Here is a 115,343-nt window from a genome sequence, read left to right as displayed (position 1 = left end):
AGAATGGTACTTCAAAAAGAACGAGCAGAAAATGGGGCCTTTTACAAATGTAGAAATGATTGCTCTATATAAAAAGAACGAAATTAATGATTTTACATTGGTCCAAAAATCCCCTCATCCTGAGTGGGTCGCTTTTAAGCAAACAGAATTACATCAACATGCTTTAAATCATGGGAATTCAGAACTAAAAATCAAAAATCTATTCTCTGCTGTATTCAAAAAGCATTCTAAAGAGGAAGGTGAGAAAGTCTTTATTGCTGGAACAAAATATACGACGCCGGCAACAAGTGACATTCCACATACTTGGCCTCATCCTTGGGTGTTTTCTAGAGTATTCTTAGTTTTGATCATTACGTACTTTTTACTTCTTGCTTGTACATATTTGTTTGATAACAGCAATACTATACCCGGGCTGATGGTTATTGGCTCTTTCGCAGTTCCGTTTTCGGTCTTATTATTCTTTTTCGAAACAAATGCACCGCGAAATATCAGCGTTTTTGATGTAGTAAAGATGTTTTTCATTGGTGGGGTCGCAGCACTTGTGGCAACTCTTGTCATTTATTCGATTATTCCGGTTGGAAAATTAAACTATTTTAATGCTTTATTAGTTGGTTTTATAGAAGAAACTGGGAAAATGATTATTGTTGCCCTATTCATCCGCTCGCTTAATTCGAAGTATATTCTAAATGGCTTATTAATTGGTGCTGCTGTTGGAGCTGGATTTGCTGCTTTTGAATCACTTGGATATGCATTTAACTATAGTGTCGATGCAGCATTTTTATTCAAGGATATTCATATTGCTGGTGAAACAATGATGAATGTTATCTTTAGTCGTGGTTGGCAGTCTATCGGTGGTCATGTTGTATGGGCTGCAATAACTGGTGCTGCTCTTGTAATTGCTAAAGGAGATCAAAAACTAGGAATGAACCATATTTTCACGGGCACTTTCTGGAAATGGTTTATTATCCCGATTGCTTTACATTTCGTTTGGGATTGTCCTTTCAACCCATTACCTACTATTGCGTTTAAACAAATTGTTCTAATCGTAATTGTGTGGTTCGTTATTTTACGCCTAATCAGTAAAGGATTAAAACAAGTTTCAGTCATCTCAGCTGCGAGTAAAGCTACAAAATAATAAAAAAGGATTCTAAGAAAATTTCTTAGAATCCTTTTTTTAGTGATTACTTGGTCAAACAACAATATATTATAGACATATCTCTATTTTCATGTAAAATAGAAGTATTATCTAATTAGCAGAGGGGTCATAAAAATGCGCGAATCTTTAAAAAATAGCAAGAGATTAGTTATCAAGGTTGGTACAAGTACATTAATGTATGGAAATGGCCATATTAATCTAAGAACTATTGAAAAATTAGCGATGGTTTTATCCGATTTACGTAATGAAGGAAAAGAAGTTATCTTAGTTTCTTCTGGCGCTATTGGAGTTGGCTGTCATAAATTACAACTTCCAGTGAGACCCACGAGTATTCCAGACCAACAAGCAGTCGCTTCTGTTGGACAAAGTGAATTAATGCATATATATAGTAAGTTTTTTGGTGAATATGGACAGGTTGTTGGTCAAGTCCTACTTACTCGTGATGTAACTGACTTCCCTATTAGTAGAGAGAATGTTATGAACACGCTCGAAAGTCTCTTAGAACGCGGTATTATTCCTATCGTAAATGAAAATGATACAGTTGCTGTTGAGGAACTAGAACATGTAACTAAATACGGCGATAACGACCTTCTTTCAGCTATTGTAGCTAAACTCGTGCAAGCTGATTTACTTATCATGCTGTCTGATATTGATGGTTTTTATGGTAGTAATCCTTCAACTGACCCAAATGCAGTTATGTTTTCTGAAATTAATCAAATAACACCAGAAATCGAAGCACTTGCTGGCGGTAGAGGTTCTAAATTCGGAACTGGCGGCATGTTAACTAAACTTTCCGCTGCTTCTTATTGTATGAATGCTAACCAAAAAATGATTTTAACCAATGGCAAAAATCCTACAATTATTTTTGATATAATGCAAGGTGAACAAATCGGGACTTTATTTGCGAGTAAAAAGGAGGAATTTTCCCATGACGGAACTCATTAAAAAAGGAAGTGCCGCTAAAGAAGCAGCCCAATTTTTAGCGCAAGCATCAACTAAGCAAAAAAATGCAGCTTTGCTAAACCTAAGCAATGATTTGCTTGCTCATACAGCTTCCCTTCTTGAAGAAAACAACAAAGATATTATACGTGCTCGGGAAAAAGGAACACCTGAAACAATGATTGATCGCCTCCGTTTAACAGAAGAAAGAATAAAAGAAATTTCTGACGCTGTTAAACAAGTTGTTGCTTTGAAAAATCCAATCGGAGAAGTAACTAATATGTGGAAAAATGAAGCCGAACTCACTATCGGAAAAACAAGAGTCCCACTTGGAGTTATAGGTATCATTTATGAATCAAGACCAAACGTTACAGTTGATGCTTCTGTACTTTGTTTTAAAACTGGTAATGCTGTTATTTTACGTGGTGGTAGTGATGCAATTGATTCGAATAAGGCTCTTATGTCCGTTATTCAGAGTTCACTAGAGGCATCTGGCTTTCCTCGTTCTAGTGTTCAATTAATTGAAGACACATCTCGTGAAACAGCTCGTGATATGATGCGTTTAAATCGCTTTTTAGATGTTCTTATCCCGCGTGGTGGAGCTAAATTAATTCAAACTGTTCTTGAAAATGCTACTGTTCCAGTCATTGAAACCGGCACAGGAAATTGTCATATTTATGTCGATAAAGCTGCTGAAAAACAAATGGCAATCGATATTTTAGTGAACGCAAAATGTTCGCGCCCTTCTGTTTGTAATGCAGCAGAAACCTTACTTATTCACCAGGATGTAGCAGACGCCTTTCTTCCTGAAATGGAAACTGCTTTAAAGGAGTATAACGTTGAATTACGCGCGGATGAACGCGCACGAGAAATTCTAAAAGAGTCTAAAGCAGCAACAGAGTCAGACTGGGAAGATGAATTTTTAGACTTTATTTTGGCCATTAAAGTTGTAGATTCAGTAGATGAGGCAATTAATCACATTAATAAATACGGGACAAAACATTCCGAAGCAATTATTTCGAATGATTATGCAACTGGACAAGCTTTTCATCAAAAAGTCGATGCTGCGGCAGTATATATTAACGCTTCTACTCGCTTCACAGATGGTTTTGCAATGGGATTTGGTGCAGAAATTGGCATTAGTACGCAAAAGCTTCACGCCAGGGGGCCAATGGGCTTAACGGAGCTCACCTCTACTAAATATATTATTTTCGGAGACGGTCAAATCCGCAATTAAAAACAAGGAAGCCTATTGGTTAGGCCTCCTTGTTTTTTGTATTCAACCAAGCAATTACATCTTTAAAAACAGTTTCTTTACATAATTCATTGACAAGTTCATGACGCGCATCTTCGTATATTTTATAGGTAACATCTTCCACTCCAGCTGCTTCTAAAGCTAAAGCGATTTTAGGTGTATCTTTCCCAAAATGCCCTACTGGATCATCACTACCTGACAGTAATAAAATAGGTAAATCTTTCGGTACACTTTCGATAGTTTGTTTTTGCTGGCTTATTTTAACTGCTTCAAAAAGATTATGGAAAAATCCGCTCGTTCCGACTACTGGCCCACAAAACGGGTCTTTCTCATAAGCTTCATAAATCGCTACATCACGTGAAAGCCAACTGAAGCGATGATTTTCATTAAACGGCTTATTATATCCCCAAAATGCTAATTTATTTAGAAATCCGCTTCGTTTCATTTCATCTTTTTTTACCCGGTGTTTCGTTATAATTTGTCCCATTTTTAGTAACGGAATTGGTTGTAACCCGCTTCCGCTAAGTATTACTCCGTCAACTTGATGTTGCGCCATAAAAGTGCGGATGACAAAACTTCCCATACTGTGTGCGAAAATAAAATAAGGCCGTACGGGGTAAGTTTCTTTTAAATAAGTTCGAACAACTACTTCATCTTGTATCATATTTTGAAAACCTGTTTCACCGTCTAAATGACCCAAATAACTTTCATCTATAGCTGATTTTCCAAACCCACGATGATCGTCTGCTACTACAATATATCCCGCTTCATTCAAACGTTCAGCAAACAAGCCATATCTAGCCCCGTGCTCTGCCATGCCGTGAACAATTTGAACTACACCAATTGGATTTTCAACTTCATCCCATATATGTAAATGTAAATCTAACCCATCTGTCGCTTTTAATTTTATTTGTTTGTACATGTGTCTCCCTCCCATTTCATCTTAATATTAGTATAACATCTGGCACTTATTTTCACTATTTCACTGCCTTTTATTAGGACTTTTGTATAACTAGTTAAAAAGTTACAGTTCCAACTATTCATTTATCCTAACTTGATTGTTCATATAATCACAATATGCTATAATAAACCCATAAGGAGATGACACACATGGATAACTGTTTAGCGCAATTACAAATGTATGATTATTTACTAAAAAAATACCGTAACAAAGAGGTTTTCCCCGATACGCGAATGATTGTTGAAATCGATGGAAAACTTTGGACAGGTGACTTCCTCCAACTTGATGACTGCCATATCATTGAGATTGACTGGGAAGATACTCGTTTTACAAGAATTGAACGTACAAAAGATGCTATCAATGATGAATTTAATGAAAAAGTAACGAACTCCAATGTGAATGTTAGTGAAAACCGCATTGATTCAAAAATTGGTAGTCTAAAAAATATTGAAATTCTGTATCAAGAAATTGGTAATTTTGTTCGCCAAGTCGAAAGCTCTACAACGACTTTAAAACCTTTACTATACAACGCATATTGCTTAGACACACGTGTTAAATTACCATTTTTAGATCTTAGCAAAAAAGAAATTACATTAGTATCTTTGACTAATTAAATGAAACCCCGCGAAACTTAAATTTCGCGGGGTATTTTTATGTTGTTTATTGAATGTGTTTTATACGATCACTTGAAAGTTGAGTTAGTTCTGTTTGGAGGAATTTTGGCAATATTTCTATCTCACTCATCTTGTCTATTTCACACCATTTAAAATTCAGCTCGTAACCTGTCTCCCCTCTCTGCCCATATTGTTCTATTTTTGTAAACGTCGAAAGTTCTAACAGTGCGCTATTTGGATATAACTCCACAATATAATAAAACTCAATACTATCAATTTCCTCGCCATGATATACAAAGCGATTTTCCGCGATAATTTTTAAATCTCGAATAGTCACTTCTTCTCCAAGTTCTTCTCTCATTTCTCGCTGTAATCCTTCTTTAGTTAACTCATTTTCAACGGCACCACCCGGCAAAGTCCAATAATTTTCATTTTTAGTTGTGTGGAGTAAAATTTTGTTTTGATGCCTGATAATCGCTGCTACTCTTATATGTTTCATGCCAATCTCTCCTTTATTTTATTTTAGCATAATTAAAGTGGTTGCGCTTTCAACTGATTTATAGTATAGTTATGGCGAACAACTTGTATATACAAGTTAAAAAGGAGGAAATTTTATGGTTGACTATAAAAAGGATGCAAGCGCTCTCTTAGAATTAATAGGCGGAAAAGAAAATATTTCATCTGTTACACATTGTGCAACAAGAATGCGTTTTGTTTTACAAGACCCTGATAACGCCGACGTGGAAGCTATCGAAGACATTCCAGCTGTAAAAGGAACGTTTACCCAAGCTGGACAATTTCAAGTTATTATAGGTAATGATGTAGCTATTTTTTATAATGAATTTTCAAAAATTAGTGGTGTGGAAGGTGTAAATAAAGAGGATGCCAAAGCAGATGCTAAGAAAAATATGAGCTTGCTTCAACGTTTGCTTGCTGGATTAGCTGAAATTTTCACACCGTTAATTCCTGCAATCGTTGTTGGTGGTCTTATTCTCGGTTTCCGTAATGTTATCGGTGATATTAAGTTTTTAGAAGACGGTACTAAGACGATTGTTGATGTGTATCCATTTTGGGCTGGTGTTTATAGTTTCTTATGGCTGATTGGTGAAGCAGTATTCCACTTCTTACCAGTTGGAATTACATGGTCTATCGCGAAAAAAATGGGAACTACACAAATTCTTGGGATTGTCCTTGGCTTGACACTTGTTTCCCCACAACTGCTAAATGCTTATAGTGTTGTTGAAACAAAAGCTGGAGATATTCCTGTTTGGGACTTTGGGTTTACTCAAGTACAAATGATTGGTTATCAGGCACAAGTTATTCCTGCAATTATGGCTGGATTCTTACTAGCTTATCTCGAAATTTGGTTACGTAAATTTATTCCAAATGCAATTTCGATGATTTTTGTTCCATTCTTTGCTCTAGTACCTACTGTTTTAGCTGCTCATGTCATTCTTGGTCCGATTGGATGGAAAATTGGTGACGCAATCTCAAATGTCGTTTATGCTGGTTTAACAGGTGGACTTAGTTGGTTATTCGCTGCTCTATTTGGCTTCCTATATGCCCCGCTCGTTGTCACAGGACTGCATCATATGACTAATGCCATTGATTTACAGTTAATGAGTCAATTTAAAGGAACAAACCTTTGGCCAATGATTGCTTTATCGAATATTGCTCAAGGCTCAGCTGTTCTTGCAATTATTTTCCTACATCGTGGTAATGAAAAAGAAGAACAAGTTTCGATTCCTGCAACAATTTCTTGTTATCTTGGTGTTACAGAACCTGCGATGTTTGGTATTAATTTGAAGTACTTATATCCTTTCGTAGCTGCTATGATTGGGTCATCCATTGCAGCTGTCGTTTCTGTATCTAGTGGTGTTATGGCAAACTCTATTGGTGTCGGTGGTTTACCAGGCATTTTGTCTATTAATCCTAAATACTATGCAATCTTTGCTGTATGTATGTTAATTACAATTGTTGTACCATTTATTTTAACTGTATTATTCCGCAAATATAATATTTTAAACAAAGTAGATACTGCACCGATCCGAACTTTTGGTAAAAAAGAATATCGTGGTTCTACTAAAACAACCAACTAAAAAGTGAGGCTTCTCTTTATGACAAAATTTGCTCAAAAAACTATTTATCAAGTGTATCCAAAATCCTTTTTTGATACAACTGGCGATGGTACTGGGGATATTCCTGGTATCACCGCTAAACTTGATTATTTACAGAAACTCGGAATTGAGATGATTTGGATTAACCCTTTTTATCCTTCTCCGCAAAATGATAACGGATATGATATTTCTGATTATACGGCTGTAGATCCGTTATTTGGAACTATGAATGATGTTACTACGCTTATTTCTGAAGCCAAGAAAAGAAATATCGGCATTATGATTGATTTAGTCTTAAATCATACTTCAACAGAACACCCTTGGTTTAAAAAGGCTCTCGCTGGTGACCCTTTTTACCGTGATTTTTATTATTTCCGTCCGGCAAAGGCAGATGGATCTCCACCAACAAACTGGGAGTCTAAATTTGGCGGGAGTGCTTGGGAAAAGTTACCTAATTCATCTGAGTATTATTTGCATTTATATGATGTTACTCAAGCTGATCTTGACTGGGCTAACAAAAATGTACGTGAGGCACTTTTTGATGTGGTGAACTTTTGGATTGATAAAGGTGTGGAAGGATTTCGTTTAGATGTGTTAAACGTTATTGCAAAACCTAAGTTTTTGGAAGATGATTTTGAAGGTGATGGTCGTCGTTTTTATACAGATGGACCAGGAATTCACGCCTATTTAAAAGAGTTAAATGAGCGAACTTTTGGTGATAAGCCGATTGTAACTGTTGGTGAGATGTCTTCTACTGATATTGATAATTGTATCCGTTATAGCGACCCGAAAGAAAAGGAATTATCGATGGTATTTCATTTCCATCATTTAAAAGTTGATTATCCTGATGGAGAAAAATGGCGTTTAGCGGATGTGAATTTTGCTAATTTGAAATCGATTTTCCATACGTGGCAAGTTGCAATGTCTGAAGAGAATGGCTGGGATGCGCTTTTTTGGAATAACCATGATCAACCTAGAGCGCTCGGACGTTTTACTTCTGATCATCCTGAACATTATTATCACTCTGCCACCCTGCTTGGTGCGACAATTCATTTTATGCGTGGAACTCCCTTTGTATATATGGGGGAAGAAATTGGCATGATGAATCCAAAATTCCCTAAAATTGATGATTATGTCGATATTGAAACACTCAATCATTTCGACATCTTACGCAAAAACGGTCTGAGCGAGCAAGAAGTAATGACTATTATTAAAGAACGTTCGCGTGACAATAGCCGGACACCAATGCAGTGGGATAGTTCGAACAATGCTGGATTTACGGCCGGTACTCCTTGGTTAAAAGTAGCAGATAACGCCAATGAAATTAATGTTCAAAAAGTGCTATCCGATAAAACAAGCATTTTCTACTTTTACCAAAAATTGATTGCTTTACGCAAAGAATATCCAGTCATTCAAACTGGTGATTATACGCCATATTTGACCGAGGAAGATTCGATTATCGCCTATAAGCGTTCAAATGAAACCGCATCGCTACTCGCAATTCATTACTTTGGAGCTACAAAGAAAAAAATACAACTTCCAAAAGAATTTTTGAAAGGAAAAATATTACTATCAAATTATGACCGTAATGACATTAGTGCTGAGATAGAGTTATCTCCTTATGAAACATTAACTTTGATTCAATAAAAAAGCCCGGGAATATTGTAGTGACCCCCAAAAGTTAGATTTTAAGGTCTCACTTTTAGGGGTCGGCTCAATGTTTCTCGGGCTTTTTAACGTCTTCTAGCAAAGTCAATAAAACGAAATTTATCCAATCGATGACGCGACTCTGTATATTGAAAAAGAGTTGTGTCTTTTAAAAACACGGTACTTTTTACGACGACTACATGAGTATCACCGTGGAGCGCTAAGTACTTTTTATCTTCTGCGTTTAGCGGCTCAACCGTAATTTCTTTTTGAGCGTAACTGATTTCATAACCTTTTTCATTTTCTAAGTACTGATAAAGAGAGTCTTCTAAAATCTCGGTTTTAATTGGCTTTGTATTGTCTAATAAATAATCGTAATCTAAAATGGTTGCTTCTTCTTCTAAATAACGAACTCTCAAAATAGCTAAACAAGATGATCCACGAGGAAGGCCAGCAAAATCAGCAATACGATTTGGTAAAGTTGCTCGCTCGTTTCGAATTACTTTAGTGCTTGCTTTCATATGTTCGGATTTTTGTAGTTCTTTAAAACTAGTTAATCCAGAAACTGGAAATGAATACCGTTCCCTATCAATAACGATTGATCCTTTACCTTGGAGCTTTTGAATACAGCCATTTTCGAGTAGTAAAACAAGTGCTTTTCTAATTGTTTCACGGGACACCGAAAAACGTTTGGCCAGGACATTTTCACTTGGAAGTAGTGTGTTTGCTGGATAAACGCCGGATGTAATATCTTGCTCTAGTTCTAAATAAATGTCAAAAAACTTATTTTTTTTATTCAAATTAACTCACCCAACGCTATTGTAGCATATTTGCAGTTAAATGTAACCGAAATTTGCTAGTCCGCTTTATTACCAAAATCACGTGAAATTTGTTACACTAATAATAGTAAGATTTGTTCTTGTGTTTTGATTTAAGAGGAGGTATTTTCTATGACTAAAGTTATTTTAACTATTATCGCAATTATCGTTCCAGCATTTCTTGGATTTTTATTTGCTTATCAAATTTATAAGAAAAAAACTGCCACTTATATGCCATTAAGAAATGAATTTGTTCACTGGGCAAAGTAAACATCTATTAGGGAGGAAATCAAGATGAAAAAAACAGAAAGTGAAAAACCGCTTGTCATAAAAATTGTTATTAGTGTTCTTGTTGGTTTATTTTTACTTAATTTAATGCCATTCTTAGCAATCTTCGGTTAATTTTTTACTTAATAGTGCTTGAAGTAGCTTATTTTTTATGGTATATTGTAAATTGTGTTGAAATGAATAGCAATTTTTTATGGTGAGACAATTAATGACAGAGATGTCAGTTAATGCTTTTTTTATAAAAAGACTCCAGAGTGCCGGTTTTGCGGTGTTCTTGGGTCTTTTTTTGTGTGGAAAGGAGAAATGGATATGAATAATAAAACTGGTTGGAACATCGCAAAAATTATTGTTGGAGCACTTATTTTTTCGCTCGCTGTCAATGTTTTTGCAATCCCTAATAATCTTGGGGAAGGCGGCGTTACGGGGTTAACGATGATGCTTTACTACTTGCTTGGTTGGACTCCAGCGATTACGACGTTTATTTTTAATGGTATCTTACTTGTTATTGGTTATAAGTTTTTGGATCGCATGACGATTGTTTGGACGATTGTCGCGATTAGTTTCACTTCGCTATTCTTGCATTTTTCTGAACCACTTGCTTTTGTTGCAAGCCAATCTATCGTGGCAGCCATTTTTGCTGGCTTAATGATGGGAATTGGTATGGGGCTCATTATGAACGGCGGCGGAACTACTGCTGGAAGTGCTATTTTAGCAAAAATAGCGAATAAATATTTAGGTTGGAATACTAGTTATGCGCTCTTATTTTTTGATTTAATTGTCGTTATCCCTTCTGTTTTTGTTATTGGTTTTGAGAACATGCTATTTACAGTAGTTTCGCTTTATATTTCTACTAAAGTACTTGATTTCATTCTGGAAGGTTATAATCCTAAAAAATCTGTTACAATTATTTCTGACTACTATGAGGAAATTGCCACAGAAATTGATGCGAATTTGGAACGAGGCATTACCCTTTTCAATGGTCAAGGATTCTATATGCGTCAAGATAAAAAAATCCTTTATATTGTAATTAGTCGTGATCAACTTCTCCCACTAACAAAAATCGTGAATAAATATGACGAAAAAGCTTTCTTTATTATTAATGACGTGCAAAGTGTTGTCGGGGAAGGATTCACAAAACAAATTACAAGCGAGTGATGTTGTTTTGTGAAACTTATGTTACAATAATGTGGAAATTATTTTTAATGTAAGTGAGGCGTCCTTATGAAAATATCTAAACCGGCATATATTGGTTTACTTGTTGTTGGCTTGGTTTTTGTTTTTTTAGGACTATCTAATATCGGAATTTCTATTTTTTGGGATTTTAACGACTTAGAAAATTTGCTGGTTGGCTCTTTGCTAATCATCATTGGACTTATTACACTTAGAGTTCGATATACACTTAAAAAAAGAGGATAGAAAAGCACTGCAAATATTGATTGCAGTGCTTTTCTGCTGTTACCTCTTAAAAAATGACATTTTCTTGAATAACATCTAATTTTTTAATGATAATATAACGGTTTTGCATAGTAATAACGCCTTCTTTTTTTAATTGTTGAAAAATCCGATTGACACTACTTGCTGAATTTATCCCGCAAAAGTGACCAATTTCTTCATTACTCACTAAAAAATCTATCAAAAATTGATCTTTTTCTATTTCCACCCCGAAAAGTGTATAGAGCTCGTATAACTGTGTACAAATTGCACCAAGTTTACCGTTCATCAGCATTTGCTGCATTTTTTTGATTGATTGTAAAAGTCTTGTGCGATAGTAATCTTTAACATAGATTTGCAAATCGACGTCACAGTTTACATCCTTCCAAAAACGTACTCGGTCAACTTGATATAGTTCCGCTGTATCTGATTCCACACGAATATTAAACGGTGCATTAGCAAATTGAGAGTACTCATCTTTTAAAAGGGAAATAATGTCCATTTTATTAATGTAGTTTAAATTAAATTCCCTGCCATCCCTTGAGATAATACTCGTTTTAATAATCCCTTTTTTAAGTATGTACACATAAGAATCTTCAAGTCCCTCGTAAGTTAAATATTTGCGTTTTCCCCTTGTAATAACTGGAAAATCATTTGTGCTTACATAATTATTAAGAATATTTTGTTTCATGTTCTTAACCTCCTTTTTGTCATTCCAGTTAAAGCATATTAATCATACAAAATACTATTCCCTATTTTTTCAACATATGTTATACAAATTTGTATATATCAGAAATAATTACCAAATTAAAAAGTATCCTCTTGAGATTTCGCCTATAATACTCTTTGTCGCTGAGATAAATTATACGTAGGAAGGGATTTTAATTTATGAAAGAAAAATTATTTAATAAGGGCTTTGTTTTAATAACGTTGATTAACTTTGTCGTTTATCTTGTGTATTATTTGCTGATGGTGATTATCGCCGTCATTGCCCAAGAAGAGCTCGGTGCATCACTCGGAGAAGCGGGTTTTGCTTCCGGTATTTATATTATCGGTACACTCCTTGCGAGACTTTACATGGGGAAAAAGCTCGAGCTATTTGGTCGTAAACAGGTATTAAGGTTTGGTATTTTATTTTTCCTAGTAACGACATTGGCTTACTTATATATGCCGACAATTACAGTTATGTTCATTATTCGTTTTTTAAATGGATTTGCATACGGAACTACTTCCACTGCAACAAACGCGATTGTCACTGCTTATATTCCTAATTCTAGAAACGGAGAAGGTATTAATTATTATGGCCTTAGCACAAGTCTTGCGGCTGCAATTGGTCCATTTATTGGAATGATTTTATTAAGCAAAACAAGCTTTTATACAATTATTATTTTTTCCACTGCAATTGTCTTATTAACTACAATACTTTGTTTCTATCTGCCAGTAAAAAATATTATTTTAACGAAAGAACATCAAAAAGTATTACAAACTTGGACTGTTAAAAGTTTTATCGAAACAAAAGTTATTCCGATTACTTTCATTGCCTTTTTAATGGGGATTTCTTATTCAAGCGTACTTACCTTCCTTGCTTCGTATGCGAGAGAAATTAATTTAGTTAGCGCTGGCACCTTTTTCTTTGTTGTTTATGCGCTAGTTATTACATTCACCAGGCCTATGTCGGGGAAACTATTTGATGCAAAAGGTGAAAAATATGTCATGTATCCTAGTTATCTCTTTTTAGCTGTTGGTTTAGTTGTGCTTAGTACTGCGACCTCAAGTCTAGTTTTACTTATTTCAGGTGGATTAATTGGTTTAGGTTATGGAACGTTTATGTCGAATGGACAGGCTGTTTGTTTGAAAGTTTGTGAACCCCACCGTATTGGCATTGGTTTATCTACTTACTTTATTGGGCTCGATTTAGGCCTTGGTATCGGACCTTATATTATGGGGGAAATTCATCATGTTCTTTCATTCCAAGGGATTTACATTATCGCTGGTGCTATCGCATTTTTCTGCGTATTTATTTACATGTTTTTATCCAGAAAAAAAGTGTCCAGTGGCGCGCATGAACAACTAAAAGGGAGCGAAGAATTATGAATAAATTATTACTCATTACCGCAGCAGGTTATATCATAGGAGTGAGAGCGATTGAAAATGAAAAAAATCATTCTATTTTGCTTAGCGATGTTTATATTAATAATCCCTCGCAGCGATTGATTGATCATTTTGAAAGTCTAGAAATTGCTAAAGAACAAATTATCGGACATAAAAAATTATCTGCCGATGATGCACAAAATTTAATTAGTAGATGGGAAGCTACTTATTTTACAACATCTTGATAATAAGTAGAAGCATTGCGCAGATTCGCAATGCTTTTTTTATAAGACTTGATGGCTAATATGTAGTAACCTATTTTCGTGGTATTTTGTTGTAACTTCTATTCTTGTTAAATCATTCGGAACATGCTTGATAAGATAAGGCAGATTGTTCACTACACCTGTATTTTCTTGATTAAGTATCCATGATATCTTTTTAAAGTCGAGAATTCCTTCTGCAGTTGCCACCGGGGTTTGATATACAAAATCATCTTTTAGTTTAGCAACAAACAAATGCATGCCACCAAGGTTCTCCCCTTCTACAAACCATTTCATTTCACCAATATCACGTATTTCGTAGTCAGTTGCTTTAATTCCTGTCTCTTCTTTGATTTCACGCTTGATAGATTCCATGAGTGATTCTCCGGGCTCTATTTTTCCACCCACGCCATTCCAACTTCCCAACCACGGAGACTTTTGTCTATTTAACAATAAAATTTCATCTGTTCTTTGGATGAAACAGAGCGTGTATTTGTACATAATATAACCTTCTTTGTTCGTTTTTATTAGTATAGCATACTTAATGACATAAAAAATAACAGCATCCGCGTTTAGGTTGGGAAACGGATGCTGCCAGGTGAGATATTTCATTGAAAAAAGGTTACTCTTAATATACCGAATAAATATGAAAAAAGTATGAACAAACTAAGAAAGTTCATTTTTAATTTTTTGAAGTAAAAGATTGCCTTGATGTGTCATACTATAATACTTCTGCTGATTATTATTTTCGTCACGTATGATAAATCCATGAAATTCAAGCCAGTAAGTACAGTATAACAAATCATTTCTCGTAGCATCGCCAACAATATTATTTTGCAGAAAATTGATGGTTAATGATTTTATATTATATATAGGATTTTTAACAACTTCTAACACCATTACAATAAGCTGATTATCTGGCCTTTCCATTGTTTGACCTTCTTTTCTTTTAATTATCGTTTTCTTGCTTCGTTTACTTTGAGACGCCTACCCTTCACTTTTCTTGAACGCATCATTTCAAGGACAGCTGGGCCTTTTCCGTTTAAAATTTCGACAAAGGAGACATGGTCTTCAATCGTAATAATACCAATATCTTCCGCTGTAATCCCTTCTAACTTAGAAATGGTTCCAACAAAATCTACCGCACGAATTTTTTTCTTTTTACCACCATTAAAATAAAGTTTCATAATGTTTTTATTTAGTTTTTCACCGCGAGCTTTCTTTATTGTTGGGCGCTTTTGTTGTTTTTTACGGAAAGCTTCTTCATTTGCTTTTACTTCGATGATAGTTGGTTTCCGCTTTTTCTCAATCGTAATATTTAGCATTTCTTCTATATCACGAAGAAGCGAGTTTTCATTCGTTTTAACAAAACTGATGGCTTTTCCGCTATTTCCAGCTCGCCCTGTTCGTCCGATTCGGTGCACGTAGTTCTCTTTTTCAATTGGTAAATCGTAATTAATTACAAGTGAGACATTATCAACATCAATTCCTCGGCCGGCTACATCTGTCGCAATTAAAAAACGCGATTTGCCGCTTTTGAAGTCATCCATAGCGCGGAAACGATCTTCCTGTCTTAAACCACCATGAATTTTACTAACACTCAATTCGAGTAAATCGGTGAGTTCATCCACTTGATTTTTCGTATTACAAAAAATAATTGCACTATCAGGGTTTTCAGTAATTAAAACTTCTTTTAAAGTTTTTTCTTTATTATCCGTTTGCATTTCCACATGGAAAATGGGGTTTGTTTTTTCAGATGCCATTTCAATTACCATCGGATTGTTTTGGTACCGTTTGATTAAATCTTGCATTTCTTCTGGAAGTGTCGCAGAGAAAAATAAGTTTTGGCGCTGTTTTGGTAAACGACTAAGAATATCCTCTACTTGGTCAATAAAGCCCATGCTTAACATTTCGTCTACTTCATCTAAAACTAAATGGACTACTTTGTCGACATTAAGTGAGCCTTTTTCGATATGATCCAGTAATCGTCCCGGGGTTCCAACAACAATATGGTTTTTTTGACTTAATTCTAATTTTTGTTTAGCAAAAGGTGATTGTCCATATATTGCTGCTGCTTTAATTCGTTTAAATCGTCCAATATTGGTACATTCTGTCTTAACCTGCATTGCAAGTTCTCTCGTTGGTACAATGATTAAAGCTTGAGGCTTGTTTTCCTCCCAAACGACTTGTTCTGCAATTGGAATAGCGAAGGCTGCAGTTTTCCCACTACCAGTTTGTGATTTTGCAACAATATCTTCTCCTGTTAATGCAACTGGAATTACTGCTTTTTGAACAGGGGTAGCATCTTTATATCCTAGTTCAATAATGGCTCTTTTAATTTCTTCACTTAATTTTAAATTATTCATGTCAGTCCTCATTTCCTCATATCATCATACCATATTTTTTCACAAATGACGGAACGAATTGTTTGTACTTCGCTCTTACTTCCTTTAAAATAAACTATAAGCCCCCAAAATAAGGAGGAAACAATGAATTTAGATGATTTGAAGAATAAAGTTACTGAGTCCCTGCCCCTGGAAAATCTAGGAACACTGACAGAAGAGGCAACAAACAAAGCATCTGAGCTTGGCGAACAAGCAAGTAATGTGACAGAGGATCTACAAAATGAAGCAACTAATTTAACAGAAAATTTACAAGATAAAGCAAGTGGACTAACAGAAAATTTGCAAGATACCGCTAATGAATTAACGGGTGGGTTTTTAGATAAAATAAAGAATTTATTTCAATAAGAAAAAAGCACTCATTTTTGAGTGCTTTTTTTATCTTGTGCTTTCTATATGAGTTCCTTTAGCAAAATCATGATTGATAAAATTAACTAACGTAAATTGGCCATTTTCATATTCAAATTTTAAAATACAGCAGTTTTTCAGTCCGGTTACTTTACCAATTCTGCTTGTTTTTTCCCAGTAGCGAGCAAATTGAGCACAAGCGGCTCCGTGTGATACAGCGAGAACACTATCATGGTTATCTTGCATCATAATGCTTTCCATTGTCTCCACTAAACGTTCTCTAAATGTTACTTCTCGCTCGCCTCCAAACGTTGCAAAAAAGTCACCATATGGTAACGGTGGATTTAAGTCTTCGCTTTCCCCTTCAAAAGTACCGAAATTCCATTCTTTTAATCCTTTTAGACGAGTGTATTCTTTTGTCGTAACAAGCTCTAAAGTGTCGCATGCACGCTCTGAAGTGGAACTATAAGCTTTGTCAAATATAATATTATTTTCTTTAAAGTAGCTTCCCGCTATTTTTGCTTGTTTAATACCTAGCTCTGTAAGTGGTGCATCGCAAAATCCTTGAATTTTTTTGCGCTGGTTAAATAAAGTTTGACCATGACGCATTAAATACATTGTTTTTTTCATGTAAATTCCCCCGTATCTATATCTTATTACAAGTCTATCACCTTGGAGTAGCTTCAAGTCAAGTAATAATTAGCTTAATTTTTCCTCTTTTTCATCGTATCTGCTATAATAAATACACCAAAATGAATAGAACTCTAGCGAATAAAAATCGAGGAGGAATTCAAATGACGTTAAATGTTTACTTGAATTTTAGAACACAATCCAGAGATGCTATCGCGTTTTATGAAGAAATTTTTGGAACAAAGTGTACAGATTTGATGACTTATGGGGAAATCGAGTCCCAAGAGGAACCTATAGAAGATTCGCTAAAAGATTTAGTTATGAATGCAAGTTTAGTACTTGACGGAGTAAAAGTAATGTTCTCTGATGTACCAAAGTCTATGCCACTTACTTTTGGAGACAATATCACACTCGTTATCGATACAACGGATGAAATAAAACTAACGAAACAATTCCATCAACTTGCAGAAGGTGGCAATATTATCATGCCACTTGGAAAAACATTTTGGTCAGAAAAATACGGTCAAGTTACTGATAAGTTTGGTATTGGTTGGCAACTTAATTTGTCCTAAAAGTAAGAGAACTGGGATAAGTTTCAGGTTCTTTCTTTAAGTCATTTTGTCCTTGAAAAGCTCATTTGCACGAGGTAAAACAACACATATTTAAGATTAGAAAAGAGGTATTCTTTATGGCAAAAACAGATTTAAATCCCAAAGTAGATTCGTTTCTTAATAAGCCTTCTACCTGGCAAGACGAATTCAAAGCATTAAGAGAAATAGCAATCATGTTTGAACTAGAGGAAGAATTTAAATGGGGAAAACCTTGTTATGCTGTAGACGGGGGAAATGTTTTCTTAATCCATGGCTTTAAAAACTACTGCGCCCTGTTATTTATGAAAGGTGCTCTTCTTCGTGATCCGGACAATATTTTAGTGCAACAAACAGAAAATGTGCAAGCTGCTAGACAAATCCGTTTCACAAATTTGCAAGAAATCCTTGATCAAAAAGAAATTTTAAAAAAATATATTCAAAACGCAATCGAAGTTGAAAAAGCTGGTTTAGAAGTGGAACTTAAGCCAAGAGCAGAAACGCCTATTCCAGAAGAGTTACTTGTGAAGTTTGAGGAATTGCCTGCTCTACAAACAGCTTTTGAAGCTTTAACTCCTGGACGTCAAAAAGCGTACTTACTTTATTTTGCGGCTCCAAAGCAATCAAAAACGCGTGTTTCGCGCATTGAAAAATATGAAGCAACTATTTTAGACGGGCTAGGGTTGAATGATTAATAAAAACAGGCGCAACTTTTGATAGTTGCGCCTGTTTTTATTTTATTTAATTTCTTCAAAGTCAAATAGTTGCCAGCTGTTATCAAATGCTGGTTCAGTTGGTCCGTAAATCCGGAAATAGGTGAACCAATTGGCATCAGGAACCGTTTGAATCCAAGGAAAAGACTCGTCTTCTGGTGGATTTGGCCCAAAGTAAAGCGTTGTATTGCCGTCAGTATCGACTTCGAAAGTATCTTTAATGGAATTAAGTGCTGGCATAAATTGTTCGGTAACGATTTCTGAACGAGTATCCATATCATAAACCGTTACGGACCAGAAGATACTTGTTGGTACCGGTGTTGGCACTTTTAATTTATAATTTTTACCTCCATCCAGATAATTTCCTTCTCTGTCTTTCACCCCGAGCATATAAACAGAGCCAAAACCAACTTTATGCATAAACATCATATGGGTTTCGAGTGTCGCTTGATAGAACCAGCGCTCTCTTACAGGTAGATTTAAGTATGTTTTTTCATAAAAGTCATTGTTTTCACCGTATACAGCCCACTCCCAGTTCTTCCCTGACCAAACGATTGCAGCTGGATCATCTGTATTGAAGGAATTTACAAACATCATTTTATCAGCTTTTTCAGCAGCTTCAATTAGCAATGCCTTTTTCTCTGAATCTGGTTTAAATTCTTTATTTGGTGCTAAACCAATTGCTTTTAATAGACCGTACATTTGATAGTATTCTGGATCTGTGGCATCATTATCGAGTGCCCATTTAATTACTTCCCAATAATCGAATTTTCCTTCCACATAATAAGGTGTTGAAATTGCTTTACGATGAGAAAAATCATGGAATGTACTTATTGGATTATTTTTTTCTTCTTTTAGTGGATAAAATTTCACTGTTTTTAATAATTCAAATGCCTTTTCATAATCGCTTGCTTGATGAACCATTGCTCGCAGACATATCAAAAATCTAAAACTAGATGGTTTTCGAACTATGTACCCTTCTGGAATATCTCCATCATAATTAGGAGGAAGAAATAAATATTTAGCGCCTTTTCCTTCTTCGTCACCAGTTAGGCCCATATTCGTAATGAACTTAAAATTAATATCATCGGCTACACCGACTATTGCGCCTGAAGGTAATTCAATGACAACAGGACCATTTTCTGTGTTTCCCGTTCCAAGACAATACGGGGTATCTGAATTTTGTGTCAGTACATTTAAGTCAGGAGTTGTAAGTTGAATAATAAAGTCGTGATTCTCGGTAATTCCTAAATCATGTAATGCTTTAAAATTGGATACATTGGAAACTGTCGGATAAAAGAACCGATATGCTTCCACAGCTCGATTTAAAAACCCTTCTTTTCTTATCGCTTCTACTTTACTCTCAGGTAGCATTTTTTTCATGTAAAAAGCCTCCTTCTATTATCTTTTAGAACACTTAACTAATACCCTTATTTTTGGAAGTTAAAGCATAAAATAAAAACCTCCTTTGAAAAGGGAGGCTGTAGAAAGATATTTTTAAAATAAATACTAATCATTTTAACTAAATTAGAGTAATGAACTTATGACCTTTAAATAAGTTCAACAGACCTTTTTCGACAGTATCACCTATCAAGCAAAAATAATTATCATAACCACCGTATAAACCACCGGATTTAGAGACAAAGAAGACCATATGCTCTGAAAACCCTATCCCTACAGGACATTATCTTCTCATAATATTCACTTACCCACTTAGGATCTAGCCATGCTAAAGGTTTAACGGGATTAAATTCTGAAATATCTGTTTCATTACTATCAGAATAAGCTTCATGTATTATCGTCAATCCACCTAAAATATGGAAAAACTTTTCTGCGCTTGCATTCAAATAATAGTTTTTTTCTTCTAGAAGGCAACGATAGTTATCAATGTTTATAAATCTGTCTGGATACCACCCATTTTGGATTAGTATTTTAATTATTCGCTCATCAAATGTATAATTCATAAGGTTATCCTTTCATAACAGCGCCATTGTGGCTTTAGCACATTTTATTTTTTTACAATTAATTCTCCATCTGTTTTTCCGTCCTATTGCATTAGAAATTATCCGCCCTTACTTTTTAATTTTACTGGCAGAAATTTTGCATTATCAAGTAAAAAATAACTATATTTTGTTTTTCAGATTTTGATGATATATTTTACATCTTTGGCTTCACAAATCATTTTAAATTATTATTCTACTTATTTTAGTACTTTCTCCAAAAAAATCCTAAACTGCTCGCAATATTTAGCATTAATTTCTAGTAATAATGATAAATAAAGTTCAATAAGAATATAACTTTCATTATTCTTAGATGCCTCAAAACTTTTTTCATACAAACTAGAGACGATTGCACGCAAAATATTTTTTCTTAACAAATTTTCTTCCGCATCATGTAGTTTCCATGCTCTAATTCTAACATCAGAAAAATCATCGCTAGTTATTTCCCCACAAAAATATTTATTGGGGTATTTTAATAAATTATCAATAATTAGAAAAAATTCTCTATCCATCATCCCAATTTCAAAATTTTGTTTCATAGTATATTGAAGATATTCCGCATAAAGTTGCACCAATTTTGCTGGAGGGTTTTTTTCAAGATTTACATTCTTTATAAGTATATCTAATTGAATTGCATCTGCCTTCATTTTAATTTCTCCTTGAATTCAAATGTGCTTTGATTATCGCCTGATTCATATTGTGCTATTAGATTTATCACCGTTTCAAAAATAGCTGTCTAATTGGATTTAAAATATTGTCTTCTGCGTTTGAGTGATTCATATACTCATAGAAAATAGAGTTTGTGTTTTCACCTAATTTCTTTTCTTTTATGATGGGAATTAATGTATTATATATCCATGCTTCATTATTTAAGCTAAATGCCATGATTGAAAGTGTAGTGAATCTGTCCCTAATCCCAATTAAAAAGTTATTATCATAAACACGTGCTAATATAGAATTATAATCTGCCGTCATTCCGTATGCAATTGGGTAATAATATTCCATAATATTCTTTAAAATATTGTCTACTTTATAATCATCTTCTTCATCCTCTACTTGAAAAAAATAATTTCGTTCTAGCTCTCCGGCTGGAAGAATATTATAATTTCCAAAATAAACAGATTCTCTATTTTTCGATATAAAATATTTTTTAATGTTTGTTATTTCCATATTATATATATACATATTTACTTGAATATGATATAAACCTTTCCCATGACTAGGCGTGTCAAAACTAATAATAAAGTATTTTTTGTCTTTTTCTATGGTAAATTCCAACACATTTCTAGATTGTTTAACATTTTTACACCAATTAGGACAATTAGTTTTTAGCTTTAATATTATTGTTTTTAAAAAGTCATTTTTTTTCATAAAAAACACTCCTAATTTAGGCTAATGTTATGAGATAGCGAAAATTTTTACTTATTTTCAAAGCCATTGAAAAGTTGCTAGTTAGATAAAATATATTGATTATATTCTGTTTAAAAGAACATCATTTCTAGTTTTCTTTATAAAAATTTCGAACGTTCATGCATTAAATCTTGCCTAACCTACTTGCTGGAACGGTAACTACTTCTTTATTATTTGGCACTATAAAAACTGCTACTCCAGCATATTCCCATTCACTTATTTTTGATTTTTAGCCCTATTGGTAAAGCTATATTCCTCTCTGTATCGGAAGTAGATACCCAGCCATCATTATCTTTTAGAACCCATGTAGATTTCCAATCAGCTATTTTTTTACAAAATAAATATACCTATCTTTAGCCGATTTTTACAACATGGCTTCTATTGCTTTTGGAGATAATTTATACATATTTTTCCTCCTCATTACTTTTATTTATTCATCTATATTTCTGGAATAAAACTATATGGTTTTTTCACTTTTCCAATCAACGCTTCTGGTAGAACTAAATAAGGATTCGATTTATAGTCCACACTTTGAAGAAAAATTTTTGATAATATTAGCGCGTCATTGGGTTGATAATCCATTTGTGGGTCAAGCGCTTCACGTGGTACATAATCGCCTAACCAGTCTTTTTCGCTATTATATCCAAATAAATTACTGTACTCATCTTCTTCTGGCATTAAATATAAATGAATAAATCTTTTGGAAATATTTTCAAGCCATGTTTTAAATAATTGTGCTTGATTAACTGGAAGGATATGCAGAGCCAATGAAATGTTTCCCACTAAGCCAATTTCAGCGTTCTCATCATTTCCTCCATACAGTTGTTGATCTTCATAATCATATTTATCCAAATTCTCCACATCCGCAATATTATCAGAAACATATAATGTAAGAATTACCGAAGTCAACCCACACCAGAGCGGACCATTAATTGGACCAGTAAAATCTTCCTGTTCAAACTCCATATAGTTAATATAAAATTTATTAATATTGGCACACCATGATGCCTCAACTACTTGATAGGGCTCTACTTTATCAGATAAGTTCCCTAAATAAGCTAAAACCCACTCATATACACCGATATTAAGCGCAATTTTTGCCCTCAAACTTATATTGGAAAGTGTATCACAAACTGATTTTGCATAATGATAATCGAGCATCTCATCAATCATAGTATCATCCCAAGGATAATCTATTTTACTATCAGTTTTAGGAATGTAAGCTGGAATTTTATAAGCCATTCTATTCGCCTCCATATCTATAAGATGTCCCGATAAACCCTTCTGCTAACATAGTTTCAGGTGTGTTTAATAACTCATTATTTGTATATGATAAGTTACTTAAGAGATTATCGAGTGCCACCTGAGTATTCCTTGGAGTATAGTCAAAATCAGACGAAAAGAAAAACTCTCTGGGAATAGGTTGTTCATGCGATGAGTCATAGTAAGGGTCTTCATCGTCATTATATGCAGACGGATTATCTCTGTCATATTCGATAGGGAATAGTGGGATTAACTTCCGAATACAACTTTCTAACCATGAGTCAAATAGTTTTTTATCTGGGCAAATATATCTGGCTAACATCGCCTGACCATCCAGTTCTGCACTAATATTATATGCACCATCAAGAAAGTTTCGATTACTTCTTTCTAAAGATTCAAGAGCAATTGTTTTAACACCATGTACTTTATCGTTTTCCCCAGGGATAAAATCATATTCCCATTTTTTTACATAGCGCTTATCAATTATGCTAGCCCATAATGTCTCGATGTGTTTTTCTAAAATATCTATATCATCTTTTGTATGCAGCCGCCAATATACCCATTCGGCTAATGCAGCTGCCATACCGATAGATGCTTTATGATTTAATTTTAAAAATATATGAAACAATTTTTGGTTTGAGACTTTTTCATCCCAATCATACCTCATATTACTATTCCATTTATAATCAAGTTTGGCATCATAAAAGCTAGGGCTATTTAGTATATCTGGTATTTTCAACATTGGTTTTTTCTCCTAATTTTTTTGTAAAATATTTATCCCAACCGATATCTACTATTTCTTCAATATTAAATCTTTCTATTCCATGAAAATAATATTGTGTACCGATTTCATTCTCCACATGTTCTGGATTTATCCCTTCTGTTTCGCATTCGGTGCAACAAAAAAATAATTTTCCACTATATGCTTCCTTCACAATTTCTACTCATCTTTTATAAGTTAAAAATCACATTTGAAAAAGTTATTCTATCTTCAATTAGCTTCATTTTATCTAAATTTGAATTTATTTTCTTTTTAATTTCTTTCATTGACATGTTCTCTGATTCTCTCATTTCCTGAATAAAATATAATTTAACTAAATACATTAATCTGCGAGAAAATTCGGTATTGTAATCTCTTTGACTTGCCGCCTTGTCTATTTTAGAAGTTGATAGATGTGCCCCTTGTAATGTTCTTTCAAATACTTTTCTATTAGTTTTTCTAGCAAGTTCTGTACCCACTTCAAATTTTTGCAATATTTTATATTTAAGAGTGGTAATTTCATTATTATTATTAAGATGTCTCTGATATTTCATATTTAAAATTATTCCTGCTTCTACCCAACACCAAAGATCCCGATTATTCGTAAAAGGAATTCCTGATATTCCTTTGGACAGTATCTGTGCCTCTTCATCTAACTTAAAATAATGTAATAAATAACTCAATCGTACCAGTTCTTCTAAAGTTTCAATGCTCTCCTCGTCATAGTACTTTTCAACTTCGCTTATTATATTCTGTAAAAAAATGGGAAGTTTTGAATTATTTATCTTAACAAGAATTTTCTTATTCATTGCTTCTCCTTTCAATCTACCACTGATATTTCTGTAAAAAGGACACGCTCAATCACCCAGCAGTTATTAATATAAAAAATTGCACACAATTAAAGCTTCTTGTTATCCTCTGATTCATTTAGTGTTATAAGTTAGTATAGTGTTGAGTAAATTCAAATAGTGTAAACTCAAGCAAAGTACTAGTTTCACTTCTTTGCACGATGTTAATTCTATATATTTCTTAATTATTTTAGTTCAATATGACTAAGTATGTCTTTAAATTTTTTGGTAATTATAGAATAAATAGCATCTTCACTTACACCCGCGTTAACAACATTAAAAACAAAATATTCTAACGTGTTAGGTCGTTCATCCTCAGGCCATTTGTTATATGAGCTCAAATAGAATAATAGTGTCTCTATTCTAGCATAGTCTCATTTTTGTTTTACTGGATCAAAATGAAGCCGTTTAATGGATATTTCATGATAAATGCCATTTAATTGCTCACTATCTTCATGCATCCTGGCTTTTTTCGATTTTTCTATTGCAACTAACTCATCTATTTCAAAATAAGGGTTTAATAAACTTAGACAAGAATCTATACAATCGCGAACTCTTTCGAAAAAAAGGTTATTATTATGCATTTCATGAAAATCGCAAATTTTACTCCCTACATCCTGAAGATTCATTATATCCTCCTCTATATCTAATTGTTCTAAACCTCTTTGCAACAATCACAGGCATCTGATTTGCTTATTTTATGTTTAAGTTACTAGCTACAAAGACAAAATCATCATTGAAAAAAGAGAATCTCTATCGCGCAATTACTTATGTTCCTAAAATAATAGAGTTAAGACTGTAAATTTCCTTCATTCAACCACTCAGAGATAATTAAGCGTACTTTTCCAACATTTTTATCAGACATAGAACAAACCACAACTAGTTCATTTCTGTCATTAATCCATGTATTGACCCCCGCTAATTCATCAAGAGATACTAGGATTATTTTTAAAATCTTATTACTTTTTGTGGAAGCAGCGGAAAAAATTGGATTGGCATCCATTATTTTTTTACCATTAGAAAATTCTGTGTTGTAATAAGGAAATACCCAATCCTCCTTACTATTGTTAGCTATAGATACAAATAGATTTGTCCAGTATGTTTCAAGCTCAAGATATTTTTCTTCATTGTCTAAATACTTGTCAGACATAGCCTCACATCATTCCTAATTTAACTACATTTTGTCTAATCTTATCTCTGCTCAATGAACTTCTTCGCATCACTCGTTCATCACTCCAGTATTTAAAATCCTCCGTTTGGTTTGTGACAGTTAAATAATAGATTATTGTGCTATAAAGCGAATCTAAATTCACATACTGAGACCAACCACCGGAACTAATCCCACTAGGTAGTTTTCTTGTTCTTAAACATTCATTTAAAATTGGAAGTTTTTCTGGGTGATATATAAAGAAATAATAGAACTGAGATCCTCTTTTTCCTTTAAAATGTTGCCCCCATTGAACGTTTCCTAAATAAGGTGTATAAACATATGCCGCCCATAAATGATATTCATATCTTTGTAAGGAGACGGAAAGTGCATCCAAAAATGTAGGATTTCCCCTTCCAAAATCTGCTAATTTTTTTATATTTTTCAATCCCATATTAGATTTTCTCGTTAATAAATACGTTTCTTCCAATCCTTCTATATTAAGTTTTTTAATTACTTGTTCTTGAAAAGAAGGATAATCAAAAACCAAAAGCGTAATACCATAATATAGAGGATATTGATTTATTTTATCTAGTAAAACTTGTTCATAACCGCACTTCAATAAAACCCATAATAATTGTATATATTTAATCCCCATCGCCTCATATACTTGCCTTTTTGATTCTTCAAAATCTTTAAAGTTATATATACTATGCAATTCATATGGTGCCGAAGCTTGATAACCATATACAATAATATCTAGTAGTAAATCAACTGTTACTTGATTCGTATTAAATAATTGATTTACCCAAACATTAGTAAAATGTTTGCTAAAGTCTGTTAATTTATACTGGTTATTCTCATACTTATACACATTCTCTTTTAAGCTAGGGTAATCTTCCAAAGCTTCTTCTACAAAATAATGATATTCATCTTGATTCCAATTAACTTTGTATACATAATCACCTTTTGCAAGCTTCTTTCCTGTAAAAAAACATTTGCTTTTTTTTAATGATAAAACAGTTTTACTCAAATAAAAAATAGGTTTTTCGGCGAAATAATCCTCATCATAGCGATATTCATCAAGTTTAAATGGATTATAATCTAACGTTTTAAGAAAATTTCCCCACTCTATACTTTGATTTAATTCTTCATGTAAATGATGGATATAGGGGGACTTGTCTAAGCCAAATTTCGGTTTATTTATAAAAGTCCCTATGATACTAAAACTTCTTTCAGCACCATGATAACTATCATAGTCTGCAACTGTTCGAATAAAATCTACAGCTTTTTGATATTCACCGTTTAAGCAATATAAATAAACAATGTATTGTTGGAAATTACTTATAAAGCGCCCATTTTTGGAATAAGCTAAAATATCAGAAGTAATACCTCGATCACTTAAAAATACATCAACATTAATTTGTTGTTTATTTCTGAGCAGCTCCCATAATTCTATTTCCAAATTTTCCCAGGTTTGTTTTAATGTAAAATCTGGCAGTATTTTTTGCATTGGTGAGTTCCTCCTTAAAAGTGAACTTACAGAAATGTATTAATTGCTTACTAATCAATCATTTACACATATTAAGTATTTCTATAATCTCGGGTATATATTTATCTGCTTTAGCAACCAAAGCATCCACTTCTTTTTGATTATTAATAATCGGTTTAATGCCTTTTGTTTCTAGCCACTCTCTGAATTCATCAGTGCTATCGCCCATGTCATCTTCATTAATCCGATATTCTAGCGGTGTATCAAATGCATTTGGTTCAACACCTGTTGATATGACACGTAACCAATCCTTAAAATTAGCAGCAGCAAAAAGAATTTCTCCCTCACTTCCAAAGAAAACAACTGGATTTTCCTCAATCGGTGTACTCGAATTAAGTCTAAAAATCGAATAATTACTTCCAGTCCCATCTGCTTGTGCTAAAAAAATAAATTTCTTGAGTATTTCTGTTCTTTCCATACTTATTCCCAGCATACTTGAATGTACTTCATCACTATTTTCATTACGCAACATAAAACCCTCTGCTATGCCATATTCTTCCACAAATTCATCTATATAAAGCATTTCTTTTAATAAACTTGGTAACCCTACACCTTTAAAATTCTTTTTGTAAGTTTTTATTACTTTTTTATACATTATTTTCACTCTTTTCTTTTGATTATTTTTATTAATGGAATCCGTATTTATTGTAAAGTCAATCTTGATAAAATATCTTGTAATTTGTAATCATAATATTTTCTATTTGGATAAAAATAAATATTTTTCAAAGTTAATGAATTTAATAATGGTTCTAAATTTCCATCTTTAACATTCCAAAAGCTTATTGTTTTTAACTTTTTCATCGTTGGAATAAAGGAAAGAGAGTCTAATTCAGAAATAAAAAGTTCCTCCATACTATTATTTCTCTTCAAAAAATCAAAGTTTAGTAATCTCTTGCATTTTTCAATATAGAGAGAACTTAATTTTTCTAATTCATTTATTTCAGAGATATCAAAAATTTTGGATGTTTTCCATCTCACTAATAAGAGTGCAATCCTCTTCATTAAATGAGCTTAAAGACAATTGTTCCACCAATTTCAGTTGATTCAAATTAGAAAAATTACGACTATATTTAAGGGTTAAAGTTTTTAAATGGAGCTAAATCTAGCATAATATTAGTTTCCTTGATATTAAGAGAAAAAATCCTTATTTTACTATAACTATTATTATATGCATATGTTAAACCTTCATTAAGATAAAGAGGATCAATTTCAAAATGATCTATTGTTTTATTATATTGAAATTTTTTCAAATGTATCATTTCCTCATTTCATACAGCAAGATTTGAACAATTAACTATTCAATCAAAAAATGTTATCGGTTTTTTTTCTAGTACTTGATGGTCAATATAAGGATTTTCTTTAATACTTGCTTGCCCTAGATAGGCTTTTATTCGCTTTTCATTTTTTAATCTGTCCCAATGATATTCTTTGTCAAAATAAAACTCGCGGGGAACTAGTTGGTCCATTTGTTGATCGTATGGTATGCTCCTTGTATAAATATCTTGAACACCAGTAAAACAATGGGGTTTAGCGCGTTTTAGTACATCATATGCCCATTCTTCAAACAATGGTTGGTACTTTTTAGGTAAAGCGGCTCTCACAAGTACGTATATTTCTGTAGCATTTTGGCCTAATCTTCTTCCACTTGCAATAAATCTGGAATGTAATGTACCTTTATTAAAATGGTAAATATATGAATCTAGTAATGAAAGATATTCTAATTTATTCAAATCTTTAGGGTCTATAATATCTTTTTCAATATTTTTACTAAATCCACCATGCCAATTAAAACTATTAGTAAGATAAGAAATATTAAAACTCCCCACATATAGTGATTGGATTCTTTGTAAACAAGCATTAAAATTAACTCTTTCTTCAGCAACATCTTTAACTCTGTATAAAGCCCATTCCATCATTGCCCCAGTAAATCCAAGTAAAAAACTACTTTCGTAATGCAACATCGTTTTTAATAATTCCTTTTGATAAACTTCTACATAATAGACATAGTTCATCTCATCTAATAATAAATTTGGAATCTTGCCAATTTTATTTTTTAGAGATATAATGCCGCTTTCTTCAATGATTAAAGGGATTTCATTATCAATTAAATTAGTAGCCAGTTTCGAAGATACTATAGGATTTATTATTTCTGTGATATTACCTTCTGTATCTACATAACCCAAATTGGTCATAAAGTACAGTTTATCCTTGTTTATTTCTAACGAATGGATATTTTTAAACTTTTTGGGATTCAAGACTGTATTAAAATCAGAAGATGAAACAGGTATATAGGCATTATAATGTAATCCAAAATCCCAAAACACACCAACCTCATCTTTATCACCAATATAATCAAAGATATTCTCACTAATTTCTCCTTGACTATTTAATAACGTACATTTGTTTCCTATTTTTCCTACACAATAACCTGGTGCTAAAAAACCAATCAAATCATATTTAAAATCGGTTACGACCTCACCAGATTCATTAATAATTGCCCAATAGTCCCCTTTTTTCACATAACCAATTCCACCTAATATCGTTGCAGAAATTTTATCATATTTTACTGGGACAATCACTTCTCCGTATGGATTGATAAGTCCTTCTTTGTTCTTATGACACGCAACAATTCCTTTATCTAAAAATGGATATGCTTGGTCCAGACTATCTATTGATGATTTATTACCCTTACTATCATAGTAAAAAAAAGTTCTCCCCTCATCCATTGTAGTTAATTGATAACGATGATTTTTTCTATCAACAAAACCTACTTCCTCACCAATTATATAGATAAACCCTTCGCCATAATTTTTTGATAGTGCCCCATATTCATTAGGCAAAACTTGTTTTCCGTGAGTATTAAATGCACCCCATAGGTTATTTTTAAAAACAAGTGCAAATCCATTTCCAAAATCAGAAATTTTGTCATATTCAAAGGGAATTATTATTTCTTCATTTGTATTAATAGCACCCATTTTACCATCTTTAACCACTACTGCTACGCCATCTTTTGTAAAGTTCCGCACTTTATCATATGATTTATTGGTTATTATTCTTCCTTTTTTATCCACAAAACCCAGATAGCTTTCCCCTTCTTTTTCAACAATGGTAACTTGCATATAGCCATGACAAAATTGAGAATTATAATTTATTTCCACCTGATTATTTATTAATTCTAATTTTTCATTGTATAGTTCGTCTATTCTTCCAATTCCTCGATTATTTATGCTCTTATATAAATATCCTTCATTCAATATATTAAAATTTCTTTCTAATTTTTGACCTGCCGTATTATAAATCACTTTACTTGAATTATAAGACCAAGCTTCCGTTTCATAAAAATTATTTTCTTTGCTATTTATTTCATTGTATTCCGGCTCCACTATTATTTTTCCGTTTTTATCAATTCTACCAATTCCTTCATTGGTTTGGATATAATAACCTTCTTCTAAGATATTACCTAAATAATATTTAGTGCCGATCATCTGGTACTTTGGTTTTACAATAACTAGACCACTACTATCTAAAATCCCATATACTCCTTGTTGCTTTATAATGAATTGGTCAAAGGTTTTCACATAAGAAATTTCTTCATAAATACATGGCACTATTTCTTGACTATTGTTATCAATAATGCCTTGTAATTGTGTCGTTTTATCATATTTTATAGTTAATGAATCGGTTACTTTTTTGATGGCTTGAATCATGTCGTTATTAGCTCCTTTATATTCAAGTTTATGTAATATGTGGATGAAAACAATATTTTTCCAATTCGTTCTATTCATTTGTAAGCGTTGTTTTATACTAATTAAATTATAATCTATTATAGATATCACATTTCATCTAATTTTATTTAAAAAATGTTAAAACTACACTTGACAATAAAAAAATTTCAAGAAATATACTTTTCCTAAAGTCAATAACAATATTTAAATAGGGGTTGTACCTAGAGGAAATGTAGCGTTATTAAATAAAAAACTGTTATTTGAGATGTAACCCTTAAAGGAACATTCTCAAATAACAGCTAAGAAAGTGCTTAACTACTCATAAAAAACAGGATAATTATTGTTATTTCCATTTAATGAAAAAAAGTCTACATCTGAATGCTAATCTCCATTATACTTAAAATTTATTTAGAAGTATTGAACATTTTTTCCGAAATACTCAACATCTCATCCATATAATCTCCATCGCTCATACTTGCAAAAAACAAGATATCTTCTCTTTTAAAGTTATACTTATGGAACAGTTCATCTGGAATTTCTTTAATATTTTTATCTAAAACAGAAAGCAGTGTCTGTGCAAAATCCCATTTTTCGTCGGATGGACTGCAAAAATCTATCTCTTCACAATTATCTACAATATCTACAAGAGGCTGATAAAGAAATGCGGGTGAAAGTCCATTTTTCCACTCAAAAAATTCGAATATATCCTTACTATAATCCCATGCTAAATAAAAACCATAGAAATCATCTGTAGTTATAAAACCAATTGCACAGTTCTTCTGATCTTTCGCATCATTCAATATCTTTTCAATTTCTTTTGGTAAATTTTCGGAACATTGTTGACTAAACTTTTCAAACGTTGTTATATCCATTTTATATCCTCCTTATAATCCATTTTCTTAGTTGTGGATATTTTTTCTTTTCTATTGTACTTTATTTAGTTATAGAAGTATAGATAGATTATTTTGATTTAGCTATGATCTTAAATTAGCTATTTTCATAACTACTCAGGAAGGAAAAAGATTTTTTACCATATCAGAGATAACTCACTTTTAGGAATCCTCATTGATTTAATTACACTATTATGCTATATTGATGTTTCAAATTATTCTATTATCGAAAGATTTTTATATTCTTAATATTTCACATGAAGACACAACGTTTTATAAAGCATATTTAGCAAAAAATTAATCACAGAATTGAGGTGGAATATAATAACTGTTACTATTTTTATAGAAAACAAATCTAAAAATGATTTTCTAATTAAATTAAATAATTTTGACTGGGAACTAAACATTCATATAGGCAACCAGGAATTATATTTACTTAAAATGATTCGTTTTGCAAATTGGGATACTAAAAGTTCCATTAAAGCTGGAACATCTTCATCTTCTGCTGTGTTTTGGGTTTATGATGAAAAGAATAAGATGATATCCATATGTGTAGGGCACGACGATGAAACATGGGATTTCGCAGTATGTGTGCCTATCACAATAATAGAAGAAGCTTTCGAGAAACTATATGCATAAAAACTCTCTTTCACAGTTTTTATGTATATAGTATTTTTATTACTAAATGGGAATTTAAGTGTGTTAAAAACGTTGATACTTGCTTTTATTTTAGTTTTATCCAACAGATCTGTTATACATGTAAAAATATACTTACATAAAATGAAAGCATTTTTAATTTCATTATTGCATTATGATTTATTGAGATTGTAAATTATGAGTTTAGCTAGTTTTTTAATTAATATAGTACGGATGTTTATAAAGCTTAGGGACGTTGGGACGACATTTCACACTATATACCCTCAATTTTTTGGACATAAAAAACTCGAAATATCAATGATATACCGAGCCTTTTGGTTTTTATTATTTTTAAGTAGCGTTCAAAATACTGTTAATCAAGAACTAAAGCACTTTTTGGGTGTATGAGGTTTAATACTTATACTATTCAGGTAATATCGCTTTCCGTAACAACTGTTTTAGCAATTAAATCATGTATTCCTCTGTGGTCTTTTCTGAATAAAAAACCAATCCATACAATTGGGAGAATATCAACTACAATCATTATGACTGTCCAAAGTGGAGTAAATTCCCACTTTAAAATAAAGGAATGAAATATTGTCATGTGAGCCAATTGCCACGGAAGAAATTTAACGATGTTTCTTACAATAATTTGCCATAGTTTAACCGTTTCGGATTTTGTTGATGAAACCCTTAGTCTTGTTTTCATTTTACCTAATGTTGCGTGTGCTTTACTTGATTCAGTAATAATTGAAAACAATACAACAGGAACAATCAATGTTAATGATATTAAGTTCATTCCTAATTCGTTAAAAATAGGAATGCCATCTAAAATTATTAAATAAATGAACATGCTAGTTCCAAAAAGAATTAGCATGTAACACAATATTGTAAGATAATCAAAAAGCAACGCTAAAAATCTTCTATTGAGTTTTGCACTTTGTTTCATTTCGTCACCTCGAAGTATATAAATTAAGCAGTCCACAAGCCAAACCCAACAGAATACGGCTAACAAAATTACTCTAACGCTTAGTATAACATAGCCTAAAGCCGATTTCTACAACTTTATTGATTTTGATTTTACCAATGTTCTTTGGAGGAGTTCAGAGCAAAAGAAGCTAAAACAGCCAATAGTCAAAATGAACGGTTTTTTCCAATATACTGGTAAGAACGGCGGTGCGATACGATTTATCAATGTACCCCGTTATCGTCCGTTGCAAGAGCGAAATAGCGGAAAAAATAAAATAAGTCAAGGGAGAGGCTACAAAAATTTTTTTGAGTGATTTTTTCAAAAAAGTTTTGGCGTACCCTTGACTTATTTTAAGTGAATGGATGAAAATACCACAAATTTTGCCACAAATGCCACAAAAACAACGGAATAAAATGGGTATTATACGATATAAAAAAATCTCCAAACCGTTTATATACTCTTTAATATCAAGGGTTTTCAACGTTTTAAAGATTTCTTTAATATAGCTATTAACGTCCTGAGAGGGATTCGAACCCCCGACCGACGGCTTAGAAGGCCGTTGCTCTATCCAGCTGAGCTATCAGGACAAATGGCACTGTTTTTTCAACAGCCAAATACCATTTTATGTTTAAATTGCTTGTTTGTCAATGGTTTTCTTTAAGTTATTACATTTTTTCTCTTTTGAGCGTCTTTTGACCTAGTTATGCTTTGTTAAAGGGAAAATTTGGGTCAAATCAGTTAATTCATTATCGTCACGGTCCATGAAGCGAACTTTGATTCCTTCTGGTGTGGAGTCAATAAGCGCGTATGTTTTGATACGAATGCGACCTCTTGGTAAAGAAATGCTGCCAGGATTTAAAATGATGGTGTCATCTAGCATATCAACACCTAGTTCATGAGAATGACCAAAGAATGCAAAATCAGCATTTAATTCACGAGCTCGATATCGTAAGTTCATAAGTGTCATCTTGATGTTGTAAAGATGGCCATGTGTGGTTAATATACGATAGCCATCCACTTCCCCTACCCAATCATTTGGAAAGCCTCCGCCAAAGTCACAGTTACCTCTAACAGTATGAAATCCCTGAATCGCTGGATCATCAGCTTCTAATTCAGAATCCCCACAATGAATCATAGCATCAACAGTATTTTCGTATTTTTCTTTAAGATGGATTAAGCAGTCACGTTCTGAGTGGCTGTCGCTAACTACTAATAATTTCATTTTATTTCCTCCCCCTAGTATTCTGTTACTTATTCTCTCACTTTTTAGTAACTTTTTCTACAACTTCTGTTAAATCTTTTTCTAGCTGTTTAATGGCATTAGCTCGGTGGCTGATTTCGTTCTTTTTCTCTGCAGGTATTTCTGCCATTGTTAGACCAAATTCGGGTAAGAAAAATAATGGATCATAACCGAAGCCATTTGTTCCGCATAGTTGTTCTGCGATAATTCCTTCCACTTCCCCTGTATAAAAAGACGTTTTCTCAGAAGGTGTAGCTACAGCAAGTGTGCAGTGGAAACGAGCAGTTCTTTTTGCTGATTCAACGCCTTCTAAATTTTTGAGTAGTTTTTCGTTATTTTTGGCATCATCATGAGCAACACCAGCATAGCGTGCCGAATAGACGCCAGGAGCTCCGTCAAGCGCGTCTACGATTAATCCGGAATCATCGGCAATAACGGTTTGATTTAGTAAGCTAGCAACCGTTTCGGCCTTCAGCGCGGCATTTTCGGCAAAGGTTGTACCTGTTTCTTCAATTTCACCAATTTCTGGAAAATCAAGAAGGGTAGCAACTTCTATATTAAACTTCGCAAAGATTTTTTCGAATTCTTTTGCTTTTCCTTTATTTGCGGTGGCAATAATAATTTTACTCATTTTTTATTCTCCTTTAATCCGCGCTGTGATTTTGTCTCCGAGTGTTTCTTTTTGGATTTCAATTAGTTCGCTTATTCCTTTTTTGCCTAGAGCGATTAGTTCAGCAAGTTCGGCTTCTGAAAAAGTAGCTTCTTCACCTGTTCCTTGGAGTTCTACAAAAGCGCCGCTACCAGTCATGATAATATTCATATCTACTTGCGCTGCGCTGTCTTCTACGTAGTTAAGGTCAAGTACTGTTCCGCCTTCTTCTAAAACACCTACACTAGTTGCTGCTAGGAAATCTTTGACAGGAAATTTAGCAAATGGTATTGCTTCGTCTAGTTTGGAGATTGCCATAACCATTGCGATGAATGCACCCGTAATAGAAGCTGTACGTGTGCCCCCGTCTGCTTGGATAACGTCGCAATCAAGCCAGATAGTTCTTTCACCAAGAGCCTCTAAATCAACAACGGCACGGAGCGCACGTCCAATTAAACGCTGAATTTCCATTGTTCTTCCGGTAACCTTCCCTTTAGAAGATTCGCGGATATTACGTGTATTCGTTGCTCGTGGTAACATAGAGTATTCAGCAGATATCCAGCCGCGACCTTCCCCGCGCATAAATGGTGGAACTTTTGCTTCTACACTTGCAGAACAGATAACTTTTGTATTTCCTGATGCGATTAAAACAGAACCTTCTGGATGCATTAAGTAATCAGGTGTTACTTCGATTTCTCGTAATGCATTTTTTTCTCTTCCATCAAATCTCATTAGTGGCACCTCTTATTTTCCTAATTTTATATGTTCTACTACCATATCTGGCATATTTAACCAGTCTTTTGCAATATCTTTGAAAATTTGTGTAGACCCTGTGGTGAAAAAGCGATGTTCAATTTCTTCGTCAGTTGCATCTAATAGATTATGATAATCCAGTAAAGCACTGACTTCGCTTGCTGTCTCTTCTCCGGAATTAATGACGGAAACGCCATCTCCCATAAAGTTTTCAATAATTGGTTTTAATAGTGGGTAATGTGTACATCCCAAAATCACCGTATCAATCTTGGTGCTTTTCAGTGGTAAGAGTGACTCGGCTACGACTTTTTTGGCAATGGCGCTTTTATACTCGCCAGATTCTACAACAGAGACAAATTTTGGACATGCAAGTGAATCTACTTCTACTCGGCGATTTAAGCCTTTTAGAGCCGTCGGATAGGCCATACTTTCGACTGTCCCAATCGTTCCTAAGACGCCAATTTTGTTGTTTTTAGTTGCTTTGAGTGCTGCTCTTGAGCCAGGTTGAATAACGCCGATAACTGGAATATCGAGTTTTTTACGTATGTCATATAGTGCTGCCGCTGTAGCAGTATTACATGCAATAACGAGCATTTTGATGCCACGGTCTACTAGAAAATTGGTCATTTCCCAAGTAAACTGAGCTACTTCTTCTTTGTCGCGTGGTCCATAAGGGCAACGTGCGGTATCACCTAAATAATATACTTGTTCATGGGGTAGCTGCTTTAGTACTTCACGCACTACTGTCAAACCGCCTACTCCCGAATCAATAAAGCCAATAGCTTGTTTCACAGTCTCGCCTCAATTTCTTTATTAATTTCCAATTTTTTTATCTATACCTTCCATTTTCTTATTTTTTCCGTTTTTTCGCAAGTCTTTTTTATGAAAAAAGCTTTTTTATAGAAATTTATTTATTGTGCTTTCCATTTTAGGATGATTTTGGTTATAATGGTGTATGAAAGTGGGGTATCCGAAATGACAGAAAATGAACAGAATGACTACGAGGAAAACTTACTCGTCTCAAGCTTTGGTTTAGATTTATTACGAAATTATTTAATTCCCGAAATTCTTGGTGATGAAGCACCTCATATTATGTACTGGGCTGGGAAAGATTTAGCACGTAAATTCCCGCTTGAATCTCTGCATGAAGTAGCTGTTTTTTTTGAAAAAGCTTCATGGGGAAAAATTAGTATTATAAAGGAAAAAAAAGATGAGTTGCGTATACTTTTAGAAGGTGACATGGTAGATTCGCGATTCCGTATACAAGAAAATCCTACTTTTAAACTAGAAGCTGGTTTTATCGCCGAGCAATTACAAGCACAGAAAAAGCTCTATACGGAAAGTTATGATGAAATAGATAAGCGTAAAAAACAAGTGACGATTATCGTTAAATGGGACCGTAAAGAAACGATTGATAACGAGGAACGTTACTAAAAAGATAAGCTTACAACAACAAAGAGAAAATTTACTTTGGTGTTGTAAGCTTATTTTATTTATCTAGCTCAAATTGGTCATGTAAAACTTGTGCCGCTTCAACCATTTTACGCGCTGATACGACAGTGGAGACTTTAATTTCGGATGTGCTAATCATTTTTATGGGGATATTATTTTCTGTTAGCGCTTCAAACATTTTGGCAGCTACACCAGGATTACTTACCATTCCAGAGCCAACAATGGACACCTTTGCTAAATCTTGTTCTGATTCTAGTTTTTCGATTTGAAGCAATTCTTTGCTTTCTTCTAAAACTGCCAGTGTCGCTAAGAGTGCGCTTGTTTTGATAGTGAAGGATAGATTGCCGTGACCTAGTCCAGTAATTCCTTGAATAATAATATCTACATCAATATTATTTTCTGCTAATTTTGTAAAGACTTTGGACACACGCATTGCTTCTTTTTGTTTCCAGTGGATAGTTACACGAGTGATTTGGTCTTCAAAAGCGATTCCACGGACTACTTTGGTATTTTCCATTGTTAGATCCTCCTCAATCATTGTTCCTGGTACTTGTTCGTGACTCGCTCTGACTTCAAGCGGAATTCGGAAGTTTTTGGCATATTCAACCGAGCGGGGATGTAAAACCCCGGCACCAAGATTAGCTAATTCTAACATTTCATCATAGGTGATTTGTTCTAGCTTTTGGGCTTTTTTCACGTAACGAGGATCGGTTGTAAATACACCCACTACATCCGTGCAAATCGCGCATTTTTCAGCTTTCAGAGCGGATGCGATAGCAACTGCAGTTGTATCGGAGCCTCCCCGACCTAGCGTAGTAATTTCACCATCTGTTGTGAAGCCTTGGAATCCAGCTACAACGACAATTTGTCCCGCATCAAGTGCAGATTCAATACGAGCGCTATCAATATCGGCAATTCTCGCATTACTATGTACGGCTTCTGTTTCAATTCCCGCTTGCCATCCTGTATACGAAATAGCGTCGTGCCCTTTTTCTTTTAATGTCATCGCAAGTAAAGAAATGGTAATTTGTTCGCCAGTAGAAAGTAGCATATCCATTTCGCGTTTATCTGGAGCCTCGCTAATTTCTTCAGCCATTGCGACTAATTTGTCAGTTGATTTCCCCATTGCGGAAACGACAACGATGACTTTATTCCCTTGTTTTTTTTCATAAATGGCTTGTTCTGCTGTTTTCCCGATTTTATCCACGGTGCTCACAGAGGTTCCACCAAATTTTAATACGACTAGTCCCAATCTCGTTCCCTCCTGTCTTGTTAGTTCTTTTTTATCAATGTTTATATTTTAGCGCATTTATGTGATGAAGGGAAGTTTATTATGTGGAAAAGCTATTTTATCTGAGAGGTTCGTTCAGTTGTTTATCTATTTCTACGCAATAAACGCCAATAACATCAAAATCATTGGCGTTTATTAATAGTGTAGAAAATCATTTTTGTTCAGTATTTTTTGCTTTTTCATTGAATGCTGTGATGTGTTTATGCACTTCTTCAGCAACATTTAGTGGGACACCTGCTTCTTTAATTTCTTCAATAGACGCTTCTTTTAATTTTTTCATGGAGCCGAAGTGTTTAAGTAATTTTTTCTTACGTCCGGGTCCTACTCCTGGAATGCCGTCAAGAATGGATTGGAAGCCAGTTTTGCTACGGAGTTGTCGGTGAAAAGTAATGGCAAAACGATGGACTTCATCTTGCATGCGTTGTAGTAAATAGAATTCTTGGCTGTTTCTTTCGAGTGGAACAATTTCTAGTGGATCGCCAAATAATAGTTGACTGGTGCGGTGTTTGTCATCCTTTGCAAGACCAGCTACTGGAATATCTAAGCCAAGTTCATTTGTTAGGACATCTTTGGCGCTATCAATTTGTCCTTTACCACCATCAATTAATATTAAATCAGGCATTGGTAATGCTTCTTTAAGTACCCTCCAGTAACGACGTCGGATAACTTCTCGCATTGTTGCGTAATCATCTGGTCCTTCCACGGTTTTAATTTTGTATTTACGATAATCATTTTTACTTGGTTTTCCGTCGAGAAATGTGACCATCGCGGAAACTGGGTCTGTACCGTGAATATTGGAGTTGTCAAATGCTTCCACCCGCGATGGTGTTGGAATCCCCATTGCCTCACCAAGTCGCTCTACTGCACCAACTGTACGTTCTTCATTACGTTCAAGTAGCATAAATTTCTCGTTTAGCGCGATTTTGGCATTTTTATAAGCAAGTTTTACGAGCTCTTTTTTATTTCCGCGCTGTGGTACGATAATTTTTGTATCGGGAACGACGGCTTGAACGGCTTCGCTATCGACATCATCTGGTAAATAAATTTCTTTAGGTGGAATATGGTTTGCTTTTTGATAAAACTGGCCAATAAATGTGAGGAAATCTTCATCAGCATCATTGTAAAATGGAAATTGAGAAACATCGCGCTCAATCAGTTTTCCTTGGCGAATGAAAAATACTTGGACGCACATCCAGCCTTTATCAATGGCGTAACCAAAGACATCGCGGTCGACGAAATCGTTCATCGTCATTTTTTGTTTTTCCATTGTTGTTTCGATTGCATTAATCTGGTCACGGAATTCACCGGCTTTTTCGAACTCCATATTTTCTGCCGCTTCTTGCATTTTTTTCATTAAATCATTTTTAACGGTTTTATAGCCGCCATTTAAGAAGGCTACGATTTCATCTTGCATTTCTTTATACTTACTTGCTTCCACGTCAAATACACACGGGGCAAGGCATTGTCCAAGATGATAATATAAACACACTTTATTTGGTAATGTACTGCATTTACGAAGTGGATAAAGTCGGTCTAAAATACGTTTTACTTCATTTGCAGCATAGACATTTGGATAAGGACCGAAATATTTCCCTTTGTCTTTCTTTACTTGACGGGTAATAATCAGGCGCGGATGTCGTTCATTCGTAATTTTAATAAACGGATAAGTTTTGTCATCTTTTAAGCGAATATTAAAACGTGGGTCGTGTTTTTTAATTAAATTGATTTCTAGTAGTAATGCTTCTACGTTGGATGATGTTACGATATATTCAAAGTCCACAATTTCTTGAACTAAGCGCTGCGTTTTACTGTCGTGTGTTCCTGAAAAATACGAACGGACACGATTTTTTAACACTTTTGCTTTTCCGACATAAATGATAGTTCCTTGTCTATCTTTCATCAAATAACAACCAGGTTGGTCCGGCAGAAGCGCTAGTTTATTTTGGATATGTTCAGAAGACATTTTATCAACTCCAGTTACACATTTAAAAAGAAGCCTAGAATGTTTGTTCTAAGCTTCTTTCATTTTAGCATAATTTTAAACGTATTTGTTGATGACTTCATCCAGTTCTTCTTTTGGACGGTAGCCGATAATTGTTTCTACTACTTCGCCATCTTTTTTTATAAGAAGTGTTGGAATGCTCATAACACCAAAGCTTCCAGGTGTTTCTGGGTTTTCATCTACGTCCATTTTGACGATTTTAAGTGCTTCGCCGCGTTCTTCTTGTATTTCTTCTAAAACTGGAGCCACCATGCGGCAAGGACCACACCATGTTGCCCAGAAATCTGTTAATACTAAACCTTCATTAGTTTCTTGTTCAAATGTTGCATCTGTAATTTCTTTTACCATGATTTAATTCACTCCTTATGACTTTTGTACACACAGTATAGCATTTACGCCAATTTGGAGCCATGTTTTTGCTCAGTTGTTTACTTGAACTCAACGATTGTTACACCGTTCCCGCCTTCTGCTGCGGCTCCGAAGCGAATCGATTTGACCATGCGATGATTTTTTAGATATTCTGTGACGCCGGTTCTAAGGGCACCAGTTCCTTTACCATGAATAATTGCTACTTGAGGATATCCTGCGAGTAGTGCTTCATCCAAGTATTTGTCGACTTTTTGCAAAGCATCTTCGTAACGTTCGCCGCGCAAATCGAGCTCGCTTTTTGCTGGAGAGCCGCCGCTATGAACCGATGTAATGATTCGTTGTTTTTTTGGTTTCTCTGGTTGAATGTATTCTAAGTCAGTGGTTTTGATTTTCATTTTGATGATGCCGATTTGGACGTTCCATTCTTTATCGCTAATTTTGTTTAAAAGTGTGCCTTTTTGGCCGAGCGATAGGACACGAACATTGTCTCCTTCTTGGAATACGTGTGGCTTTTGTTTTGGTGCTTGTGGAATAGTTTTATTTATTGTTTTTGGTTTAGTTTTTCCAAGTCTTGTTTTAGCATCGATTAGTTCATGTTCTTTGATTCCCGCTGCCCCGTTTAATTGCATTGCGCGCAGTTCATGGATAATTTCTTCGGCTTCTGTTTCGGCTTTTTCTACGATTCCAGCAGCTTTTTCGTTTGCTTGTTCGAGTAATTTATCTTTTTGTTGATAGTAATTGGTAATTTCTTTTTGTAAATCTTTTAAAAGAGCATCGGCACCGCGAGCTAGTTCGCGCGCTTCTTCATATTCTCTTTCTGCTAGATTTCGTTTTTCTTCTAGACTTGATATCATGTCATTTAAGTCTGCACTTTCAGTATCAACGAGGCTTCTTGCTTCTGTGATGATACTTTCACTTAAACCAAGGCGGCGTGAAATATCAAATGCGTTACTTCGTCCAGGTACGCCAATGAGTAGTTTGTATGTTGGACTGAGTGTTTCAACATTAAATTCAACGGAAGCATTTGTCGCATGTGCTCGGTTATATCCATAAGCTTTTAGTTCAGGATAGTGAGTCGTTGCCACCACACTTGCACCTTTTTTATGACTCGCATCAAGAATGGCAATGGCGAGTGCTGCTCCTTCTTGAGGATCCGTTCCTGCACCAAGCTCATCATATAAAATAAGTGATTTATGATTTACTTTTTCTAAAATGGAAACAATGTTTGTCATATGGGATGAAAAAGTACTTAAGCTTTGTTCGATAGATTGTTCATCGCCAATATCAGCAAATACGTTTTCAAAAACAGCGATAGTCGAATCTTCTTGCGCTGGGATTTGTAAGCCTGATTGTGCCATCAAGGTTAATAAGCCTAATGTTTTTAACGTAATTGTTTTACCACCTGTATTTGGACCAGTAATAACAATCGTACTAAAATCCTCACCTAAATAAATGTCATTAGCAACAACTTTCTCAGCATCTAAAAGCGGATGTCTGGCTGCTATTAAATGGACGATTCCTGTATCGCTCAAATGCGGCGTTACAGCTTTCACAGCTTTCCCGAATCGAGCTTTTGCGAGAATGAAATCAAATCGACCTAAAATAAAGGTATTATGATGAATCTCATTAATCCAGCCAGCTAATGAAGCAGAAATTTCAGCTAAGATTCGTTCGATTTCTTGTTTTTCTTTCGCTTGAAGGGCTTTGCGTTCGTTATTTAGATCAACCACGCTTTGTGGCTCAATGAAAAGCGTTTGACCGGATGCAGATTGGTCATGAACGATACCGCCATAATGTCCTTTATATTCTTGTTTCACGGGGATAACATAGCGATCATTTCGAATCGTAATAACCGCATCACTTAGCATTTTTGAAGCGTTGCGATCGCGTAAATAAGATTCTAGCTTTTCACGCACCCGGTCCTCTGTCCGGCGCAAAGTACGACGAATCGAGCTAAGGGCTTCACTAGCTGTATCTAATATTTTCCCGCTTTCATCTATTGAAATGGCAATATCTTCCTCTACATCTTTTAATACTAAAAGTTCATCAGAAAGTGCGCCGAGTAAAGGTATTTCGACCCCAATTTCTAGTAAGTCGTTCATAAAGTTTTTCATTTGACGGCTTACACGCAAGTTACTACCAATTTGGTAGATTTCTAGCCCGTTTAAATCGCCCCCAATCTCTAGACGTTTTAAATGTGCAAAAACATCTGTTAGACCAGTGATTGGCGCACTTCCCCGTAAGCGAATAATTTTGGCTCCTTCTTCTGTTTCAAGTTGTACTTTTTGTACCACTTGAAAATCTGTAGCTGGAGCAAGTTCGTAAATCGCTTGCTCCCCTAGTGAAGAAGAAGCAAATTCAGCAAGTTGTTTTTTTATTTTATCAAATTCTAAAATGGCTTCTACTTTTTTTTCCATTTGTCATCCTTCTTTTTAAAAGTTATTTATTCTGTAAAAATTGTTTGAATTCTGCGGCTGATTTCGTATTCAGGATTGCAGATTTATCTAGCCAAGCTTTCGTTGCAGCACGGACTCCAATCGACATAAAATCAAGATGTTTCGTGTCGTGTGCATCCGTATTAATTGCAATTGGAACTCCCGCCGCGTGAGCCATTTCTAAATGCTCGCGGTTTAAATCAAGACGCTGTGGATTGGCATTTAATTCTAAGGCAGTTCCTGTATTTTTCGCTAAATTGATTAGTTCTTTCATATTAACATGATATGGCTTTCTTTTCACGACAATTCTACCTGTTGGATGCGCAATTAGGCGCACATATGGATTTTCACAGGCTGTTTTTAGTCGTTTCATAATCTCTTCTTCTGATTGTTGAAAACTGGAATGAATCGATGCGATAACAAAATCCAGCTGTTTCAATGTTTCATCATCAAAGTCCAGTGAGCCATCCGCTAAAATATCCATTTCAACACCTGAATAAACATCAATTTCCGGATAATTAGCAGCTACTTTTTTGATTTCCTCCTGTTGCTCAAGTAATCTTTTCTCATCCAGACCATTGGCTACTCGCAAAAATTTTCCATGATCTGTAATAACCATATATTCATACCCTTTTGCAATACAAGCTTCAATCATTTCTGGAATCGCATAAGCCCCATCTGACCAAGTGGTATGCATGTGTAAGTCACCCCGGATATCACTTAATTCAAGGAATCTTGTATCCTTCGTCACGCGCTCAATTTCTGTGCCATCTCGGCGAACTTCAGGTGGTAGAAACGGGAGCTTAAAATGTTCAAAAAACGTTTTTTCCGATTCAAAGTGACGAACACTGCCATCTTCTTGTTCCACACCATATTCGCTTATTTTTTCATTTGATTGTTTGGCTAATTGACGCATTTTGATATTATGATCTTTAGAGCCAGTAAAATGGTGCAGTGTCGTTGCGAAAGCTTTCTTTTCTACTAAACGGAAATCTACTGAGATAGTAATTTTATCTTCTAATACAGCTGATACTTTTGTTTCACCAGCTCCAATAACGTCCGTAATTAATGGAAATGCAAGTAAAGCTTTTTGTACTTCTTCTGGCTTTTCAGTAGCAATAACGTAATCTAAATCTTTCACCGTTTCCCGTAATCTTCGTAAACTGCCTGCTTGAGCAAAAGTTTCGATTGGAGCAATATCCGCAAGATAAGCTTCTACTTTTTGAATGATTGGTAAAACATCATTTAGCGGATATCTATCAGGACGCTCGCCCATTTCGAGCACTGCTTCAACCATTTTTTCAGCAGACTTTTTCCCAAAACCTTTTAATGCTTCAATATGACCGTTTTCTGCTTCTTGGAGTAGTGTATCTTTATCCACCACACCAAGCTCATGATAAAGACGTGATAATTTCTTACCGCCAAGCCCTGGCACATCTAAAAGTGGGACGAGGCCAGCAGGTACTTCTTTTTTTAACTCCTCAAGTTCTGGACATTTCCCGCTATCTAAATAACGTTGAATAATTTCGCCTGTTGTTTTCCCAATCCCACTTATCTTCGTAAAATCATCTATTTCAGAAAGGCTTCTGCTATCTAACTCAATTGCTTGCGCGGCTTTTCGGAAAGCAGATATTTTAAAGCTGTTTTCTCCTTTTAATTCCATATAAGTGGCAATTTTTTCAAGTAAACGAATAATCTCTTTTTTATTGGTAGCCATCTTTTTTCCTCCTTTTACATCATTAAAAAATACCAGAGAAATCCTATCCAAAATTGGCTAAGAGTATACATCTGGTATCGAATGTTTCTTTTATTTTGGCAGAATGTCTGTCATCCAGTCATAAAATTGTTCAGACAATATTGGCGTGTTTTCAAGTATCCACTGGGCAACCGTCGAACTATCGATGAGGTTTTCAGACCAATTCGCCGGATAAATTGCCATGATGAACAAGACAACAAAAATAATTAAGTACGATTTAATAACACCAAAAACAGCTGCTAATAATCCATTAATTTGGCGTAAGACTGGTATTTTAGTCAAGCCACCAACAAGGGAAGCGAGCATATGCACAACAATGATAGCGACAATAAAAATAATCGCAAATCCAAGTACGTTGTAATAAGCTGTTTCTGTTCGTAATTCTTGTAAAATAATAGATAACCCATCTGCAGTATCACTACCTGGATAAGGAATAAATGTTAAATGTGGCGCTAAATCTTCGTAATACGTATACGAGATAAAAAATGCCAAAATATAACCTAATAATAAGATAAGTTGTTTGATAAGGCCTGTTCTAAATCCTGCAAAAAAGCCGCAAACAAGTAAAATTAAAATAATCGCATTTAAAATCATTAATCTCTTCCTTTAATTCGAGCCAGTTCTTGCTCCAACTCTAGATATTTTTGTTCTAGTTTTAAATAATCGTGTGTCGCATTCACAGCTGTCAGTACAGCGAGCCTACCACTATCTAGTGCGTGATTTTGGGAGCCGATTTCGTGCATTTTTTCATCGACCTCGCGAGCTACTTTTCGTAAGTGGTCTGTTGTTTCTACGCCAACAATCGTATATTCTCTACCGTAAATTGTTGTCACTACTTTATTTCTATCATTTGCCACGTAAATTCCTCCTCGCCCAAATTCATTTAGGCCGCTACTTGTCATAATCTTATCACGAAAAAGCTGGAAAGAAAAGAGTCAACCACCTGTTTAGCTGATATTCAGTCTTTCGTCGTAGTATGTTACAATAGAGCTTTGAAAGGATGATGCCTTATCGCAAATACAGTTATCTTAGTCGACCAACCAACACTTGAAAAAATGAAACAAACATATCTCCCTTTTTCTACTCCAAAACTACCACCAGGAGCTGTTTTTGCTGCAAAAAAACCTGGTGTCTCCATCACTGGCTATAAATCGCGCAAAGTGATGTTTCAAGGGGTGAACGGGGAAGCTGAAGCAAAAAAATGGGTAGCAACTCTTCCAGAATCAAAAGCAAAAGCGCCCTCCGTCTCTAAAGGGATTCTTCCGGCAAACTTCGCATCAAAAAATGTCATTGGTTCAGATGAAGTCGGCACTGGCGATTTTTTTGGACCGATTACGGTTTGTGCCGCATACGTGGACGCGGAAATGATGCCACTTTTAAAAGAACTAGGCGTAAAAGATTCTAAAGCGATGAAAGATCCAGAAATTTGTCGCATTGCCGAGAAAATCATGCTACTTGTTCCACATAGTGTGCTACTTTGCCCTAATCCTAAATACAACGAACTCCAAAAAAGGGGCATGAACCAAGGACAAATGAAAGCTTTATTACATAATCGCGCCATTGAAAACGTCTTGAAAAAGCTTGCTCCAGTTAAACCAGAAGCGATTTTAATTGATCAATTTGCTGAAAAAAATACGTATTACCGTTATTTAGCAAAAGAACCAAGTATTATTCGAGAAGATGTGTTTTTTGCGACAAAAGCAGAAGGGTTACATCTTTCCGTAGCTGCTGCTTCGATTATTGCTCGTTATAAATTTGTGCAAGCTTTTGATGCGATGTCAAAAGAAGTTGGCATCTCGCTTCCAAAAGGTGCAGGACCTCATGTGGATGCTGTTGCAGCGGAAATCATCGAACGATTTGGTTTGGAAACATTAGCTAAATATACAAAACAACATTTCGCAAATACAGAGAAAGCACTAAAAATGGTTAATAAGTAAAAAACATCTCGTCAATTAATGGCGAGATGTTTTTATTTATATAGAAGGAATTTGCCAATCGATTGGTTTTACACCATTTTGTTCTAAGAATTGATTCGTCTTAGAAAAATGTTTGCATCCCATAAAACCGCGCGATGCTGAAAGTGGGCTTGGATGAACGGATGTAAACGCAGTATGTTTCGGGTTTGTTAGTAATTGCACCTTTTCTTTCGCATTGCTTCCCCATAGTAAAAAGACTACTGGTTCTTCTTTTTGATTAATGATTTCAATAATGCGGTTCGTTAGTATTTCCCAGCCTTGTCCCCGGTGTGAGTTAGCTTGACCAGCGCGTACAGTTAGAACCGTATTTAATAGTAGTACTCCTTGATCTGCCCACGATATCAAATAACCATTATTTGGAATCTCACAATTCAAGTCATTATGTAATTCTAAATAAATATTTTGCAGTGATGGTGGAATCTGTACTCCTTGTTGAACGGAAAATGAGAGCCCGTGTGCTTGACCTGGCCCGTGATATGGGTCTTGTCCGAGAATTACCACTTTGACATCTTTATAGGCTGTATGCTTTAATGCATTGAAAATATCGTACATGTCTGGAAATATTTTTTTTGATTGGTATTCTTTTTTTAAGAACTGGCGAAGGGTTAAATAATATGGTTGGTTAAACTCATTTTTTAGTAACTCATCCCAGTCATTTCCGAGTTTTATCATGGTTCCTTCCTCCTTCATTTATCTATCTACACTTATCTTAGCAAATTAATTTTTGAAATCAAACTAAAAACCGCACCCCTTTAAAAAGGAATGCGGTTTATTTTGTTATTTTTTCGGTGGTACGTTTTCTTGATGGTCACCTTTTCTTGTAATAAATGGCCACCAGTTGCCTCGTCCGAATAGTTTAACCATTACCGGAACGAAGAGCGGTAAAATAACGACGGCATAAAGTACTAATCCGATTAGAACAACAGTCGCTATTTCCAACAAAGAAAGTACGCCAGCTGGCATCATTGCAGCGAATGTTCCTCCGAGAATAATGACTGCTGAGAAGATAACACCACCCATATTTTTCATGGCTTTTATCATTCTATCACGTACAGAGAGTCCGTTGTATTCGTTAAATCTCGACATCAAGAATATCGAATAATCAATACCGAGTGCAACGAGTACTACAAATCCGAAGAACGGCGTTGCCCATGTTAGACCACTGTATCCGAGAATTCGCATAAAGATAATTTCTGCGAACCCAAGTGCAGCAAAGTATGTTAATACTAGTGATGCAATTAGATAAATTGGCATGACTAGAGAACGTAGCACAATAACAAGCGTGACAAAAACACTCGCTAGAACGATAACAAGAACTAAATGATAGTCAGCAGTTGACATATCTCTTGTATCGTAATTGGCACTCGTCATTCCACCAATACCAATTTTCGCATTTTCTAGTTTGGTTCCTTTCATACTGGCTGCTAGTTGTTCATTAATGTCATCAATCGAATCCATCGCTTCATTGGAATATGGATTTTTAGTTAAAATCACATTAATTGTTGCCAGTTTTCCATCAGAAGAGATGTACTGGTCTAATACTTTTTGGAAGTCAGCATTTTTTAGTAGCGCATCTGGTACATAAATTCCGGAACTTGCATAGGGAACTTTTGACCAATCTTCAATAAGTCCGTTCGCTGTGTTTAGACCGCTTTCTACTTTGCCTAATCCATCTGCCCCGGAGGTTAGGCCATCTGTTAATTGACCCATTTGACCGTTAATGCCTGCAAAGCCATCTTTTAGAGCACCTTGTCCAGCGGCGATTTGATTTAGAGCATTAGATATTTCCGGCATTTTGGAAACCACTTGTCCTTGACCGTCTGCGGCTTGATTTAAACCTTTTTCTAATTGATCTAGTCCTGTTTCGATTTGGCCAAGTCCTGTACTAAAAGCGCTAAGTCCGTTCGAGATTTGCTTGGACTGTGCATTTAATTGATTCATTGCGGTTGCTAGTTGCTGAATACCTTGATTTAGTTCTTTCATTTTTGCTTGAAGTGCTGCCATTTGTTGTCCGGCAGTTGTTTTCAATTCATTTCCAGCTGTTTCTAAGCCTTGAATATCTGCGGCTAGTTTTTGGAATCGAGGATCATTTCTCACTTCTGGATGAGCTGCTGCAAATGCTTGAAAAGATTCCCCGATTTTTTTAAACTGCGCCTCTAGTCTGGAAGTATCAATTGCTTGGGAGTTCGGGTTTTCAAATCCTTTTAATTGGTCTGCTACGTTTTGTAAGTTTTTCTGAATTTCAGCGTAACCTGCCTGGATTTGCGCTTCCCCATTTTGTAACGTAGCTAGTTGTGATTTGGCTGTTGCTACGCCTTGTTTTAAGTCGCTAGCTCCAGTTGCTCCGCTTTCAATTCCTGTTTGGATTTGTGCAAGCGCTGTTTGTAATTGGTCAATTCCTTCTTGTGTTGCAACAGTGCCTTTTTGTAAGTCGTTTACTCCTGAGACGGCTTTATCAAGGGCTGGCTCGGATTTTTTGAGTTCTGAACTTGCTGAATCTAAGCCTTTTTTCACTTCCCCTACGCCATCAGTTGCTTGGCCTACGCCGTCGTTTACTTGTCCAGCTTGGTTTTTAATGTAAATATCATCTACTCGTTTTCCGGCTGGACGTGAAGCGCTCATAACCATATCAATGCCTTTTAGATGTGATAAATCATCGGAAATTTTTTCAATTTGCGCGATGTATTCGGTTGTACGCATGTTATCATCATTTTCGATAAAAACTTGTGTAGGCGCTACTTGCCCTGCTCCAAAACTATCTGAAACAATTTCAAAACCTTTTTTGGAAGGATATTTGTCACTAATTTCATCTAGTGAGTTGAATGATTCTGTTCCTGTATGAAGTAAAATTGGCGGCAACGTAATCGCGGCAACGATTAATAAAGCAATCCACGGTCTAGCAAAAGTGAATTTACCAGCGGCGCCCCAAACTTTATTTTCCTTATGGCTAATATTTTTATTTAATGGCCAAAATAAATGGGTTCCGAGCGTGCTCATAAAGAATGGTACAAGCGTATAAAGTGCGGCAAGTAAAATGATAATTCCAACGCCGACTGCCACTGCGGATCGATATAAATCAAATTGAACAAAATAAAGGGAAGTAAATGCAACAAGAACCGCTACACCGCTATAAATAACTGTTTTCCCAGCTGTACGATATGTGGCATGAACAGCTTCTCGTGGATCAAGTCCTGCTCCCATTTCTTCTTTAAATCGACTCATTAAGAGAATACAATAATCAGTCCCAATGCCGAACATAATACAAACCATAAATATTTGCGTGTATGTGGAAACTGGAAAATTAAATAGATCTATTAAGAATGCTACAGTACTTTGTGCGACAAGATAACTTATTCCTACTGTTAAAAGTGGAATAAACGGAGCAACTGCAGATCTAAAAACAAGGAATAATACAACTAGTATAAAGACAACTGTGATGCCTTCTGTTTTATGTAAACCGTCTTCTGAACCTTGAACGACGTCTTCTTGAATTAGTTTATTTCCTGTTAAGTAAGTATCAACGCCTTTAACATTCATTTTTTTATCTAGAGCGTTTCGAATACTTTTAACAGAGGCATCTGCATCATCTACAGTTAAACTTGCTACCATCGTTTTACCATCTTTTGATAAGAATTTATCTTTAAGTTCTGGTTGGTTAAAACTTGATACCACGTTGGTTACATGAAGTTCATCTTTATTTTTGTCAATAGAATCTAGTGATTTTTTAATATTGTTTAGCTCTGTTCCAGTTAACTTATGGTCAGCTGTATAAACAGCAATGTAAGCTGAACCTTTATCATCTGGATTATGTTTCTTTTGCATTTCCGTTGCTAGTGATGACGGATAGCCATCAGGCAGCTTTAATTCGCCTTTTTCGCGTACAAGATCTGCCATGGGTGGTGCAATAAACATTAATACGACTGCTGCTGCAAGCCAAAATGCTAAAATAGCCCAGCGGAGTTTCATAATCCATTTCATGCCAAATCTCTCCTTTTATTTTTAGGCTCGACAACCGACTTGGTAATTTTTTGAAACAACTCAAAAAATTGTTCGCTGTCTTTTTCCCCTAGTATTTCGAGCCATTCGTTTACGAGTAACTCTAATTGTTTTTCACACTCTTCGTAAACGCTATTCCCTTTTTCTGAGATAGTTAAAACTACGGCACGTTTATCTTGCTGGTTTCGTTCTCGTCTAATGTAGCCCTTTTCTTCTAGTTTTTTCAGCTTAGGTGTAATAGCACTCTTATTTACTGCTAAAGTGGCTGCCAGTTCTGTTGCACTAATACCATCATAGGTAGCAATCTCGCGCAATACAAAAAACTGCTCAATGGAAAGGTCAACAGTACTTGCGGAAATTTCCGAAATAGCTTGATGTATTTGATTCATCGCAAATATATATGTTTGTTGGTAGCTTTTTATTAGTTGTTTTACTTTTTGTCTTTCCAAATAAAGTTCACCCCTTTAACTATTTTTTAGTTTAAGCTTTATTTATTTTTAAGTCAAATGAAAAGAACTTGCCAAAAAACAAGTTCTTTTCATTATTATTCAACTGATTTTAGTGCTTCAATCATGTCAATTCGTTTCAGTTTAATGTGCATAACAACCATCACAATTGTTGCAAAAACGAGGGTGAGTATGCCGGAAAATAGGTAGCTTGTCCAACTAATCGCCGGACTGAACATCATTTGATCCACTTCTGCGGTTGTGATGACGAATCGGTGCAAGAAGAAGCCAAGGACAAATCCCGCGGCAATGCCCATTAAGGTTAAAATAATGTTTTCACGGTAGACATACATTGTCACTTCTTTTGGATAAAAGCCGAGTACTTTAATAGTAGAAAGTTCTCGTATTCGTTCTGATACGTTAATATTTGTTAAATTGTAAAGCACTACAAACGCAAGTAATGCAGCTGAAGTAATGAGTACCACAATAACAATATTTAGACTATCCAGTGTATCATTTAACAAGGAACTAACATTATTGGAAAAAGTAACATTTAAAATTGCTTTACTATCTGTTAATTTTTCCGCAAAGTTGCTTTCTACTTTTTCGGAGGTATCTTTTAACATCAATAAATCTAAATTGTAGACTGGTTTTTCCTTAAATGTTTGCTGATAATACGCTTTGGTCATATAAATATAGTGCATGGCGTAGTTTTCAGTAACGGCACTAACTTTTATTTGGAATTTGTCATTTTCAGCATTTTTGACGGTAATTGTGTCACCTGGCTTTATACCGAATAATTTGGCCAGTTTTTCCGTTATAATTGCTCCGTCATCAGTGAGTTTTTCGGTTGTATGACTAGCTCGGTCACGAAGCACGATGTAATCGGGTAGTTCATTTAAATTTTCAGGAACAATAATAGAGGTAGTTTGTGCTGATTGTCCTGATTTTACAGTATCAATATTTTTTTGTGACATAGCTAATTTGCTTTTGATATTGGAGTCATTCATTAGTTCATCAAAAGTTTCTTTGGCTGCAGGTGGTGCGCTCATGTCTTGATAAATAGCTGCGTCATATTTCATAATTTGGCCATATTGCATTTTGGCGATATCACTAATTGAATTTCGTAGTCCAAATCCAGTTAGAATTAATGCTGTACATCCAGCAACTCCTAGAACCGTCATGAGCATTCTCTGTTTGTAACGGAATAAATTTCTTGCAGTCACTTTACTTGTGAAGTTCATTCGTTTCCAGACAAAACTAATTCGCTCTAAGAAAATCCGTTTGCCGATTTTTGGCGCTTTAGGACGCATTAACGTTGCTGCATTGGCGCGAAGTTCAGCACGACAAGCTACATAAGCTGTAAATGTGGTACAGAATAAAGCGACAAATAAAGCAAGCAAGCTATAACTCCAATAAAATCCAATATCTACAGATGGCATTTCATACATGGATTTATAGGCATTGAAAATAATGTTCGGGAAAAATTGAAAGCCAATTAAAATTCCAAGTACGCTTCCAATGACACTGGCAATCGACCCATAAACAAGATATTTCAAAATAATACTACCATTGGAATAACCAAATGCTTTTAATGTTCCAATTTGCGTTCTCTGTTCCTCTACCATGCGCGTCATTGTCGTTAAACAAACAAGAGCAGCAATTAAAAAGAAGAAAATTGGAAAGGCGGTCGATAAGGAAGTTAAACGATCTGCATTTTCTTTGTACTCGCTATAGCCTGGATTATCATTACGATCAAGGACATAGTATTTCGGAAGTTTCAGCGCATCTAATTTTTGCTGACCGATTTGTACATCTTTTTCCGCACTGGCTAATTTGGCTTCTGCTTTCGCTTTTTCTTTTTTAAATAAAGCGAAATTTTTATCGTATTCTGCTTGTCCGGCATTTAATTTTGCAAGTGCATTTTGTAATTCTGCGGAACCTGTTTCTTTTCCATCAGCTAATTGCTGTTTTGCTTGCGAAATTTTTTCAAGACCTGCTTGATATTTGGTAAGGCCATTTTGGTAAGCAATTTTTGCTTTTTGAAGTTCTTGGGTTTTGGCAGCCAATGTTTTTTCGCCTTGTTCTATCGTTTGTTTTTCAGCATCTAAAGTGGTTCTAGCGGATTGGTATTCATTTTCAGCATTAACGACTTGTGTAAGGGCCTCATTTAGAGCTTCTCTAATTTCCGCATCGCTAATAGCGCCATTTTCATAATCATCTAGTAAATTATTCATGGCATTTTCGTATTCTTCGCGCTCCGCATTTGATAAATCGAGTTCGGATGTGAGCATTTGAAATGAATCTGTTAAACTTACCCGGTCTATTTCAAAATCAGTTAAATCTGGTTGTTTTAAAGCATTTTCTATAGTCGATTTTGTAGCTCGTAAATAACCATTTGCTGTATTTAAGAGATTATTTGCATCTTCCCAAGCCGCGCGTCCTTCTTCTAATTCCATCTCAGCTTGTAGAAGCGCTTTTTCACCTTGATCGATTTGCATTTTTGCTACGTCTAATTGTTTTTTGGCTTTGGCAAGTTCTGCTTCCCCACTTGCAATTTCAGCTTCCCCTTGTTTGATTTTTGCATCATAGTTTGCTCTAGCTGCATTATATTTGGAAAAACCTTCCTCTAACTGTGCTTTGGCATCTGCAAGTTTTATTTCATTTGCTTGTAATTCTGCTTTACCTTTGTTAATTTCTGCAGTAGCCTCATCTAGTTTCTTTTGTTCATTTGTCTTGATTTTATTTAATCTTTTTTCTGGTTGATCTCTCAAAGCTTTTTCGACGCTTTTCTTATCTTTTTCTTCGGTGGAAACGTATGCGTCACTAAATGCTTGTTTCGCTGCTAAATTCTTAAAAGTAAGATTGGCAATAGTGTATTCTGGTAAATTAAAATCCTGTTCTGGAATTACACCAAAAGCATCTGTCTTCCCTTTACCTACCGTGCTCGAGCCACGTTCGGACTTTTGAATATAGGCGGGTGAGCTAACAAAACCGACTACTTTATAGGTTGATTTTTTAAGTGTATTAGTTAACTTATTGCCATCGCTTTTTACAAAAGTTATTTTGTCACCAATTTTAACATTTTTATGAACAAGTTGATTATTATCGAGCGCAATTTCTCCTGATTTTTCTGGTAAACGGCCACTAATCACCTTGTATTGATTTAAATTATTGCTTTTGGATGTGGAGAATAGTTTCGTAACGATATTTTTATCTTTCATTAGAGTGTCTGCTGTATATCCGAGCTCCACTTGTGCGACACCGGAAATAGCTTCTAACGCTTCTTTATCTGTCTTATCTAATCCATAAGTAGATTGCACATTAAAATTAGCTAATTCATACTTTTTAAAATAATTGTCTGCTGTTAGTAGCATATCTGGTCCTGTTGCTTTAAGTCCGGAGAAAAAAGCAACACCTAACATAATCAGCATAAAAATGGAAATAAAGCGGCTCTTGGAACGCCATATTTCGCGGTAGATATCTTTCCATAAAGCTGAACGTTTCACTAGTTGCTCCTTTCTACCATTCTAAATCATCAATGGACATTGGTTCTGGATTTTCTTTGATGCTACGAACTTTTGCATTATTAATTTCAATAATTCGATCAGCAATTGGCGTAATTGCTGTGTTATGAGTAATGACAATAACGGTTGTCCCCGTGTTGCGGCAAGTTTCTTGTAATAATTTTAAAACTGATTTTCCAGTATCGTAATCAAGTGCACCAGTTGGCTCATCGCATAAAAGCAGTTTCGGAGCTTTAGCAAGTGCACGAGCTATGGCGACACGCTGCTGTTCCCCGCCAGATAATTGTGCTGGAAAATTGTCTAGTCTGTGGCTTAAGCCAACTTGGGTTAAAACTGTTTCTGCATCTAGTGCATTCGGCGCAATTTGGGCTGCTAATTCTACATTCTCTTTGGCAGTCAAATTAGGTACCAAATTGTAAAATTGGAATACAAAACCGACATCTGTTCGTCGATACTTGGTTAATTGCTTTGCGCTATATTGAGCAATATCTTGCCCGTCTACGCTAATTTGTCCTTCACTTGCGCTATCCATTCCACCAAGGATGTTGAGTACAGTGGATTTTCCAGCCCCGGAAGGTCCAACAATAACAACAAATTCACCTTTTTTTATCCCGAAAGTGATTTTATCATTAGCAGTAACAACATTCTCACCCATTTGATAGTATTTAGATACATCTTTCATTTCTACATAGGTCATTTTTCTCGTCCTTTTTTCTCTGGCATGTGCCATCATTATAACATGTGTTATTTAAGTAAGTGAAGTACTAAAAAAGAAAAGATTTCTACTATTTTGTAAAAAGCAAAAAAAGAACTAAACTAACTGAAAATGTTTTCAGCTAGCTTAGTTCTTCTTCATTTAGCGAATAATGGCGTTTAGTTTTTCTTGTAATGCTTCTACTACTTTGTTAGTAGCTTTTTGGACATCTTCCTCTACTAACGTTCTTTCGCTATCTAAGAAAGTTAATGTGTAGGCGAGAGATTTTTTATTTTCGCCAAGACTCTCTCCTTCGAATATATCAAATAACTCAATGTTAACAAGTAATTTCCCGCCGTGCTCTTTGATTACTTGAGAAATCGCTGCATGGTTGGTATCTCTATCCACAAGTAATGCTAAATCGCGTGTCATTTCTGGATAGCGCGGTATTGGATGATATACAACTTTCGCTTTGGTTGCTTCAAGTAAAGCTGCAACATTGATTTCAAATACATATGTTTCTTTTAAATCGTAGTTTGCCTCTACTGCTGGATGAAGCGCCCCAAGATAGCCGATTTCTTGTCCTTCTAACATAATACTTGCTGTTCTTCCTGGATGGAGCTCTTCTTTTTCTGTTTGTTTCCAGTGAAGCTCTGCGTTGATACCAAGTTTGTTCACTAAACCTTCGACAATTCCTTTTAAAACGAAGAAGTCTACTGGTTTCGATGTTTTTTGCCAATCTGTGATGTGCCAGTTTCCAGTAATTAGGCCTGCTAAATGTTCTTGTTCGATTGGTAAATTGTCACCTTCTGTTGCATAAAAAACTGTTCCCATTTCGTAAAGTGCCACGTCCATATTTTTACGAGCTATATTATAACTTGCGCTACGAATTAATTGCGGCACGATACTTGTTCTTAAATGGCTATGTTCTTCGCTCATTGGCATGGATAAGGCCACAGTTTTTTCATCTGAAAGTGCTAAACGAGTCGCATCTTTTTTAGATGTTAAGGAGTATGTTAAGGCTTGGTTAAGTCCTGCTCCTTCTAAATAAGCGCGCATGACACGACGAGCTTTTTGGCTAGCTGATAAACCTCCTGTTGTGCTTGTCGCCGGAAGCGTTACCGGAATTTCGTCATAGCCGTAAATACGAGCTACTTCTTCTAAAATGTCCGCTTCAATCGTAATATCCCAACGTCTTGATGGTACTTCGATGGTTAGTGTATCATTTTTCACTTCTAACCCAAATCCTAAACGGTCAAAAATAGTTTCGATTTCCGCAGGTGTAATTGCTGTTCCTAAGATACGGTTAATACGTGTTAAACTTGTTTCGATTTTATTCAATGCTTTTTCACGGTTATCTACTTCTATTACACCACCGACTAGTGTTCCGCCACTCAGTTCAGCAATTAAAGCTCCACCGTGCGCAAGTGCCTTTTCTACTTTCCAAGCGTCTGATCCTTTGTCGTAACGAATGCTTGCTTCTGTACGTAGGTATAAATCACGAGATGCTTTACCGATAGAAGAGCTACTGAAAATAGCTCCCTCAAGTGCAACAGTAGTCGTACTCGCTGTAACTTCGGAAAATTCTCCGCCCATAACTCCGGCGATGGCAATTGGTTCTACTCCATTAGTGATAACTGTATGCCCAGTTTGTAATACTCTTTTCTCGCCATCAAGTGTGGTAATTTTTTCTTGTTCTTTTGCAGAACGTACAACGATTTTCTTGCTACCAATTTTATCATAGTCAAAGGAATGTAAAGGTTGTCCGTATAATAAGTTGATGTAGTTTGTGACATCGACCACGTTATTATGTGGGCGAACCCCCGCTTTCATTAATTTTGTTTGAAGCCATAGTGGTGATTCTTTAATTTCAATGTTTTCAACCATTTTAATAGCATAATAAGGTGTTTCTGTTGGGTTTTGTACTTCTACGGAAATAAAATCGTCCGCTTTTCCTTTTTCGGATACATCGGGCTCGGTTGGTTGTGCTGGTTTTTGATGAATAATCGCACCAACCTCGTGAGCTACGCCGTTCATGCTTAATGCGTCTGCTCGGTTTGGTGTAATTGCCATATCAAGGATCGCATCATCTAGGCCAAGTAATGTGATTGCACTTACGCCAGTTTCCACATGTGCAGGTAATACATAAATGCCTTCAGCGTATGCTTTTGGTACAACTTTGCTTTCAAAGCCAAGTTCAGAAAGTGAGCAAATCATTCCTTCTGATACTTCGCCGCGTAGTTTTGCGCGTTTAATTTTAAGTCCACCCGGAAGTCTTGCACCAACTTTGGCTACGATAACTTTTTGTCCAGCAGCTACATTTGGAGCTCCACAAATTATTTGAACTGGTTCTGTTTCGTCTGTTTGAACAAGACATTTATTCAATTTTTCTGCATCAGGATGGCGTTCGCATGATAAAACTTCACCTACCACGACATTTTTTAAACTAGCACTTAATTCTTCTACGCCTTCGATTTCAATTCCTGTTCTTGTAATTGCTTCTCCTAGCTCTTCCGCTGTTAACGGGAAGTCTTGGAAAAACTCTTTGACCCAATTATATGAAACTAACATTAGATTTCCCCCGTTTCTGTACTTTGGAATTGCTTCGTAAAGCGTAAATCATTTGTATAAAGATGCCGAATATCATCCACCGCATATTTCAGCATCGCAACTCGCTCAGGTCCTAAACCAAAAGCAAATCCGCTGTAACGCGTAGAATCAATGCCGGACATTTCAAGTACATTTGGATGTACCATACCACTTCCTAAAATTTCAATCCAACCTGTTCCTTTACAAACGCGGCAGCCTGTACCTCCACATTTGAAACAGGAAATATCCATTTCAACGGAGGGTTCTGTGAACGGGAAGAAAGACGGGCGAAGACGAATTTCACGTTCTTCACCGAACATAGTTTTTGCGAGAACAGTTAGTGTTCCTTTTAAGTCAGCAAATGTAATGTTTTCGCCAACAACTAACCCTTCTATTTGAGTAAACTGGTGGGAGTGAGTCGCATCATCATTATCACGGCGGTAAACTTTCCCTGGACAGATAACTTTGATTGGTCCTTTAGAGAAGTCATGTTTTTCCATTGTTCTAGCTTGTACAGGTGAAGTTTGGGTACGTAATAAAGTATTTTCTGTAATATAGAAGCTATCTTGCATATCGCGAGCTGGGTGATCTTTTGGCAAATTTAGTGCTTCGAAGTTGTAGTAATCTAGTTCTACTTCTGGGCCTTCTGCGATTTCGTAACCCATTCCAATGAACATATCTTCCATTTCTTCAATTACTTGTGTTAAAAGGTGTTTTGTTCCAATACTTGGAGCAGTCCCTGGTAAGGTAACGTCAATAGTTTCTGCTTTTAACTTTTCATTGATTGCTGCTGTTTCTAAAACTTGTTGTTTACTGGAAATCGCTTCTGTTAATGCGGTTCTTACTTCATTAGCAAGTGAACCCATTTTTGGTCGTTCTTCTGCGGAAAGTTTCCCCATTTGTTTCATGATTTCGGTCATCGGGCCTTTTTTACCTAGGTATTTTACCCGTAAGTCGTTCAATGTTTTTAAGTCTGATGCTTCGTTGATTTGCGTTTCTGCTTCACTTTTCAACGTCTGTAACTGTTCTAACATACCGTTCACTCCTTCTTTTTAGACAAAATAAAAAAGCTCTATCCACAAAGGGACGAGACTTCTCGCGGTACCACCCTAATAAGAACAAAAAATTGTTCCCACTCATAATTCGATAACGGCTTAGTAACCGGACCACCTTCACACATATCGTGCTTCTCGGGGGGCGACTCCAGAGGTGAAATGTTCGCAAATTCGTTTGTAAAGTGGCTTCCAGTCTATGACCACTTCTCCCTATACAGACTCACTATGCTACTTGGCTCTTTCATTGTCTTTACTTATTTAGATAGTTTCTATTATAGTATGGTTCTATGAAAGATTCAAGCTAAAAAATAATCTCCCCATATTAGCAGGAGAGATTATCTCTTTTTAATTAGGTACTTCTACCCATTTATCCGCCCAGCACTGGACTTCAAGCATTACTTCTTGGAGTGCTTTCCCTTTTTCGGTTAATTCATATTCAATGCGTACAGGAGTTTCTGGATAAACTTGTCTTAAGCAAATATCCATTTCCTCAAGTTCCTTCAAACGTTCTGCAAGCACCCGATCACTCATTTGTGGGATCTCAGCGGCAACTTGTTTAAACCTTTTTGGACCAGTCAGTAAGACATTGATGATAAGTCCAGTCCAGCGTTTACCTAGTAATTGGAACGCCGATTCAAACTTCGGACATACTGTATGTGCATCAGTCATAATTCTCACCTCTAACGTTATTGTACCATATCTATCATCAGAAAGTAACTAATAAATATTATGTTGCTTATTTTTAGTAAGTTTAAGATCAGTTGACCAAATTATTCTTCTGCCTTAAACTAAATTTATAAGACTATTTATGGAAGGAGATAGTAATATGCCATCCATTCGTTATATTGTTAAAACGGACGTTGCAGAAACCTTCGAAATAATTAAAGCTGGTCAAGTGGGATCGAATATCGTGTTTTCTGAAGTTAGAACCTTTGATTTTGGAGAACTTGCAACACTTGCTTGCGAAAAGTTTTATTTCCGCTCTTCGAATCGTGCAGCACTTTTTGTTACTATTAATAATTTTCATGGAGAAACAGAAGTAACGATAATCTCCACTGGTAGTTCGAATGGTTTCTTTACTGGGATAGACTGGGGTGCAGCATTTGATTATATGCATAGTGTTGTAGCTGACTTAAAACGTGTTGCTATTCGGGAGGTGGCAATTGAAAAACAAGAAGAAATCTAAAAAAATGGTGACTAAGTTGATTTGACTTAGCCACCACTTTTTCTTTATTTTCTTAAGCCATACAATAAAATTCCAGCCGCAACTGCGACATTCAACGATTCACTGTCTCCATATATTGGAATATATACTTTTTCAGAAAGACGATCTTGTAATTCAGGAGAAATGCCATTACCTTCATTTCCGACCATCAACGCTAAAGTGTCACGTTTTATCATGTCGTTTAATGATTTCGCTTGGTCATCGAGAACTGCACCAATAACTGGAACGCCCTCTTCTTCTAAATTCAGAATCCAGTCAAATAAATCTGCTTGAATAACGGGAATATGGAAATGACTACCTTGCGTACTACGAATTACTTTAGGATTATAAAGATCTGCACTTCCCTTGCCAAGCACGACACAATCATATCCAGCGGCATCCGCAGTGCGAATTAACGTACCTACATTACCCGGATCTTGTACCGCATCTACTAACAACAATTTTTTACCATATAAAAGCATCATATCTGGTTCAGAAGTTGCAACTACAGCAAAGACGCCTTGTTCTGTCATTGTATCGCTAATTAAATGGCTGATTTCTGTGCTGATTTCAAATACATCGTAATCCCCTTTTAACCACTCTTCCGGAACAGAAACACCACTTGAAACAAGCAGCTCCATCACTAAACCATCTTGACGTAAAGCTTCTTCCACTAAATGGAAGCCTTCCACCAAATAGGTTCCTGTTTTATCGCGGCCTTTTCTTGTTTGTAGTTTTTTCCATGTTTTGACACGGTCGTTTTTTACTGATTGAATCTGTTCCATAAAAGTTGCCCTCTTTTCTCGAAACTCAACCTAGGCGAATTTCTGTTACTTTTTCTTCATTTAAACGTTTAACTACTTCTGTAATTAGTTTTACAGCATTTTCAAAATCATCACGGTGTAGCATGGAGGAATGAGAATGAATGTAGCGTGTTGCAATTGTAATGGACAAGGACGGGATTCCGTTGCCAGTCAAATGGATAGAACCAGCATCTGTCCCCCCCATTGGGATTGCTTCATATTGATAAGGGATAGATAGTTCATCCGCTACATCTGTTACAAAATCACGAAGACCAGCATGAGCTACCATCGATGCATCATAAACAACAATTTGTGGTCCTTTGCCCATTTTACTCATTGCTTCTTTGTCCGTTACTCCAGGTGTGTCCCCAGCAATACCTACATCTACAGCAAAGCCAATATCTGGTTGCACAAAATGTGCTGCTGTTTTGGCTCCTCGTAAACCGACTTCTTCTTGAACAGTCCCCACACCATAAACGATATTTGGATGTTGTTCTTCTTGTAAGTTTTTAAGTACTTCAATAGCAATTGCAAGGCCAATACGGTTATCCCACGCTTTTGCAAGTAAGAATTTTTCATTTTTCATCACGGTAAAATCAAATGCTGGGACAATCATATCTCCTGGGCGGATTCCGTAACTTTCCACTTCTGCTTTATCAACTGCACCAACGTCAATAAACATATCCTTAATATCGAATGATTTTTGACGTTCTGCTGCTGTCATAACATGTGGTGGCTTGGAACCAATAACGCCGGTGATTTCTTCGCCCGAGCGTGTCACAATGGTTACTTTTTGTGCAAGCATTACTTGGGAAACCCAGCCGCCTACTGTCTGAAATTTAATAAAACCGTTATCGTCAATTTGTGTCACCATAAAACCAACTTCATCTAAATGGCCGGCAATCATAATTTTAGGGCCTTTTTCTGTTCCGATTTTTTTAGCAACGGCACTTCCTAAACCATCTGTTTCAAAACTATCCGCTAGCGGTTCGATGTATTCACGGAATACATTTCTAACTGCGCGTTCATTACCAGGAATACCTTTTGCATCTGTTAGTGCTTTTAACATCTTTAATTGCTCATCCATATAAATAGTCCTCCTTATAAACTCCTTTTTTATTATAACAGTTTCTTTCTAAAAATCCTCTGAAAACGAAAAAAAAGCCGAAAGAGCTATTCGACTTTTTTGGATATTTATTACCAAGCTATTGATTGAATGTTTAGTAAGGGCAAATTAAGCGCTGTTTTGCCTTTTGTTTCTTTTTTTGCAATCGTCGGGTTGTGTAGTTCTGAGACATCAATCTCCATATTAATTACTAAACGATTTTGATCATCTGTTTTAAGTAAAGCGTCACGGGTCGGAGCATAATCTTCTAATTGATAGAAGTTTTTTATAGCGGTACTTTCAATCCAACCAATAGAATCGCCATTATGATGAAGGTGATACCAAGAAATATTGGAATCAGTCACTTTTACTTCTCGATTAATTGAAACTTGATGTCCAAAATATTTAGTTGTTTTTTCGACTGGATTTGCTCCTTTTGTTCCAGCTGGAGCTGACCAAATAAAGCAATTATCTTTTGTAGCTACTTCACCAGCAGCTTTGATTGCTTTATCAGATACTCGTTCGCTATAAACTGTATCGTATTTATCTAAATTTGCTTTTTTAATTAGTTCGATTAATTTTGCTGCATACTCTGGATCAGATGAATAACCTGTTTTTCCAAGAGCAATAGCTGCCTTTTCAAAGTCATACTCTTTGATTAGTCCTCCGTATAAATGAGGGTTCCAAGATGGGCCTTTGACAAATAAAAGTGCGTGGTCATTCATTGATTCATACCAACCTGGGTATGCGCGGAAATTAGCATCCGTACCAACCCATACCACTCCGTTGTGTTCTTTCGTTGGTAATTTAATGGAAGATCCATTATAAGAGCCTTTGATTCCAAATAAATTATTGCCATCTTTTGCTAGCATACTCTCTCCCCAATTGGATTCTAGTATAGCTTGCGAAATAGTAATACTTGCTAAAATACCGTGTTCTCTTTGCACTTTTTGAGCATGCGGCGCAATCTCATTAATAAACTTCTCTTGCTTGGAAGTTAAGCCGTCCTCTAGACCAGCAGCTTGGGAGTAGATTGGTAAGGCACATAATGTAATTGTTATTCCAAGACCAATTGTCACCAAATGCTTCTTTGCGAGTTGTAACATAATGATTTATTGCACATCCTTCTTTGATTTATCCTTCTGGCTTTTTAGTGCTTGCCAGAAAACATTGTCTTTTAAACAACCATTTCATTCTATCAAAAGTTTCTTGTAATACACATTACTTTTACATTACGTATGTTACAAAAGATGGGATGTTTTGCTATAAGGCTATTCTGCTATCCTCGCTTTTCTGAAAATAAAAAAGAAAAAGAGCTCAAAAAGGACTTTTTGCCTATAAATAAGACAAGTCATTTTGGCTCTTTTTCGTTATTTTATTACTTTTTCTTGATTAATTCTTTCTTAACCCAACCGATTGGTTCATCCTTTACTGCAATTTGATACCAAGTTCCACTATCTGTTTTTGCTTCTCTAAGAAGTTTTAAATCTTCTCGTTTATAATAGTTAATTTCTTCTACTTTTTGAGCTCCTGTTAGTCCATATGGTCTTGTCCAAATAGCTCCCGATATGTCTTCTTTCACATTACCATAGCCAGTTGATTTTGTATCATAGTAAATTTTATCATCAATTCGATCGTATAATTGTAAATCATAGTTTTCGATGATAGAGATGAGTTTTTCTGCATAGTCTGGGTCTGTTGCATAACCGGCAGTTTGCAATTCTTGTGCAGCTTTTTTATAATTATCTGCCGCCACCACGCCATTATATTTATCTTTATTCCAAGTAGTACCTTTTAAAAATAATTCTGCATGCGCATCTAGTGATTCATTCCAATCTTTATACTTTCTAAAATTAGCTTTAATTTCAATCCATTTACCGTCCACAAATTCTTTTGTCGTCATCGAAACCATAGGCTGTGGTGCCTTTCCTTTGACCCCAAAAAGGTTATTTCCTTTTTCAGCCAAGCCGCTTTGTCCCCAATCCGACTCTAAAATAGCTTGTGCTAAAGTAATACTTGTTAAAATCCCATGTTTTTCTTGAATTTCTTGTGCATGTGGTGAAAGTTTATTTAAAAAGTTCTGCTCTTTGGAATGGAAAGCAGGGTCCGGTTCTGGTGCGGTCATAATTAAGTACTGTTGCCTGACAACCGATGCAATGACTCCTACTAAAATGATAAGAAGTAAAATTCCCGCTATTCCAAGTAGTCTTTTCTGTTTTTTCTTTTTGGATAATTTTCTATATTTCAGATGTCGTCACGCCTTTCTGTCTACGAACCTCTTAATGGTACTAGAATACGTTACTTTTAACACAAATGCAATCCATCTAGGGGTCTATTTTAATGAATTTAAGAAATCTTTAACATTTTTGGATACAGATGGAATTGTTGGTGCATAACCGTTGAAAGCATCACTGACATAAATGTTTCTTTTATTTGTAACATTTGCCATCAATTAGTCATATATTTTAGTATGGTTTTGCAAGTGTACTTTTTTGCAGATGTTTTTTCGAAAAAAATCGTTTTTCTTCTATATATAATAGTGATTTTAGCAAAAAAAGATTACGGAATTTGAGCCGTAATCTTTTTTTGCTTATTAAGATTTCCTTGCAACTAAATTATTTATTTTTCTGGTTAAGTTGAAAAACATCTTTCCATATAATGATACGAGAATAATAAACATAATAAAAATAAATGTAGTGACTCCAAAATAATTATCCATTGGAAAAATAAGCAGTAATTCAAACAATAAAAACAAACTCATAATTACACCAAAAATGGTCCAACGGGTCCGGATTCTTTTGTAGAGTTGGATTAACGAATCTTTATCTGTAAAGATAGCTTCGTTTGTTTTCCCAGGCTCTATAGCTTTACGAAAGTACATCCAATTACCATTTAAAACAGGATAGCAATAAACATTTTCCCAGCCAGCATCTGCAAACAATGTTTTATAAGCTTCCTCATCTCCTTCATTCGCTTTAAAATCAATCGCATAGCTATATATCGCAGGTTCCCCTTGTTCAAAATGATATCTAAAAGATTTATATGCTTTGAAAAACCAACCTTTTTGGGCCATCTCATTTAAATAAGCTGCTTCTTTTTCCATGTTATCAACTGTAAAAAACTTAAAGACTTTTTTCTCCATTGTTAAACCTCCCTCGAATTTCTATACAATTCTTCAATACGTGTTTTTTCTAAAAGCAAAATATCATTGCCTAATTTGGTGATTTGATAGATTTTCCGATTGCTTTCTTCTTGAATAATTTGGATTAATTGGTCTTTGTTCATTTTAGAAAGACTACCATAAATTGTTCCTGGACCAAGTTTAATTCGTTCATTAGTCATCTTTGCTACATTTTCGATAATTGCATAACCATGTCTTGGTTCAACAAGAGATAGTAATATGTAAAAGGCCGTTTCAGTCATTGGTAGATATGTTTTCCTTAATTTATCCTCCATAATTATATCGCACCTCGATGTATTTGATACTCATAATATATCACGGTTCGATATAATTTGCAATAATCTCTTTTGAATTTTGGAAAAACTGTTTTTTCGATGTCGGTTCGTCCTATCTCCTTCTCTTCTCATTTTCAGACAATGCAATCTGTTTCAAAATAATCATTTGTAGCTACTTGGAAACTTTTTTAGCTAAAGTGGTTTTGCCGCTTCCAACAGATCCGATTATTCGAATTTTTATAAAAACACCTCACTTTAAATTAAATACTATCTTTTTACCCTTCTTTTATTTTATAATTATCTCATTGTGATAAAAGGGAGGGAAATTTTTGATTATATTATTTATTGTATCAGGTCTACTCGCGGGGATGGTATTACCCGTTCAAACAGCCATCAATACGAGACTCAGTACATATACGAAATCCCCATTTATAGCTTCATGGGTTTCTTTTATGGTAGGGACGACTGTTTTACTTATCGTTTGCTTATTTACACAAAAATCATGGCCGATATCTTCAGAAATGATTGCCTCAAATCCTTGGTATATTTGGGTTGGTGGCGGAACATTAGGTGTTATTTTTTTAACAGCTAATATTTTACTTTTACCACGGCTTGGCTCCGCACTGCTTGTGATGATTACGGTTTGTGGACAAATGATTATGGCAATTATTATTGATAATTTTGGTTTATTTCAAGTACCAATGCATGAGATTAATATCGAACGTCTACTTGGCGTTATTTTAATGTTCGGTGGCATTTATTTGATGCAACGCTTTTAAAAGGAGGAGAAAACATGACAAAAAGATCATCCAAATCATTATTACTATTTATGGCAATGGGACTTGTTTCTGGACTACTTTCCCCGATTCAAACGTCGATTAATAGCCAACTTCGGCTCACTGTCGGTTCTCCTTTTGTGGCATCATTTATTTCCTTTTTAGTTGGGACGACTTTGCTTACACTGGTTTGCTTAATTGTGGAGCGTCGTTTGACTTTTCAACTGAAAGGTGTCGGTCGAATTCCTTGGTGGGTTTTCACTGGTGGTGCGCTTGGAGTGCTCTTCGTAACTTCTAACATTTTACTTTTACCATTACTCGGCTCAGCAATGACGGTTGTTTTAGCACTTTGTGGACAAATGATTATTGCACTTATTATTGATCATTTTGGCTTTTTCGGAGTTATTCCACATCCAATTAATCGTTACCGAATGATTGGTGTGTTGTTAATGCTCATTGGTGTATTTTTAATTCAACGCTTCTAAAAAAAGGAAAACCTCTCCAGATTTGATGTCTGAAGAGGTTTTTTATTATTTCTTTTTATTGCGGAAAACAAGTTCGGAGTTTTTGTAGAAAATATCTGTTTCACCAGCACGGTAATTAACTACTCTGGCAACAGCAAAAAAATAATCCGATAAACGGTTGACGTATTTTAACACTTCTTCGTTACTTGAAGCGATTTTTAGCATACCAACAATTTCGCGTTCAGCTCTTCTTGTTACGGTTCTAGCCATGTGAAGTAAAGAGGCAGCTTGGGTTCCACCTGGCAGGATGAATTTTTCGATTTCTGGGGGTTCATCGGCGTAGATGTCAATTCGGTCTTCTAGCCACGCAACAGGCTCGCTCGTTAATTTGTAATCACGCTTGCCTTCTTCGGTTGCAAGATCCCCTCCTGCATCAAATAATTGTTGTTGAATTTGTTCAAGTTCGGCTTGAATTTCTGGTTCGTCTCCAAGAGTTGTAATCGTATAACCAATCAACGAGTTGAGTTCATCCAATGTACCATATGCATCAATACGGATATTATCTTTACTTACTTTGCTACCCCCAATAATTCTTGTCATTCCTTTATCGCCGGTTTTTGTGTAGATACGCATATTTTTTCTCCTTTCATGATTTTTTCTAGTTGGTCCATTTGAATATTTGCTTCTAAAAGGGCCGCTAGTTTGTCGTATTCTTGTTCTTTATGTTCTTTCAAATTAATGATTTTATGCGGATAAACGGATTTGTTTTTGCGAGTTAGTAGTTCGCCAAATAAATTCCCTAAGAAAACGTCGTTGTCGAAAATACCATGAATATAGGTACCGATGATATTTTTGTTAGCGGAAATAGCGCCATCTTGATGGATCTCCTGGTTTCCGTTCACCGCTTCAATTTCGCAAAATGGATGAGTACGCTCTCCACGTTTCGTCTCGCCCATGTGGATTTCGTATCCTTCAACGGGTTCACCTGAAAGTGTCACCCCCGTAATTTGGGTAGTGCGTTTTTGATGGAGAAAAATTGTCTCAGTATCTAGTAAGCCAAGTCCAGCTATCTCTAGTTGTTTACTTTCTACTTGATTCGGATCGAGCATTTTTTGACCGAGCATTTGGTAACCGCCACAAATTCCGATTACTTTCCCGTCATTTTCTGCATATTCTTGAATAGCTTTTTTTAGACCGGATTCTTCGAGGAAAGCCATATCTTCTAGTGTATTTTTACTTCCAGGAATAATGACTAAATCCGGGTTCCCAAAATCAGCTATATTTCGAATGTAGCGTACACTGATGTCAGCTTGAATTTCCAGAATATGAAAATCTGTAAAATTAGATATCCGTGGTAAACAGATAATCGCGATGTCAAGTAGCGCACTACTGTCTGGCACGTAATTTTTCCCACTTAGTGAAACACTGTCCTCTTCTTCCAGTTGCAGATTGACATAGGGGATCACACCAATAACAGGGACGCTTGTGAGTTCCTCAATCATATCAATTCCAGGTTGTAAAAGAGCTACATCACCGCGGAATTTATTGATAATAACCCCTTTAATCCGAGAGCGCTCTTCTTCATTTAACAACATTATGGTGCCATAAATCGAAGCAAACACGCCACCTTTATCAATATCAGCAACTAAGACAACTGGCGCATCGACCATTTTTGCCATACCCATATTTACGATATCTCGGTCGTTTAAGTTGATTTCGGCTGGGCTTCCGGCACCTTCTAGTACAATAATATCATTTTCTTCTGCTAAACTCTGGTAAACTGCCTGGATTTTTGGGATAAGTGTTTGTTTGAAATCGTGGTATGTCATAGCATCCATATTAGCTAAAATAGCACCCATAAAAATTACTTGCGACTGCCTGTCATTGGTCGGTTTAAGTAACACGGGGTTCATCCGGACATCTGGAAAAACGCCGGCTGCTTCTGCTTGAAAAACTTGCGCGCGCCCCATTTCATCTCCTGTCGCTGTTATAAAAGAATTGAGGGACATATTTTGTGATTTGAATGGAACGACTCGCTTACCTTTATTTTTGAACAGGCGGCATAGACCTGCTACCAGTATGCTTTTCCCAGCATCAGAAGCGGTACCTTGAATCATTATTTGCTTTACCATTAATTAGTCCCCTTCCCCGTGTGCGTAAAAAAATCGGCTTCTTTTTTGAACAGTGGATAGCCAGCTTGTTGGTGTAATTTAATGAGCCAAGGCTGTACTAATCCCGCTTGTTCGACATTACTTTTCTCTAAGAAAACACTGCTTGTTTCCCCGTCTGTCAGGACTCTCCCATCTTTTAACATATACACATAATCACAAATTTCATAAATTAAATCGATATCATGACTGGAAATAAATATTTTTTTTCCTTGGCTTGCAAGTCGTTCGATGATTTCCATCATGATTTTTTTACCGATTGGATCAAGTCCAGCAGTTGGTTCATCTAAAAGTAACCAATCTGTATCAAGAACAAGGGCACCGGCAATTGCGACACGTTTTTTTTGACCATAGCTTAAATATTGGACTGGCTTATGTTGAAATTCCTTTGCCCCAACAATATCTAACACTTTGGTCACTCGCGCCTCTAGTTCATTTTCACTAACACCTAGGTTTCTAAGCGCAAAGGCCACATCATCACGCACATTGGAATAAAAAATTTGCTGGTCGGGATCTTGGAAAACAATGCTCACTTTTTTTCGTAAAGCAAATAATGCTTTTTTCGTATACGAAAGTGGTTTTCCTTCAAAATAAACGGTTCCATCGCTCGGCTTGTTAATACCAAGTAATTGCATAAAAAGCGTCGATTTACCGGAGCCATTGGCACCAATAAGGCCAATAATATTGCCCTTTTCTAAATCAATTGAAACATCCGTTAAGGCTTGTTTGCCATCTTCGTATTGGAATGAAATATGTTCTGTTTTAAGCAAATTGGCTTCCTCCTAGATATGAAATTCTCCTTGATATAGCTTCACATCAAGTGTTATAACCATTTCATTATATCTTTTCATGACGCGATTGAACAAAGTATTTACGAGCATTCCAAATGAACGATAGCTATTTTTTATTCCATAGTAACCAAAACGAAGGCTCTGCGCTTTTCGTATCGCCGCCGCTTCTTCTAAGAAAATAAAGATAAACCGATAAATTAAAATTGTTAGTTCAATCAGCACTTTTGGAATTAAAATTCGCTTCATCAGCTTTGTTAATTGTATCACGGGAACAGTCAGGACAAAAAAGTAGGTTGCCGCTAAGCAAGCGATACTTCGGAAAAAGACTTGTGTGGCCGTCGTAATAGTCACGTCCGACACACCGAAATACAAACTCCCGATAGAAATCGAAGCAAGAAAACTACTTGGATCTTTAGAAATCGAAATAAGAATCGAAAGTAAACTAAAAAGTAGAAATGAAAATGGTAAAAGGAGCCATTTCAAATATTGTTTAAAGCGGATTTTAACAACATAAAGCGTCAGTGGCACCATACATAAAAATAGTATCGCTTGTACGCGCACGGGACCAGTTAAAGCAAGTATTAGAATTACGACATAAAATAATGCTTTTGCTGATGGCGAAAAAGCTATCCACCGGTTTTGATAAGCATATTTATCAATGGTTAACATCGGTCTCCGCTTTCCGCTTGCCACGACTTACACCAATGACATACGCGATAATTCCTGTTCCAATACACCCTTGAAGTGTAAATAATAAACTTTCAATTTCGCCACTTTTTGGTTCATAAAGAGGTTCGAACCACGGTTCATAGTTTGGATCGATTTTGGTAATTTCTGCTTCGGCTTCCCCGTCCGAACCGCCGTATTCCCCAGTTTTATTGAAGAAGAACGGACTCACCATTAACAAAACAACTAATAGAATTAAAATGACATTGATATTTATTTTTTTCATCGTAATTGTGCCACCTTTTCTGGTAAATTTTTGCTAATAAGATTATACATGACTACCGTTAGTAATCCTTCTGCAATCGCGATTGGAACTTGTGTCACACAGAAAATCGCCATGAATTTTAGAATGGAAGCCATCATACCTGATGCTGGATCTGGGAAAACAACTCCGAGCTGAACGCTGGTGGTTAAGTAGGTTGCTAGGTCAGCTGTCATCGCACACAAGAAAATCGATACACTTTTATTACAGTTTAATTTACGAGCAAGTTTGTATACGACAAAACCAACCATTGGACCGATAACCGCCATCGACATTGCGTTCGCACCAAGTGTTGTAATACCACCGTGCGCAAGTAGTAGCGCTTGGAAAAGCAAGACAATCACACCAAGAACACTAACAACGAGTGGACCGAACATAACTGTTGCAAGGCCAACACCAGTCGGATGCGAACAAGATCCTGTAACGGACGGGATTTTAAGTGCAGAAAGAACGAAGATAAAGGCCGCACATAATGCTAAAAGTAATTTATTATTTTTATCTAGAGCGATTAAATTGCGAATTCGTATTAAACCAAGCACTAGGAAAGGAATAAATACGATTAACCAAAAGACAGCCCATTTAACTGGTAAAAATCCCTCCATAATATGCATTGCGTGTGCGGATTCTGGGTTTGTTAAAGTGAAATAAATAACACCGATTAAAACAAATGGTAGAAACTTCCATAATTTTTTCATTTATATTGCTCCCTTCTTTTTTTCACGATAATCGTGGTAAAGTATGACATTTTTTCGTCTGGATTTATCTCGCTCATGCCGTAAATGATTTTTTCAGTCGCCATGGCAACATCGCTTACTACAACAGCTGCATCAAGTAAATTCAGTTTTTTTAGTAAAGTCGTAAGAAGGGGTAAATTACTTGCTGCTTTCATTAAGACCACTGTGTCAAATAATGTGAGTGCTTGTTCGATTTTTTCAGCACCTGCTGTTACAGGAATGACAGCAAAACTTTCCTCGTCCATTACGAGTGGTAATTCAATCTTAGAAGCAATGTTTGAAAATGATGAAATTCCTGCGAGTGTCGCTGTTTCAATGTCATCTTTCAATAATTCTAGTAAATAGCTATAAGTACTGTAAATCATCGGATCACCAAGTGTAATGAAACCAACGTCATGCCCGTTTTGAACATCTGCTTTGATTTCTTCGGCGATTTCTTTCCATGCAAGCATTTTTTCTTCTTTGTTGTAACTCATGGGAAAATGGCGTTCTTTGATGATTAACGTATCTTTTAAATAAGGAATGACGATTTTCTTAGCTAAACTTTCGCCCCCTTTTTTGGGTTGTGGTGTGTAGAGAATTGCTAAATTCCCGAGTCTTTCTGCGGCTTCCATCGTGACTAATTTGCTGTCTCCGGGGCCTGTACCAATGCCGTAAAATTTAGCCACGAGCTTTCACCCTTTCTATTGCCATGAAAATATGATCGATAAATTGGGCTTGGATAAGTGGATTTTCGCCTAGACCTTGCAAATGACATTCGGTTTGAATGCCGGCTTGTTCCAGTGTACTTTTCCAAGAATCTTCGTCATCCGAAGCCATATCGTTTGTAGCGTGATCTCCTGCTACAAGCATAAATGGCATTAGGTGCGCTTTTTTAATATCCGCTTGTTGTAAACGTTCAATTACTTGGTCAAGAGCAGGATAACTTTCTACAGCACAAAGATAAATTGGTTCGTTTAACAGCATATGGTCAAGGCAAGCATAAGAACTGAAAGCATGGTGTTTTGAGCCATGTCCCATGAGAATTAGCGCTTCTTGCTCTTTTAGAGGTGGCATTTGGTGGCGAATCGCTTCAATCGCTTTTTCGTAATCTTCCATCGAATCAAGTAGCGGTTGGCTGACAATAATGGAATCGAAATCTGGCTTGAATTTTTCCACCTGCGCAGTGATCTTTTCAAATTCGCCACCACTAATAATATGTAGTGACTGAATAATGACTTCTTTGTAGCCTAATTCTTTTAGTTGGTTTAGTGCTTGACTTGGCGTATTGATATGCATATTGTCACGGGTTTTAAGTTTTTTAATAATTTTATTCGATGTAAATGCTCGAAATACAGTATAATCTGGGAATTCTTGGGCCACTCTTTTTTCACAGGCTTCAATCGTTTTTTCTCTTGTTTCTGGATAACTAGTGCCAAAACTAACGACTAAAATCGCTTTTTTCATTGTGGTACTCCTTCTAATTTTGTTTTTTGGATTAGTTCAATTAAACTCTCTGGTGTCGCGTTTTCGGCTTCTTCAAATTCATTAATGCCAAATGACTGCAAGGTTGCGCTCGTGAATTTTCCAATCGAAAGGATTGTTTTCGTTTGTAAAATCGCTTTTTCTTCGGTTGTTAGAACATCAAGTAGGTTTTGGACGGAACGAGAACTGGAAAAACATACTTGTTCAAAGCTTTCGAGGTCAAATGGTCGTTCTGTCACAGGACGCATATCATATAATGGCATCATTTCCAACTTTTCCACTTCCGCTAAAATCGCGCTAACCTCAGCCGTATCAACTATGCTTCCGATAATTAAGTTGCTCGCATTTTTCTGTAACCGTGGTAAATGCTCCAAAATTAATTCTGTGCTCCGTCTTTTAATGAAACTATCTGGAATAATGCCTTTTTCGCTAAAAGCTTCTTTCGTTTGTTTGCCAATAGCAGTAAGATGGGTATTTTTTAGAGAACGAATATCTAAATCGAGCTGGGCTAAATAATCAAAAAATCGTTCTACCGCTTCTTTGGATGTGAAAAGAAGTTCGCTTACTTCGCTTAGTTCTTCATTTGTTTTCGTTGGCACAACATCTAATACTTGAATATTGGGGTACATTGTTACTTCTCCGCCTAAATCGCGAATTTGTTCCGCGAGCATACTTTTTCCAGCTCGTGCTCTTGGAAGTAATACTTTTGTATGGAAAAGTGGCATTTCTTCAAAAAAGTTAAGCCGAGGTCGTAAGCTCACCACATCGCCAACGACAATAAGTGCCGGCGAAGAAATACCAGACTCCGCTACTTTTTGTTCAATGTTTTGTAAGTTTCCGGTAACTGTTAATTGTTTACCGCGAGATGCCCATTGTACAATCGCAACACCCGTTTCGGCTTTTCGACCATTTTCTAGTAAGTTCGCACAAATATTAGGCAAATTAGTCATCCCCATTAAGAAAACGAGCGTACCTTCCAGTCTAGCAAGTGCTTCCCAATCTAGTGGATCGCGTCCTTTTTTCAAATGTCCGGTAATCACGTGAAAACTCGAAGCAAAATCACGATGTGTTACTGGAATTCCAGCATAGGCAAGCCCACCAATCGCGGATGTGATTCCAGGAATAACTTCAAATGGAATTCCTGCTTTATGAAGTGTTTCTCCTTCTTCACCACCTCGGCCAAATACATAAGGGTCTCCTGCTTTTAGACGAACAACCAGCTCATTTGTCGCAGCCTCTCTAACAAGAATTTGTTCGATTTCCTCTTGGGGAATTGGATGATGAAGTGGTTCTTTTCCGACATAAATTAGTTTACAACTTGCTTTTCGTTCTTGGAGCATCGCTGGTTCGACGAGACGATCGTATACAATGACATCTGCCTTTTGGAGCGCTGCTAAGCCTTTCACTGTCAGTAGTTGCGCATCTCCAGGACCTGCACCAATTAACATAACTTTTCCCATTAGTAGACCTCCAATTGACTTAAAATTTCTGGTAGTTCGGTTAAATGATTTATTTCGATTGGATAATTTAATTTTTTGCGGCGAATCACAATAACCGGAATATTTAACTCCTCAGCAGCTGTTAGTTTTTCTTGAAAACCACCTTGTTTTCCGCTTTCTTTGGTAATTACAACATCTGCCCTGGTCATTTCTAATTGTGTTCGGTTTGCTTCTTTGGTGAATGGTCCTTTCATTCCGATGATTTGATCGGCGAGGAGACCAAGTTTTTCTGCGGAACGAATCACATCAGACACTGGTAGTATACGAGCGATAATATGTCGATTTTTTAAACCGGCTACGAACTCCGGTAAATTTTTGCTTCCTGTTGCAAGAAAAATTCGCTGACCAAGTTTCATCGCAACGGTGCAGGCTTCTGCGATATCTGCGACCAAGTATGTATTATCTGTTTGTTCGCTTGTGCGTTCAAAGCGAATATAAGGAATAGCTGCTTCCTTACACGCCTCCATCGCTGTTTCAGAAACGATGGTCGCAAATGGGTGAGTCGCATCAATAACAAGATGAACATTTTCAGCGTGCCATTTTAAGCGCATTTCTTCTTTCGATAATCTGCCACAAAACACATTTTTGGCATGCTGTTTTGCTAAAGTTTCTCCGTAATCCGTTGCGACAGAGAGAATAAAGGTTTGCTTCGTTTCCGTTAGCCAGTCGCTAATGACCAAGCTATCCGAAGTTCCTCCAAGTACAAAAATCATAGGGAGTAACCTCGTGGGGTAATCATTTTACCGTTTTTTACATATGTTTCTTTGTTTCCTACAATGACCATCGTTGTCATATCTACTAATTCATAATCGATTTCGCGCATTGTTGTAATGATTTTCCGCTCTTCTTTTCGACCGACATCTTTAACAATACCAACAACTGTGTCCCCTGATTTATACTCCATCATCTTTTGAAAAGCGTTTGCCAAATGATTGGCGCGTCCTTTACTTCTCGGGTTGTAAAAACAGACCACAAAATCAGCCATCGCAGCATGTGTTAAACGCTTTTCGATTACTTCCCACGGTGTCATTAAATCACTTAAGCTAATATGGCAAAAATCGTGCATAATTGGCGCCCCGAGAACGGCTGCTGCGCCTATACTAGCTGTAATTCCCGGGATTACTTTGACTTCTAGCTCTGGTTTGCTTTTTTCGGCTAGTTCTAAAACCAGTCCAGCCATCCCGTATATACCAGCATCTCCGCTTGAAACAACGGCTACTTTTTTTCCTGTTAAAGCAATATCGACAGCCTTCTGGCAACGATCGATTTCACGGCGCATTCCCGTTTTCACTACTTCTTTATCTTTAATTAATTCTTTGATTAGTTTGATATATGTTACATAGCCGACGATTACATCTGCGTCCGCTATTGCTTCTAGTGCTTCACCAGTCATCAATCGTTTATCTCCTGGGCCAATTCCGATTACATAAATCATTTTGCCACCTCATTATTTTTAATTATTTTTCCTGCTGCGAATGTCACGCCATTTTCGGCAAATCGTTTCGTAATGACGTTTCCATTACTACCAATATCTGCTGATGATAAAGCGACATTTCCAACTTTTACGGTTTTTAGAACAAATTCTGACGTTGGATATTTTTCAGCTACCGTTTGTAATTCTTCTGCAGAATGAACAATAAAATGAATGTTCCACTTTTTCGCTAATTGCAGGATGGCCGGTTCTTCTGCTTTCAATATAATGCTATGGATCTCACGAAATGCGCGCGGATGTATGTTTTCTTGTTCACAAAAATGGGTAAAAACTTCCTCCATTGTTTCCGCTGAAACGCCTTTTTTGCATCCAATACCAAGCACGAATTTCCTTGGTACAAGCTGAATTCTTTCCATTTTTGTATCTGGTAAATTGTATTTGGTCGAGATGAAAATTTGTGGACTAATTTCTTTGTTTGTAAAACCTCGTGAATCTACTTCAAATGGCTCATCTACGTGCAAACTAACTTCTTTTCCTGCGGCGAGCAAGCCATTAATGCGTTTAGTTGTCGCTTTAAAATTTGGTAAATATCCGTCGATTTCTTTGGCGATATTATCAATTGCCGCAACATTTGCACGATCAGTAGCGGTTGTAATTACTGCGGCACCACCAGTTATTGCGGCGATTTGCTCTGTTAACTCATTTGCTCCACCAACATGTCCTGAGAGTAAGCTGATAATAAATTGTCCATATTCATCCATTACAATTACCGCCGGATCTGATAGTTTATCTTGAATGACTGGAGCAAGCGTCCGCACTGCAATACCTGTTGCCATAATACAAATTAATGCCTGATACGTCGTGAACATTTCTCGCATTGCTGTGCCGAAATTCGGCGTTAAAACAGCAGTCTGTTCATTCTGGTGCTTTTCTGGGACAAAGACCGTTCCTGGTACTGTTTTTGTTAATGAAATTGCTAACTCGCGTCCTCGTTCGGTAACTGCGATGATGGCAATTTTATCTGTATTCATGTTTGAAATCCTTATCATATAGTTTAGAATAATAAAATTCTTCGCCGAGAAAATCACCAACCATTATTAGGGCCGTTTTAGTAATTCCTGCTTCTGTCACTTTTCCAGCAATATCTTGAAGCGTGCCAGTTACTTTTTTCTCTTCTGCCCAAGTTGCTTTATAAATAACAGCTGCTGGGGTTTCAGGTTTATAGCCACCTTTGATAAGTTCTGAGACTACTTTTCTGATACCTTGAACAGATAAGAAGATAACCATGGACGTTTGATGCGCTGCGTAAGATCTGAGTGACTCACGTGATGGTACCGGCGTTCTTCCAGCCATTCGAGTAATAATCACACTCTGACTAACTTCGGGAACCGTATATTCAACGCCAAAACTGCTAGCCGCGCCAAGAAATGAACTTACACCTGGTGTACACGTAAATGGAATCGAACGTTTTTTCATTTCCTCCACTTGTTCACGAATCGAACCATAAATAGAAAAGTCTCCTGTTTGCAGACGAACTACTTCTTTACCAGCAGTCACACCAGCTTCCATACAGTCAATAATCTCTATTAAATTCATGCTTGCACTATTATGGATTTCGCAGTCTGGTTTACAGTATTCTAGCAACTCCGGATTTACGAGAGACCCTGCATAAATAACGACATCCGCTTCTTTTAATAATTGATATCCTTTTAATGTAATTAACTCTTTATCTCCTGGTCCTGCTCCGACGAAATGTACTTCTGCCATTTTCTTCACTCCTCTAGTTTTTTACAGCCGATAATGACGGTTGGATTTTGTGGTTCAAAATAATGACCTGCCCCAAGTTTATGCCAACTCGAAACTTGAATTTGTTTCATTGTTAATTCGCTCACTGGTGATTTTTCTAAATGGTTCATTGCTTGTAAGGCATTTTCTAATAAAATAAAATTAAGTACCAAGCGACCGTCTAGTTTCAAATGGACTAACGACCAGTCGATAATATCGGTTAAATTCCCACCACTACCACCAATAAAAATAGCATCAAATTTCTCTTCCTGAGGTAATTCGAATGGTGCATATGCTTCGATGACTGCTACATTTTCTACGCCGAATTTGGCTTGGTTTTGTTTAATTAAGTCCACCGCTTCTTTATTTCGTTCAATTGCAGTAACTTTGATGTGTGGAAAATTATAAGCTACTTGAAGCCCAACGCTTCCAGTTCCAGCGCCCACATCTAGCAGTTTTTTACTGGTATTATCTAATCCGAGTAAATCAATACTTATAGCTCTCACTTCGCTTTTTGTCATCGGAACTTTTCCGCGAATAAATACGTCATCTTTCATCAACAATCACCACAACATTCATATCGTATTTTTTTTCAACTTTCTCTGGTCTTAGCTTATGAATTCGTTCTTCTGTTGAGCTTAAATTTTCACCTATAAACATGATTTTTTTAAGATTTCGTTTTGAGATTTCAGTAGCTATTTCGTATGGTCCAATAATGGAATCTGTTACCATTGCGACTTTTTCATGTTTGAGCAGAAAATCGAAATCTGGTATTTTACCATGGCTGCTCGTTATAAAACAATCATTCATCGGCAGTTTGATTTGGTGAAACATCATCTGGATTGCACTGATTCCCGGAATAATATGAATATCTTCTGAAAAATTTGTCATCGCCCAGTTGCCAATCCCGTAGAGCAGTGGATCACCTGATGCTAAAATCACAACATTTTTATTTTGATGAGGAATATTTTTTAAATCTGCTAATTTTTTCGGTAACAATAGGCACGTTGCAGTTGTTAATTCCGCTATTTCTTGTAATTGTCTTTTCGATCCATACACTGAATTTGCTGAAGATAAAGCTTCTCTTGCTGCGTTTATTAGCAAGTTCGTATCTCCTGGTCCGATTCCAACCACTGTAATCATCGCCATTCCTCCCGCAATACTTCTATATCTTTCGTTGCAGCAAGTAAGCCTCGTTCAGTTGAAAATGTAACGACATCAATTTCCACACTTGGCTTAGTGAATTTCAAGAAGCGTTCTGATCTTGCTTTGATTTTTTGTGCGATTACCTCATAAACTTGAGTAAAACCAGCAGCTTCAATTAATTCGCCTGCAGCCTCTGTCGTATTGCACTTCTCTACTTCTTGTAAAAGTGATAATGGTGCGCCGAGTAAAGCCAAGTTAGCAACCAAGATTTCTGCTCGCGCATCCGCATCTTTGCTATAGGTCGTAAAAATACCAGCTGAAACCTTCACTAATTTGCCAAAATGCCCAACCATCAATACTTTCTTAAATGCGAGTCGTTGGGTTTCTTTCAACATGTAGCCAACGAAATTACTCATTGAAACGATGTTATCACTCGCAAAACCAAGCGTATTTTGAACAAAATCATCTCCGTAATTGCCGGGAACAAGAATAATTTGGTCAAGTCCTTGGTTCCGTTTCATTTCGAGCTCCATTGATAATGATTTTTTCCATCCTTCATCCGACATCGGCGTGACAATTCCTGTCGTTCCTAAAATGGAAATCCCGCCGATAATACCGAGGTTGCTATTCATTGTTCGTTTCGCGCGTTCTTCCCCTTCAGGAGCATATACTAAAATGGTTGCGCCACGATTTTTGCCAAGTGATTCGCGCACTGTAGCTAGAATGTTTTTCCTTGGAGCCGGATTAATTGCTGCTTCACCCACTTCAACCGAAATACCCTTTTGTGTTGCGCGACCAATTCCAACGCCGCCATCTAAAGTAACTTCCGGACTATCTGTTAATTCGACATCAACAAAAATCCACATGCCATGTGTCGCATCAATATCATCGCCGCCATCTTTTTGAACAGCTGCAGTTGCTTTTTTTTCTGAAAACTGTTGAAACGCAACGGGGATTTCAAGAATAGTTCCACCTGTTGTTGTGACTTTAACCGCGCTTACTTCTTCTTGGTTTTCTATCATTTCGACACACGCTTTAGCCGCGGCAGCTGCACACGTTCCAGTTGTATAGCCTTTACGATATTTTTTGCCATTATAATAAATAAAATCTTCCACTGCTCGTCGCCTTCTTTACATCGTAATCAAGATTGCATTAATGATTGCCGCGGCAAGGTTACTACCGCCTTTTCTGCCACGAGCGACAATTGCTGGAATGTCGGTTTCAAGAATTTCTTCTTTGCATTCAGCTGCCCCGACAAACCCGACAGGCACTGCAACGACCGCATCTGCTTGTAATTGTCCACTTTCTGTCATTTCGATAATTTTATAAACCGCTGTTGGCGCGTTCCCTAGGACAAATATTTTCGGCCCATCTTTTAAAGAAGCAAGTTTAATCCCGGCCATTGAGCGCGTAATGCCATGTTGTTTGGCAATTTCCATTGTTTCAGGATCACTCACATAACAGTGATAACTACAGCCAAGTTCATCTAAAAGACGTTTATTAATACCACTAAGCGCCATATTAGTATCTGTAAAAATGGTTCCTTTATTTTGAAGAACATGAATAATTTTTTTAATAACGTCTTGTTGAAAAACGAGGCTATCCAAGTAATCAAAATCTGCTGTTGTATGTATCGCACGTTTGATAATGGCTTCCTCAAGTTTGTTTTGAAATGTATAATCTGGTCGGATATCGTCAATAATTTGTTGAATGATTTCAAAACTTTTCTCTTCAATTTTGGCTGGATTTTTAATGTAGTTCATTGTGCCACTCCTTTAAAATAGTATTAAATGTATACTGATAAAAATTAGAAAAGCAATAATGGAAGCTGTGTATAATAAGTGAATTGTTTGACTGATTTCTTTTTCTGTAACTGCTTTTGTTCCACTGCCGATAATTGGTTTAACTACTGTCTCGCCGAAGTACTCATGGGTGCCACCAAGTGTTATCCCAAGTGCTCCTGCTACCGCGCCTTCAGGATATGCGCAATTGGGGCTCGTATGATTTTTCCGGTCACGAAGCCCTATCCGCCATGCAGCGCGTCCATCATACTTCAAAATAAAACTCGCAATCACAAGGAAAAACCAAGATAGCCTTGCTGGAATGAAATTGGCCAAATCGTCCATTTTTGCAGAAACAAAACCAATGGCGCGATATTTTTCATTTTTATAACCGACCATCGAATCAAGTGTGTTCACGGCTTTATACATTAGGGCTAGTACAGGACCTCCTATGAATAAATAAAATAATGGTGCTACAACGCCGTCTGCTGTGTTTTCCGCCACGGTTTCAATGGTGGCTTTACTGATTTGTTCTGCCGTGAGCTTGTCTGTATCACGACCAACAATCATCCCAACTTGTACTCTAGCCGCTTCTAAATCTCCATCCGCGAGTTTTCGCTGAATTTTCCGAGCCTCCTGCGCAAGACAAGTCATCGCAAGTGTCGTATATCCTAAATAAATAAACACCGCCGCATAAAGCCAAAAAGCAATTTTTGCACTAATATAAAGGAGGAGCCACGAAACAATCCCTGTCATTCCAACTGTAAGAATGAATAATAGCCCTCCAGCAAAATACAGTGATTTACCATGAAAAATTTCCCGCAAAACGTTCGTTAATAATTGAATAAGATTACCAATTGCTTTGATAGGATGAGGCCAGCTGTAAGGATCGCCTAGTAAGAAATCTAAAATAAACGATATGGTATAAAAGAGTACGATCATCTCTTTACAGCTCCAAACATCTGCATTAAAATGGCCGGATTTTGGTAGAAATGGATATGGAGATAACTGGCAAAAGTATTGCCTTTTTGATAACCCCCACGCCACTCTTTGACTATTTCACCGTCACGTTTTTTTGAAAGTTTCATACAAGCTTTTTCAGTCGTTTCAAAAACAGAATGATGGAATTCGTGACCGCGAATAGCTGTCCCTTTTTTGCCAAGTAGTGTATCTTCTAAAGGTTCCGCGATACAATAGCCAAACTTCCGAAGCCGCGCTGTCATTTTGCTAACCCCATCAAAAACCCCCACCATTTCATAGGATTCATCTTCCACTTCTAAGCTCGAACCAAGATACATCAATCCGCCACACTCGGCATAGATAGGCTTGCCTTTTTCATGCGCCGCCAAAATCGATTCGCGCATTGCCTTATTCTTCGCGAGCCGCTCCGCAAAAACTTCTGGAAAGCCTCCACCAATATAGATAAGATCAGCTTCTGGAACTTCGCTTTCCGCTAGCGGACTGAACGGAATCAGCACGGCTCCTGTTGAACGAATTAAATCCAAGTTATCCTGATAGTAAAAATGAAATGCCTCATCAAGCGCATAAGCAACTCGCAGACCCGAAAAATCCGGCAATTTTATCTTAGCTGGAGGTATCATTAAATTTGCACTAGACTTACTAATCTCTAAAAGCCTATCTAAATCAACATGTTTCGTAATCAAATCTCCAAGTAATTCCCATTTTGTTTCTAACTCCGTCATTTCTTCTTGCGGCACTAACCCAAGATGTCGTTCTGGAAGTGCCACTGCCGCATTTTTCGGCAAATACCCTAAAACAGGCACATCCGTATAACGCTCAATCGCGCCTTTAATTAATGAAAAATGGTTTTCTGAAGCAACGCGATTAATAATCACACCAGCAATTGCTAGCTCAGGATCAAAACGATTGAAACCATCGACAATTGCCGCAGCAGAAGTCGAAATCGCTTTGCCATCCACGACTAAAATGACGGGTGTTTTCGTACATTTGGCAATAAAAGATGTACTCGCATTATCACGGTCAATGCCAAGTCCATCGAATAGCCCCATCACACCTTCAATGACGGAAATATCAGCAGACTCTCCGTGTTTTTGAAAAAGAGTAGCAAGCATCGTATCATCATCTATCAGAAAGCTATCTAAATTAATGGAAGCTACCCCAGTTATCGCTTGATGGTAGTTCGTATCAATATAATCTGGTCCTACTTTGAATGGTTGAATTCGCAGACCTCTTTTTTTAAGCGCGTGCATAACTCCAAGTGTGATCGTTGTTTTACCGGTGCCACTTGATGCAGCTGCAATCAAAATTTTGTTCATCTTTTTTCACCTTTCACTTTAGCCATAAAAAAAGACGCCAAACAGAACATTGGCGTCTTTTTGAGATTTACGCAAATAAGCTATTTCCTTGTAGCACAAAGAAACTTCCCCATCGTGAAAATCTACTTAATCAAGACAACTCGCTCCCTTAGAAGTTGTTTTTGGATATTGAATATAAAAGCGGTCTCCTGACTTAACATCATCCTACTCACCAGTCTTCCCGGAATTTCTTCCAGTGACATATATTTGGCTTTCGTCCGTATTACAGTAGCTAGGGCCTGTAGAGGATTTTCACCTCTTTCCCGGATTAATATATTCACCTATTTAGTTGTTTAGTACCCGGCAATTCGTCTTTTCCAGCGTTCTGGCAATACTTGGTAAACGACTTCTGCGACAAAAATGTTACAAACCGAACCAATAGCAAGCACTGGGAATAAAACAAACACCGCTTGATGCATTAATGGATAAAGTGCAAGTAATGATAATGGACAATTAAAAACAAAAGCAACAATACTAGATACACTAATCGCAACTAGTTGATTTTTTTCAGCTAGTTTTTGGCGCGTAAATCCGTAAGCTATCATCGTTACGCCCATCATTCCAGCAACAATCAAATGAATCGGTAGTGTCAGCGGAAATCCCGCAAGTAATGCTGATGTTAAATGACCGAAAATCCCAAGCACTGCGCCGTACATCGGACCAAGCAACAATGTTCCAATAAAAGCTGGAGCTGCGTCAAATGCGACAGAACCCATTAATTTTATGTTCGCGCCAATTACACACATTGCAATCAACATCGCACATAATACTAATTTTTGAATTTTCAATTGAAAAGATCACCCTCTCATGAAAGCGTTATTTCCATTTCATTATATCCCTGTTAAACCACTGGTACAAGCTCACTCAGCCTACTAAAAGCAAAATAGTGCAAGGTTTTAAAATCTGTTTTTTTCTGTTTTATATAGCAAAAATAGCCACCAGTGTGAACTATTTCTCAATTTCTATTTTTGAGACTTAAAAAATGACAATATTTTGTTATAAAAAAGAATTTATTGTTCTATTTAAAATGCAGGATTAAACGTTATTTAAAGCGATTTTATGGTATAATTAGTGCAAGTAGAAAAGGAGGAGGAATTGCATTTGGAAAAAGAAAAAGTAATCAATATTCAACCACTTATGACGAATCAAGTTGAAAATCAATTTACACAACAAATTCAGGAAGACTTTCATAAAAAAAATCCAGATCACTCCGCCCTACTTCATTCACTTGAAACAGTTGAAGTGCTAGATGTTCTAAGCGATTATTACTCTGCACATGAAAAACAAAAACAACCTAAAAAAGAAACTACGAGTGCCAACAAAACTGGCGGAGAGCATAAAGAAATCAAGCAAGCTATTCGTTACATTAAAAAAAATATTCATCGCTCCATCACGTTAGAAGAAGTTGCTAATTACGTCTATTTAAGCCCGTTTTATTTAAGTAAATTATTTAAAAACGAATTAAATATTAATTTTATTAATTACGTCAACGAACAAAAAATGCTCTATGCAAAGGAACAACTAGAAAAAAGCGACTGGGCGGTCCATACAATTGCTAAAAATTTAGGTTTTTCAAGAGCAAGCTATTTTTGTAAAGTTTTTAAAAAAGAATTTGATATGACACCAAAAGAATACCGCGACTCCTTAAAATAAAAAACGATTTCAGCCGTTAAAGCCGAAATCGTTTTTTGTTATTATTATGACTGCCAATCAGCCGGATAAGTAACATAAATAAATCTTGCTTCCCCAGTTACGGAAAACTTGATTTGGCTACCTTTAGGAATGAAAATAATTTCTCCTGGTCCTGCTGAAACGGTTCTGCCATCTATGACAACATCTAGTCTACCTTCAATAACATAGTCTACTTCATCATAATCCAAGAACCAATCGAAAGTTGTATTTTTCATTTCCATTAGACCAAAACCTAGACGTTTACTTTCTTCTAGTGTTACTAAGTCTTTTGTATAAACAACATCGCTAGGATTTCCTGTATCTAATCGATCTTCCTCTGAAACTTTTACTACAGGCAGTTTCACCGATAAAATACCACTTGGATCAACGTGTTTGGAACTTTGACCCATTTTTTCTAAGACAACTTGTTTTACTAGCTGCTCAATTAATTCTTTACTAATATCAGCCATTATCTTTCACCGCCGTTTGTTCTTTTGCTTTATTTTTCTTCATCATTCGGTTAGCCATATAGATACCGACAGCTACGGCAGTTACTCCTCCGACAAGTTTTCCGACAATCATCGGGAAAATCATATCTTGAGCAACCCCAGCTGTGAAACCTAGATGATCCCCTAAAACAAAGGCCGCAGATACGGCAAAAGCAACGTTAATAATTTTACCGCGCTCATCCATATCTTTTAGCATTTGGAACATTGGGATACTATTTGCAAGTGTAGCAACCATACCAGCCGCTGCAACTTCATTCATACCAAGTAATTTACCCATTTTCATAAGTGGTTTGTTGAACACTTTCGTAATAACAAAAACTAAACAGAAAGCTCCTGCTAGAACTAATGCAATACCACCAACGATTTCGATACCTTCGCCAATTGGTGCAATTCCTGGAATAATAGTTAATCCAGTAAGTTGTTGAATAGCTCCAGCCACAAGTCCGATAGTAGCAACAATTACTACCCCTTTTCCGAAAATCGTAAAGCCTTTAATCATGCCTTCTGGTTTGAACCAAAGACCTAACATAATAAGTACAGCTACAAGAAGAATTGGTACTAAGTTTTTGAAAATCATGATTGGTGAAAATCCAGCTACAAGCCCACCGATTAAACAACCGATTGGAATCGTAATAATACCAGATAGTACACCAGTCGCTAGGTATTTATGGTCTTCTTTTTTAATAATTCCAAGTGCTACTGGAATCGTGAAAACAATGGTTGGTCCCATCATAGAGCCTAAAATAGCTCCTGCAAAAAGACCAGCGTCCGGCGTTAGCGCAAGTTCTTGAGCTAGCGCAAAACCACCCATATCATTCGCAAGTAACGTTGTAGCAAACATTGCTGGGTCAGCCCCAAGCGCTGTATAAATTGGTACAACGATCGGGCTTAAAATTTTCGCTAAAACTGGCGCTAAGGTAATAATCCCGACCATTGCTAGCGTTAGCGATCCCATTGCCATAATACCTTCTTCAAATTGTGCTCCTAAGCCAAATTTGTTGCCGATAATTTTGTCAATGGCTCCTAGAATCATAAAGATTACCATTAAATAAATAATAATTTCATTAATGCTCAAAAGTGTTCCTCCATTCTATAGATAGCGTTTTAAAAGTTCATCAGGAGAAGGAATGACCGTATGATGTATCACCTTTTTTGGTTCGGCAGTTTCAATTAGAATCCGCATCCCTTCTTGAATAGCACTAACTTCCCCTGTAAAAACAGCCACAAATTTCCCACCAATCGAAGCACCAAGCGTCATGCGTTTTAAATGAATTGCTGATTTTTTTAGCGCTTCATTGACTGCATTTAGCCCAGCACCCAATTGACTGATTTCGATAATTCCTACTGCATCAACATCGACTTTAGGGTGTTTATTGTTTAGAAAAGCAAGTAATTCTTCGTGCGCCATATGCAAAATATAAGAAGAAACATGAAATTTCCCTGCTTCTTCTTTTGCATCTTGCATCGCACTAGTAAGTTCACCGGAAGCACCTTGCAAAATAATCAAAAATTTACCAGGACATGTCGGACGAAAAGTAAATAAAGTTACATTACCTGCTTTTAAAAAAACATCGGCCATTTCGTAACCTTTACTTATGCTCCTGAGTTCAAGAATACCTAAGGACTGTTCAGCCATAACGTTCTACCGAGTCGATAATGCCAACGATACATGCATCCACTGGAATTGTATTGTCCCCAGTAGATGCTCGTGCTGCGCTACCAGTTGTAACAAGCACAAGATCGCCGTTTCCTGCTCCGGCATTATCAGCTGCCACTATGGAATGTCTTACATCTTCCGTTTCATCGGTACAAATTTCTACTAGTAGTAGTTTTAAACCATTCAGTTTTTCGTCTTTTCTTGTCGCCCATAAACTCCCGGTAACTTTTCCAATTTGCATGCCGCTCTTCCTTCCTAACTTTCTTTAATGCTAATTCGGTTTTCCTGTAAATAATCTTTTGCAAGTGGTGTTAAGAAACTTCCTTTAGGCAAAATGAATTCACTTTTGTTCTTAGTAAGTTTTTCAACATCCTGTTCGGTGATGACTTTACTTTCTTTGGTCTCTTTTACCGGGCTTTCGATAAATTCGACACCAAATCGGCTCAGTTTCTCCTCGTATTCTTGAAAAAGTTGTCTGATACCATATTTAGCGGAACGTTTGTAAGCATGCGCTTTGATTCCACTCTTCATAATCCAAGTAGGCCGCCCTGCTAAAAGATGCTCTGTAATAAATTGTTCTTTTTTATTCATTGGTGCAAATAAACTGATTCGAGCTAATTCAGCGATGTCTAATTCTTCCAGTAATAAAACGTCACATTCGCGTTCAGAACGATCATAAAGCGAAACTTGATATTCTTTTAGATAACACTGTCTGAGAGTGTGTTCTGAATCTTGTCCCATAATAATCATTTTTTTCTCTGGAAGTTGCAATCGTCTCATGACTTCCTCAGTGACGGCTTTTATGAGCGCTTCTATTTCCATGCTCATTCAGCCTTTGTTTTCTTAATTATTTGACCTCGAATTCCCTTTTTAAAGCCGCATGCGTTGGCTTCGTCGTAATCAATATGCATATATGTAGCAAAATCAGGGCTAATTCGAACGACCACATCATCGAAAATCAGTGGTCTGTCGCCATTAATTTTCACTTGAACAATTTCACTTTGTGTTACATGTTGTTTTGCTGCATCTTCTGGCGTCATATGAATATGGCGTTTTGCAACAATAAGTCCTTCAGTTAATTGAACACTATTTTTAGCAGATAATAGTAAAATTCCTGGTGTACCGGCTATGTCTCCACTTTCGCGGACTGGTGCTTTAATACCAAGCGCCGTACCGTCTGTAGCACTAATTTCTACTTGTGTTTTCTTACGGATTGGCCCAAGGATTACTACGTTATGAATAACGCTTTTTGGTCCAACGATACTAATTCTTTCTTTACAAACATATTGACTCGGTTGAGATAGGTCACGGAAATGAGTAAGTTCATACCCAGGTCCAAAAAGTGCATCAACTGTCTCACGATCTAAATGGACGTGACGACCGGATGCTTCTACTTCTACGCCAGTTTCAAGTAATGCACGGCGAGTGACTTCTTCAATAAGGCTTGTTATTAACTCATTATTCATGAATAAGCCTCCTTACTTTTTATATTCACCAGTTCTTACGCGGAACATCAGTATCCAGAATAAACTAGATAATCGGTTGAGCGCTTGAATGATGTCTGGTCGTTTAATGGAATAATCGGCTTCCTTAAATGCTGTAAAAGCGGTTAATTCCGTTTCACGAACCATCGTTCTTAATTTGTTTAATCGAATGACTGCATTCCCCATCGTATAATCAGGCATAAAATGTGTCATTTGGTAGTATTTTTTCGGATTATGACTACGTGCCCGTAGCTCTTTTTCGTCCATGCCAAGCAAATGTACTGATTCGATTTGCTCGTTTAAAACTTCCGATCGTACAATATTTCTTACAAAGGTGAGGATTTCTTGTAAATCTTCCGCAAGATCTTTAAACTCAGCTGCAACGGAACATTGGGTTTCCAGAATTTCAGCTTCCAGTGTATCTAATTTTCCGCGGAAAGCGATTTGCGGATGGTCTTTAAACACAAGCAGGTTACCACGCAAATGCGTCATATGTTCAGGCTTCTCATCTAATGCTCCACCATAAATCGTTTGGAATTTTGCTCTAGTAGTTTCTTTTTTCACTGGCTCCACTACTACTTTTTTTTCTGGAATTGCTTCAATATAATGCAGGTCAATTTTCTTTTCAGATAAGAAACTCTTAGCTGATGGAGTAATAATCGTCCCTTTTTTTATATCTAATTTTTTCTTTGTTTTTAAATCGGTGTGTAAGTAGGCTTTTCGTAACTCATCTTCTGTCAAAATAGCCAAAGAACCACATCCTTTTATCCCATTTACAATTGGTGTTAGTAATGATGGGAAGCTTTGTCTTGCTTAAATCCGGTAAAAAGCGGAAGTTTCGGGCAATTTCTGAGTCTGATGGAACCCTTATGCCTTACGCTCACGCTTTTTTCCTGATTTATGTTAAAATTTCTTCTTATTCAGCGCTTTTTGGTAGAATAGCATCTACTTCGCTGTGTGGACGTGGGATTACGTGTACAGATAGTAATTCACCAACGCGTTCTGCTGCTGCTGCGCCTGCATCTGTTGCTGCTTTCACTGCGCCAACATCGCCGCGAACCATAACTGTTACTAGACCGCCACCAATTTGTTCTTTACCCATAAGTGTTACGTTAGCTGCTTTCACCATTGCGTCTGCTGCTTCTACTGCTCCTACTAAACCTTTAGTTTCGATCATACCTAATGCGTTTGCGTTTGCCATTTTAAAATTCCTCCAATTAGTGTTTTATTTTTTATTTTAATTCTGCTAAAACTTTTTCGACTAAACTTTGGATGAGTGCGTCTGCATCAACCGGAAGTTCAGATGTTGCTTGGTTTTCTTCTTTACGAATATCTTCTAACTCTAAAACGCCTGTAGCGATGCGACGAATGTTGAAAAGATTTTCAGGTCCAATATTATCAGATGATGAACTTCCTCCAACTGCCCCACAACCAAGTGTTAAAGCAGGTACAAGATTGGTTGTTGCGCCAATTCCGCCAAGTGCTCCTGGTGTATTAACTAAGAGACGGGAAACTGGTTTTTTCAGTGCGAATTCGCGGATAATTTCTTTATCTTCTGAGTGGATGATTAAAGTATGTCCAGCTCCTTCATGATAAAGAATATCCATGCTAAGTTCGCAAGCTTCTTGCCAAGTTTCCGCTGTATAGAAAGCTAAGATTGGTGCTAATTTTTCTCTTGAATAAGGGATTTTAGCGCCAACTTTTGTTTCTTCAGCGATAAGTACTCTTGCGTCAGCTGGAACAGTTAGGCCAGCAAGGTTAGCGATATGTTGTACGCTTTTACCTACGATTGCTGGGTTCATGGATCCATTTGGACGTAAAATGAATTTACCAAGTTGAACAGCTTCTGCATCTGATAAGAAGTGTGCTCCTTGTTTTCTAAATTCAGCTATGACAGCTTCTTTATTCACACGTTCCACAACGACAGATTGCTCAGATGCACAAATTGTGCCGTTATCAAATGTTTTGGAATCAAGAATATGTTTCACTGCGCGAGGAATGTTAGCGCTGCGTTCGATAAATGCTGGGCCATTACCTGGGCCAACTCCAATTGCTGGAGTACCAGATGAATAAGCCGCTTTTACCATTGCAGAACCACCTGTTGCAAGGATAACTGCTGTGTCTTTGTGTTTCATCAGTTGATCTGTTCCTTGGATTGTTGGAACAGTCATACAGCTGATAGCGCCTTTTGGACAACCAGCTTTTTCTGCTGCTTCACTAATAATTCTCACTGTTTCTAGAATTGCTTTTAGTGCGTTTGGATGTGGAGAAAATACGATACTATTTCCCGCTTTAATGGAAATAAGTGTTTTGTAAATAACAGTGGATGTAGGGTTTGTTGATGGAATTAATCCTGCAACTACGCCTAGTGGAACTGCAACCTCCATTACTTTCTTTTCGTTATCTTCTTTTAACATACCAATGGTTTTCATATCTTTGATGTAATTGTAGACGTGCTTGGAAGCGAAGACGTTTTTAATTACTTTGTCTTGCCAAATTCCAAAACCAGTTTCTTCATGTGCCATTTTTGCGAGTTTTTCGCGAGCATCATAACCGGCATCAGCAATCGCTTTTACAATTGTATCAATTTGTTGTTGGCTCATTGCAGCAAGTTCTTTTTGCGCTTTGTTAGCTGATTCAATGAGGTTACGAACTTCTTGGATTGAGCGTAAATCTTTATCTTCTAGTGCCACTAGTTTTCACTCCTTCCATAAATATCTTTTAGTGCATGAACAAGTTTATCCTTGTTCGCATATTTAATCTTGCTTTTTGGGATAGGCACATTATCTAATGTGTAAGCAAGTTTCCTTAGATCAATAACTTTCATTGCGCGAAGTTTTTTCTCTGCACTTTTTGTGTTTGTGTTCACTTCTACGACTTGTTGAATAACTTCTTTTGGTTCTTCTTGTTCGACTTCTTTTGGTTGTGTTTTAACTTCTTCTTGAGGAACAAAAAGTGCTTTTGTATCTTCGCTCATTCTTGCGATAACATGGCTTGATACTAAACAACCTAAGTCTTCTGTTGCAGCTTTCCCTGCTTCGATAGCTGCATTTACTGCACCTACATCACCAGTTAATTCAACCGTAGTTAAACCACCACGAATGACTTCACATTGAATCAGTTCGACATTTGCTGCTTTTAAACAAGTATCAGCGGCAACTACAGCACCAAGGAAACCAGTCACTTCAATTAAACCAAGCGCTTCATTTGGCATCTTTTAGCACCACCTTAATATTGAAGTGGATTTTCAGCCACATTTTCTACTGCCATTTTGAACGCATCACAAGCAGCTTTACATGCAGATTGGCTACCTGTTAGAAGTGCTCCACCGAAGTTAGTTTCGGATGGTGGTCCGTAAAAAGCTCCGATTGTTACGTCTGCTGCTTTTAATGCTGCATCTAACGCATACATAGCTTCCAGTGGAGGGGCGATTAAGTAAGCAATCGCTTCACCTTCAGCAACATTCGCTTCTTTTGAAAGGAAAGTACCAGTTCTTGAAACACAGTGCGCGAAGTAAGGTACGCTATCATCTTCATTTGCACTAACAAAGCTAGCACCATTTTCGATGAAATCTACTGCTACAGAAAGACCACTTTTTACTTCCGCAGGGCTTGGTCCGGCAATAATACCGATTACTTCACCAGCAAATTTTGTGGATGCATTTCCAGCACCAGCATACATACTTTTCGCATAAACAACATCTACTTCAGCTGCTTTGGTTGCTTCGTCAAGCGCAGTGTATGTAACATCATCACAATCAGATGTAATAATACCCAGACTTCTTTGATGCGGTTTTAAGTCTAATTGTTTAAATAGACCATTATCTACATTTGATACAACTTTGACACTTAAAACGGATGCAGGTAATTTATCATTTTTCATGAAGTTTCCTCCTCTAACTAGCTTATTTTAAATCAATACCAGAACATTTTTTCTCAAGCATATTGTGAATTAATTCAGCAATGTATGCTCCTGCTTCAACTGGTGGAGTTCCGCCACTATGAATGTTAGAAATAACAGTACGACGAGCTTCTGGCATACCAATTGTTGGTTTATAAGCAATATATGCACTCATGGATTCAGCTGTTACTAGACCTGGACGTTCACCTACAAGTAAGCAAACTACATCTGCCCCAGTAATTTCGCCGATTTGATCCATAGAAGGTACTCGACAATGTTTAACAAAAATAATGTTATCAAAATCTAGGTTATACATTTTCAACCCTTGTTTAATGGAAGGTAAGATGTCTTTGATATTAGCTTCAACTGCCGCTGAGCTAAGTCCATCACCGACAACGATTTGTAGTTTCGCATTTTTCGTAGTATTCGCACGAATTATTTCTACCATTTCATCGTCAAATTCACGGCCTAAGTCTGGGCGAGTTAAGTATTCATCTTTATCATGACATTTTGTGTTAACTGGAATAAAGTTCATTTCTTTCACTAAATCCTCAGAAACATAAGAGAACACGGAATCTTGTGCAACAGCGTGGTCCGCACGGAAACGAAGAATTGTTTCTGTTTTATAACGTGGACCAGCGCGCCATAAACCAAGTCGAGCTGGGGTCATTTGTTTCATTTTCAAATAGCCTTCGCGGTCAGCTGGTTCTGGTACTAGTAATTGTTTTTTAATATCAACTTCTGTAATATCAGGGATAGTTCCTTCAGTTACAACAGTTTCAGTAACGGCTTTTGTTGGTGCTGCTGCTACCGTTTCAGTAGTTTTAGCCCCTGACATTTCCGTTAAAATGCCTTCAATCATTTGTTTTAATTCTTGTTCGTTCATCGCTTAGTTCCTCCCTTCCTTATTTTAGGAAAATAGATGCATCTCCAGCACGGCTTGTTAATTTACCATTTTCACTGAATCCCATTTTTTCCATCCACTGATCAAATTCTTTAATTGGTTTTAGGCCAAATAATTCACGTAAAGTGGCTGTTTCGTGGTAACCAGTTGTTTGGTAGTTAAGCATAACGTCATCACCATGAGGAATCCCCATGATAAAGTTACATCCTGCTGCTGTTAGAAGTACGGATAAGTTTTCTACGTCGTTTTGGTCGGCTTTCATATGGTTGGTATAACAAACGTCACAACCCATAGAGATACCAGTTAATTTACCCATGAAGTGATCTTCTAGGCCGGCGCGAATTACTTGTTTGGAATCGTATAAATACTCAGGTCCGATAAATCCAACTACTGTATTCACTAAGAATGGATCAAACTTCTTCGCAAATCCATAGCAACGAGCTTCCATTGTTACTTGGTCTACGCCGAAATGTGCGTCAGAAGAAAGTTCAGAACCTTGTCCTGTTTCAAAGTACATTACGTTTGGCCCAGTTGCAGCACCACTTTGAAGAGCTAATTGTCTTGCTTCTTCAATAGTTGCTCCGTCAAAACCGAAAGCTGTATTACCTTTTTCAGAACCTGCGATAGATTGGAATACCAGACCAGTTGGAGCACCGCGACGCATTGCTTCCATTTGAGTCTTCACGTGCGCTAGTACACAAGTTTGTGTTGGCACATCCCATTTACTGCGGAATTCTTCAAATTTATTAAGTAAACGAACTACGCTATCAGTAGAATCATCTACTGGGTTAAGTCCGATTACCGCATCCCCAATCCCGTAAGTTAATCCTTCCATTAAAGAAGCAAGGATACCATCAGGATCATCAGTTGGATGGTTTGGTTGTAGTCTAGCGGAGAATGTTCCTGGAAGACCGATTGTTGTGTTCGCATGTGCGATAACACGAATTTTTTTCGCGCCATAAATTAAATCTAGGTTGGACATTAATTTTGTTACAGCAGCAATAATTTCTGATGTTAGGCCGCGTGCAACACGTTTAATGTCAGCATCTGTTGTTTTATGGTCTAAAATCCATTCCCGTAATTCTTCCACTGTCCAGTTTTTAATGGAATCATGAATACGTTCATTTACTTGGTCTTGAATAATACGGGTTACCTCATCTGTTTCATATGGGACAACCGGATTATTACGTAAATCTCCAAGCGTCATTTTAGAGAGCACCACTTTAGCAGCTACACGTTCTTCTGCAGATTCAGCAGCAACTCCGGCTAAACGGTCGCCCGATTTTTCTTCGTTTGCTTTTGCCAACACATCAGTGATGGATTTGAACTGGTATGTATGGCCGAATAAATTCGTTTTTAAAATCATTCGATAAATCCTCCTCTCAAAATTAAAGCTATTTATATGGATCAGTTAAAGACTAAGGTTTTTACTACTACTGGTAGCACTTTCCCGTCAGCAACTGGTTTTCCTATATCAATATAATCACCATTATCAACTTTGACACTATCCAAACAAATTAGTGGATAGCCGGCTGGTAAATGCCCGAAAATACTTTGTCCGAGGGCTTTTGCCATGTCGTGCCAAGTAATGATAATTAGCGGATGACCAAGTGCGATTGGTTCTTTCATTCCCTCACAAATTGCCTTTGCATATTCTGTTACTTGCTCGAAACTAGGGCTATTCTCCCCTTCAATTGCAAGTGCAATCCGTTCCATATCTTCATCTATTTTGAACCAGTTGAGTTTTTCCTTGATGACTTCTGCCATATTTTCATTTTCTTCTTGTTTGGCAAGTTTCAAAATCGGAATGTTTTTTACTGGGAAAATTTTCTCGGTATAAGTGATTGTGCTACCGCTAATTTCTGCTGTGTGTGAACCGGCTCCTACCACAGTTGCCCGTATGGTTTCGACAGATTCGATATACTTTTTTTCGGTCATCAAGCTAGATTCAGCTATTGACTTTCCGAGTAAAAGTCCGATGTCTCCATATCTAAATGGATCACTTAGCGCACCAGTTGAAATGCAGTCTGCAACGCCTCCGGAAAATGATATACATTCAATTTCAGTAAGAAATTTCAATCCTTTATTTGTGATGATCGTTTCGTAAAAATCATTCGGAGCGCCTAGGCCAACACTGTTTTTAAGCAGCTCAACCATTTCACCTAAAACTGGTTGCAAATTTTCTGGTGAAGTTGTTTCTCCGAGTCTAATCGGATAACCACGTTTTTCTATTAAAGCTTGAATTTTTGGCGCAATATAGGTGATTTTTCTTGTTTCACGGTCCACTTTGATTAACCGACCACCAATATCAAGGCATGCTGTATCAATAAGTTCACCACGATCAAATAGCGATAAATTCGTTGTTCCGCCGCCAATATCCAGATTCACAACAGAAGTATTATTTTCTTTGGCGTAGGTATGTGCACCTGCACCTTTTCCGGCAATGATACTTTCTAAGTCAGGTCCAGCTGTTGCTACAACAAAATCCCCAGCGAAACCACTCATTGCATCTAGAACGTTACTCGCATTATCTTTACGAGCCGTTTCACCTGTAATAATAACTGCCCCCATGCCAATTTCTTCTTTTTTAATTCCGGCATTGGCATACTCTTTCGTTACAAAATCACGAATCGCCTCTACATCAATCAAATTATCAGCAAGAATCGGTGTAAACAGAATCTCACTTCTAAAAATAATCCGCTTATCTGAAATAACAATACGCGGCACGGTGAAGCTTGATGCCATATTTTGAATTTCTAACTCGGATAAAATGAGTTGTGTTGTCGACGTACCAAGGTCAATCCCTACACTTAAAATCGTTTCCGCCAAAACCCTCACTCCTTTCTAGCAAAAAGAAAAAGCTTAAAGACAAATAACAGTATCGTTACTTGGCTTTAAGCTTCATCGCTTTTTTACAGCTACTTCTTTGTAGCATGGATAGAATTGTATTTAAAATCAAACATTGTTTTTGTTCCGTGTTCATTCGATTCAATGGTTACTTTGCCTCGAAGTTTATCTTTAATATAACTTTTGACAATGGAAAGTCCTAGGCTTTTTTCGGATACTTTTCGAACATTAAAGCCATGACCATTGTCCGTTACTTCTGCGTGAATGATATTTTTTTCTTCTTTTATTTGTAGTAAAATTTCGCCTGATTCATTTGGATGGAAAGCATGGTCATATGAATTTTGTAATAGTTCATTCATGACAAGTGCCAGTGCCACAGTGCGATCACTATCCAAATAAATCCGTTTATCAATATCCATTCTAACAGCTACTTTTGGACAGTCAGTACAACATCTTTCAATATTGTAGGCGACTGTTTCTATGACCATATAAAGGTTAATCCCGTCTTCCATTTGCTTCGACAAAAGTTCATGAGTCGCTGCAATCGCAAGGATTCGGCTGACACTTTCATTTAGAATTTTTTGTGCCTCCATGCTTGTTGAACGTCTACCTTGAATTCGTAACAAAGAAACAACGGATTGCAAATTATTTTTGACACGGTGATGAATTTCACGAATGGCTACAGACTTAGAAACAATTTCTGCTTCCTTCACCTTAATATCCGTTATGTCATGCAAGATAAGAATAAAACGACATTCTTGTTCGTCTTCTTCTTTCACAAAAATCTGCTTCATAATAAAGTAATTCCCGGCAATAACCACTTCTTTTTTTAATTGGATTGGTTGTTTTCCTGTTTCAATTTGATACATAATTGCATCAAACATTATCTGGTCGAGGGATAAATTATCATAATGCATTCCTTGAATGTCTTCCATGTAACCAAGTCGTTCGTAGTACTGATCTGCAGCACAATTCTTTTGCTGTAAAATTCCATTACGGTCAAAAATCAAAATAGCATCATCTAGCTGATCGGTAATAGAATCCGTTAATTTACTCATAGCAGACAATGTGGTAGAAACATCACGATAAGCCGTTTCTTCATTGTCGATTTCAAAATGAGCTTTAATTTCGGCGCTAATATCATTTTCTAGAATTAGCACAGCTATAACTCGCTGTTTATTGCGAATTGGATAGACTTTTTGGCGAATAAGTACGTTTTCTTGTGTTTTTGCAAGTAAGTCATTGGAGTTCATACCCGTTTCTAGTGTTCTAAGTACACCTGGTTCATTGGAGCGTAGGGCTGTTTCTCCGATTACATTGTTTTTGTAAAGTGATTTGGTTGTTTTTGGCGGTGTATGATGAATGACAAGTGCTTCACTAGTTAGTTTATTATACACATCAATGAAAACATCTACATCTTGATACATCGAAGACTCGCTTAACGATTTTGCAGTATGTATTAATTCATCAATATCATATTCTGCCAAGTCCGTATAGCGTAAACACATTTCTCGAATCGTTTTAGTCATCGCTCATCACAATCGTTTCTGCGATTTCCATCATCGGACAACGTTTATCCATACTCAGATTACGAATCATGTTGTAGGCTTCTTCTTCTGTGATGTTGTTCTCAATCATAAGCACGCCTTTTGCTTTTTCAATTACTTTACGCTCTTCTAATTTTTTTGTGAGCTTTTCTAATTGCTGCTCTAGTTTTCTTGTTTCTCGCCCTTTGGCAATACTCATTTCAACTGTTGGAATCAAACTTTTTTCATCAAGTGGCTTTACTAAATAACCTAATGCTCCAAATCCTTTTGCTTTCTCCGTGTTTTTCGGATCACTAAATGCAGTAAGTAAAATAATTCCGCCAGCAAGACCTTCTGAAATAATTCGTTTCCCTGCTTTTAAACCGTCTAAGAGTGGCATTTGAATGTCCATGATAACAAGGTCTGGCTGATGGCTTTTGCATAGTTCGATTGCTTCAAAACCATCTGTCGCTTCCCCTACAACATTGTAGTTCGCTTCTTCTAAGATGTCTCGGATGTCCATTCTTGTAATAGGTTCATCATCGGCTATTACAATTCTTCCATTCATTCTTGTCACGTCCTCTTCTTCTGCTATTGATTGATTTGTCACAATGAAGGACAAAATCATTCTATAGAAGCATTTACTTGAGCGAAAGAGTAAAAGAGCTAGAGAAAAAATTTCTCCAAGAAAATAGAAAGAGCCCCTTAAAAATATTGTGCAATATTTTTGAGGGAGCCCCGTTGCTCTGCTATATTTATAATTCCACACGTCTTTGTGCTCGGTTCTATTATAAAGTAGCATGAAAACGATGTCAATAGGTTATTTGATTCCTGTTGTGAAATAAATAACTTTTATGCCAACATTTTTTCAAGAATAGCACTAACATCGGTTTCTGTCGGCGTTCTTGGATTAGTTGCAGTACATCCATCGTTTAATGCACCTTCTGCGATTTGAGCAATATTTTCATTTAAATCCGTACGGCTAACTCCACATTCTGTTAATGTAGTCGGCATATTGAGTTTCTTTTGGAGTTGTTTAATGGCATTAATTAAGCTACGTACACCAAGCCTTGTATTGGAAGCTGGCATTTTTAGTAATTTAGCAATCGCTGTATAACGTTCTGCTGCGCGATTATCTGGATTGTTACCAAAATCACTTGTAAGGCCAGCGTTATAACTAATTACATGTGGTAAAAGCAATGTGTTCATACGACCATGAGGGATTTTAAATTTCGCACCAGCTGTATGCGCAATACCATGATTTAAGCCAAGAGAAGTAATGTTGAATGCCATCCCTGCAAGACAAGATGCATTATGCATTTTTTCACGAGCTTCTAAATCATTTCCGTCTTTATAAGCACGTTCTAGGTATGTGAAAACTAATTGGATAACTTTTTCCGCCATCGCATCTGAATAATCATTCGCTTTTGTAGATACATATGCTTCAAGCGCATGCGTTAACACGTCCATACCAGTATCCGCAGTAATTGCAGGTGGAACAGATTTCACTAAATCCGCATCTAAAATCGCTTCATCAGGCAAAATAGCATCCGTAATCAGTGGGTATTTAATCGCTTTTTCTTTGTTTGTAATAACGGAAAAACTAGTTACTTCCGAGCCAGTTCCACTAGTTGTCGGGATGACGATGAAAGGCATTGCGCGCACCGTACCAAGTTTTTGACCAAAGAATTTCATTGCTTTCGCTGCATCAATAGCTGAACCACCACCGATAGCAATCATCAAGTTGGCATCACATTCATTTAAAACTTCAATTCCTGCTACGACATTTTCAATCGGTGGGTCTGGAATAATTTCACTAAAAATCGTATATGTATTCGATTGATCAATTTTTTCCGTAATAGCATTAATCATTCCTGAACTAACCATAAATGGATCTGTTACGATGAAAATTTGTTTGTCTTTAAAATCAAGTAAACGATCTGTTGCTCCTTGTCCAATGTAAAGATCTGTTTTAAAACTAACTTTTTGCATGAGATTACCTCCTAGTTTTTTAAAATAAAAAAAGAAGCCTTGAGTAGAGAAATTTTCTCTTCCAACTCAAAGCTTCTTTGCTAAGTAAACAGTACGCCTTTGTACTGTAAAATATTTTATTTGTCCACTTTATTAAAAACCAAACCTATCGAAATGTCAAATCTTTTTTTGTAAATAGGCAATGAAGATACTTTCCTTGTATCACTCTTTTCGTCGTTGAAAAGATCATTGCCCACCATAAAACTAAGCGGTGCACATCTTTGTGCGTATGGTGCTTGATAAAACGTAGCTCGTTCAGCTTCTCGGCACCAAACCATTTACAGTGGGCTTATTTGTTATAAAAACAAATAAAAAAGCCCCAGTGAGACAACTACACTGGAACCAAGAATTATACATGCTTTGCCTCGAAGCAGTATAACCAGTTAAAACAATTAGATAAAAGACCTGACTTAGAGTGACTAACTCCTTACAGTGGCGGGACCGTGCTGGACTTTCACCAGACTTCCAGTATCTAACTGTTTGTATGAACGAATTCGTTTATCAAAGTTATTATAGCATAAAATAATCCGCTTGCAAGAAGAATTTGCTTTACGAAATAATTTGAACACCACCACGCGCGAACTCCCGGAAATAATATCGGCTATAAAAAGTCATGACATAGCGCCGTTCTAGCTCAAATAAAATTTCGAGTGGATCCGTTTTTTCGAGTTCATAAAGTATACCGACAACTGTGCCACTATGCGAAACATTTACCCCCACTAAATCCAAGTTTTCAGTCACTTCTTGAATTTCTTTCCAAAATGGCTTTGGTAAAATAGTTTGATTGCACGCTGCGCTAATCGATGCTGCTTTTCCAAGTAAGCGGATTGATTTTTGTGTCACAGCTTGATGAAAATAGTCCAACCCTTTAGCTAGTTGTTGTTCGTTTTCCAGTAATTGCGCTTGATGATTATCTTGCCGGTAAGTAGCTGTTTCTAGAATGGTAAGTGGTTCTAACACAACAACGCCTAGTTTTGGCATCCATTTCGAACTTTGAATCACATCACCTTTTAAGTGATCAAACAAAGTTAACGACTCAAAAATAGTGCTATCGGTTGGCTCTAGTTTTAAAGATAGCTTGGCGATTTCTATTTCTGTAATGGATTTATTCAACCATTTTGCAGTTGCGCCGATTGTTGCGGCAATATCCGCAGTCGAACTCGCCATCCCTTTCGCGACCGGAATAGTTGATTTCACTTGTAAAGATACTTTCGGGAGCTCTCTTTTTACCGCGCCAAAATACTCGCAAGTTAACTGGAACGCATGCCAAGCTTTTGTATGCCCGGAGCTATTTAGTCCTTTTTTATCAGATAAAGTAACTTCGGAATACCAGTCGATTGGGTAAGAAATCAACTTCTCCCCGCCTAGAATAAAACCTTGCAAAAGCTCCCCACAAGAAGCTGGACATGTCGCTTTAATTTCCACTAAAAATCACCTCTAGCGCTGTTAAGAGTTTGCTATTATCAGCTCTACTTTTCACCGCAACCCGGTAATAATTTTCTGTGAGTCCTCGGTAATTAGCACAACTTCGAATAAAAATTCCTTTTAAAAGCAATTCTTTTCGTAAATCAAGAGGTTTCTCAAGATGAAAAAATATGTAATTTACACTTGGTTTGTACACGGTAAGTTCTGAAAATTTGCTTAAACCTTGGTATAAAAAGTCTCGTTCGGTGTTAATCCAATCGAATGTTTGTTTCATATAGGTTTCGTCTTCTAATAGAATTTGCCCTGCTAAATCAGCAAATGTATTAATAGACCAAGGTTCACGTATTTGTAATAAAGCTTCGGCTAAAGTATTATTTTTCGTCAGCAAATAACCGAGTCTTAGGCCTGGAATCGCGAAAAATTTCGTAAAGGCACGAATGATTGCCACATGCGGAAATTTTTCTAAATAGTTAATCATCGAAATTGTTTCATTTTCTTCTAAGAAGTCCATAAAAGCCTCGTCGATAATTAAAAATATGTTTCGTTTTTCACATAAAACTGCAATTTTTATCATTTCTTTTTGTGTAATAAGTTGGCCTGTTGGATTGTTTGGATTGCACAAACAAACGGCTTCAATATCCGTTTCTCGTTCGAGCATTTCTAGTACGATTTCCGCCGCAGCAAAATTGGTTTCTTTCGTTAACTCTGCATAAACAATTTCGGCATCGAAAAAAGCACGTTCATATTCCGCAAAAGTAGGCGCAAGTATAAGTACCTTTTGCGCCTTAGTCACTTTTGCGATTCCGAAAATCAGCTCAGTAGCACCGTTTCCAGGAATAATATTTGCTAGGTCGAGTTGATGAAACGCGGCAATTCGCGCACGGAGCGCTATGTAATCTGGTTCTGGATATTCTACCAGTTTGTCCAAATTAGTTATTATCGTTTGTTTCAAACTAGCTGGCACTCCTAGTGGATTAATATTCGCACTAAAATCAATCACCATTTCTTTTGCCAAGCCATGTTGTTTTGCTAGTTCGTTATAGTTGCCACCGTGAGAAGCCGTCGTTATTTTCACATCAAATCGCTCCTTAACTTATCGTTTGTTTTGCATACTTTTCTACATCGCGAGCAATCATTAGTTCTTCATTGGTTGGAATAATACACACTTTGACTGCTTCATCGTCATTGCTAATTATCATATCACCCGAATTATTTTTTGTCACATGGCACGTTACACCAAGATAACTTAACTGTTCAGTCACCATTTGGCGGATTAACGGGGAATTTTCACCCACTCCCGCTGTAAATAATAATGCATCGCAACCATTCATTGCGGAAGCATAAGCACCGATATAATTGCATATTTGCCCAGTGAACATACGAAGGGTTAGTAACGCTCGTGCATCGCCTTCTTTAGCAGCCATTTCAATATCTCTAAAATCACTTGAAATTCCCGATACGCCAAGAACACCTGATTCATTCGACATCATATGCATCACTTCATCCAAGCTATAGCCTAATTCATCAACTAAATATGGGATGATTGTCGCGTCAATTGTACCAGAACGGGTTCCCATCATCAAGCCGGCATTTGGTGTAAATCCCATCGAAGTATTTACTGATTTTCCAGCTTCAATCGCACAAACACTTGCCCCGTTCCCTAAATGACAAGAAATAATTTTTAATTTTTCTAAAGGTTTCTCAAGAACTTCTGCTGCTTTTCCAGCCACATATTTATGACTTGTTCCATGAAAACCGTATTTTCGAATATGGTGTTTTTCGTAAAGCTCATAAGGAAGCGCATATAAAAAGTTTTCTTCTGGAATCGTTTGATGGAATGCTGTATCAAAAACTGCTACTGAAACAGCATTAGGCAGTAATTCCCGGAATGTTTTGATACCAATGATATTGGCTGGATTATGTAGTGGAGCAAGACTTGTTACATCCTCAATGCCTTTCACTACTTCATCCGTTACAACACATGACGTGACAAAAGCTTCTCCGCCGTGCGCAACACGGTGTCCCACTCCAACAATTTCACTAAGATCATTAACTACTTGATGCTCTTTCAATTGTTCTAGTAAAATTTTAACTGCTTCTCCGTGATTATTTATCGCGCGTGTCTCTTTGATTTTTTCATTTTGAAAGGACATGTTGAAAATGGCGTCTGGTAATCCGATTCTTTCAATCAAGCCTTTAACTAAAACTTCTTCTTCTGGCATCATAAAAATTTGGAACTTCAGTGAAGAACTCCCTGCGTTTATCGCCATAATTTTGTGCATATAGCTCAGTCCTTTCTCATTTTTAAAGGAGCAAACAAAGTCTTTTTTGTTTACTCCATCTTTTTATAATAAAATATTGAATAGTCCAATGGCTAGCAATCCGCCAATGATTGGCCCGACAATTGGAATCCAAGCGTAGCGCCAGTCCGATCCACTTTTATTTGGTACTGGTAGTAAAAAGTAGGCAAGTCTTGGTCCCAAATCACGCGCTGGGTTAATTGCATAACCTGTCGTTGGTCCAAAACTCATTCCGATTGCAACTACTAGAAAACCAAGTATTAATGGATTTAACCCATCTGTGAAACTATTTGCTCCAATCATCAATAAACCAAAAATGAAAGCGAATGTTGCGATAATTTCACTGATTAAGTTGAAAGGTGTATTTCTGATTGCTGGTCCTGTGGAAAAAATACCATGTGTATCAATTTCTGGGGGAGTTGCTTTAAAATGCGGATAATAGTGTAAAATAACAATCGATGCTCCGACAAATGCTCCAGCGATTTGTGCGATAATATACGGAAGAACATCTGCCCAAGGGAATGATCCACCAACCGCAAGCGCAATGGTTACAGCTGGATTTAAGTGCGCCCCGCTATATGCTCCAGCGACATAAATACCAATCATTACAGCAAACCCCCAACCAAATGTAACAACTACCCAGTTCGCCCCTTGTGATAATGATTTATTTAGTGTTAATCCTGCTAAAAGGCCGTTCCCAAACATAATTAAAACCATCGTACCAATAAATTCCGCCAAATATGCTGACATAGTTTATCCTCCTTTTTAACGTACATTCTAAATAATTTGTTCTAAAATTTCTTTTAGTTCTTGATGTGTCGGTGTCGTTGGGCTAGTTGGTAAGCAAGCATCTTTCAGCGCATTTGTTGCAATTTCGTCCATTTTTGCATAGACTTTTTCTTTTGCTACTCCAGCATCTGTTAACGTTCGTGGCATTTGCATATGTTTCATCATCGCTACAATTCTTTCACGAAGTAAGCGAACTGCCGTTTCGTTCGAGTCAGATCTGGAAGCAATTCCGCAAATGCGCGCCATCTCAGCATATTTTTGTTCTGTTTCGCGATTTTTAAAGGCGTTAAAACGAATAACTGCATCCAGTAAAATCGCATTTGCTAAACCATGTGGTACGTGAAACTGCGCGCCAAGTTGATGAGCAATACTATGATTCAAACCTAAATTGGCGCAGTTAAAAGCCATTCCTGCCATAGTAGAAGCGTTATGCATTTTTTCGCGATTCGCTAAATTACGCCCATCATCGTAACAGCTCGTTAAAAAACGTAACGTTAATTGCACACTTTTTTCGCCGAGAGCATCGGTATAATCACTCGCATCTTTAGAAACATAAGCTTCGATTGCGTGTGTTAATACATCCATTCCCGTATTTGCTGTTATGGCTGGTGGCACGGTGACAACCAGTTGCGCATCTAAAATAGCCACATCTGGAATAAGTTCATCTAAGAAAAGTGGGTATTTAATTTTCGTTGTTGGATCCGTTATAACAGTTGCGGCTGTAACTTCGGATCCCGTACCACTTGTAGTTGGAATCGCTATAAAAGTGCTAATATTAATTTTTTCCAAGCGTTTTGCGAAGTAGTAAATTCCTTTTGCCGTATCAATCGCTGAGCCACCGCCAAAAGCAATCATGACTTGCGGTTGAATTTTGCCAGCTTCACTAACACCGCCAGCTACTTTTGAAATGGGCGGATCTGGAACAACATCGGTGAAGATGTGCACATTATTGGATGCATCTAATTGTCCAATTAATCCTTGAAGCCCCTCTCCATCAGCTAAAAAACGATCACAAATAATCCAAACATTTTTATTTTTAATTTCTTTTAAAACTTGTAAACTATTCGTACCAAAAGCTACTTTTGTTTTAATTTGAAAGCTATTCATTCAGTTTGCCTCCTCTTAACGAATCGAAAAACCATCTGTTAAAACACAACGGCGACGTCTAGCAAAATGACGTGCTGTAGTCGTTCCTTCTCCGGTAGGCGTTGCAATAGTGAAAGTTGTGCTACCTTCGCCTCTAAAACCTAATCCCGCAAAAGAAGGACCATTTTTTACAAAGATGGATGTTTGCATGTCTCTTGCAGCTTTGTTTAATCTAGAGATATTTTGTGAATGCATGGTTGCTGTATGATGTAAGCCTTGTTCGAGTTCAATAGCAACTTCAAGGGCTTCGTCAAAATCAGGCACTCTTACAACAGGAACGATTGGCATCAATAACTCTACTGTTGCAAATGGATGAGATTTCTCCGTTTCCACAATGATTAAACGCGGTGTAAAATCACAAGCTATTCCTGCTTCTTTTAAGATTTCTGAAGCACTTTTTCCAACTAATTTTTTATTTGTTACACCTTTATCCGTGACAGCTACTTTCTCCAATTTGTTAATATCCCTTGGATTGGTTACATGTAACGCACCATTTTTTTCCATTTGGAACATTAAGAAATCTGCAATGCTATCAACAGCTACAATACTTTTCTCTGCAATACAAAGAATATTATGATCAAAAGATGCACCGTCTACGATGTCAGCAGCTGCTTTTTCGATATTTGCTGTTTCGTCAACAATAGAAGGCGGGTTCCCTGCACCTGCGCCTATCACTTTTTTACCTGATTGCATCGCTTGAAGAACAACGCCTGGACCACCTGTAATAACAAGTAGTGGTACTTTTGGATGGTTCATCATTTCTTGCGCTGCTTGAATGGATGGTTTAGCCACGGTGACAATTAGATTATCAATACCACAACTTTCGCGAACAATTGTGTTTAGTTTTTCAATCAACCACAGTGAAATGTTTTTTGCCCCGGGATGAGGACTATAAAAAACGGCATTTCCAGCTGCGAGCATACCGATTGAATTACAAATCAATGTTTCCGTTGGGTTTGTGCTCGGCGCTACTGCACCAATTACGCCATATGGAGAGAGTTCATACAGTGTCATACCGTTATCACCAGTAGCTACTTCTGTATATAAATCTTCTACCCCTGGCGTTTTTTCAATTGCTAACGTGTTTTTCAAAATTTTATCTGCCACATTACCCATTCCGGTTTCCGCAACTGCTCTTGTCGCAATTGTTTCAATTTCTGGATAAAGTGCTTCACGAATTGCTTTTACAACATTGCGGCGTTCTTCAAGTGATTTTTCTTTATAGCAATTCTGCGCTACAACTGCTGCTTGAACAGCCTCGTCAACTGTATCAAAAACACCACTTTTCGCGCCTTGTGTAGTTGTTTTTGTTGGTACTTCTTTTTCTTCTGCTAATTTTTCTAAGAGAACTTTTTTCACCAGTTTTTCGAGTTCTAATGATTCCATACAGAATTACCCCTTCTCTATCATTGATAATGCTTTTTTTGCGATGTGGATGTCTTCTTCCACTGATCCACCACTAATTCCCATTCCACCAATAATCGCTCCATCTTTTCCATAGATTGGAACACCTCCGCCAAAAGTAACAATGTCACCATTTGTCAGTGTTTCTAATTGATAAAGTGGGGCTCCTGGCTGAACTGCTTCTGTTAAATTTTCTGTACTTGTTTTCATCGCTACGGCGGAATATGCTTTTTTCGTTGCTAGTTCTGCACTTACTAAGAGAGCGTGTTCCATTCGGTAATTAAATCTTGTATTGCCATGCGCATCAACTATTGCAAGTGTGACTGGAACGCCCACTTCTTCTGAGACGCTCTCCACTTGATGCATTAGTTTTTCACAAAATGAAAAAGATAAATCGCTTGTAACGGCCTTTTCTTGCCTAGTTTGCTCTAAGTATTTGGCAACAATGAGTTTTGTCGCTTTATCAAGCATTTCTCTGAAATCTTCTTCTCTAGCAAGGATATATAAGAAATCAGATAAGCGATTTACGAATTTTAATAACTCTTTTCGGATAGCTGTTTGTTCTGATAAACGAACAAGTAATCGCTCACCACGTCTAGCAATAGTCCTTGCGCTGTGAAGAAATGCTCCGGCTGTGCTTGATCCAGGAAGAACAAAACTATCGACTTTGGGCAATTTTGCGGTGTATGCATCAATGACGTCTTCCAGTCCATTAATGTCGTTTTCCGTAATGATAATTTTACTAGCAAGCGCTGATTCGTTTTCTGTTGCAAGTTCTGCACAAACGTAAAACAACTGGCGCTCAATATTTCTTAATAACGTTTTATTTTCAGTAGAAGTAACGAATTTTTCTGCTACACTAATTTCTGCATTAAGCTCATCAAACGAGCCATATGTTTCAACACGGTCATCATATTTTTTCACACGATTTCCATCAAATAGTGCAGTCGTTCCCTTATCACCGGTTTTTGTATAAATACTCACGAGTTATTCACTCCCTACTTATCAAAACTATCGACAATTGCTATAATTGCCGAATCAATCGCACTATTTGGTTCTGCAAAAACACTTCTAGCTGCATTTCCACGAGCAACAAGCACATACTCTCCAATCCCTGCACCGACAGAGTCACATGCTACTTCTTCTGAACGCACATCTTCTCCATTAGCATCAACTGGTTGTACAATCATCAACTTTTTACCAGTAAGCGAATCTTCTTTTTTTGTAGAAACTACGCTTCCAGTAATTTTCGCCATAAACATAACGTCACTGCCTTTCCCGCACTGCAATATTATTTTTAGTTAAATATTCATTTGCAAGCGGTGTAATAAGCTGCTTTTTATATTTGCAAAGTGTACTTCCGCTTGGGATTACTGCGCTATCACTGTAACAAATCACTTGACCACTTGAATGAAAGAGTCTCTCACCATTACTTGTAAAAACTGGAAACATTAGTTGACTAAGCATTGTATAATCAATCCAAGGTTCGCCGTTATCGTACAGTTCAAGTTCAATCGTCACTCCATAATCGGCGGCTTTTTCAAACCAAACAGTTAGTGATTCTGCTCGATTTCCACCGAGAATTCGCTCAAGAAAATGGTTATTTACTTGTGTTAACCGAACCGTTCCGCTTTCCATAAAAATCGCGACTGGATCGTATGGAAGTTTGCTAATAGCGATAGTAGTTTTACTTGTTGCTCGAAGTTTCAAACGCTGGACAATAATTTTGACTAATTTTTCTATCATAAATTTCCGCTCCCTGAACTCATAGCAATACCAAGAGGCGTGACATACTGCGGATAATTAGGTTGAAAAACAGGCATCTTCAAATAACTTTCAAACGTATCTTTAAACTGGCTATAAAATGAAGCCCCGCCAACGATATAAAGTGGTTCCGAGGGAGATATTTCGAGATGAACACGGGTGATTTCTGCCATTTTTTCCACGACAGGACGCATCACAGAAAAATGCTCACTAGAATCTTTTTTCGCGCGTTTATTCTGCTCAGCTTCTTCTACAGGAATACCATAATATCCGGCTAAAACAAGCGTCATATGCGTTCCTCCTGTTGGTTCGTCCGCAGTATAAATCACTTCGCCATTTTTAAAGACACTAATACCAGTTGTACCCCCACCAACATCCACTACTGCACCATCTTTTAAATCAAGTACTACCGCAGCAGCGGTAGGTTCATCAATCGTGGAAAGTGCTTCCATTCCCGCACTCTCGATGACATTTGCAACTACCTTTTTATTGTTCCCTATCGTACCTGGCGGGATGGCTCCAGAAGCATGTGTCAAACTTATTCCTAAGCATTTTTCTGCTCGCTCCTTCAGTCGTGTCACAATTTCTACTGACTCGCGATAATTGACAACAAGACCATCGCGAACAGCGTCAGCAAATTCAAACGCTCCAAAAAGTGGTACATTATTCTCGTCTAACACAATAAACACGATGGAAGAAGTACCTAAATCAACGCCAACTTTTACTTTTTGATCAGCTGAAATTTTTTGTTTGGTATCTTGATTCATTAGTGCTGCAAGCTGTTCCATCCGTTCGTTAGCTATTTGTAAAATATCCATTTCCACACCTCCTTATCAGGTCACGACTTGATTATTTTTGCAAAGCTCACGCCAGCAATATCTGCCGCGTTTGCTTCATCTGTATCAATATGCATTTCTGGGATAAATTGATTATTCACCCGAATCGTACAATTATTTAACACGAGACTACGTATTTCTGAACCTACTAAGACAGAAACTTCATCACCTTGTTTCACACCGTATTCATTCGCCACACTTTCTGGTAAATGGATGTGACGTTTCGCAATAATTGCTCCTTTTGGCAAGAAAATTTCGCTATGTTTAGAAACAAGTTTGATCCCCGGTGTTCCTTCAATATCACCAGAAACACGAATTGGAATCTTCATCCCTAACATCCGTGCATCCGTTTTAGAAAGTTCTACTTGCGAAAATTTTCGAAGCGGACCTAAAATACGAACCCGCTTCAATTCGCCTCTTTCTGAAACTACAGTGAGAGTTTGCTCAGCAGCAAATTCGCCAGGTTGCTTTAACCATTTTTTCACTTGAATAGGTTCATTTGGAAAAAGCTGGTTATAGTCTTTTTCTGTTAGATGAATGTGGCGGTTAGAGACTCCAATAGGAATCTCTGTTTCCGCACCGTTTAATCTTTCTGTTACTATTTGTTTAATTATTGCTTTTAATTCTTCTCTTTCCACGACTTATAAACCTTTTGGTAGCAAAGTTTCTACATCATTGTGTGGACGTGGAATAACGTGGATAGATTGTACTTCTCCAACATTACGAGCTGCTGCTGCGCCTGCATCTGTTGCTGCTTTTACTGCACCAACATCACCGCGAACCATAACAGTTACAAGTCCCGAACCGATTTTTTCATAACCTACAAGAGATACATTGGCTGCTTTTACCATTGCGTCAGCTGCTTCAATTGCTCCAACAAGTCCTTTAGTTTCAATCATTCCTAGTGCGTTATTCATTATTATTTCCTCCTCAAAATTAGGTTTATTTCTCTTCTTCAAAATGAATACAATCTTGTCTTGGATCACCTTTTATCCGTGGACAAAGTGGATCATGACATAAATTGCAGGTCGCTTCTACTGGTGATTCAGGTTCCGCGACTTCTTCTGTTTCAACAATCAATCCTGGTTCTTCTGGCACGATTTCTTCTTTTGGCCAAAATACTGTAAAAATCTCTTCCCCTGGTCGAGGAATGACTTTTTTCGCAATAAAGCTGTCTGCGGCTATGGCGGTTTGTTCTCCTGCTTCAAGCGCCGCGTTTACAGCTGCAACATCACCTTCCACTTTCACGGTTATCCAGCCAAATCCTTTTGCCTTTTCCGTGTCAATAAGTTGGATATTTGCTACTTTTGCCATTGTATCGGCTACGGTTATCGCTGAAGCAAGTCCTTTAATTTCAATAATTCCAATTGCTTGATGCATTCCTTCACCTCCTTATTTAAAAGGTACGCCCTTGACAAGTCGCGCTGCATTCATTCCCATATTCCGCTGATTTTCCAGCGTGGCTGCGCAAAAACGATATTCCGAAAATAGCGGCTGATCTGGCGGCAAATTACGATAATGAATCACTAAATGATCATTTTTGAGCGTAATTCCAACCAATAGTGGCGAACTCGCTGAAGCTCGAAATGCAGCTTGTACTTCGTCTTTTAAAGGCATAATTTCTAATTCACATGGAATGCCTTCTTCTTCTATTCCAAATAATACTTGTTTAATGCAGTCTGGATTCGCGCTTTGATCTGCATGAAAATAAATAGCTGGTTTATTTACAACCGGAATCATACATTAGCACCACCTGACAGAATTAATCCTGTGGCAACTGCATTTCTAGGCCCTTCTTGTCCGCGGATATTTCCCCGTCCCGCAACTAAGGAATAATGAGAAAGTGCATCTGTAATTAATTGCGGAATCTCAAAATCAAGGGCTGAGCCTCCGACAATTACGACAAATGGAATATCACGAATGTTCCCAGTTGGGCTGACATATTTTAGTGCACGGATGGTATTCGTTACAAAAACGCGCTCTTTAGCCGAACGACGAATTAATTTAATTTTTTCAATCGAAACGTCACCAGGAATTGGTACAAATCCGTCTGGTTTTACAATCACTACTTTCGCAAAAACACTTGGAGAAAGCGGCGTATCGAAAAATTGAACCGTACCATCTTCATGGCGAATATGGAAAATGCTTTCGACTTTAGCAAGCGGATATTTTTTTATATCTTCTGCTAAATACCGATCTTCAAGGCCAATTTCTGACTGGATAATCATCGTTACCATATCACCTGCTCCAGCTAAATGAGTAGCAATGATTTCACTTTTTCCATTTATGATTGAAGCGTCTGTTGAACCTGCTCCTAAGTCTAAAATAGCAAGTGGTGTATTGGTTCCTGGAGTAGTAAGTGCTCCGAGAATCGCTGCCTCTGCTTCTGCGCCACCAATTTTGACCGTTACATTTAGCTCTTGTTCGATTTCTGAGGCAATTGCAGCCATTTGTAAATGATCACTTTTTACCATTGAGGCAATTCCAACAGCTTGCTCCATGGAAAATTCGCCCGCCAGACCACCTTGCACATCTACTGGAACAAACGTATCTACAGCCAGCAGATCTTGAATAAAAATATCTGCCGGTAATTTATTAGTGAGCCCAGCCATAGTTTGTCGTACTTTTTCTAACATGCCGCCGATATTGGTTCCTGGTTCACCGCTTGCATTATCAAGTTTTGGTAGTGACATAATCGCTTGCATGATTTTCTCAGAACCTTCTGCCACATTTACACGTTGCGTTCTAGTTCCTGATTGAAGTTCAATATGTCCGGCTGGAATTGTTCTAGCTTTCACATCGCCTTCTGGTGTTTTAATCACAACTGCCGAACGATTACCAATTAATGCTCGAGCTACGGGAATGATGTTCTTTGTTTCATCAGAACTCAAATGGAAAACTGTCGCAATACCATACGGATTAGAAATCGTTTCTATGACTTTACCCGGAGCCGCAACTTCAACAGCCGCTAACATATCAACTGGAACTTTATCAATAAAACCAACTTCATCTACAATCGGGATTTTATGGTTTAATCGATTATGAACGAGCACTCCGTCGTCTGCTTGAAGTATCGCAGCAGTTATTTGATAACCAAGTTCGGTATAATCATTAATCAGCTGTGCGGCATCTTCAAAGTCAACCATTTTTGGGATAATCACGATATAATCAGTATCTTTTGATTTAGAAGCCACTTCATCCAAATGTACTGTAATTCCTGAGCCCATTCCAAGCCCACCTGGTGTTTTAGGATTATGTCCAATCATGGTAGACTCTGTGATAATTGTTTCAGTAATTGTTTCCATTGCCACGTCACCGATCACGGGGGTCGCTTCATTAATACGAATTTCAGCCAAATCCGCAGTTGTTGCATTTACTTTTTCTAAAGCTAGTTTTAACGCTTTAAAAATCCCATGAAGGTTTTGTTTTGTTCCTTTGATACCAGTTGTGTCTGTAATAGCGCTAGCAACAAACTCTGTTTCCCTCTTGGTGTTTGCTATGGCAAGTGCCACTTCTGTTGTTGAGTTTCCGATATCAATACCTGCAATATACTTCATTCATTTCACCGCATTTCCTACATAATCATGAGCAAAGTTGAATTTTAATTATCGCCTTTTAATTTCTTACGCTCTTGATAAAGCTGTGCTGCTTCACGAACATAATTAGAACAAATCGTTGCTTGATAAACGCTCTCTAACTCATCCGCAATCGCAAGTAATTCTTCTTTTGAGGAACGGTATGGACGCATCGCATTGTAGATTTCTAAAATACGCTCATCCGGAACAACAGTTAATTCTGCTGCACGTTCAAAGTTGTTCGCGAGTGTAGCACGTCCAGCATCTCTTGCTACTTGCGCTTGCATTCTAAGTGTTTCTGCTGTTACACGAACATCTTCAGGTTTGATTGTGCCATCTAGAACACTTTTTAGCGTAATATCATCCAAAGATTTAGATGATGCTGTTTTTACAAGTTCTGGACGTTTCGTACCAAGTGGATAGTCGCGAACAGTGAGTGTATCTCCGCTTACTTTTTGAGATGTGGTTGTTGTTACTGCACCACTATTTACTTCTTGTAAAATATTTCTAACCATATTTTCTAGTGCTTCTTGATTCATCATTTTCACCTCACTATTAATTTACTTGTAGTTCGACTGCATTTTTCCCTTGAACAACATGTTTCGTTTCTTTGATATGAAGTAAAGCTGCTTTTGCTTGGAATTTCGGACGAGCCATTTGGTCATTTACCATTGGGACCGGATTTGGTGATTCACCTTTTGCATATTTCGCAGCATTTTTACCAATCGCACGGTAAGTTTCGAGTGTGATTAGTGGTGCTTGTGGGAACAACTCTAGGTTCGAAAGTGGTTGTAAATCTTTTTGGTGGATTAATGCTGTACCACGCGACTGAATCCCGATACAAATACCAGAACCACTTAGTTTATCGCCTTCTACTGCGACGAAAGCTACGTCAGAAGAACGGAATACACGAACAACTCGTGCTTTTAACCCTTCTTCTTCAATGCCTGCAATCACTTCTCGTAAAATTTGTTTATGCGGAACGCCAACAATATTTTTCGTTTGATATTTACCAAAAGCTGGTGCGACCGCAATGACAACTTCATCTTTTTGTCTTCCTGGTTTCGCATCACCAACTTCTGTTAAAAAGCTTTCATCTGAAACTACTGCACTTGGCTGTTCTTTTTGGAAAGAAACTTTATCTTCTTTTAGCTGTAATTCATCTAATACTTCTGAGATAATTCCACGAAGTACTTTTTCGTTAATTTCAACCATGTCTCTTAATCCTCCTTTATAAAAAATGGGAAGTAGCTTAGTCTAATTCGTTTGCATCAACTGCAACAGCAATATCTTTTAATTTTTCCCAGCGTTCGCCTTCTAAACGATAACCAGTTCCTGGGCCTGCGTAATCATTTAAATCGTTGACGGAACTAATGACATTCCAGTCTTTATCAATGATGGCAGATGTATGAAGGAAGTCCCCAGATACGCGTTGTTTCAGCATGTTTAGTACGCTTTCGGCAACATCGTCAAATCCACCAGCAGATAACGCTTTTACGACATCCAGACCAGTAACACCACGGTCCATCATTTCAGCTGCTGCTTTAATATCTTCTACCATGTTACGTTCTGGCATATCTTTACTTCCACGTGCATACGTTGCTGCTTCTACTTCCTCATCCGTTACAGCAGGAAGACCTAATTTATCAAATACAACTTGGATTACTCGTGCAGCTTTATTTCTAACCGCTACAACTTCTTCCTCCGTCACTGGTGTTAAACCACCATCTACTTTTAAATCACGTTGTAAAATATTGTAATCATCAAAATCATCTGCATCAAAATTGGAACCCGCAAACATATTGTCATAGTTTGGAGTCGCACTATATCCAGAAGAAATATAATCAGTTCCTGGTAAAAATTGCATCAGTAAACGAGCTGTACGACGAATATCCGAGTGAGAGAACGTTTGGTCATTACCAGAAGCTACTTCTAGATCTAACATAACGGCAATT

124 protein-coding genes, 1 tRNA gene, 1 pseudogene, 2 riboswitches and 1 other annotated feature (2 of these 129 only partly in view) are annotated in these 115,343 nt (G+C 36.9%); of the genes and pseudogenes, 20 read left to right on the top strand and 106 right to left on the bottom strand.

Annotated features, from left to right (window positions below; translation table 11 throughout):
• From HCB38_RS05210 to HCB38_RS05200, 3 genes are all read left to right on the top strand, one after another.
• Positions 1-1,135 carry the 3' portion of a PrsW family glutamic-type intramembrane protease gene (locus HCB38_RS05210; RefSeq protein ID WP_185637769.1) on the top strand. Its footprint begins 5 nt before the window's first position, so only the last 1,135 of its 1,140 coding nucleotides appear in the window; its start codon lies beyond the left edge, outside the window; its stop codon occupies positions 1,133-1,135.
• A 135-nt stretch (positions 1,136-1,270) separates the two neighbouring features.
• The gene (proB, locus tag HCB38_RS05205; protein ID WP_185318613.1) at positions 1,271-2,101 is read left to right on the top strand and encodes a glutamate 5-kinase; all 831 of its coding nucleotides are present in this window, start codon (positions 1,271-1,273) and stop codon (positions 2,099-2,101) included.
• A complete protein-coding gene (locus HCB38_RS05200; RefSeq protein ID WP_185637766.1) occupies positions 2,085-3,332 on the top strand; it encodes a glutamate-5-semialdehyde dehydrogenase in 1,248 nt (415 codons plus the stop codon). The genes proB and HCB38_RS05200 overlap by 17 nt, the downstream gene beginning before the upstream one ends.
• Positions 3,333-3,351: 19 nt before the next feature.
• Here the strand turns inward: HCB38_RS05200 and HCB38_RS05195 are convergent, their stop codons facing one another.
• Positions 3,352-4,272 carry an alpha/beta fold hydrolase gene (locus HCB38_RS05195; RefSeq protein ID WP_185637764.1) on the bottom strand — a complete coding sequence of 307 codons (921 nt, stop codon included), beginning with the start codon at positions 4,270-4,272 and terminating at the stop codon, positions 3,352-3,354.
• A 188-nt stretch (positions 4,273-4,460) separates the two neighbouring features.
• On the opposite strand from HCB38_RS05195, the gene HCB38_RS05190 reads away from it, so the two are divergent.
• Positions 4,461-4,925, top strand: coding sequence for a hypothetical protein (locus HCB38_RS05190; RefSeq protein ID WP_003723558.1), 465 nt, complete (start codon positions 4,461-4,463; stop codon positions 4,923-4,925).
• 46 nt (positions 4,926-4,971) lie between these two features.
• Here HCB38_RS05190 and HCB38_RS05185 read toward each other — a convergent pair whose 3' ends face one another.
• Entirely contained in the window at positions 4,972-5,424 is a 453-nt protein-coding gene (locus HCB38_RS05185) for an NUDIX hydrolase (RefSeq protein WP_185318610.1), read from the bottom strand.
• Between the two features lie 115 nt (positions 5,425-5,539).
• Between HCB38_RS05185 and treP the strand changes: the two genes are divergently transcribed.
• A complete protein-coding gene (treP, locus tag HCB38_RS05180) occupies positions 5,540-7,024 on the top strand; it encodes a PTS system trehalose-specific EIIBC component (RefSeq protein WP_185637763.1) in 1,485 nt (494 codons plus the stop codon).
• Positions 7,025-7,042: 18 nt separating this feature from the next.
• Positions 7,043-8,689, top strand: a complete 1,647-nt coding sequence (gene treC / locus HCB38_RS05175) for an alpha,alpha-phosphotrehalase (RefSeq protein WP_185637760.1) — start codon at positions 7,043-7,045, stop codon at positions 8,687-8,689.
• 86 nt (positions 8,690-8,775) lie between these two features.
• Here treC and treR read toward each other — a convergent pair whose 3' ends face one another.
• Complete coding sequence (gene treR, locus HCB38_RS05170) at positions 8,776-9,489, bottom strand: trehalose operon repressor (protein WP_185318607.1); 714 nt, start codon at positions 9,487-9,489, stop codon at positions 8,776-8,778.
• 150 nt (positions 9,490-9,639) lie between these two features.
• Here treR and HCB38_RS05165 point away from each other — a divergent pair, with 150 nt between their 5' ends.
• From HCB38_RS05165 to HCB38_RS05155, 3 genes are all read left to right on the top strand, one after another.
• Positions 9,640-9,777 carry a hypothetical protein gene (locus HCB38_RS05165; RefSeq protein WP_185318606.1) on the top strand — a complete coding sequence of 46 codons (138 nt, stop codon included), beginning with the start codon at positions 9,640-9,642 and terminating at the stop codon, positions 9,775-9,777.
• A gap of 327 nt (positions 9,778-10,104) precedes the next feature.
• The gene (locus HCB38_RS05160) at positions 10,105-10,950 is read left to right on the top strand and encodes a YitT family protein (RefSeq protein WP_185318605.1); all 846 of its coding nucleotides are present in this window, start codon (positions 10,105-10,107) and stop codon (positions 10,948-10,950) included.
• A gap of 66 nt (positions 10,951-11,016) precedes the next feature.
• On the top strand, positions 11,017-11,211 hold the full coding sequence (locus HCB38_RS05155) for a hypothetical protein (RefSeq protein ID WP_185318604.1): 195 nt from the start codon (positions 11,017-11,019) through the stop codon (positions 11,209-11,211).
• Between the two features lie 46 nt (positions 11,212-11,257).
• On the opposite strand, the gene HCB38_RS05150 is transcribed toward HCB38_RS05155, so the two are convergent.
• The gene (locus HCB38_RS05150) at positions 11,258-11,917 is read right to left on the bottom strand and encodes a Crp/Fnr family transcriptional regulator (protein ID WP_185637758.1); all 660 of its coding nucleotides are present in this window, start codon (positions 11,915-11,917) and stop codon (positions 11,258-11,260) included.
• Positions 11,918-12,114: 197 nt separating this feature from the next.
• On the opposite strand from HCB38_RS05150, the gene HCB38_RS05145 reads away from it, so the two are divergent.
• Both HCB38_RS05145 and HCB38_RS05140 read left to right on the top strand, forming a co-directional pair.
• On the top strand, positions 12,115-13,320 hold the full coding sequence (locus HCB38_RS05145; protein WP_185637755.1) for an MFS transporter: 1,206 nt from the start codon (positions 12,115-12,117) through the stop codon (positions 13,318-13,320).
• A complete protein-coding gene (locus HCB38_RS05140; protein WP_185637753.1) occupies positions 13,317-13,562 on the top strand; it encodes a hypothetical protein in 246 nt (81 codons plus the stop codon). The genes HCB38_RS05145 and HCB38_RS05140 overlap by 4 nt, the downstream gene beginning before the upstream one ends.
• Positions 13,563-13,601: 39 nt before the next feature.
• Here the strand turns inward: HCB38_RS05140 and HCB38_RS05135 are convergent, their stop codons facing one another.
• From HCB38_RS05135 to dbpA, 3 genes are all read right to left on the bottom strand, one after another.
• Positions 13,602-14,078 (bottom strand): NUDIX hydrolase, encoded by a 477-nt coding sequence (locus tag HCB38_RS05135; protein ID WP_185318600.1) that lies wholly within the window; start codon positions 14,076-14,078, stop codon positions 13,602-13,604.
• A gap of 165 nt (positions 14,079-14,243) precedes the next feature.
• A complete protein-coding gene (locus HCB38_RS05130; protein WP_185318599.1) occupies positions 14,244-14,507 on the bottom strand; it encodes a DUF3116 family protein in 264 nt (87 codons plus the stop codon).
• A gap of 23 nt (positions 14,508-14,530) precedes the next feature.
• Positions 14,531-15,943, bottom strand: a complete 1,413-nt coding sequence (dbpA, locus tag HCB38_RS05125; protein WP_185637751.1) for an ATP-dependent RNA helicase DbpA — start codon at positions 15,941-15,943, stop codon at positions 14,531-14,533.
• 123 nt (positions 15,944-16,066) lie between these two features.
• Here dbpA and HCB38_RS05120 point away from each other — a divergent pair, with 123 nt between their 5' ends.
• Positions 16,067-16,327, top strand: coding sequence for a hypothetical protein (locus HCB38_RS05120; RefSeq protein WP_185318597.1), 261 nt, complete (start codon positions 16,067-16,069; stop codon positions 16,325-16,327).
• Between the two features lie 30 nt (positions 16,328-16,357).
• On the opposite strand, the gene HCB38_RS05115 is transcribed toward HCB38_RS05120, so the two are convergent.
• Positions 16,358-16,957 (bottom strand): histidine phosphatase family protein, encoded by a 600-nt coding sequence (locus HCB38_RS05115; RefSeq protein ID WP_185318596.1) that lies wholly within the window; start codon positions 16,955-16,957, stop codon positions 16,358-16,360.
• 164 nt (positions 16,958-17,121) lie between these two features.
• Here HCB38_RS05115 and HCB38_RS05110 point away from each other — a divergent pair, with 164 nt between their 5' ends.
• Together HCB38_RS05110 and HCB38_RS05105 are read left to right on the top strand one after the other, a co-directional pair.
• Positions 17,122-17,529 (top strand): VOC family protein, encoded by a 408-nt coding sequence (locus HCB38_RS05110; RefSeq protein ID WP_185637749.1) that lies wholly within the window; start codon positions 17,122-17,124, stop codon positions 17,527-17,529.
• 116 nt (positions 17,530-17,645) lie between these two features.
• Positions 17,646-18,239, top strand: coding sequence for a YdeI/OmpD-associated family protein (locus tag HCB38_RS05105; RefSeq protein WP_185637747.1), 594 nt, complete (start codon positions 17,646-17,648; stop codon positions 18,237-18,239).
• Between the two features lie 42 nt (positions 18,240-18,281).
• Here the strand turns inward: HCB38_RS05105 and HCB38_RS05100 are convergent, their stop codons facing one another.
• From HCB38_RS05100 to racE, 21 genes are all read right to left on the bottom strand, one after another.
• Entirely contained in the window at positions 18,282-19,640 is a 1,359-nt protein-coding gene (locus HCB38_RS05100) for a DUF1254 domain-containing protein (RefSeq protein ID WP_185637745.1), read from the bottom strand.
• Positions 19,641-19,891: 251 nt separating this feature from the next.
• On the bottom strand, positions 19,892-20,221 hold the full coding sequence (locus HCB38_RS05095) for an SUKH-3 domain-containing protein (protein WP_221772775.1): 330 nt from the start codon (positions 20,219-20,221) through the stop codon (positions 19,892-19,894).
• Positions 20,222-20,457: 236 nt separating this feature from the next.
• The gene (locus HCB38_RS05090; protein WP_185318591.1) at positions 20,458-20,904 is read right to left on the bottom strand and encodes a hypothetical protein; all 447 of its coding nucleotides are present in this window, start codon (positions 20,902-20,904) and stop codon (positions 20,458-20,460) included.
• 67 nt (positions 20,905-20,971) lie between these two features.
• Complete coding sequence (locus HCB38_RS05085) at positions 20,972-21,628, bottom strand: hypothetical protein (RefSeq protein ID WP_185318590.1); 657 nt, start codon at positions 21,626-21,628, stop codon at positions 20,972-20,974.
• A gap of 477 nt (positions 21,629-22,105) precedes the next feature.
• A complete protein-coding gene (locus tag HCB38_RS05080) occupies positions 22,106-22,909 on the bottom strand; it encodes a hypothetical protein (RefSeq protein WP_185318589.1) in 804 nt (267 codons plus the stop codon).
• 1 nt (position 22,910) lies between these two features.
• On the bottom strand, positions 22,911-23,672 hold the full coding sequence (locus HCB38_RS05075; protein WP_185318588.1) for a hypothetical protein: 762 nt from the start codon (positions 23,670-23,672) through the stop codon (positions 22,911-22,913).
• Entirely contained in the window at positions 23,644-23,865 is a 222-nt protein-coding gene (locus HCB38_RS05070) for a hypothetical protein (RefSeq protein WP_185637743.1), read from the bottom strand. Before HCB38_RS05070 ends, HCB38_RS05075 begins: the two co-directional genes overlap by 29 nt.
• Before the next feature lie 16 nt (positions 23,866-23,881).
• Complete coding sequence (locus HCB38_RS05065; protein WP_185637741.1) at positions 23,882-24,499, bottom strand: DUF6707 family protein; 618 nt, start codon at positions 24,497-24,499, stop codon at positions 23,882-23,884.
• A 413-nt stretch (positions 24,500-24,912) separates the two neighbouring features.
• The gene (locus HCB38_RS05060; RefSeq protein WP_185637740.1) at positions 24,913-25,167 is read right to left on the bottom strand and encodes a hypothetical protein; all 255 of its coding nucleotides are present in this window, start codon (positions 25,165-25,167) and stop codon (positions 24,913-24,915) included.
• Between the two features lie 161 nt (positions 25,168-25,328).
• The gene (locus HCB38_RS05055) at positions 25,329-25,688 is read right to left on the bottom strand and encodes a hypothetical protein (RefSeq protein ID WP_185318585.1); all 360 of its coding nucleotides are present in this window, start codon (positions 25,686-25,688) and stop codon (positions 25,329-25,331) included.
• 4 nt (positions 25,689-25,692) lie between these two features.
• Entirely contained in the window at positions 25,693-27,198 is a 1,506-nt protein-coding gene (locus tag HCB38_RS05050; protein ID WP_185637737.1) for a hypothetical protein, read from the bottom strand.
• A 58-nt stretch (positions 27,199-27,256) separates the two neighbouring features.
• Positions 27,257-27,832: a hypothetical protein gene (locus HCB38_RS05045; RefSeq protein ID WP_185637735.1), complete on the bottom strand. Its 576-nt coding sequence runs from the start codon at positions 27,830-27,832 to the stop codon at positions 27,257-27,259.
• Positions 27,833-27,879: 47 nt separating this feature from the next.
• Positions 27,880-28,215, bottom strand: a complete 336-nt coding sequence (locus HCB38_RS05040; RefSeq protein WP_185637733.1) for a hypothetical protein — start codon at positions 28,213-28,215, stop codon at positions 27,880-27,882.
• A gap of 320 nt (positions 28,216-28,535) precedes the next feature.
• Entirely contained in the window at positions 28,536-30,944 is a 2,409-nt protein-coding gene (locus HCB38_RS05035) for a WG repeat-containing protein (RefSeq protein WP_185637732.1), read from the bottom strand.
• A gap of 422 nt (positions 30,945-31,366) precedes the next feature.
• Positions 31,367-31,834, bottom strand: a complete 468-nt coding sequence (locus tag HCB38_RS05030; RefSeq protein WP_185637730.1) for a hypothetical protein — start codon at positions 31,832-31,834, stop codon at positions 31,367-31,369.
• 1,081 nt (positions 31,835-32,915) lie between these two features.
• Entirely contained in the window at positions 32,916-33,437 is a 522-nt protein-coding gene (locus HCB38_RS05025; protein ID WP_185607710.1) for an RDD family protein, read from the bottom strand.
• 534 nt (positions 33,438-33,971) lie between these two features.
• A tRNA-Arg gene (locus HCB38_RS05020) sits at positions 33,972-34,045 on the bottom strand.
• 110 nt (positions 34,046-34,155) lie between these two features.
• Positions 34,156-34,680 (bottom strand): metallophosphoesterase, encoded by a 525-nt coding sequence (locus HCB38_RS05015; RefSeq protein ID WP_185318572.1) that lies wholly within the window; start codon positions 34,678-34,680, stop codon positions 34,156-34,158.
• A 37-nt stretch (positions 34,681-34,717) separates the two neighbouring features.
• A complete protein-coding gene (locus HCB38_RS05010; RefSeq protein WP_185318571.1) occupies positions 34,718-35,329 on the bottom strand; it encodes an XTP/dITP diphosphatase in 612 nt (203 codons plus the stop codon).
• Positions 35,330-35,332: 3 nt separating this feature from the next.
• Positions 35,333-36,079 (bottom strand): ribonuclease PH, encoded by a 747-nt coding sequence (gene rph, locus HCB38_RS05005; protein ID WP_185637728.1) that lies wholly within the window; start codon positions 36,077-36,079, stop codon positions 35,333-35,335.
• A gap of 12 nt (positions 36,080-36,091) precedes the next feature.
• Complete coding sequence (racE, locus tag HCB38_RS05000; RefSeq protein ID WP_185318569.1) at positions 36,092-36,892, bottom strand: glutamate racemase; 801 nt, start codon at positions 36,890-36,892, stop codon at positions 36,092-36,094.
• 147 nt (positions 36,893-37,039) lie between these two features.
• On the opposite strand from racE, the gene HCB38_RS04995 reads away from it, so the two are divergent.
• Positions 37,040-37,534, top strand: a complete 495-nt coding sequence (locus HCB38_RS04995) for a YslB family protein (RefSeq protein WP_185637726.1) — start codon at positions 37,040-37,042, stop codon at positions 37,532-37,534.
• A 55-nt stretch (positions 37,535-37,589) separates the two neighbouring features.
• Here the strand turns inward: HCB38_RS04995 and HCB38_RS04990 are convergent, their stop codons facing one another.
• From HCB38_RS04990 to zapA, 7 genes are all read right to left on the bottom strand, one after another.
• Positions 37,590-38,804, bottom strand: coding sequence for an aspartate kinase (locus tag HCB38_RS04990; RefSeq protein WP_185637724.1), 1,215 nt, complete (start codon positions 38,802-38,804; stop codon positions 37,590-37,592).
• A 190-nt stretch (positions 38,805-38,994) separates the two neighbouring features.
• Positions 38,995-40,806 carry an excinuclease ABC subunit UvrC gene (gene uvrC, locus HCB38_RS04985; protein WP_185318567.1) on the bottom strand — a complete coding sequence of 604 codons (1,812 nt, stop codon included), beginning with the start codon at positions 40,804-40,806 and terminating at the stop codon, positions 38,995-38,997.
• 75 nt (positions 40,807-40,881) lie between these two features.
• On the bottom strand, positions 40,882-41,193 hold the full coding sequence (gene trxA / locus HCB38_RS04980; RefSeq protein ID WP_185318566.1) for a thioredoxin: 312 nt from the start codon (positions 41,191-41,193) through the stop codon (positions 40,882-40,884).
• Between the two features lie 80 nt (positions 41,194-41,273).
• The gene (locus HCB38_RS04975) at positions 41,274-43,631 is read right to left on the bottom strand and encodes an endonuclease MutS2 (RefSeq protein WP_185637722.1); all 2,358 of its coding nucleotides are present in this window, start codon (positions 43,629-43,631) and stop codon (positions 41,274-41,276) included.
• Positions 43,632-43,653: 22 nt separating this feature from the next.
• A complete protein-coding gene (gene polX, locus HCB38_RS04970) occupies positions 43,654-45,366 on the bottom strand; it encodes a DNA polymerase/3'-5' exonuclease PolX (protein WP_185637720.1) in 1,713 nt (570 codons plus the stop codon).
• Between the two features lie 90 nt (positions 45,367-45,456).
• Positions 45,457-45,999, bottom strand: coding sequence for a CvpA family protein (locus tag HCB38_RS04965; RefSeq protein WP_185318563.1), 543 nt, complete (start codon positions 45,997-45,999; stop codon positions 45,457-45,459).
• Positions 45,999-46,262, bottom strand: a complete 264-nt coding sequence (gene zapA / locus HCB38_RS04960) for a cell division protein ZapA (RefSeq protein ID WP_185318562.1) — start codon at positions 46,260-46,262, stop codon at positions 45,999-46,001. The genes HCB38_RS04965 and zapA overlap by 1 nt, the downstream gene beginning before the upstream one ends.
• A 153-nt stretch (positions 46,263-46,415) precedes the next feature.
• Between zapA and rnhC the strand changes: the two genes are divergently transcribed.
• On the top strand, positions 46,416-47,342 hold the full coding sequence (rnhC, locus tag HCB38_RS04955) for a ribonuclease HIII (RefSeq protein ID WP_185638010.1): 927 nt from the start codon (positions 46,416-46,418) through the stop codon (positions 47,340-47,342).
• A 36-nt stretch (positions 47,343-47,378) separates the two neighbouring features.
• On the opposite strand, the gene HCB38_RS04950 is transcribed toward rnhC, so the two are convergent.
• From HCB38_RS04950 to HCB38_RS04915, 8 genes are all read right to left on the bottom strand, one after another.
• The gene (locus HCB38_RS04950; protein ID WP_185619918.1) at positions 47,379-48,053 is read right to left on the bottom strand and encodes a uracil-DNA glycosylase; all 675 of its coding nucleotides are present in this window, start codon (positions 48,051-48,053) and stop codon (positions 47,379-47,381) included.
• Positions 48,054-48,158: 105 nt separating this feature from the next.
• The gene (locus HCB38_RS04945) at positions 48,159-51,359 is read right to left on the bottom strand and encodes an MMPL family transporter (protein ID WP_185637719.1); all 3,201 of its coding nucleotides are present in this window, start codon (positions 51,357-51,359) and stop codon (positions 48,159-48,161) included.
• Positions 51,356-51,826 (bottom strand): MarR family winged helix-turn-helix transcriptional regulator, encoded by a 471-nt coding sequence (locus HCB38_RS04940; protein WP_185318559.1) that lies wholly within the window; start codon positions 51,824-51,826, stop codon positions 51,356-51,358. The genes HCB38_RS04945 and HCB38_RS04940 overlap by 4 nt, the downstream gene beginning before the upstream one ends.
• A 95-nt stretch (positions 51,827-51,921) precedes the next feature.
• Positions 51,922-55,332, bottom strand: coding sequence for an FtsX-like permease family protein (locus HCB38_RS04935; RefSeq protein WP_185637717.1), 3,411 nt, complete (start codon positions 55,330-55,332; stop codon positions 51,922-51,924).
• A 13-nt stretch (positions 55,333-55,345) separates the two neighbouring features.
• Positions 55,346-56,047, bottom strand: coding sequence for an ABC transporter ATP-binding protein (locus HCB38_RS04930; RefSeq protein WP_185637714.1), 702 nt, complete (start codon positions 56,045-56,047; stop codon positions 55,346-55,348).
• A gap of 159 nt (positions 56,048-56,206) precedes the next feature.
• On the bottom strand, positions 56,207-58,615 hold the full coding sequence (pheT, locus tag HCB38_RS04925; protein WP_185637712.1) for a phenylalanine--tRNA ligase subunit beta: 2,409 nt from the start codon (positions 58,613-58,615) through the stop codon (positions 56,207-56,209).
• Positions 58,615-59,667: a phenylalanine--tRNA ligase subunit alpha gene (pheS, locus tag HCB38_RS04920; RefSeq protein WP_185318555.1), complete on the bottom strand. Its 1,053-nt coding sequence runs from the start codon at positions 59,665-59,667 to the stop codon at positions 58,615-58,617. Before pheS ends, pheT begins: the two co-directional genes overlap by 1 nt.
• A gap of 45 nt (positions 59,668-59,712) precedes the next feature.
• Positions 59,713-59,942: a binding site (T-box leader), on the bottom strand.
• Between the two features lie 91 nt (positions 59,943-60,033).
• Positions 60,034-60,357, bottom strand: a complete 324-nt coding sequence (locus HCB38_RS04915; protein WP_003721618.1) for a winged helix-turn-helix transcriptional regulator — start codon at positions 60,355-60,357, stop codon at positions 60,034-60,036.
• Between the two features lie 157 nt (positions 60,358-60,514).
• Between HCB38_RS04915 and HCB38_RS04910 the strand changes: the two genes are divergently transcribed.
• Complete coding sequence (locus HCB38_RS04910; protein ID WP_003721617.1) at positions 60,515-60,874, top strand: DUF6054 family protein; 360 nt, start codon at positions 60,515-60,517, stop codon at positions 60,872-60,874.
• Between the two features lie 44 nt (positions 60,875-60,918).
• Here the strand turns inward: HCB38_RS04910 and HCB38_RS04905 are convergent, their stop codons facing one another.
• From HCB38_RS04905 to HCB38_RS04875, 7 genes and pseudogenes are all read right to left on the bottom strand, one after another.
• A complete protein-coding gene (locus HCB38_RS04905; protein ID WP_185318554.1) occupies positions 60,919-61,677 on the bottom strand; it encodes a TrmH family RNA methyltransferase in 759 nt (252 codons plus the stop codon).
• A 25-nt stretch (positions 61,678-61,702) separates the two neighbouring features.
• Complete coding sequence (locus HCB38_RS04900) at positions 61,703-62,782, bottom strand: M42 family metallopeptidase (protein ID WP_185318553.1); 1,080 nt, start codon at positions 62,780-62,782, stop codon at positions 61,703-61,705.
• 110 nt (positions 62,783-62,892) lie between these two features.
• On the bottom strand, positions 62,893-63,906 hold the full coding sequence (locus HCB38_RS04895; protein WP_221630327.1) for a glucosaminidase domain-containing protein: 1,014 nt from the start codon (positions 63,904-63,906) through the stop codon (positions 62,893-62,895).
• 272 nt (positions 63,907-64,178) lie between these two features.
• Positions 64,179-65,048, bottom strand: coding sequence for a glucosaminidase domain-containing protein (locus tag HCB38_RS04890; protein WP_185619995.1), 870 nt, complete (start codon positions 65,046-65,048; stop codon positions 64,179-64,181).
• A 345-nt stretch (positions 65,049-65,393) separates the two neighbouring features.
• On the bottom strand, positions 65,394-65,942 hold the full coding sequence (locus HCB38_RS04885; RefSeq protein WP_185637710.1) for a DUF2812 domain-containing protein: 549 nt from the start codon (positions 65,940-65,942) through the stop codon (positions 65,394-65,396).
• Positions 65,943-65,944: 2 nt separating this feature from the next.
• Positions 65,945-66,256, bottom strand: coding sequence for a PadR family transcriptional regulator (locus tag HCB38_RS04880; protein ID WP_185318551.1), 312 nt, complete (start codon positions 66,254-66,256; stop codon positions 65,945-65,947).
• A gap of 137 nt (positions 66,257-66,393) precedes the next feature.
• A pseudogene (locus tag HCB38_RS04875) lies at positions 66,394-66,497 on the bottom strand (DNA topology modulation protein); the annotation flags it as partial.
• Positions 66,498-66,585: 88 nt separating this feature from the next.
• Between HCB38_RS04875 and HCB38_RS04870 the strand changes: the two are divergent.
• Positions 66,586-67,035 carry a DMT family transporter gene (locus HCB38_RS04870; RefSeq protein ID WP_070250510.1) on the top strand — a complete coding sequence of 150 codons (450 nt, stop codon included), beginning with the start codon at positions 66,586-66,588 and terminating at the stop codon, positions 67,033-67,035.
• Between the two features lie 14 nt (positions 67,036-67,049).
• Positions 67,050-67,517, top strand: coding sequence for a DMT family transporter (locus tag HCB38_RS04865; RefSeq protein ID WP_003729724.1), 468 nt, complete (start codon positions 67,050-67,052; stop codon positions 67,515-67,517).
• A gap of 45 nt (positions 67,518-67,562) precedes the next feature.
• On the opposite strand, the gene HCB38_RS04860 is transcribed toward HCB38_RS04865, so the two are convergent.
• From HCB38_RS04860 to cblT, 20 genes are all read right to left on the bottom strand, one after another.
• On the bottom strand, positions 67,563-68,129 hold the full coding sequence (locus tag HCB38_RS04860; RefSeq protein ID WP_185318550.1) for a cob(I)yrinic acid a,c-diamide adenosyltransferase: 567 nt from the start codon (positions 68,127-68,129) through the stop codon (positions 67,563-67,565).
• The gene (locus tag HCB38_RS04855) at positions 68,093-69,628 is read right to left on the bottom strand and encodes a cobyric acid synthase (RefSeq protein WP_185619926.1); all 1,536 of its coding nucleotides are present in this window, start codon (positions 69,626-69,628) and stop codon (positions 68,093-68,095) included. The genes HCB38_RS04860 and HCB38_RS04855 overlap by 37 nt, the downstream gene beginning before the upstream one ends.
• The gene (locus HCB38_RS04850; RefSeq protein ID WP_185637708.1) at positions 69,628-70,434 is read right to left on the bottom strand and encodes an energy-coupling factor ABC transporter ATP-binding protein, CbiO family; all 807 of its coding nucleotides are present in this window, start codon (positions 70,432-70,434) and stop codon (positions 69,628-69,630) included. Before HCB38_RS04850 ends, HCB38_RS04855 begins: the two co-directional genes overlap by 1 nt.
• Before the next feature lie 12 nt (positions 70,435-70,446).
• Positions 70,447-71,124 (bottom strand): energy-coupling factor ABC transporter transmembrane protein, encoded by a 678-nt coding sequence (locus tag HCB38_RS04845; protein ID WP_185637706.1) that lies wholly within the window; start codon positions 71,122-71,124, stop codon positions 70,447-70,449.
• On the bottom strand, positions 71,111-71,407 hold the full coding sequence (locus HCB38_RS04840) for an energy-coupling factor ABC transporter substrate-binding protein (RefSeq protein WP_185318546.1): 297 nt from the start codon (positions 71,405-71,407) through the stop codon (positions 71,111-71,113). The genes HCB38_RS04845 and HCB38_RS04840 overlap by 14 nt, the downstream gene beginning before the upstream one ends.
• Entirely contained in the window at positions 71,404-72,054 is a 651-nt protein-coding gene (locus HCB38_RS04835) for an energy-coupling factor ABC transporter permease (RefSeq protein ID WP_185638008.1), read from the bottom strand. Before HCB38_RS04835 ends, HCB38_RS04840 begins: the two co-directional genes overlap by 4 nt.
• A gap of 80 nt (positions 72,055-72,134) precedes the next feature.
• Positions 72,135-72,845: a cobalt-factor II C(20)-methyltransferase gene (locus HCB38_RS04830; RefSeq protein WP_185637704.1), complete on the bottom strand. Its 711-nt coding sequence runs from the start codon at positions 72,843-72,845 to the stop codon at positions 72,135-72,137.
• A complete protein-coding gene (locus HCB38_RS04825) occupies positions 72,838-73,623 on the bottom strand; it encodes a sirohydrochlorin cobaltochelatase (RefSeq protein WP_185318544.1) in 786 nt (261 codons plus the stop codon). The genes HCB38_RS04830 and HCB38_RS04825 overlap by 8 nt, the downstream gene beginning before the upstream one ends.
• Positions 73,620-75,101: a uroporphyrinogen-III C-methyltransferase gene (cobA, locus tag HCB38_RS04820; RefSeq protein WP_185637702.1), complete on the bottom strand. Its 1,482-nt coding sequence runs from the start codon at positions 75,099-75,101 to the stop codon at positions 73,620-73,622. The genes HCB38_RS04825 and cobA overlap by 4 nt, the downstream gene beginning before the upstream one ends.
• Positions 75,101-75,853: a precorrin-6A reductase gene (gene cobK, locus HCB38_RS04815; protein WP_185637700.1), complete on the bottom strand. Its 753-nt coding sequence runs from the start codon at positions 75,851-75,853 to the stop codon at positions 75,101-75,103. The genes cobA and cobK overlap by 1 nt, the downstream gene beginning before the upstream one ends.
• Positions 75,850-76,575, bottom strand: a complete 726-nt coding sequence (cobJ, locus tag HCB38_RS04810) for a precorrin-3B C(17)-methyltransferase (RefSeq protein ID WP_185619936.1) — start codon at positions 76,573-76,575, stop codon at positions 75,850-75,852. Before cobJ ends, cobK begins: the two co-directional genes overlap by 4 nt.
• Complete coding sequence (gene cbiG, locus HCB38_RS04805; RefSeq protein WP_185637698.1) at positions 76,572-77,603, bottom strand: cobalt-precorrin 5A hydrolase; 1,032 nt, start codon at positions 77,601-77,603, stop codon at positions 76,572-76,574. Before cbiG ends, cobJ begins: the two co-directional genes overlap by 4 nt.
• Complete coding sequence (locus tag HCB38_RS04800) at positions 77,590-78,339, bottom strand: cobalt-precorrin-4 methyltransferase (protein ID WP_185637696.1); 750 nt, start codon at positions 78,337-78,339, stop codon at positions 77,590-77,592. Before HCB38_RS04800 ends, cbiG begins: the two co-directional genes overlap by 14 nt.
• A 5-nt stretch (positions 78,340-78,344) precedes the next feature.
• A complete protein-coding gene (locus HCB38_RS04795; RefSeq protein WP_185619942.1) occupies positions 78,345-78,914 on the bottom strand; it encodes a decarboxylating cobalt-precorrin-6B (C(15))-methyltransferase in 570 nt (189 codons plus the stop codon).
• Positions 78,904-79,500: a cobalt-precorrin-7 (C(5))-methyltransferase gene (locus HCB38_RS04790; RefSeq protein ID WP_185318537.1), complete on the bottom strand. Its 597-nt coding sequence runs from the start codon at positions 79,498-79,500 to the stop codon at positions 78,904-78,906. The genes HCB38_RS04795 and HCB38_RS04790 overlap by 11 nt, the downstream gene beginning before the upstream one ends.
• Positions 79,497-80,618, bottom strand: coding sequence for a cobalt-precorrin-5B (C(1))-methyltransferase CbiD (gene cbiD / locus HCB38_RS04785; protein WP_185607702.1), 1,122 nt, complete (start codon positions 80,616-80,618; stop codon positions 79,497-79,499). Before cbiD ends, HCB38_RS04790 begins: the two co-directional genes overlap by 4 nt.
• A gap of 15 nt (positions 80,619-80,633) precedes the next feature.
• Positions 80,634-81,266 carry a cobalt-precorrin-8 methylmutase gene (locus HCB38_RS04780; RefSeq protein ID WP_185333798.1) on the bottom strand — a complete coding sequence of 211 codons (633 nt, stop codon included), beginning with the start codon at positions 81,264-81,266 and terminating at the stop codon, positions 80,634-80,636.
• Positions 81,267-81,278: 12 nt separating this feature from the next.
• Positions 81,279-82,226 (bottom strand): adenosylcobinamide-phosphate synthase CbiB, encoded by a 948-nt coding sequence (gene cbiB, locus HCB38_RS04775; protein WP_185619950.1) that lies wholly within the window; start codon positions 82,224-82,226, stop codon positions 81,279-81,281.
• Positions 82,223-83,581: a cobyrinic acid a,c-diamide synthase CobB gene (locus HCB38_RS04770; RefSeq protein WP_185637693.1), complete on the bottom strand. Its 1,359-nt coding sequence runs from the start codon at positions 83,579-83,581 to the stop codon at positions 82,223-82,225. Before HCB38_RS04770 ends, cbiB begins: the two co-directional genes overlap by 4 nt.
• Before the next feature lie 161 nt (positions 83,582-83,742).
• A riboswitch (cobalamin riboswitch) is annotated at positions 83,743-83,932 on the bottom strand.
• Positions 83,914-84,408, bottom strand: coding sequence for an alpha-ribazole transporter (gene cblT, locus HCB38_RS04765; protein ID WP_009934281.1), 495 nt, complete (start codon positions 84,406-84,408; stop codon positions 83,914-83,916). Its footprint overlaps the riboswitch before it by 19 nt.
• 313 nt (positions 84,409-84,721) lie before the next feature.
• Here cblT and HCB38_RS04760 point away from each other — a divergent pair, with 313 nt between their 5' ends.
• Positions 84,722-85,273, top strand: coding sequence for a helix-turn-helix transcriptional regulator (locus HCB38_RS04760; protein ID WP_012581520.1), 552 nt, complete (start codon positions 84,722-84,724; stop codon positions 85,271-85,273).
• A 44-nt stretch (positions 85,274-85,317) separates the two neighbouring features.
• On the opposite strand, the gene HCB38_RS04755 is transcribed toward HCB38_RS04760, so the two are convergent.
• The 35 genes from HCB38_RS04755 to HCB38_RS04585 form a co-directional block, all read right to left on the bottom strand.
• Positions 85,318-85,761, bottom strand: coding sequence for a EutQ-related cupin domain-containing protein (locus HCB38_RS04755; RefSeq protein WP_185607699.1), 444 nt, complete (start codon positions 85,759-85,761; stop codon positions 85,318-85,320).
• Entirely contained in the window at positions 85,754-86,875 is a 1,122-nt protein-coding gene (gene eutH / locus HCB38_RS04750) for an ethanolamine utilization protein EutH (RefSeq protein ID WP_003761804.1), read from the bottom strand. Before eutH ends, HCB38_RS04755 begins: the two co-directional genes overlap by 8 nt.
• Before the next feature lie 15 nt (positions 86,876-86,890).
• On the bottom strand, positions 86,891-87,436 hold the full coding sequence (locus HCB38_RS04745) for an ethanolamine utilization microcompartment shell protein (protein ID WP_003761802.1): 546 nt from the start codon (positions 87,434-87,436) through the stop codon (positions 86,891-86,893).
• Complete coding sequence (locus HCB38_RS04740) at positions 87,429-87,698, bottom strand: EutN/CcmL family microcompartment protein (RefSeq protein ID WP_003721582.1); 270 nt, start codon at positions 87,696-87,698, stop codon at positions 87,429-87,431. Before HCB38_RS04740 ends, HCB38_RS04745 begins: the two co-directional genes overlap by 8 nt.
• Before the next feature lie 14 nt (positions 87,699-87,712).
• Entirely contained in the window at positions 87,713-88,285 is a 573-nt protein-coding gene (locus HCB38_RS04735) for a TIGR02536 family ethanolamine utilization protein (protein ID WP_185318531.1), read from the bottom strand.
• A complete protein-coding gene (gene eutD, locus HCB38_RS04730) occupies positions 88,282-88,923 on the bottom strand; it encodes an ethanolamine utilization phosphate acetyltransferase EutD (protein ID WP_185637690.1) in 642 nt (213 codons plus the stop codon). The genes HCB38_RS04735 and eutD overlap by 4 nt, the downstream gene beginning before the upstream one ends.
• Before the next feature lie 12 nt (positions 88,924-88,935).
• Complete coding sequence (locus HCB38_RS04725; protein WP_185318529.1) at positions 88,936-89,691, bottom strand: cobalamin adenosyltransferase family protein; 756 nt, start codon at positions 89,689-89,691, stop codon at positions 88,936-88,938.
• 166 nt (positions 89,692-89,857) lie between these two features.
• Positions 89,858-90,142 (bottom strand): BMC domain-containing protein, encoded by a 285-nt coding sequence (locus HCB38_RS04720; protein WP_061727959.1) that lies wholly within the window; start codon positions 90,140-90,142, stop codon positions 89,858-89,860.
• A gap of 31 nt (positions 90,143-90,173) precedes the next feature.
• The gene (locus tag HCB38_RS04715) at positions 90,174-91,634 is read right to left on the bottom strand and encodes an acetaldehyde dehydrogenase (acetylating) (protein ID WP_085644059.1); all 1,461 of its coding nucleotides are present in this window, start codon (positions 91,632-91,634) and stop codon (positions 90,174-90,176) included.
• Positions 91,634-92,155, bottom strand: a complete 522-nt coding sequence (locus tag HCB38_RS04710) for a BMC domain-containing protein (protein WP_185619960.1) — start codon at positions 92,153-92,155, stop codon at positions 91,634-91,636. The genes HCB38_RS04715 and HCB38_RS04710 overlap by 1 nt, the downstream gene beginning before the upstream one ends.
• 14 nt (positions 92,156-92,169) lie before the next feature.
• On the bottom strand, positions 92,170-92,823 hold the full coding sequence (gene eutL / locus HCB38_RS04705) for an ethanolamine utilization microcompartment protein EutL (RefSeq protein WP_003724716.1): 654 nt from the start codon (positions 92,821-92,823) through the stop codon (positions 92,170-92,172).
• Between the two features lie 22 nt (positions 92,824-92,845).
• Complete coding sequence (gene eutC, locus HCB38_RS04700; RefSeq protein WP_185318527.1) at positions 92,846-93,727, bottom strand: ethanolamine ammonia-lyase subunit EutC; 882 nt, start codon at positions 93,725-93,727, stop codon at positions 92,846-92,848.
• A gap of 19 nt (positions 93,728-93,746) precedes the next feature.
• Positions 93,747-95,111 carry an ethanolamine ammonia-lyase subunit EutB gene (locus tag HCB38_RS04695; protein WP_003761786.1) on the bottom strand — a complete coding sequence of 455 codons (1,365 nt, stop codon included), beginning with the start codon at positions 95,109-95,111 and terminating at the stop codon, positions 93,747-93,749.
• A 41-nt stretch (positions 95,112-95,152) separates the two neighbouring features.
• Positions 95,153-96,574, bottom strand: coding sequence for an ethanolamine ammonia-lyase reactivating factor EutA (gene eutA / locus HCB38_RS04690; RefSeq protein WP_185318526.1), 1,422 nt, complete (start codon positions 96,572-96,574; stop codon positions 95,153-95,155).
• A gap of 89 nt (positions 96,575-96,663) precedes the next feature.
• Positions 96,664-98,121: a GAF domain-containing sensor histidine kinase gene (locus tag HCB38_RS04685; protein ID WP_185318525.1), complete on the bottom strand. Its 1,458-nt coding sequence runs from the start codon at positions 98,119-98,121 to the stop codon at positions 96,664-96,666.
• Positions 98,114-98,695 (bottom strand): ANTAR domain-containing response regulator, encoded by a 582-nt coding sequence (locus HCB38_RS04680; RefSeq protein ID WP_185318524.1) that lies wholly within the window; start codon positions 98,693-98,695, stop codon positions 98,114-98,116. The genes HCB38_RS04685 and HCB38_RS04680 overlap by 8 nt, the downstream gene beginning before the upstream one ends.
• A 275-nt stretch (positions 98,696-98,970) precedes the next feature.
• A complete protein-coding gene (locus tag HCB38_RS04675; protein ID WP_185318523.1) occupies positions 98,971-100,110 on the bottom strand; it encodes a 1-propanol dehydrogenase PduQ in 1,140 nt (379 codons plus the stop codon).
• A gap of 383 nt (positions 100,111-100,493) precedes the next feature.
• Positions 100,494-100,643: riboswitch (adenosylcobalamin (AdoCbl) riboswitch) on the bottom strand.
• A 55-nt stretch (positions 100,644-100,698) separates the two neighbouring features.
• A complete protein-coding gene (locus tag HCB38_RS04670; RefSeq protein ID WP_185318522.1) occupies positions 100,699-101,574 on the bottom strand; it encodes a GHMP family kinase ATP-binding protein in 876 nt (291 codons plus the stop codon).
• Positions 101,564-102,649: a threonine-phosphate decarboxylase CobD gene (cobD, locus tag HCB38_RS04665; protein WP_185318521.1), complete on the bottom strand. Its 1,086-nt coding sequence runs from the start codon at positions 102,647-102,649 to the stop codon at positions 101,564-101,566. The genes HCB38_RS04670 and cobD overlap by 11 nt, the downstream gene beginning before the upstream one ends.
• Positions 102,650-102,662: 13 nt before the next feature.
• Positions 102,663-103,856, bottom strand: coding sequence for an acetate/propionate family kinase (locus HCB38_RS04660; protein WP_185318520.1), 1,194 nt, complete (start codon positions 103,854-103,856; stop codon positions 102,663-102,665).
• Between the two features lie 63 nt (positions 103,857-103,919).
• On the bottom strand, positions 103,920-104,624 hold the full coding sequence (locus tag HCB38_RS04655; protein ID WP_185607695.1) for an MIP/aquaporin family protein: 705 nt from the start codon (positions 104,622-104,624) through the stop codon (positions 103,920-103,922).
• Between the two features lie 27 nt (positions 104,625-104,651).
• Positions 104,652-105,770 carry a 1-propanol dehydrogenase PduQ gene (locus HCB38_RS04650; protein WP_185318518.1) on the bottom strand — a complete coding sequence of 373 codons (1,119 nt, stop codon included), beginning with the start codon at positions 105,768-105,770 and terminating at the stop codon, positions 104,652-104,654.
• Positions 105,771-105,785: 15 nt separating this feature from the next.
• The gene (locus HCB38_RS04645) at positions 105,786-107,195 is read right to left on the bottom strand and encodes an aldehyde dehydrogenase family protein (protein ID WP_185637688.1); all 1,410 of its coding nucleotides are present in this window, start codon (positions 107,193-107,195) and stop codon (positions 105,786-105,788) included.
• 6 nt (positions 107,196-107,201) lie between these two features.
• On the bottom strand, positions 107,202-108,197 hold the full coding sequence (locus HCB38_RS04640; protein ID WP_185607693.1) for a cob(I)yrinic acid a,c-diamide adenosyltransferase: 996 nt from the start codon (positions 108,195-108,197) through the stop codon (positions 107,202-107,204).
• Positions 108,198-108,211: 14 nt separating this feature from the next.
• Positions 108,212-108,475, bottom strand: a complete 264-nt coding sequence (locus HCB38_RS04635; protein WP_185318515.1) for a EutN/CcmL family microcompartment protein — start codon at positions 108,473-108,475, stop codon at positions 108,212-108,214.
• A 4-nt stretch (positions 108,476-108,479) separates the two neighbouring features.
• Positions 108,480-108,959, bottom strand: a complete 480-nt coding sequence (gene pduM / locus HCB38_RS04630; RefSeq protein ID WP_185637686.1) for a PduM family microcompartment protein — start codon at positions 108,957-108,959, stop codon at positions 108,480-108,482.
• Positions 108,956-109,795, bottom strand: coding sequence for an ethanolamine utilization protein EutJ (gene eutJ, locus HCB38_RS04625; protein ID WP_185637684.1), 840 nt, complete (start codon positions 109,793-109,795; stop codon positions 108,956-108,958). Before eutJ ends, pduM begins: the two co-directional genes overlap by 4 nt.
• A 20-nt stretch (positions 109,796-109,815) precedes the next feature.
• Positions 109,816-110,451, bottom strand: a complete 636-nt coding sequence (locus HCB38_RS04620; RefSeq protein WP_185607691.1) for a phosphate propanoyltransferase — start codon at positions 110,449-110,451, stop codon at positions 109,816-109,818.
• A gap of 3 nt (positions 110,452-110,454) precedes the next feature.
• A complete protein-coding gene (pduA, locus tag HCB38_RS04615; protein ID WP_003719364.1) occupies positions 110,455-110,730 on the bottom strand; it encodes a propanediol utilization microcompartment protein PduA in 276 nt (91 codons plus the stop codon).
• A 25-nt stretch (positions 110,731-110,755) separates the two neighbouring features.
• Entirely contained in the window at positions 110,756-111,193 is a 438-nt protein-coding gene (locus tag HCB38_RS04610) for a BMC domain-containing protein (RefSeq protein ID WP_185318511.1), read from the bottom strand.
• Between the two features lie 12 nt (positions 111,194-111,205).
• Positions 111,206-111,553: a glycerol dehydratase reactivase beta/small subunit family protein gene (locus HCB38_RS04605; RefSeq protein WP_185318510.1), complete on the bottom strand. Its 348-nt coding sequence runs from the start codon at positions 111,551-111,553 to the stop codon at positions 111,206-111,208.
• On the bottom strand, positions 111,550-113,370 hold the full coding sequence (locus tag HCB38_RS04600) for a diol dehydratase reactivase subunit alpha (protein WP_185607689.1): 1,821 nt from the start codon (positions 113,368-113,370) through the stop codon (positions 111,550-111,552). Before HCB38_RS04600 ends, HCB38_RS04605 begins: the two co-directional genes overlap by 4 nt.
• 44 nt (positions 113,371-113,414) lie before the next feature.
• Positions 113,415-113,927 carry a diol dehydratase small subunit gene (locus HCB38_RS04595; RefSeq protein WP_185318508.1) on the bottom strand — a complete coding sequence of 171 codons (513 nt, stop codon included), beginning with the start codon at positions 113,925-113,927 and terminating at the stop codon, positions 113,415-113,417.
• 16 nt (positions 113,928-113,943) lie between these two features.
• Positions 113,944-114,603, bottom strand: coding sequence for a propanediol/glycerol family dehydratase medium subunit (locus HCB38_RS04590; RefSeq protein ID WP_185318507.1), 660 nt, complete (start codon positions 114,601-114,603; stop codon positions 113,944-113,946).
• A 37-nt stretch (positions 114,604-114,640) separates the two neighbouring features.
• Positions 114,641-115,343, bottom strand: the final stretch of a protein-coding gene (locus HCB38_RS04585; RefSeq protein ID WP_003761744.1) for a propanediol/glycerol family dehydratase large subunit. Its footprint extends 962 nt past the window's final position; the window shows 703 of its 1,665 coding nt (coding positions 963-1,665); its start codon lies off the right edge, out of view; the stop codon is at positions 114,641-114,643.

This window comes from Listeria farberi (assembly GCF_014229295.1).
Taxonomy (GTDB): domain Bacteria; phylum Bacillota; class Bacilli; order Lactobacillales; family Listeriaceae; genus Listeria; species Listeria farberi.
The sequence above is the reverse complement of the archived record's forward strand: the minus strand, read 5'-3'. Positions and strand labels throughout refer to the sequence as shown.

Excerpts from the sequence above, each read along its gene's own strand:
- proB (WP_185318613.1), top strand. The coding sequence starts at position 1,271 with ATGCGCGAATCTTTAAAAAATAGCAAGAGATTAGTTATCAAGGTTGGT.
- HCB38_RS05200 (WP_185637766.1), top strand. The coding sequence starts at position 2,085 with ATGACGGAACTCATTAAAAAAGGAAGTGCCGCTAAAGAAGCAGCCCAA.
- HCB38_RS05195 (WP_185637764.1), bottom strand. The coding sequence starts at position 4,272 with ATGTACAAACAAATAAAATTAAAAGCGACAGATGGGTTAGATTTACAT.
- HCB38_RS05190 (WP_003723558.1), top strand. The coding sequence starts at position 4,461 with ATGGATAACTGTTTAGCGCAATTACAAATGTATGATTATTTACTAAAA.
- HCB38_RS05185 (WP_185318610.1), bottom strand. The coding sequence starts at position 5,424 with ATGAAACATATAAGAGTAGCAGCGATTATCAGGCATCAAAACAAAATT.
- treP (WP_185637763.1), top strand. The coding sequence starts at position 5,540 with ATGGTTGACTATAAAAAGGATGCAAGCGCTCTCTTAGAATTAATAGGC.
- treC (WP_185637760.1), top strand. The coding sequence starts at position 7,043 with ATGACAAAATTTGCTCAAAAAACTATTTATCAAGTGTATCCAAAATCC.
- HCB38_RS05165 (WP_185318606.1), top strand. The coding sequence starts at position 9,640 with ATGACTAAAGTTATTTTAACTATTATCGCAATTATCGTTCCAGCATTT.
- HCB38_RS05160 (WP_185318605.1), top strand. The coding sequence starts at position 10,105 with ATGAATAATAAAACTGGTTGGAACATCGCAAAAATTATTGTTGGAGCA.
- HCB38_RS05155 (WP_185318604.1), top strand. The coding sequence starts at position 11,017 with ATGAAAATATCTAAACCGGCATATATTGGTTTACTTGTTGTTGGCTTG.
- HCB38_RS05150 (WP_185637758.1), bottom strand. The coding sequence starts at position 11,917 with ATGAAACAAAATATTCTTAATAATTATGTAAGCACAAATGATTTTCCA.
- HCB38_RS05145 (WP_185637755.1), top strand. The coding sequence starts at position 12,115 with ATGAAAGAAAAATTATTTAATAAGGGCTTTGTTTTAATAACGTTGATT.
- HCB38_RS05140 (WP_185637753.1), top strand. The coding sequence starts at position 13,317 with ATGAATAAATTATTACTCATTACCGCAGCAGGTTATATCATAGGAGTG.
- HCB38_RS05135 (WP_185318600.1), bottom strand. The coding sequence starts at position 14,078 with ATGTACAAATACACGCTCTGTTTCATCCAAAGAACAGATGAAATTTTA.
- HCB38_RS05130 (WP_185318599.1), bottom strand. The coding sequence starts at position 14,507 with ATGGAAAGGCCAGATAATCAGCTTATTGTAATGGTGTTAGAAGTTGTT.
- dbpA (WP_185637751.1), bottom strand. The coding sequence starts at position 15,943 with ATGAATAATTTAAAATTAAGTGAAGAAATTAAAAGAGCCATTATTGAA.
- HCB38_RS05120 (WP_185318597.1), top strand. The coding sequence starts at position 16,067 with ATGAATTTAGATGATTTGAAGAATAAAGTTACTGAGTCCCTGCCCCTG.
- HCB38_RS05115 (WP_185318596.1), bottom strand. The coding sequence starts at position 16,957 with ATGAAAAAAACAATGTATTTAATGCGTCATGGTCAAACTTTATTTAAC.
- HCB38_RS05110 (WP_185637749.1), top strand. The coding sequence starts at position 17,122 with ATGACGTTAAATGTTTACTTGAATTTTAGAACACAATCCAGAGATGCT.
- HCB38_RS05105 (WP_185637747.1), top strand. The coding sequence starts at position 17,646 with ATGGCAAAAACAGATTTAAATCCCAAAGTAGATTCGTTTCTTAATAAG.
- HCB38_RS05100 (WP_185637745.1), bottom strand. The coding sequence starts at position 19,640 with ATGAAAAAAATGCTACCTGAGAGTAAAGTAGAAGCGATAAGAAAAGAA.
- HCB38_RS05095 (WP_221772775.1), bottom strand. The coding sequence starts at position 20,221 with ATGAATTATACATTTGATGAGCGAATAATTAAAATACTAATCCAAAAT.
- HCB38_RS05090 (WP_185318591.1), bottom strand. The coding sequence starts at position 20,904 with ATGAAGGCAGATGCAATTCAATTAGATATACTTATAAAGAATGTAAAT.
- HCB38_RS05085 (WP_185318590.1), bottom strand. The coding sequence starts at position 21,628 with ATGAAAAAAAATGACTTTTTAAAAACAATAATATTAAAGCTAAAAACT.
- HCB38_RS05080 (WP_185318589.1), bottom strand. The coding sequence starts at position 22,909 with ATGGCTTATAAAATTCCAGCTTACATTCCTAAAACTGATAGTAAAATA.
- HCB38_RS05075 (WP_185318588.1), bottom strand. The coding sequence starts at position 23,672 with ATGTTGAAAATACCAGATATACTAAATAGCCCTAGCTTTTATGATGCC.
- HCB38_RS05065 (WP_185637741.1), bottom strand. The coding sequence starts at position 24,499 with ATGAATAAGAAAATTCTTGTTAAGATAAATAATTCAAAACTTCCCATT.
- HCB38_RS05060 (WP_185637740.1), bottom strand. The coding sequence starts at position 25,167 with ATGAATCTTCAGGATGTAGGGAGTAAAATTTGCGATTTTCATGAAATG.
- HCB38_RS05055 (WP_185318585.1), bottom strand. The coding sequence starts at position 25,688 with ATGTCTGACAAGTATTTAGACAATGAAGAAAAATATCTTGAGCTTGAA.
- HCB38_RS05050 (WP_185637737.1), bottom strand. The coding sequence starts at position 27,198 with ATGCAAAAAATACTGCCAGATTTTACATTAAAACAAACCTGGGAAAAT.
- HCB38_RS05045 (WP_185637735.1), bottom strand. The coding sequence starts at position 27,832 with ATGTATAAAAAAGTAATAAAAACTTACAAAAAGAATTTTAAAGGTGTA.
- HCB38_RS05035 (WP_185637732.1), bottom strand. The coding sequence starts at position 30,944 with ATGATTCAAGCCATCAAAAAAGTAACCGATTCATTAACTATAAAATAT.
- HCB38_RS05030 (WP_185637730.1), bottom strand. The coding sequence starts at position 31,834 with ATGGATATAACAACGTTTGAAAAGTTTAGTCAACAATGTTCCGAAAAT.
- HCB38_RS05025 (WP_185607710.1), bottom strand. The coding sequence starts at position 33,437 with ATGAAACAAAGTGCAAAACTCAATAGAAGATTTTTAGCGTTGCTTTTT.
- HCB38_RS05015 (WP_185318572.1), bottom strand. The coding sequence starts at position 34,680 with ATGAAATTATTAGTAGTTAGCGACAGCCACTCAGAACGTGACTGCTTA.
- HCB38_RS05010 (WP_185318571.1), bottom strand. The coding sequence starts at position 35,329 with ATGAGTAAAATTATTATTGCCACCGCAAATAAAGGAAAAGCAAAAGAA.
- rph (WP_185637728.1), bottom strand. The coding sequence starts at position 36,079 with ATGAGATTTGATGGAAGAGAAAAAAATGCATTACGAGAAATCGAAGTA.
- uvrC (WP_185318567.1), bottom strand. The coding sequence starts at position 40,806 with ATGTCTTCTGAACATATCCAAAATAAACTAGCGCTTCTGCCGGACCAA.
- trxA (WP_185318566.1), bottom strand. The coding sequence starts at position 41,193 with ATGGTAAAAGAAATTACAGATGCAACATTTGAACAAGAAACTAATGAA.
- HCB38_RS04975 (WP_185637722.1), bottom strand. The coding sequence starts at position 43,631 with ATGGAAAAAAAAGTAGAAGCCATTTTAGAATTTGATAAAATAAAAAAA.
- polX (WP_185637720.1), bottom strand. The coding sequence starts at position 45,366 with ATGGCTACCAATAAAAAAGAGATTATTCGTTTACTTGAAAAAATTGCC.
- HCB38_RS04965 (WP_185318563.1), bottom strand. The coding sequence starts at position 45,999 with ATGATTTTAAATGCGATTATTTTAATTTTACTTGTTTGCGGCTTTTTT.
- HCB38_RS04950 (WP_185619918.1), bottom strand. The coding sequence starts at position 48,053 with ATGATAAAACTCGGAAATGACTGGGATGAGTTACTAAAAAATGAGTTT.
- HCB38_RS04945 (WP_185637719.1), bottom strand. The coding sequence starts at position 51,359 with ATGAAATGGATTATGAAACTCCGCTGGGCTATTTTAGCATTTTGGCTT.
- HCB38_RS04930 (WP_185637714.1), bottom strand. The coding sequence starts at position 56,047 with ATGACCTATGTAGAAATGAAAGATGTATCTAAATACTATCAAATGGGT.
- pheT (WP_185637712.1), bottom strand. The coding sequence starts at position 58,615 with ATGTTAGTTTCATATAATTGGGTCAAAGAGTTTTTCCAAGACTTCCCG.
- pheS (WP_185318555.1), bottom strand. The coding sequence starts at position 59,667 with ATGTTAGAACAGTTACAGACGTTGAAAAGTGAAGCAGAAACGCAAATC.
- HCB38_RS04915 (WP_003721618.1), bottom strand. The coding sequence starts at position 60,357 with ATGACTGATGCACATACAGTATGTCCGAAGTTTGAATCGGCGTTCCAA.
- HCB38_RS04910 (WP_003721617.1), top strand. The coding sequence starts at position 60,515 with ATGCCATCCATTCGTTATATTGTTAAAACGGACGTTGCAGAAACCTTC.
- HCB38_RS04905 (WP_185318554.1), bottom strand. The coding sequence starts at position 61,677 with ATGGAACAGATTCAATCAGTAAAAAACGACCGTGTCAAAACATGGAAA.
- HCB38_RS04900 (WP_185318553.1), bottom strand. The coding sequence starts at position 62,782 with ATGGATGAGCAATTAAAGATGTTAAAAGCACTAACAGATGCAAAAGGT.
- HCB38_RS04895 (WP_221630327.1), bottom strand. The coding sequence starts at position 63,906 with ATGTTACAACTCGCAAAGAAGCATTTGGTGACAATTGGTCTTGGAATA.
- HCB38_RS04885 (WP_185637710.1), bottom strand. The coding sequence starts at position 65,942 with ATGGAGAAAAAAGTCTTTAAGTTTTTTACAGTTGATAACATGGAAAAA.
- HCB38_RS04880 (WP_185318551.1), bottom strand. The coding sequence starts at position 66,256 with ATGGAGGATAAATTAAGGAAAACATATCTACCAATGACTGAAACGGCC.
- HCB38_RS04865 (WP_003729724.1), top strand. The coding sequence starts at position 67,050 with ATGACAAAAAGATCATCCAAATCATTATTACTATTTATGGCAATGGGA.
- HCB38_RS04860 (WP_185318550.1), bottom strand. The coding sequence starts at position 68,129 with ATGCGTATCTACACAAAAACCGGCGATAAAGGAATGACAAGAATTATT.
- HCB38_RS04855 (WP_185619926.1), bottom strand. The coding sequence starts at position 69,628 with ATGGTAAAGCAAATAATGATTCAAGGTACCGCTTCTGATGCTGGGAAA.
- HCB38_RS04845 (WP_185637706.1), bottom strand. The coding sequence starts at position 71,124 with ATGTTAACCATTGATAAATATGCTTATCAAAACCGGTGGATAGCTTTT.
- HCB38_RS04840 (WP_185318546.1), bottom strand. The coding sequence starts at position 71,407 with ATGAAAAAAATAAATATCAATGTCATTTTAATTCTATTAGTTGTTTTG.
- HCB38_RS04835 (WP_185638008.1), bottom strand. The coding sequence starts at position 72,054 with ATGCATATTATGGAGGGATTTTTACCAGTTAAATGGGCTGTCTTTTGG.
- HCB38_RS04825 (WP_185318544.1), bottom strand. The coding sequence starts at position 73,623 with ATGAAAAAAGCGATTTTAGTCGTTAGTTTTGGCACTAGTTATCCAGAA.
- cobA (WP_185637702.1), bottom strand. The coding sequence starts at position 75,101 with ATGGGAAAAGTTATGTTAATTGGTGCAGGTCCTGGAGATGCGCAACTA.
- cobK (WP_185637700.1), bottom strand. The coding sequence starts at position 75,853 with ATGATTTTTGTACTTGGAGGAACTTCGGATAGCTTGGTCATTAGCGAC.
- cobJ (WP_185619936.1), bottom strand. The coding sequence starts at position 76,575 with ATGATTTATGTAATCGGAATTGGCCCAGGAGATAAACGATTGATGACT.
- cbiG (WP_185637698.1), bottom strand. The coding sequence starts at position 77,603 with ATGAATACAGATAAAATTGCCATCATCGCAGTTACCGAACGAGGACGC.
- HCB38_RS04800 (WP_185637696.1), bottom strand. The coding sequence starts at position 78,339 with ATGGCAGAAGTACATTTCGTCGGAGCAGGACCAGGAGATAAAGAGTTA.
- HCB38_RS04795 (WP_185619942.1), bottom strand. The coding sequence starts at position 78,914 with ATGAAAGATGACGTATTTATTCGCGGAAAAGTTCCGATGACAAAAAGC.
- HCB38_RS04790 (WP_185318537.1), bottom strand. The coding sequence starts at position 79,500 with ATGATTACAGTGGTTGGAATCGGACCAGGAGATACGAACTTGCTAATA.
- HCB38_RS04780 (WP_185333798.1), bottom strand. The coding sequence starts at position 81,266 with ATGAACTACATTAAAAATCCAGCCAAAATTGAAGAGAAAAGTTTTGAA.
- cbiB (WP_185619950.1), bottom strand. The coding sequence starts at position 82,226 with ATGATCGTACTCTTTTATACCATATCGTTTATTTTAGATTTCTTACTA.
- HCB38_RS04770 (WP_185637693.1), bottom strand. The coding sequence starts at position 83,581 with ATGAACAAAATTTTGATTGCAGCTGCATCAAGTGGCACCGGTAAAACA.
- HCB38_RS04755 (WP_185607699.1), bottom strand. The coding sequence starts at position 85,761 with ATGGCTGATATTAGTAAAGAATTAATTGAGCAGCTAGTAAAACAAGTT.
- HCB38_RS04745 (WP_003761802.1), bottom strand. The coding sequence starts at position 87,436 with ATGGCTGAACAGTCCTTAGGTATTCTTGAACTCAGGAGCATAAGTAAA.
- HCB38_RS04740 (WP_003721582.1), bottom strand. The coding sequence starts at position 87,698 with ATGCAAATTGGAAAAGTTACCGGGAGTTTATGGGCGACAAGAAAAGAC.
- HCB38_RS04735 (WP_185318531.1), bottom strand. The coding sequence starts at position 88,285 with ATGAGCATGGAAATAGAAGCGCTCATAAAAGCCGTCACTGAGGAAGTC.
- eutD (WP_185637690.1), bottom strand. The coding sequence starts at position 88,923 with ATGAATAATGAGTTAATAACAAGCCTTATTGAAGAAGTCACTCGCCGT.
- HCB38_RS04720 (WP_061727959.1), bottom strand. The coding sequence starts at position 90,142 with ATGGCAAACGCAAACGCATTAGGTATGATCGAAACTAAAGGTTTAGTA.
- HCB38_RS04710 (WP_185619960.1), bottom strand. The coding sequence starts at position 92,155 with ATGCCAAATGAAGCGCTTGGTTTAATTGAAGTGACTGGTTTCCTTGGT.
- eutL (WP_003724716.1), bottom strand. The coding sequence starts at position 92,823 with ATGAAAAATGATAAATTACCTGCATCCGTTTTAAGTGTCAAAGTTGTA.
- eutC (WP_185318527.1), bottom strand. The coding sequence starts at position 93,727 with ATGAACGAACAAGAATTAAAACAAATGATTGAAGGCATTTTAACGGAA.
- HCB38_RS04695 (WP_003761786.1), bottom strand. The coding sequence starts at position 95,111 with ATGATTTTAAAAACGAATTTATTCGGCCATACATACCAGTTCAAATCC.
- HCB38_RS04685 (WP_185318525.1), bottom strand. The coding sequence starts at position 98,121 with ATGACTAAAACGATTCGAGAAATGTGTTTACGCTATACGGACTTGGCA.
- HCB38_RS04675 (WP_185318523.1), bottom strand. The coding sequence starts at position 100,110 with ATGCAAAAAGTTAGTTTTAAAACAGATCTTTACATTGGACAAGGAGCA.
- HCB38_RS04660 (WP_185318520.1), bottom strand. The coding sequence starts at position 103,856 with ATGCACAAAATTATGGCGATAAACGCAGGGAGTTCTTCACTGAAGTTC.
- HCB38_RS04655 (WP_185607695.1), bottom strand. The coding sequence starts at position 104,624 with ATGTCAGCATATTTGGCGGAATTTATTGGTACGATGGTTTTAATTATG.
- HCB38_RS04650 (WP_185318518.1), bottom strand. The coding sequence starts at position 105,770 with ATGAATAGCTTTCAAATTAAAACAAAAGTAGCTTTTGGTACGAATAGT.
- HCB38_RS04645 (WP_185637688.1), bottom strand. The coding sequence starts at position 107,195 with ATGGAATCATTAGAACTCGAAAAACTGGTGAAAAAAGTTCTCTTAGAA.
- HCB38_RS04635 (WP_185318515.1), bottom strand. The coding sequence starts at position 108,475 with ATGTTTATGGCGAAAATTACTGGAAGCGTAGTTTCTACAAAAAAAGAA.
- pduM (WP_185637686.1), bottom strand. The coding sequence starts at position 108,959 with ATGATAGAAAAATTAGTCAAAATTATTGTCCAGCGTTTGAAACTTCGA.
- eutJ (WP_185637684.1), bottom strand. The coding sequence starts at position 109,795 with ATGGATATTTTACAAATAGCTAACGAACGGATGGAACAGCTTGCAGCA.
- pduA (WP_003719364.1), bottom strand. The coding sequence starts at position 110,730 with ATGAATAACGCACTAGGAATGATTGAAACTAAAGGACTTGTTGGAGCA.
- HCB38_RS04610 (WP_185318511.1), bottom strand. The coding sequence starts at position 111,193 with ATGCATCAAGCAATTGGAATTATTGAAATTAAAGGACTTGCTTCAGCG.
- HCB38_RS04605 (WP_185318510.1), bottom strand. The coding sequence starts at position 111,553 with ATGATTCCGGTTGTAAATAAACCAGCTATTTATTTTCATGCAGATCAA.
- HCB38_RS04600 (WP_185607689.1), bottom strand. The coding sequence starts at position 113,370 with ATGAAGTATATTGCAGGTATTGATATCGGAAACTCAACAACAGAAGTG.
- HCB38_RS04595 (WP_185318508.1), bottom strand. The coding sequence starts at position 113,927 with ATGAATCAAGAAGCACTAGAAAATATGGTTAGAAATATTTTACAAGAA.
- HCB38_RS04590 (WP_185318507.1), bottom strand. The coding sequence starts at position 114,603 with ATGGTTGAAATTAACGAAAAAGTACTTCGTGGAATTATCTCAGAAGTA.